Consider the following 94,519-nt stretch of genomic DNA (forward strand, 5'->3'; position numbering starts at 1 on the left):
GCAGCGCGCCGGATGCGCCGGGTCGCCCGGGGCGACCGGGCTGGTCAGCACCGCGTCGTCCTTGATCAGGCAGGCGCGGGAGTCGGCGTACGCCTGGGACAGCAGACCGGCGGTCGGGACCTTCTCGAAGGCCGGGTCGCCGACCCAGCGGCCGCGGTCGGCGAAGGAGATCCGGCTGGCCTCGAGGAAGCGGTGCAGATACTGCGCCTCGGAGAGCCGGGACAGCTTCCCGGTCCGTTCCAGGATGTTCAGCGCCTCGCCGACCGTGGTGCCGCCGGAGGAGGAGGGGGCCATGCTGTAGACGTCCAGCCCGCGGTACGACACGTGGGTCGGGCTCTGCGGCTTGGCCTTGTAGGCCTTGAGATCCGCCGTGGTGAGGTCGCCGGAGCGGACGACCCGCGTCGCGGCCGGGTCCACCGGGGGCTTGCGCACGGTGTTCACGATGTCGGCGCCGATGCCGCCGGTGTAGACGGCGGAGACGCCCTTGCGGCCCAGCTCGGCGTACGTGCGGGCGAGATCGGGGTTCTTGAGGGTGGAGCCGACGGCCGGGAGCTGCCCGCCGGGCAGGAAGAGCGCGGCGGTCGCCGGGAAGTCCTTGAAGCGCGCCTGATTGGCCTCCGTCTGGCTGCGGAACGTGGCGTCGACGGTGAAGCCGTCCCGCGCGATGCGCTCGGCGGGCCGCAGCACGTCGTCCAGGCTGCGCCTGCCCCAGGTGCGCAGGGCGGTGTCCCAGGTCGCGGGGGTGCCGGGGACACCGACGCTCAGTCCGCTGGTCACGGCGTCGTTGAAGGCGAGTGGCCGGCCGTTCTCGACGAAGAGCCGGTCGGTGGCGCTCTTCGGGGCCGTCTCCCGGCCGTCGATCGTGTACACCTTGCGCTGGTGGGCGTTGTAGTAGACGAAGTAACCGCCGCCGCCTATGCCCGAGGAGTACGGCTCCGTGACGCCCAGGGCGGCCGCGGTGGCGACCGCGGCGTCCACGGCGTTCCCGCCGCGCCGCAACACCTCGATGCCGGCGGCGGAGGCCTCGGCGTCGACGCTGGAGACCGCGCCCCCGTAGCCGACGGCGAGCGGGACCTTGGCCGGTGGCGCGTCCCGGGCCGGGGCCGCCGGTCCGGGCGGGGCCGCGGCCACCGACAGGGCGGCCGTGGCGGTTACGGCGAGCAGCGACAGACTCCGTACAGCGTGACGACGCATACGTGGACCTCCACTGGGGCGACCGTCCCGGCAGCCTAACTCCACCCCGCCTTCCTCGTCAGGAACGCCTCAACTACGATCCCGGCCCATGAGCGACGACGTGCGCAACATCGTCCTGGGACTGGCCGCCAGTGGTATCAGCGCCGCGCTGGGCTGGTTCGTCCGCGCGTATCTGTGGCGGCGCGGGCTCCGCCGCAAACAGCGCTTCTTCGGACTGCCGACGGGCTCCGAGTGCCTGCTGGTGGTGAACCGGGACGCGGGCTCGACACGGGGGTGGAGCGTGGCGCGCCATGACGTGTTCGCGCTGATCGAGCTGTCGGCGCTGATCAAGGAGTGCGGGGCGCACGCCGAGATCCTGCCGCACGACTCGGCGTGGCAGGGCTTCGGCGCACGGACGGAGTTCTGCATCGGCGGCCCCATATCGAACCAGCGCATGGCGGCCCACCTGCGCTCCATGCTCCCCGGATTCGAGGTCAACGACTTCACCGGACCCGCCGCCGACCAGGGCGCACTCACGGTGGGCGGTGAGACCTATCGCATGGAGAAGGGGCGAGTGGAGTACGTCCTGCTGGCGCGGCTGGCCGCCGACGAGAACACCGGGAACAGCCGCCCGGTCTTCCTCGCCTCCGGCCAGCGCGGGGTGAACAATCAGGCCGCCGTCCGCTACCTGAGCCGCCACCATCAGCGGCTGTCCCGCAAGTACGGGGTGGACGGCACCTTCTGCCTGCTGCTGAAGGTCATCAACTCCGAAGCCTACGGACCCGACGTGGTGGAGGTCGTCGCCGACGTCACGCGCGAGGCCAGGACCCCCGTCGGCCGCCCGGTGGCCGTGACCGCGGAATGACGGCCGCGGGCCGCACGGGTGCCGCGGGGGCGGGAACCCCCGCGGCACTGCCGGTCATATACGGCCACGCACGCAGAGCCGGTCCAGGACGGCGTCGGCCATCGCCTGCTCGCCCAGCGCGTTGGGATGGGCGGGCGCGGCCGGTACGGCCGGCGTGAGCGGCTCGATCCAGCGGACGCCCGGCGCGGTGCACATGTCATGGCCGACGGTCGGGGTGTATGTGTCGACGTAGGTCGCGTGCGCGGCCTTCGCGCGCCGGGCCAGCATGGCGTTGAGCCGCTTCTCGGTGTCCCGGAGGTAGGCGAAGTCCCCGTCGGCGAACGGCACGGCCGGGCGGCAGCCGACACCGCTGTCGGGGAGCAGGGCCGGGTAGCCGACGACCACGACGCGGGCCCGGGGCGCACGGTGCCTGACGGCGTCCAGCACGGCGTCGATCTTCGGGGCCGTCGCCTCCACCGCGGCCCGCAACTGGTCGGTGCCGCCCGCCGTGTAGTACTTCTCGCAAGGGTTGCCGGCCGGATCGGCGGCCGCGGCACCGGCACAGGTGCGGATGATGCCGCCGAAGCCGATGTCGTTGCCGCCGATCTGCAGGGTGACCAGGGTGGTGCGCCGGTTCAGGGCGTCGAGCTGCGGCGGGTTGCTGCCCTGCGCCTTCCACATCTCGGCGGTGGTGGCCCCGCCGCAGCTCACATCGGTGAGGGTGGCGCCTCTCAGCCGCTGGGCCACCAGCGAGGGGTAGTTGTGGTTCGAGCGGGCGCAGTTGGCGTCCACCTGGTCGGGGATGAGCGGTCCCGACGTGTACGAATCCCCGAGCGCGACATACGCGTCCCGGTGGCCATTGCCGTGATCCTGGCCGTGCTGCGTGTGCGCGGTGGCCGGAACCGCGCTCACGCCGGTGAGCACAAGTGCGGCCGAGGCCGCTGCCGTTCCCAGAATCGATGCACGTCCGACACCCATCGGGCCCTCCCCCTGTCGACGCTGACGGGTTCAGATTCGGCGCCGTGCGTGGCCGACGTCAATGGATGTGCCGGAAGTTCGCTCGACGGACTGACGTTCCCTCAGCCCGGGAGAATTGTTACCAGTGCGTAACACGCAGCCCTATTACCAGCGGTAAGCGGCTCTGGTTACTCTCCAGTCACTTTGTCACGGGGACATCTGGAGCCGCCATGAGAACGCCTCGCACCGCGGCGGGAACGTTTTCCGCCGTCCTGCTCGCCACCACGGCACTGGGCATCGCGGCTCCCGCCGCGCACGCGACGCCCGTCGCCGGCCCGAGTGCCTCGGCCCCCGCGGCCGGCACCTCCTCCTCCACCGCTTCCTCCTCATCCTTTCGCTTCGTCGACATCCCGGGAGCCGGCGGGATCACCCTCAAGGGGAACGTCTTCACCCCTTCGAGCCATGACGCTGCCGAGCGCCACCCCGTCGTCGTCCTGCCCAGCAGTTGGGGCCTGAACGACCTGGAGTACCTGGCCCAGGCCCAGAAGCTCGCCGACTCCGGCTACGTCGTGGTGAGTTACACCGCGCGCGGCTTCTACCTGTCCGGCGGGAAGATCGACGTCGCCGGGCCGCTCGATGTCGCGGACATCTCGAAGGTCATCGACTGGACGCTCGCCAACACGCCCGCCGACCCCGACCGGATCGGGATGGCGGGCGTCTCCTACGGCGCCGGGCTGACCCTCATGGGCGCGGCGCACGATCCGCGCGTGAAGGTGGTCGCGGCGCTGAGCGGCTGGGCGGACCTCACCGAGTCGATCTACGGCGGGCGCACCCAGCACCTGCAGTCCACGCTGCTGCTCGGGGCCGCCGGCTACCTCACCGGCCGGCCGAGCGCCGAGTTCCAGCAGGTCCTCACCGACTTCCTGGCCTCCGACTACGACCAGGAGGACGAGCTGATCGCGTGGGGCAGGATGCGCTCCCCCGGTACCTACCTCGACCGGATCAACGCCAACGGCACCGCCGTCATGCTGGCCAACGCCTGGGGCGACACCATCTTCTCGCCCAACCAGCTCGCGTCGTTCTACGACCGGCTGACCGTCCCCAAGCGCCTGGAGTTCCGCCCCGGCGACCACGCGACCGCAGAGATACCCGGCCTGCTCGGCCTGCCCAACGACGTGTGGTCCGACACCCGCCGCTGGCTCGACCACTACCTCAAGGGCGAGGACAACGGCATCGACAAGGAGCAGCCGGTCCGCCTCGCCTCCCGCAGCGGTGGCGGCTACGAGGGCTACGGCAGCTGGTCGGGCGTACCCTCGACCACCCGGAGACTGGCCCTGGACAGCACCCGCCACATCACCGCGAACATCGACTCGGGCGCGGACGGCGGCATCATCTTCCTGTCCTCGCTCGCCGACCAGATCGCCCAGGCACCGCCGGCCGTCTCCGTCCCGCTGCTGCCGCGCGCCTTCGCCGCGGTCTGGAAGAGCCCGCGGTACGACGCCGCGCAGCAGGTCCGCGGCACCCCCGTACTGCACACCACGGTGACCCCCTCGGCCTCCCGGGGCACCTTCATCGCCTACCTCTACGACGTGAACTCCCTCGGCGTCGGCAAGCTGGTCAGCCACGCCCCGTACACCTTCACCGACCGCACTCCGGGCTCCCCGTTCGGCGTGGACCTGGAGCTGTACTCCACCGCCTACGACGTCCCCGCCGGGCACCGGCTCGCCGTGGTCGTCGACACCGTCGACCCCCTCTACATCGAGCACAATCCGGCCTTCTCCGGGCTCACCTTCTCATCCCCCGCGGATGATCCGTCGTGGCTCTCCGTGCCGCTTCGCTGAGCGTCACTCCCGTGGCGTGCGTACCTCGGTACGCAGCCATGGCGGGACGCTCGACCGCAGCACGGGTGCCGTGGACTCTCCCTTCGCCACACGGGTCACCGGTGCCGGGACGGCGGTGGACTGGGAGGCCTCGACCGTGACGACGACCGCCCCGCCGGCCATCGCCGGGCGGCTGGGCATCACCACCGGCGACCCGGTGGTGATGACCCGGTACGAGTACCTGGCCAACCGTCAGCCCGTGCAGCCGGCGACCAGTTGGGAGCCGCAGGCGATCACCGACGGCACACCGCGGCCGCGCGGCCCGGCCGAAGCACGGTTCTGCTCCGCCCGGCCGTCACTCGCGGACGCCGGGTCCGATCCGCAGCCGGTCCGCAGCAGCGCGGGAACGGCCAGGAGTGCGACGGCAGCGGGCACCGTGGCGGGGCTTGTGATCACGCGTCATGGGTCCGTGGCTCCTCGACAGTCCGGCGCGCACGCGCCCGGAGATCTCTTGACCCGCGCGAGTCCATCCCACCAGTGTGTGACGGCACTGTGGTGGGGCTGTGTAGTCGCTAATGACCTCGGGCGGCGGCGCCCGCATGGCCCTCGCCCAGCACTTGGCCGACCAGCGCGTCACGATCGGCCTTGGGGATGGCGGTCCAGCGCGTGCCGCGGATCGCGCCCTCGAGGGCGAGCAGGGTGTGGGTGCAGGCGTCCTCGGGAAGCCCCTCGCGGATCATCGCGAAGGCCCCTCCGGCTCCGAGGCGGCGCAGCTCTTCGGCGTCCGGCACACCGGCACGGCGGAGGCGCTCGGCCAGGACCGCTCCGATGTTGGGCATCTGCTGCAGGGAGTCCATGCCCCCATCATGCACCTCCCGACGCTCCGTCAGACGGCGATCTCGGCCCAGACACGCTTGCCGACCGGGAGGAGTTCTGTCCCCCAGCGGTAGGTCAGGGCGGAAACCACCTGGAGACCGCGCGTGTTCCCGGTGGTGTCGGGGAGCCGTCCGGTCAGCACCAGGCAGGGCGGTGTGCGGGAACCGTCACGCACCGACATGTGCACCAGGGTCAGCCGCCGCCACAGCGTGACGCCCACGCGGCGGCCCCCGGCATGCCGTACGGCGTTGGTGACGAGTTCGGCGAGCACGATGCCCGCGGTGTCCAGCAGGTGGCCGAGTCCCCACACGTCCAGCGTCGCCGCGAGGATTCGGCGGGCCTGGGCGGCCGCCAGATCGTCGGCGGGCAGGAAGACCTCGCCCAGCAGGACGGTGGCGGGCGGGGCGACGACGGGTTCGACTCCCGGATCCCGGGTATGGAGGGTATCCGGGGGCGACTCGTCGCCCGCACCGCTGTCGTCACCGGGGGCGACGCGCCGGAGCGGGGGCTGCGCGGCCAGATTGTCCCACATGTGACCACCTCACAGGTGTCGTAGGTGGCGCCGAGCATTCCCGTGAACCACACCTGCACGCGATACCCCCGCGCTATTGTCACCACGACATACCCGCTGGTAACGCCGGTTGACCGCCGCTGTGGACGGGAGTCGTGGATGTCTGAACCGGGTTCTGGTGATGCCGTCGAGATCCCCGCGTGGGCCTGGGAGCGCGAGGAGATACGGGAGGCCCTGCGCGCCCGGGACGCCGGGGCGATCCTGCGTTTCGCCCAGCAGTACGGGGGCGCGAGCCAGTCCCGCATCGCGGCGGCGACCGGTCTGCTGCAGGGCCGGGTCAACGAGATCGTGCGCAACCGCCGTTCGGTGGTGCGGATCGACGTCTTCGAACGGATCGCGCAGGGTCTGCGCATGCCGGACCACGCGCGGATGCTCATGGGGCTCGCGCCGCGGCGTCTGCGCTCGTACGGCTCACGCGATCTGATGGACCATCCGCAGGTCGCGGCGGTCGCACTGACCAAGCCCGAGGCGGCGGCGGAGATCCGCGAGGTGGCGGCGAGCGCGGAGTCGGTGGACGTGGTGGGCGTACGGGCGCTGGGCATGGTCGCGCTCGGCGACTCCCTGCTGCGCGGGCCGCTGACCCGCGGGGGCCGGACGGGTGTCGCCCGCATGCGGCTGCTGTTGCTCCACCCGGAGAGCCCTGCGGTCGCGCGGATCGCGGAGGAGGTCGGCGAGACGCCGCGCTTCTTCGCCTCGAGCCTGCGCTTCGCGGAGGACATGCTCGCCGCCCTCGCCGAAGAAGGAACGATTCAGCTGGAGGTCTACCGCTATCGCACCACGCCGGTGTGGCGGCTGGTGCGGCTGGACGGAGCGACCTTTGTCTCCGTCATCGGGCCGCCCGCGGACCCGCGCGGCTCACTGGTCTACCGGCTCTCCGCCACGCCGCCGGGCTCGGTGCTCTACGGCTTCGACCGCTGGTTCGAGGCCATGCTCGGCGAGGCCGAGCGCGTCATCTAGAGCCGGCTCAGGGCTCGGACGCCTCGGCGTAGACCTGGGACAGCTCGGGCGTTCCGCTCTCGGCCCACTCGTGGCCGGCCTCGACGACGTCGAGTTCACGGCCGGAGGCCAGGAGGACGACGGGCCGGCCGTTGGGCCAGATCTGCCAGGTGGCGCCGGGCACGGTCCGCACGATCACGGTGCCGAGGTAGAGCCCGGCGTCGTTGCCGAGCCAGGACAGTTCGTCGGGGTCGTCGCGCCAGCGCGGCACCAATTGGTCGAGGCGCTCCAAGGAGCGGGCCGTGTCGTCCAGTTCGACCCCCTCGACCTCGGCCCTGGCGCGCAGCAGCTCGCACTCCGACAGTAGTTCGGCGACCCCTTCCGGATCCTCGGCGAGGGACTCCGGTACGGCCGCGCCGCGGACTTCGCCGTACCGTTTGCGCCACCTGTCCAGGAAGGAAATGTCCATGGGCATCAGCCTATGGCGTAGGCCTTGCGCAGCGTCTCGTGGACGGTCCATGTCGTACGGTCTCCTTCGCGGAGGACGCAGACGTCGCCCGGGCCCAGTTCCAGGGTCGGTCCGTCCTCCACCTCGACGGTGGCCCGCCCGCTGACGACCACGAACATCTCGTCCGCCTCGGTGTCGGTCACCACGCCCGGGGTGATCTGCCAGATCCCCCTCGTACGGGTGCCGTCGGGTGACTGCCACAGCACCTTTCCGGTGACCTCCGGGGAGCCGGAGACGATCTGCCCCGGGTCCAGGGGTTCGGGTTCGAGCACGGTGGCGGCGATGTCGACGGAGAAGCTGTTCATGGCCGGAGCGTACGCGCGGGCGTATGCCAGCGGTAACGACACGTTGTATACGTTCCGTTGCCGCACAATACGTAACGTAAGGCTGCCCGGTGCGAGAAGGGCCATGCAATGCGGGATGAACGGGAAGCCGGGGCACGGGCGGCGGACCGCGCCTGGCGGTTGCTCGAGGAACTGGCGGAGCGTGCGCCGGACACGGTGCGGCTGACGCCCGGCGCGGACGACGCCGAGATCGCCGGGTGGGGCGTGCCACTTCCCGGGGAGGTGCGGCGGCTGGTCGGCAGGGTGCGGGCGATCCGGATCGGCGGCCTGGAGGAGTACCGGCTGGCTCCGGAGGGCGGCCTGGCCTCCGGCGGCTGGGCCGTGGGGCCGCCCGGCTCGGCGCATCTGCTCCGCGAGTCCGGCGGGGACACGCTCTTCGTCGACGTGGACGCCGACACCGGCGCCTGGGGGCGGGTGTTCGCCGCGACCGGGGTCTTCCACGACACCTGGGCGTATGTGGCGCCGTCACTGGTCGACTGGGTGACCCTGCTGGCGCGGGCGGGGCTGGCCGCCCTGGAGCGCACGGCGGCGGAGCCGGAGCGGGCGGACGCCGCCGTCCCGGACGACACCGCCGTGCTGGAGCGGCTCGCCGAGACCTCGCACGTCTTCTCCTACCGCCCCGACCTGCGCGGCACCCCGGTGGGGCAGGCCCGGCCGGGCGCCGACCCGGAGCTGGCCGGCGTGCTGGCCGGGCTGCCGGACGAGGCCCTGGTGGTGGACCTGCGCGAGGTGACGCACCCGGCCACCTTGCATCTGCCGTGCCCCCCGGGGCTGCGCGGCTACGTCGAGTTCCAGCGCAGGGTCGGCGGGCGCTTCGCCGTGGGCCTCCCCCGGACCGGTCAGACGTCCAGGTCGACCACGACGGGGGCGTGGTCGGAGGCGCCCTTGCCCTTGCGCTCCTCGCGGTCGACGTAGGCGTCGCCGACCGCCTTGGTGAAGGGCTGGTTCGCGTAGACCAGGTCGATCCGCATCCCCCGGTTCTTGGGGAAGGCGAGCTGCCGGTAGTCCCAGTAGGTGTAGGGGCGGTCGTACTTCAGCGGGCGCGGCACGACATCGCTGAGGCCCGCCTCGCGCAGGTGCGCCAGCGCCTCCCGCTCGGCGGGGGTGACATGGGTCATCCCCTCGAAGACCGCCGGGTCCCACACGTCCTCGTCGGCGGGCGCCACGTTGTAGTCGCCGAGGACGGCGAAGGGGCGCTTGCCCGCCGCGTCGTCGGCGATCGCCGTGCGCAGCGCCTCGAACCAGCGCAGCTTGTACGCGTAGTGGTCGTGGCCGACCTCGCGGCCGTTGGGGACGTACACCGACCAGACGCGGACCGGGCCGCAGGTGGCCGAGACCGCGCGGGGCTCGTCCACCTCCTCGTACAGGGGGCCGCCGGGCAGGCCGACGACGACGTCCTCGAGCCCGACCTTGGAGAGCAGGGCGACACCGTTCCACCGGCCGGTGGCGTTGACGGCCGTCTCGTAGCCGAGGGCGCGCAGCTCGTCGAACGGGAACTGCGCCTCGGCGCACTTGGTCTCCTGGATGCACAGCACGTCCGGGCTGTTCTTCTCCAGCCAGGCGAGCAGCCGCGGAAGGCGGGCGGTGATCGAGTTGACGTTCCAGGTGGCGATGCGCATGGACTCGAATGTACCGCCCGCCTCCGACAACCGGCCCCGAGCCGGTCTCGGGGGCGGTTCCCCGCGGGCAGTCAGCCCAGGTCGGTGCTGTCCCCGGGCGCCATCCGGCCGTGCTCCGCGCCCGCCACGCCGGGTCCGTCGGGGCCGAGCAGCCGGTCGTAGACGGTGCGGGCGATGTCGGTCAGCAGCCCGTCGTGGACGTCGATGGCGCGGGCCGGCTTCAGCTCGCGGAGGTAGTCGATGACCTCGGAGACCTTGCTCCAGGGGGCGTGCACGGGCAGCAGCAGCGTCTCGACGGAGCGGCCGGGCACGGTGAGGGCGTCACCCGGGTGGAAGACGGAGCCGTCGACGAGGTAGCCCACATTCGTGATGCGGGGGATGTCGGGGTGGATCACGGCGTGCATCTGGCCGTGCACCTCGATCTCGAAGCCGGCCGCGTTGAAGGTGTCGCCCTCGCCGACGGTGTGGACCCGGCCCGGGAAGGCGGCCGACACCTGGTCGGCGACGCTCTTCAGGGTCCAGATCTCGGCGGCGGGGTTGGCCTCCAGGGCGGCGCGCAGCTGCTGCTCGCTGAAGTGGTCGGCGTGTTCGTGCGTGACGAGGACCGCCTCCGCCCCCGCCGCGGCGTCCGGCTCGGTGAAGGCTCCGGGATCGATGACGAGCGCGCGCCCGTCCTTCTCGAGGCGGACGCAGGCGTGGCCCTTCTTCGTCAGCTTCATGACTCTCCTCCGGAGCGATGATCCTTTGCATGGCCATCATGGCCGAGCCGGGCGCCCCATACACGCCCCATTCAGGTGGAGATACCAACGGGCTGACGGGGGCGGGGGCCGCCGTGGGGGCGGGCTCACTCCCGGGGCCGGGTCTCCTCCCGGATCACGCTCCGCGCCACCGCGAAGGCGGAGGTGGCGGCGGGCACCCCGCAGTAGACGGCGGTGTGCAGCAGCACCTCCTCGATCTCGGCCGGGGTGAGGCCACCGCGCAGCGCGGCCCGGGTGTGCGCGGCCAGCTCGGCGTGGTGGCCGCCGGCGACGAGCGCGGTCAGGGTGATGACACTGCGGGTCCGCCGGTCGAGCCCGGGCCGGTTCCAGACCTCGCCCCAGGCGTAGCGCGTGACGAACTCCTCGAAGTCCCCGGAGAACCCCTCGGCCTGCTCGGCCGCCCGGTCGACGTGCGCGTCGCCCAGGAGCTCGCGGCGGATGCGGTCGCCCGCCGGGTACGGGTCGGGGCGGACGGCCGCGGCGTCGGCGGCGTGCGGGCGAGGCGCCGGCACGGCCGCGGCCGCCGGTACGGGGTCGGGGGTCACGGCGGCGGGCGGCGCGGCGACGGCGACCGGCTGCCCGGTCCAGGTGGCCCCGAAGTGGCGTACGAGGAGCTCGCCCACGGCGGCGGGCTGCTCGACCGGCACCAGGTGCGCGGCTCCGGGAACGACCGCGAGCCGCGCGTCGGGTATCCCGGCGACCAGGGCCCTGGCGTCGGCGGGCGGCGTCACCTGGTCCTCGGCTCCGCCCAGGACCAGCGTCGGCACGGCGATCGCGCCCAGTTCGGCGCGCGCGTCATGGGCGGCCAGCGCCTCGCAGACCGCGATGTAGCACTCGGGGTCGACGGCGCGCGCCATCTGCACGGCCCAGTCCACGATGGCCGCCTGGGCGGCCCGGAAGGCGGGCGCGAACCAGCGCTCGGGCGCGCTCCGGGCGATCTGCTCCAGGCCGTTCGCGCGGACGATCACCCCGAGCTGCCGCCACGCGTCGGGCGTTCCGAAGCGGGCGGAGGAGGAGACCAGCGCGAGCGAGGCCAGGCGCTGCGGTGCGCGCAGCGCGAGCTGGGTGCCGATGGCGCCGCCGAAGGCGCATCCCGCGTAGCCGAAGCGTTCGACGCCGGCCTCGTCCAGGGTGCGCACCAGGCGGTCGGCGAGTTCGGCGGTGGAGGCCGAGGGGTCGGCCGGGGCTCCGCCGTGCCCGGGGAGGTCGTAGCGCAGGACTCTCCATTGCCGGGTCAGCTCGGGTACCTGCCGGTCCCACATGTGCCAGGTCGTGCCCAGTGAGGGGCCGAGGACCAGGACCGGGGCGTCCTGCGGGCCGTCAAGGCGGTGCTGGAGGGTCTTGGGGGGCTGCTCGTCGCTCACTCGCTCCACGCTATCGAGGCGTTCGGGGGCGCGGGCGACCGGGCCCGGCGGCGACGGCGCGGGCGCCGGCGGCGGCCTCCCGCCGGTCAGCGGAAGTTTATCGTGGACACGACATAGACCACGGGGTGGTCCGCGTCGGAGAAGTCGACCGTGATGTTGTGGTCCGGCTTGTCGCCGTGCCGCTTCAGCCTGACCCCGGCCCACTGGCGGTCCTCGCCGAAGGTCCAGCGCACGGTGCGTGCCTGCTTGGGGCTCACGGTCACCTCACCCTCCTTGAGCGCGGCGCGGCTCGTGCCGACCTGGGCGAGGAAGGTGTCCAGGCCGCCCTGGTTGGTGCGGAACTGCACGTAGAAAGAGCTGGCCGCCCAGTTGTTGGTCTCCAGGTACGCCACCGGCGTCGAACCGAACGGGATCGGCACCTCGTAGATGCGCCGCTGCACCTTGGTGGGCCACACGTAGGTGAGCGTCGTCGCGGCGGCCTGCTCCTGCTTCTCCTCGCCGCTGTCCCGGCTCTGCTCGGCCGAGATGATGACGTAGCCGATCGGCACCAGGATCAGCAGCGGGACGACCGTCCACTGCACCCAGCGCGGTGGCTTCCTCAGGGGCGGACCACTCACTTGCCGACAACCTTCGCGTAGCGCTCGTACCGCTCGACCCGCCGCCGGTTGGCACGCCGGAAGCGGCGGGCGACCAGCCGCGCCAGATCCGCGGCGCCGACCATCCCGGCCTCGGGGCCGAGTTGCGCCTTGACGATACGCGCCTCCGGCCGGTACCCGCGCCCGGTCAGATGGCGCCGGAAGGCGTCGCGGGCAGGGGCGATCAGCAGGTCGTCGGCCGCGCTGACGCCGCCGCCGATGACGAAGCAGGAAGGATCCAGGGCGGCGGCGAGATTGGCGATGCCCACGCCCAGCCACTGGCCGATGTCCTGGAAGAGCTCGACGCACATCGCATCACCCTCACGGGCGAGCTCCGTGATGAGCGGTCCGGTGATCTCCCGCACCTGGCCGTCGACCCGGTCGATGATCCCGTACGCGACCGGGGACTCCGCCGCCGCCAGCTCGCGGGCCTCGCGCACCAGGGCGTTGCCCGAGCTGTACTGCTCCCAGCAGCCGCGGTTGCCGCAGGCGCAACGGTGCCCGCCGGGCACGACCTGCATGTGGCCGAACTCCCCGGCGACGCCGTAGCGGCCGCGCTTGACGTGGCCGTCCTCCAGGATGGCGCCGCCGATGCCGGTACCCAGCGTGATCATCACGAGGTCGCTCTCGCCGCGGCCGGCACCGAAGCGCCACTCCGCCCAGGCGGCGGTGTTCGCGTCGTTGTCCACCATGACGGGGACCCGGAGGCGCTCGGTGAGGCGGGCCTTCAGGGGCTCGTCCCGCCAGGACAGATGCGGGGCGAAGAGCACCCGGGAGCGGTCCGCGTCGACCCAGCCCGCCGCGCCGATGCCGACGGCGTGCACATCGTGGCGCTCGGACAGGTCGAGGACCAGCTCGGTGATCGTGTCCTCGACCACCTTGGGGCTCTTGCTCTTGTCCGGGGTCTCGGTGCGCAGCTTCTCCAGGATGTTGCCGTCCGCGTCCACGACTCCGGCCATCACCTTGGTGCCGCCGATGTCGATTCCGACGGTGGGCACCCGGGGCGCGGTGAGGTGCGAGCGGCGCTCGCGGCGGCCCACCGTGCTGAGGAGCGTGGAGCTGCTGGAGGAGCGGGCGGCACCGCGGTACATGCTCATCGGCTCACCCCCGTGGTTCCGATCCCGGACTCGGTCCCGAACTTCTGCTCGGTCGTCGCTCGCAAGGCTCGTCTCTCCGGGGTCGGGGGCGTCTCTGCGAGTGATTCTAAGTGCCGGTGGTCGCGGGGCGCGGCCGGCGGTCCCGCGCGGCCGGGTGGCAGGGCGCCTCTCGCCGTCCGGTGCACCCGCGTCGGTAGGTGCGGCACGCTCCTGCGGGGCCGCGGCGCCCGCCAGGGCGCGCCCACCGTCGGGCGGCCGACCGCCCCGTCACGGCAGGCCACCCCAAGCACCCGCCCGGCACCGCGAGACGCGAAGCGCCGGCGGGGTGCGCCCGTCGCGCCGGGGCCACTCCACGCCGTCGCAGCGGAGGCGCGCGGCGCGACGCGGGGCGACGCCGGGCCGCCGGAGGCGGTCAGGGCATGATCCGGAGTGGGTGCGCGGCAGACCCGACACCGCGAGGCACGCCCACCAGCAGGGGCGGGTGCAGGCGCGCGGCGCCGCGGGCGCGGCGTTGCTGCGCCCGCGACGGGCGACCCTGGGTACGGCCTGGGCGCGGTTCGGGGCGAGGGGGGCGGGCGGGCGGAATCGCCCGCCCGCCGTCACCGCGCCGGACGGCGCAGTTCGTGGGCGAGGGCTTCGAGGTCCGTGCCGCCGGCCATTTCGCGGGTGAGCTCGTCCACCGTGATGCCGTCCTTGGTGTAGGAGCCGGTCATCGTGCCGCGGCGGAGAAGGACGAAGCGGTCGCCGACGAGGTGGGCGTGGTGCGGGTTGTGCGTGATGAGGACCACGCCCAGCCCCGCGTCCCGAGCGGCGGCGACGTACTTGAGGACGACGCCCGACTGCCGGACGCCGAGCGCCGCCGTGGGCTCGTCGAGGATGAGCACCTTGGCCCCGAAGTGCACGGCCCGGGCGATGGCGACGCACTGGCGCTGCCCGCCCGACAGGGTGCCGATGGGCTGGTCGACGTCGTGCAGGTCGATGCCCATGTCGCGCAGTGCCGTGCGCGTGGTCTCCCGCATCATGGCGACGTCAAGCCGCTTGAAGGGCCCGCGGCCCCTCCTCGGCTCGGAGCCCAGGAAGAAGTTGCGCCACACCGGCATCAGGGGAACGACCGCGAGGTCCTGGTAGACGGTGGCGATGCCGTGGTCGAGGGCCTCGCGGGGGGACGTGTGCCGGACGGGCGCGCCCTCGATCTCGTAGCTGCCGGTGTCGTGCTGGTGCAGCCCCGCGATGATCTTGATCAGGGTGGACTTGCCCGCGCCGTTGTCCCCGAGGACGCAGGTGATCTCCCCGGCGTGCACCTCCAGGGAGACGCCCTCCAGGGCGCGCACGTGCCCGTACGCCTTGCTGACGTCGGTCAGCTTCACCAGGGCCGTCACTTCGCCGCCTCCGCCCGCTTGCGCACCCAGGCGTTGAGCAGCGTGGCCAGCAGCAGCATGGCACCCAGGAAGAACTTGAACCAGTCCGGGTTCCACTCGGCGTAGACGATGCCCTTGCTGGTCATGCCGAAGATGAACGCGCCGACCGCCGAGCCGATGGCCGAGCCGTAGCCGCCGGTCATCAGGCATCCGCCGATGACCGCGGCGATGATGTACAGGAACTCGTTGCCGACACCCTCTCCCGACTGCACGACGTCGAAGGAGAACAGCAGGTGCTGGCCGGAGATCCAGGCGCAGAAGGCGACCGCCATGTACAGGCCGGTCTTGGTGCGGGCGACGGGGACGCCGACCGCGCGGGCCGCGTCGGGGCCGCCGCCCGCCGCGAAGATCCAGTTGCCGGCGCGGGTGCGCAGCAGGACCCAGGTGGCGACGGCGACCAGGGCGGCCCACCACAGGATGGTGACCTGGAGGTCGACGTCCCCGATGGTCAGGTGCGAGGCGAACAGCGCCCGCGCCGCGGGGAAGCCCTCCATGTCGGCGATGGACTTGGTGCTGACCGTGCCGTCGATGAGCTTGGTGAAGCCCAGGTTGAGGCCGGTGAGCATCAGGAAGGTGCCCAGCGTGATGATGAAGCTCGGCAGCCTGGTGCGGGCGAGCATGATGCCGTTGAAGAAGCCGATGGCGAGGGTGACGAGCAGCGAGACGCCGACGCCGACCCAGACGTTCGCCGTCATCTGGTAGCTGAACATCGACGACACCAGGGCGGAGGTCGTGACGAGCACGCCCGCCGACAGGTCGAACTCGCCGCCGATCATCAGCAGCGCCACGGGCACGGCCATGATCCCGATGGTGGACGCCGCGTACAGGACGGTGCCGATGCTGGCCGGCCGCAGGAAGGAGTCGGCGGTCACCGAGAAGAAGACGAAGACCGCCACGGCGCCCACGACCGCGCCCAGCTCCGGACGGCCGAAGAGGCGGTGGCTGAGCCGCCGCGGGGCGAGGGCGGCGTCCAAGGTCATCGGGTGCCCCGCTTCGCGTAGTCCTTCAGCGCGGCGGCGTCGTCCTTGGTGACGATCTGCGGGCCGGTGAGCACCGGCTTGCCGCCGCCGAGGACGTCGGCGTTGTAGCGGTGGAGCCACAGCAGGTCGACGGCCTCGTAGCCCTGGAGGTACGGCTGCTGGTCCACGGCGAAGCCGATGGTGCCGGATTCCAGGGCGCTCGCGACCTGGCCGTTGAGGTCGAAGGTGTCGACCTCGGCCTTGCTGCCGGACTGCTCCTTCGCCTTGGCGGCGGTGGCGGCGAAGGGCGCGCCCAGGGTGACGACGGCGTCGATGGACGGGTCGGACTCGAGCTTGGCCTGCAGGGCGGACTGGACGTCGGGCATGTTGGTGCCGTTGACGTAGAGGTTCTCCGTCGTGCCCTCGAAGGTGTTCTTCACCCCCGCGCAGCGCTGCTCGTGACCGACGTTGCCCTGCTCGTGGAGCACGCACAGGGTGTGCTTCTTCCCACGCGCGGTGAGCTCGTCGCCGACGGCCTCGCCCGCGATGGTCTCGTCCTGCCCGATGTGCGCCAGGGCGCCGTACTCCTTGGACTGGGCGGATCCGGAGTTGATGGTGATGACCGGAATGCCCGCCTTCTCCGCCTTCAGGACGACGTCCTTCATCGCCTCGGGCTTGGCGAGCGTGACGATCAGCCCGTCGACCTTCTGGTCGATGGCCGTCTGCACCAGCTGCGCCTGGTCCTTGCCCTGGTCGCTGTTGGAGTACAGGAACTTGATGTTGTCCTTGGCGGCGGCCTGCCGCGCCCCCTTCTGGACGATGTCCCAGAAGCTGTCGCCGGCGCCCGAGTGGGTGACCATGGCGACCGTCCACCGGGGCGTGTCGACGGCCGAGCCGTTGGCCTGCGCCTCCTTGGCCCGCTGCTCGGCGCGCAGGCCTCCGGTGCTGCTGCACCCCGCCAGCGATACGCCGATGATGACCGTCAGTAGCGCACCGAGCGCGCGCCTTCCGTTGATCGCCCTCTCCACGTCGTGCCTTTCCCTGCAGATCTGGAAAGGACCAAGTATCCGTCACAGGATGCGATGCAAACGGAAGGGGGTGTTCCTGATGCCCTCAGGTGCGGACGAGGAGCTGGAATTCGAAGGCATAGCGGGAGGCGCGGTAGATGTGCGTGCCGTACTCGACGGCCCGGCCTGTGTCGTCGTAGGTCGTCCGGCTCATGGTGAGCAGTGCCGCGCCGGGGTCCTCGGCGAGCAGCTCGCCCTCCGCCTCGCTGGCGCAGCGCGCGCCGACCGACTGCCGGGCGCTGTGCAGGGTGATGCCGGCCGCGCGCATCATGCGGTACAGGCCGGTGGACTCCAGCTTGGCGTTGTCGAGGGGGAGCAGACCGGGCGGCAGGTAGTTGCACATGTGGGCCATCGGCTCGCCGTGGGTGTAGCGCAGCCGGTGGAGGACGACGACGTCGCTGCCCTCGGCGACGCCGAGCGCGGCGGCGACCTCCGCGGAGGCGGGCTCGGTCTCGTTGCGCAGCACCCGGGTGGCGGGGCTCTGCCCGGCGGCCTGGAGGTCGTCGAAGAGGCTGCTCAGTTCCAGGGGGCGCTTGACCTGGCTGTGCACGACCTGGGTGCCCACGCCGCGGCGGCGCACCAGCAGTCCCTTGTCGACCAGGGACTGGATGGCCTGGCGGACGGTCGGACGGGAGAGGCCGAGCCGTCCGGCGAGTTCGATCTCGTTGCCGAGCAGGCTGCCGGGGGCGAGCCTGCCGTGCTCGATGGCACCTTCCAGCTGCTGGGCGAGCTGGTAGTACAGCGGCACCGGGCTGGAGCGGTCCACCTCGAATTCGAGCGGCGCGGACTCTGCTTTGGACACAGGGGGAGCGTATCCGCCGGTCACGATCTCAGGAAACTCTGACATCACATTGTCCGAACATTTGAGTCCACGCCTTCTCGGAGGGCCCGCGGACGGGCCGGTGCGGTCGGTGGTGCCGGGCGGAAGGGCCTCTCACAGGTGGCGGCGGCGGTCGCCCAGATGCCGCTCGTAGGACTTGCGGGCCTCGACGGCCGCCTCGCGGGAGGCGGTCTCGGCGACCGGCACGTCCCACCAGGCCTGGGCAACAGGGGCGGTCTGCGCGGGGTCGGTCTCGATGTACACGCAGGTCGGCCGGTCGGAGGCGCGGGCGGCGGCCAGCGCCTCGCGCAACTCGCGCACGGTCCCGGCGCGCAGGACGTCCATCCCCAGGCTCGCGGCGTTGGCGGCGAGGTCCACGGGGAGCGGGTCGCCGGTGAAAGTGCGGTCGGCCGCGCGGTAGCGGTAGGCGGTGCCGAAGCGCTCGCCGCCGACCTCGGAGGAAAGGCCGCCGATGGAGGCGTAGCCGTGGTTCTGGATGAGGACCAGGTTGATGTTGACCCCCTCCTGGACGGCGGTGACGATCTCGGTCGGCATCATCAGGTAGGTGCCGTCGCCGACGAGCGCCCAGACGGGCCGGTCGGGCGCGGCCATCCGGACGCCGATCGCGGCGGGGATCTCGTAGCCCATGCAGGAGTAGCCGTACTCCAGGTGATATTGGCGCGGGGAGCGGGCGCGCCACAGCTTGTGGAGGTCGCCGGGGAGCGAACCCGCGGCGTTGATGACGACGTCGTCGTCGCCGACCACCGTGTCGAGCGCGCCGAGCACCTGGGTCTGGGTGGGCCTGGCGGCGTCGTCCGCCGGGGTGTAGGCGGCGTCGACGACGCGCTCCCAGCGTTCCTTGCCCGTGCGGTACTCGGCCTCGTACTCCGCGTCGACGCGGTGTCCCGCGACCGCCTCGGCGAGGGCTTCGAGACCGGCGCGGGCGTCGCCGACCAGGGTGCGGGCGCCCAGCTTGTGGGCGTCGGAACCGGTGATGTTGAGGTTGAGGAAGCGCACGCCGGGAGCGGCGAAGAGGGTGGAGGAGGCGGTGGTGAAGTCGGTGTAGCGGGTGCCCACGCCGATGATCAGATCGGCGGTACGGGCCAGGTCGTCGGCTACGGCGGTGCCGGTGTGGCCGATGCCGCCGAGGTCGGCGGGGTGGTCGTGGCGCAGCGAGCCCTTGCCCGCCTGGGTGGAGGCCACGGGGATGCCGGTCGCCGCCACCAGCGCCTCCAGGGCGGGCTCGGCCTCGCTGTGGTGGACGCCGCCGCCCGCGATGATCAGCGGGCGGCGCGCGGCGCGCACCGCCTCGGCGGCGGCGGCGAGTTCGGCGGCCTCGGGGGCCGGGCGGCGTACGTGCCAGACGCGCTCGGCGAAGAACTCCTCGGGCCAGTCGTACGCCTCGGCCTGCACGTCCTGCGGCAGGGCGAGGGTGACCGCGCCGGTCTCGGCGGGGTCGGCGAGCACGCGCATGGCCTGGAGCGCGGACGGGATCAGCGCCTCCGGGCGGGTGACCCGGTCGAACCAGCGGGAGACCGGCCGCAGCGCGTCGTTGACGGAGATGTCGCCGGACTGGGTGTGCTCGAGCTGCTGGAGCACCGGGTCGGGGACGCGGTTGGCGAAGGAGTCGCCGGGGAGCAGCAGCACCGGGAGCCGGTTGATGGTGGCGAGGGCGGCACCGGTGACGAGGTTGGTGGCTCCGGGGCCGATGGAGGTGGTGACGGCCTGCGCGGACAGCCGGTTGAGCTGCCGGGCGTACCCGACGGCGGCGTGCACCATGGCCTGCTCGTTGCGGCCCTGGTGGTAGGGCATCTCGCGCTGGTACTCCAGCAGCGCCTGGCCGATGCCGGCGACGTTGCCGTGGCCGAAGATGCCCCACGTGCCGGCGACGAGGCGGTGGCGGACCCCGTCGCGCTCGGTGTACTGGGCGGTCAGGAACCGCACCAGCGCCTGGGCGACCGTGAGGCGGTGGACGGACTGGCTGCTCATCAGGACCTCTCGGGTGCTTCGTCGGTGGCCGCGGGGGCGGTGTACAGGGGCAGGCGCGGATCGACCGGCTGCCCGGGCCAGGTGGTGCGGATCCAGGCGTGGTCGGGATGGTCGCAGATCAGCCAGGCGCGCTCCTGACCCGGGCCCGCCATGACGTTCAGGTAGTACATGTCGTGGCCGGGGACGGCCATGGAGGGGCCGTGCCAGCCGTCGGGGATCAGGACGACGTCCCCGTGCCGGACCTCGGCGAGGACGTCGGTGCCGCGGCCGTTGCCGGAGGGGGAGACGCGCTGGTAGCCGATGCCCTCCTTGCCGTGCGCCGGGGCGATCTCGAAGTAGTAGATCTCCTCCAGACGGGACTCGCCCTCCCGGTCCTCGTCGTGCTTGTGCGGCGGGAACGACGACCAGTTGCCGCCCGGGGTGAGCACCTCGACCGCGATCAGGCGGTCGCACTCGAAGGCCCCCGCGGCGCCGAAGTTGTTCACCTGGCGGCTGCAGTTGCCGCTGCCCCGCAGCTCGACGGGAACGCCGGAGGCGGGCCCGTACCGGGCGGGCAGCCGCCGTTCGCAGCGGGCACCGGTCAGGGCGAAGCGGCCGCCGGAGGCGCTGGCCACGCGGACCCGCTCGTCGCGCGGCACGTACGCGAAGTCGCTGACTCCGGCGAAGACGCTCTCGCGCCCGGTGAGCCGGAACGCCTCACCGCCGGCGGAGACCTCGCAGCCGCCGGACAGGGGAAGCACGATCCATTCGCTGTCGCCGGTAACGAACTCGTGCCGCCCGCCGGGCGGGAGTTCCAGGATCCGCAGGGACGAGTAGCCCCAGCCGGCCCGCTCCGGGTCGATGTCGACGGCGTACGCGCCGGCGGCGGCCTTCCCGGCGGCCAGGTGGTTCTCGGTGCTGGTCATGGCGGGAGCCTCGCCCTTCTGGTGGTTCGACCGGGACTTCACAGCAGACCGACGGCGGTGTCGACGGCGGTCTCCACGCCGCCTTCCGCCGGATAGAGCAGCGAGCGGCCGACGACCAGGCCCTGGACGGTGGGCAGGCGCAGCGCCTTGCGCCACTTCTCGTAGACCGCGTCCTGTTCCTTGCTCACCTCTCCCCCGAGCAGGACGGCGGGGAGGGTGGAGGTCTCCATGACGGCGGCCATGTCGTCGACGTCCTCGGTGACCGGCACCTTGAGCCAGGTGTAGGCAGAGGTCCCGGCGAGGCCGGAGGCGATGGCGATGGACTTGGTGACGGCCTCGGCGCCGAGGTCGTTGTGTACCCTGCCGTCGACACGGCGGGATATGAAGGGCTCGACGAAGACCGGGAGTCCGCGTTCGGCCATCTCGTCGATGGCGCGGGCGGCGGAGACCATGGTGCTCAGCGAGCCGCTGTCCTCGTAGGCGATGCGCAGCAGCAGCTTGCCGGCGTCGAAGCGGAGCCGGGCGATGTCCTGGGCGCGGTGGCCGGTGAAGCGGTCGTCGAGCTCGAAGGAGGCGCCGGCGAGGCCGCCGCGGTTCATCGACCCCATGACGACCTTGCCGTCGAGCGCGCCGAGCAGCAGCAGGTCCTCGAGGATGTCCGCGGTGCCGAGGACGCCGTCCACGCCGGGGCGGGAAAGCGCGGTGCACAGCCGCTCCAGCAGGTCCACGCGGTTGGCCATGGCGAACTCGCGGTCGCCCACGGCGAGGGCGCCCCGTGCGGGGTGGTCCGCGGCGACGATCATCAGCCGGCCGGTGTCGCCGATGAGCGGACGGCGGACGCGGCGGGCGGCGGCCTCGGCGATCGCCTCCGGGTGCTGCGTCCGCACCTTCACGAGTTCGGAGATGCTGATGCTCAAGAGGAGCTCACTTTCGGGCAGAGGACGGGCCGTCAGCCGCGGCCGAGGAGGTCCTGGACCTCCGACGCGGTGGGCATCGCGGAGGAGCAGGCGAGGCGGGAGGCGACGATCGCGCCGGCGGCGTTGGCGTGGCGCATGATCCGTTCCAGGTCCCAGCCGGCGAGCAGCCCGTGGCACAGCGAGCCGCCGAAGGCGTCGCCCGCGCCGAGCCCGTTGACCACCTCGACGGGGACCGGCGGCACCTCGGCGGTGGTGCCGTCGCGGTGGACGGCGAGGACGCCCTTGGGGCCCTGCTTGACGACGGCCAGTTCGACGCCCGCGGCGAGCAGCGCCTCGGCGGCGGCCTGCGGTTCGCGCACCCCGGTGGCGACCTGGCACTCGTCGAGGTTGCCGACGGCGACGGTGGCCCGGGCCAGCGCCCGCGCGTAGTAGGGGCGGGCCTCGGCCGGGTCCTTCCAGAACATGGGGCGCCAGTCGAGGTCGAAGACGGTGGTGCCGCGCCGGGCCCTGGCATCGAGGGCGGCGAGGGTGGCGGTGCGGCTGGGCTCCGCGCACAGGCCGGTTCCGGTCATCCAGAAGATGCGGGCGTCCCGGACGGCGTCGAGGTCCAGTTCCTCGGGGTGGATCTCCAGGTCGGGGGCCTTGGGGAGCCGGTAGAAGTAGAGCGGGAAGTCGTCCGGCGGGAAGATCTCGCAGAAGGTGACCGGCGTGGGATAGGCGGCGACCGGGGTGACGTAGCGGTCGTCGACGCCGAACTCCTTGAGCGCCTGGTGGCAGTACGCGCCGAAGGGGTCGTCGCCGGTGCGGGTGATGACGGCGGTGCTGCGGCCGAGGCGGGCGGCGGCGACCGCGACGTTCGTCGCGGAACCGCCGAGGAACTTGCCGAACGTCTCGACCTGGGGCAGCGGTACGCCGGTCTGCAGCGGGTAGAGGTCCACCCCGATCCGGCCCATCGTGATCAGGTCGTACGGCTCGGTCATGGGCGTGGCTCCTCGTCGTGCGTCGCCGGGGGACCGCTGCGCGGCCCTTTCAGGTCTAGCCCGGCCGGGCGAGCGATGTCAACACTATGTCCTTACATAAGAACGTACGGACTTCCCGGAGTCGGCTCGTTACTGTGTCGTTACGTCGAGATGAATTGATGTCCTAACAAAGTCTTGACAGGGGCTCCGGGGAGGGGTTTGCTCCCGTCCAGCAACGGCCATGTGAACACGTCCGTCCTCTTCTCCCTCCCACCGCAGTGAGGTGCAGGAACATGGAACGCTCCCGCAGAACCCGTCGGATCTCCGCCCTCGCGGCCCTCTCCGCCGCTGCGGTCCTCCTCGCAGCCGGCTGTTCCAGCAGCTCGGGCGGCAAAAAAGCCGAGGAGTCCGCGGACGACGCCGGCGCGGGCAAGGCGAACACCCCGCGGATGAAGATCGCGATGGTGACCCACGCCGCCCCCGGCGACACCTTCTGGGACCTGATCCGCAAGGGCGCCCAGGCCGCCGCCGCCAAGGACAACGTGGAACTGGTCTACTCCAACGACCCCAATGCGGCGACCCAGGCCAACCTGATCCAGAACGCGATCGACCAGAAGGTCGACGGGATAGCCGTCACCCTGGCCAAGCCTGACGCCATGAAGGACGCGGTCGCCAAGGCCGAGGCGGCGGGCATCCCGGTCGTCGGCTTCAACGCGGGCCTGGACAACTGGAAGGACCAGGGCCTGCTGGAGTACTTCGGGCAGGACGAGAGCGTGGCCGGCGAGGCACTCGGCAACAAGCTCAACGACCTCGGCGCCAAGCACAACATCTGCGTCATCCAGGAGCAGGGCCACGTCGCCCTGGAGGCACGCTGCGCCGGCGTGAAGAAGACCTTCAAGGGCAAGACCGAGAACCTGTACGTCAACGGCACGGACATGCCGTCGGTGAAGTCCACGATCACCGCCAAGCTCAAGCAGGACTCCGGCATCGACTACGTCGTCACCCTGGGCGCGCCCTACGCGCTCACGTCCGTCCAGTCGGTCTCGGACGCCGGCAGCAAGGCCAAGGTCGCGACCTTCGACCTCAACAAGGACCTGGTCAAGGCCGTCCAGGACGGGACCGTGCAGTTCGCCGTCGACCAGCAGCCGTACCTGCAGGGCTACCTCTCCGTCGACTCCCTGTGGCTGTACAAGACCAACGGCAACTTCAGCGGCGGCGGCGTGTCCCCGGTCCTGACCGGCCCGGCCTTCGTCGACAAGGACAACGTCGGGTCCGTGGCGGCATTCGCCGCGAAGGGCACCCGGTGATGCCGGTGTCCCAGGCAGCCGCCCATGCGGCGTCCCCCTCACCACCCGCCGCCCCCGCCTCGAAGACGGACGGCCGCACGGCCGAACGCTCGCTGCTGCGCAGGGTGCTGGCACGTCCGGAGATCGGCGCGCTGATCGCCGCCGTCGCGGTCTACTTCTTCTTCTTCGCGGTGGCACCGTCGTTCCGCGAGGCGAGTTCGCTCGCGACGGTGCTCTACCAGGCGTCGGTCATGGGCATCATGGCGCTGCCGGTGGCCCTGCTGATGATCGGCGGGGAGTTCGACCTGTCGGCCGGCGTCGCGGTCACCACGTCGGCCCTGACCGCCAGCATGTTCAGCTTCCAGCTGAGCATGAACGTGTGGACCGGCGTGATCGTCGCCCTCGTGGTGTCCCTGGGCATCGGGGCGCTCAACGGCTACATGCTGGTGAAGACCGGGCTTCCCAGCTTCCTCATCACCCTGGCCACCTTCCTGATGCTGCAGGGCCTCAATCTGGCGGTCACCAAGATCTTCACCGGCAACGTCGCCACCGACTCCATCAGCGACATGGACGGCTTCGACCAGGCCAGGAAGGTCTTCGCCTCGGAGATCGGCATCGGCGGGGTCGAGCTGAAGGTCACCGTGCTGTGGTGGCTGGGCTTCGCGCTCCTGGCCACCTGGGTGCTGCTGCGCACCAAGTTCGGCAACTGGACCTTCGCGGTCGGCGGCAACAAGGAGAGCGCGCGGGCGGTCGGCGTGCCGGTGGACTTCACCAAGATCGCGCTGTTCATGGCCGTGGGCTTCGGTGCCTGGTTCACCGGCATGCACCTGCTGTTCTCCTTCAACGCGGTGCAGTCCGGCGAGGGCGTCGGCAACGAGTTCCTGTACATCATCGCGGCGGTCATCGGCGGCTGCCTGCTCACCGGCGGCTACGGCTCGGCCATCGGCTCGGTGATCGGCGCCTTCATCTTCGGGATGGTCTCGCAGGGCATCGTGTACGCCAACTGGAACCCCGACTGGTTCAAGTTCTTCCTCGGCGTGATGCTCCTCATCGCGACCCTCGTCAATCTGTGGGTCCGCCACACGGCGACCCGGAGGTGAGACCCATGACCACCGCTGCCACCACGCCCGACGGCACCGCCGCCGTCCCCGAACCCGTCGTCGAACTGACCCAGGTGGGCAAGAGCTACGGCAACATCCGCGCCCTGCACGGGGTCGACCTGGCCGTACGGCCGGGACAGGTGACCTGCGTGCTCGGCGACAACGGCGCCGGCAAGTCCACCCTGATCAAGATCATCTCCGGGCTGCACCAGCACACCGAGGGCGAGTTCCGCATCGACGGCGCACCCGTACGGCTGAACACCCCGCGGGAGGCCCTGGACCGCGGCATCGCCACCGTCTACCAGGACCTGGCGACCGTGCCGCTGATGCCGGTCTGGCGGAACTTCTTCCTGGGCTCCGAGGTGACCCGCGGCCCCTGGCCCGTCCGCCGCCTCGACATCGCCGGGATGAAGCGGACCGCGGACGAGGAACTGCGGGCCATGGGCATCGTCCTGGACGACCTGGACCAGCCCATCGGCACCCTCTCCGGAGGCCAGCGCCAGTCCGTGGCCATCGCCCGCGCCGTCTACTTCGGCGCGCGGGTGCTGATCCTGGACGAGCCGACCGCGGCCCTGGGCGTCAAGCAGTCCGGCGTCGTCCTGAAGTACATCGCGGCCGCACGCGACCGGGGCCTCGGCGTCATCTTCATCACCCACAATCCGCACCACGCCTTCATGGTGGGCGACCACTTCACGGTGCTCCGGCTGGGCACCCTGGAGCTGAGCGCGAGCCGGAGGGAGGTCTCCCTGGAGGAGCTGACCAACCACATGGCCGGCGGCGCCGAGCTGGCCGCGCTCAAGCACGAGCTGGCGCAGGTGCGCGGCGTCGACGTGGACGAACTGCCGGAGCTGGAGGACCTGACCGAGCGCAGCCCCTCCTCCTGAGGACCCACCCGCCCCCTACCCTGACATGACGTCCGTATGTCAGGACCAACTCTTGACGGTTGCCCGGCCGGACGGCGAAGCTTCCAGCGGGACGCACGGAGCTTCGCGGGCATCCGTACCGCCGCCCTTCCGGGCAGCCCTTCCGAACCACGACCGGTCCGCGGTGACCGGTGAGAGGAGCCCTCCTCATGACTGCCCCCTCCCCCGTTCTGGACCGGATCCGGATCGGCTCCGCGCCCGACTCGTGGGGCGTCTGGTTCCCCGACGACCCGCAGCAGGTGAACTGGCAGCGCTTCCTGGACGAGGTCTCCCAGTCGGGCTACGAGTGGATCGAGCTCGGCCCGTACGGCTATCTGCCGACGGACCCGGCCCGTCTCACCGAGGAGACCTCGCGCCGCGGCCTGAAGGTCTCCGCGGGCACCGTCTTCACCTCCCTGCACCGCGGCCCGTCGGTGTGGGACGCCACCTGGGAGCACGTCGGCCAGGTCGCGGCGCTCGCCCAGGCCATGGACGCCCGGCACCTGGTGGTCATCCCGTCCTTCTGGCGCGACGACAAGACCGCCGAGATCATCGAGCCGCGCGAGCTCACCGCCGAGCAGTGGGGACACCTCGCCTCGGGCATGGAGCGCCTGGGACGCCGGGTGCGGGACACCTACGGCCTGGACATCGTCGTCCACCCGCACGCCGACACCCACATCGACACCGAGGAGCACGTCGCGCGCTTCCTCGACGCGACCGACTCCGACCTGGTGAACCTCTGCCTGGACACCGGCCACTACGCCTACTGCGGCGGCGACAGCGTCAAACTCATCGAGACCTACGGCGAGCGGATCGGCTACCTGCACCTGAAGCAGGTCGACCCGGAGATCCTCGCCGACGTCGTCAAGAACGAGGTCCCCTTCGGGCCCGCGGTGCAGCGCGGCGTCATGTGCGAGCCGCCGGGCGGCGTGCCCGCCCTGGAGCCGGTGCTGGACGCGGCCCAGGGCCTGGGCGTCGACCTCTTCGCCATCGTCGAGCAGGACATGTACCCCTGCGAGCCGGACCGGCCGCTGCCCATCGCGCAGCGCACCCGGAAGTTCCTCCGCTCCTGCGGCGCCTGACGCCCCGCCACGCAAAGGAAGACACGCATCATGACGCAGCACGGACCGCTCCGGGTCGCCGTCATCGGGACCGGCAAGATGGGTGCCGACCACGTACGCCGCATCAACGACGTCGTCAGCGGCGCCCGGGTCACCGCCGTCGTGGACGTCGACGCCGAACGCGTCAAGGCGGTCGCGGACGGCATCGAGGGCTGCACGGCCTACACCGACCCCGCCGCCGCCATGGCCGCGGCCGACGTCGACGCCGTCCTCGTCGCCTCACCCGGCCCCGCCCACGAAGCGGCGCTGCTCACCGCCTTCGAGCACGGCCTGCCCGTGCTGTGCGAGAAGCCGCTCACCCCCGACGCCGCCTCCGCGCTGCGCGTGATGGAGGCCGAGCAGCGGCTCGGGCACCGGCGGGTGCAGGTCGGCTTCATGCGGCGGTACGACGCCGAGTACATGAAGCTCAAGGCCCTGCTGGACGGCGGCGAGCTGGGCCGGCCGCTGATGCTGCACAACCGGCACCGCAACGCGAGCATCCCCTCCGGCTTCACCAACGCCAACCTCATCAACGACTCGCTCGTGCACGAGATGGACGTGACCCGCTGGCTGTTCGGTCAGGAGATCACGGCCGTCACCGTGCTGCGCCCGCGCCGGTCCTCGAACGCGCCCGAGGGCCTGGACGACCCGCAGTTCGTGGTCTTCGAGACCGACGGCGGCGCGGTCGTCGACGTCGAGGTCTACCTCAACTGCGGCTTCGGCTACCAGGTGCAGGCCGAGGCGGTCTGCGAGCGCGGCAGCGCCCGCATCGGCGACGCGCACGACCTGCTCGTCAACACCGCGGGCCGCTGGGGCGGCACGATCGCCGGGGACTTCGTGGAGCGTTTCGCCGACGCCTACGACCGCGAGGTCCAGGCGTGGGTGGACGCCACCCGGCGGGGCGAGGTCACCGGCCCCAGCGCCTGGGACGGATACGCCGCGGCGGCGGTCTGCGAGGCCGGCGTCCGCTCGCAGACCCAGGGCGGGCGCGTCGAGGTCGAGCTGATCGAGCGTCCCGCGTTCTACCGCTGAGGGCCGCCGCTGCCCGGATCCCGGATCCGGCGGGGACGGGGCGGTTACTCCCTGGCCGCCCCGTCCCCGCCACCACCGCCTCCCGTGAGAAAGGCTCCACCGTTCATGCGTGTCGTCCTCTTCGGCGCCGGGCGCCTCGGGTCCTTCCACGCGGCCACGCTCCACGACCACCCCGAGGTCTCCGAGCTGGTCGTCGCGGACGCGGACGCCGGGCGCGCCGCTGAGACCGCCGCCCGGCTCGGCGCCGGTGCGCGGGCCGCGGCCTCGGTCGACGAGGCGTTCGCGGGCGGCGGCGACGCCGTCGTCATCGCCTCCGCGACCTCGGCCCACGCCGAACTGATCTCCCGGGCCGTGCGCGCCGGGCTCCCGGCGTACTGCGAGAAGCCCGTAGCCCTCGACCTGGACTCGACGGTCGCCGCCCTGCGCGAGGTCGAGGACGCCGGGACCGTCCTCCAGATGGGCTTCCAGCGCCGCTTCGACCCCGGATACCACGCCGCCCGGGAGGCCGTGCGGTCCGGCCGGCTCGGACGGCTGCACACCGTACGCGCCCTGACCTCCGACATGGCGCCCCCGCCGCCGGAGTTCGTGCCGCTGTCCGGCGGGCTCTACCGGGACTGCCTGATCCACGACTTCGACGCGGTGCGGTGGGTGACCGGCCGCGAGGTCGTCGAGGTGTACGCGATGGGCGCCAACGGCGGCGCCGACTTCTTCCGCGCGGCGGGCGACGTCGACACCGCGGCCGCGCTCCTCGGCCTCGACGACGGCACCCTGGCGACCGCCACCTCCACCCGCTACAACGGCGCCGGTTACGACATCCGCATGGAGCTGGCCGGCTCTCTGGACCAGATCGCGGTCGGCGTCGGCGCCCGTACGCCGCTCACGTCCATGGAACCGGGCGCGGCGCCGGGTGTGCCGGACCCCTGGACCGGCTTCGTGGACCGCTTCGGCGACGCCTACCGGGCGGAGATCGACGCCTTCGTGCAGGTGGTGGCCGGCAGGACGGAGAACCCGTGCGACGGGCGCGAGGCGCTCGAGGCGCTGCTCGTGGCCGAGGCGTGCGAGGTCTCGCGCAGGGAGCGGCGGCCGGTCGCGATCGCCGAGATGCGCGACGTCGCCGCACGCGCGGAGAAGCGGGCGGGGTGACGGCACGGGGGTGGCGCGCACGCGTCACCCCCGCGGTCCGCCCCGGGTGGCGTGATCACCTGAGCCGGTGCTTCCTGGGATGAGTCGGTCCCGGCTGTCCGCGAGGGAAGAACCTTTCATGGCGATGAAGGTCCAGGCATTGCGCACGCCGCGAGTGGCGGGACTGGTGGGGATCGCCTTCGCGGTGCTGCTCGGAGCGGCCATCATCCTGGTCCGGGCGGCCATCCCCGAGGGTGAGGGCGCCCTGACCGGCACTCCCCTCAGCGCCTCCTCGCGCAACGGGGTGCAGACGGCGCTCGGCCTGATCCCCTTCGCCGGCATCTTCTTCCTGTGGTTCATCGGCGCGGTGCGCGCGCACGTCGGCCCGGACGAGGACAAGTTCCTCTCGACGGCCTTCCTCGGCAGCGGCCTGGTCTTCGTCGCGACGCTCTACGCTGCCGCGGCGGCGGCCGACAGCCTGCTGGCGACGGCGGACGTCACGTCCGCCGGGGACTCCCGGGCCGGGCTGTCGTACTTCGGGCAGCACTTCACGTACAGCCTGCTGACCACCTACGCGATGCGGATGGCCGCGGTGTTCGCGCTGTCGGCCTCGACCATCGCGCTGCGGCTGGGCGCGTTCCCGCGCTGGCTGGTGCTGCTGGGCTACCTCGTGGGCGTGACGCTGCTGTTCGTGGTGCCGAGCGTGTCCCTGGCCGAACTGGTCTTCCCGCTGTGGGCGCTGGTCGTCAGCCTCCACATCCTGGTGGCCAGCTTCCGGTCCCGGCCGGCGGGGCTGCGGGCGGTCTGACGGGGCACGGTCGCGGTCAGGAGGTCGTGCGGCGCAGCAGGAGCGTGACGAAGCCGAGGGTGCCGCGGTAGCCGTGCAGCCACTCGGCCCGGTGCACGGCGGCGGCTTCGAGGGCCTCGCCGCTGCCGGGGTCGCCGGGGTGGTCCAGGGCCCACGCGGCGAGCGATCCGGTCCAGGACCACTCGTAGTCGTCCCACTCGCAGGCTGTGCTGACGTGACCGAAGACCGGCGTCCAGCCGTCGGCGACGATCCGGTCCACGGTGCTCGGCAGGTCCTCGTACTCCCCCAGCATCTCGACCAGGGACGGGGCGGGTTCGCGTTCCCAGAAGGCGTCGCCGATGAGCACGGTCCCGCCGGGGGCGAGGTGGGCGCGGGCCGCGGCCAGGGTGGGGAGGAGCCCGCCGAAGGCGTGCGCCGCGCCCACGCTGAGCACCAGGTCGAAGGAGTGCGGCGCGGTGAATTCGCGCGCGTCCTGTTCGTGGAGCGAAAGCCGGTCGCCGACGCCCAGCGCGGCCGCCTCGCGGGCCGCCTTCTCCAGCGCCCCGGCGTCCATGTCGACGCCCTGCGCGGTGACGCCCGGGCGGCCGTCGAGGGCTCGCAGCAGCCAGGAGCCCTCCCCGCAGCCGAGGTCCAGGACGCGCTCGTCGCCGCGGCCAAGCGCCTTGTCGAGCAGGCGGGCCACGGTCGTGTCGTCGAGGGGCGCGGCGATGGGGTGGTCGGTGTGGGCGATGCGTGAGATACGGCGACGGTCCATCGGCGCAGCTTCGCAGGGCCGGCCCTTCACCGCATCCGGTTAATTCGCGGCGGCCGTGCAACGTGATCCGCAGCGGTGCGGGTTTCTCAGTGCGAAGGGCCGTCACGGGGGAAGGGACGGCCGGTATGGACAGCAGGATCAGCGGGGGGACGGACGCGGCGGCCCGCGGCGACGTTCGACGCGGGCCCGGGTCGTCACCCGCCCGGCGGGAACGCGATGTGCCGGCGGGGCGGTGGGGACGGCGGCTACAGCCCCCACTCCTCGCGCAGTGCGCCGAACACCTCGTGGAACTCGGGGAAGGTCTTCTTCACGCAGCCCGGCTCGTCGAAGGTCACCCCGTCGGTGCGGAGCGCGGCGACGGCGAAGCTCATCGCGATGCGGTGGTCGCCGTGGCAGGCGATCTCGACCGGGGCGGGGGTGCCGGGACGGATCTCGATCCAGTCGCGGCCCGTCTCGACCCGGATGCCCTGGCGGCGCAGATTGGAGGCGCAGGCCTCCAGACGGTCGCACTCCTTCACCCGGGTGTTGTAGACGTCCTCGATGCGCACCGGGCCGTCGGCGAAGGGCGCGATGGCGGCGAGGGTCGGCATGGTGTCGGAGATGTCCCGCATGGTGGTGGTGATGCCGTGCAGGCCGCCGGTGCCGGTGACGGTGGTGGCGTCGGCGCCGACGTCGACCCGGGCGCCCATGCGGCGCAGGACGTCGACGAAGCCGAGGTCGCCCTGGAGCGCCCGGGTGCCCAGGCCGGGGACGGTGACCTGACGGCCGGTCAGGGCGGCCGCGGCGAAGAAGTAACTGGCGGTGGAGGCGTCGGGCTCGACGGCGTAGTCCGTGGCACGGTATCCGCCGGGCGGGACGACGAGGACGCTGCCCTCGCGGCCGACCTCCACGCCGAAGGAGCGCATCATGGCGATGGTGATCTCGACGTAGGGGGCCGAGACCACTCCGGTGACGTTGATCCGGAGCCCCTCGCTCATGAGGGGGCCCGCGAGGAGCAGCGCGGTGAGGAACTGGGAGGACAGGCTCGCGTCGAGGTCGAGCGCGCCGCCCTGGATGCCGTCGGCGGCGACGGTCAGCGGCAGATGTCCCTCCGCCTCCTCGTGCCGCAAGTCGGCCCCGAGCGTCCGCAGGGCGGCGGTGAGGGGGGCGACGGGACGGCGGCGCATCTGGGCGGAGGCGTCGAATCGGTAGGTGCCGTGCCCGGCGGCGGCGAGCGCGGGCAGGAAGCGCGCCGCGGTGGCGGCGTCGCGGCAGTACACGTCGGCCTCGGTGACCGCGGGCCCGGCGGGGCGTCCTTCGACGCGCCAGAGTTCGGGACCGCGGTCCACGCGGTAGCCGAGCCGGACGAGACCCTCGGCGAAGCCGTCCGTGTCGTCGGAGAGGAGCGGCCGCCGCAGCGTGGTCGTCCCCTCGGCTGCCGCCGCCAGGAACAGCGCCCTGGCGGTGACGGACTTCGAACCGGGGACGGCGACGACGGTCACGGTGTTCTCCTGTACTGCCTGGCGTGCGGGGACGGCCCGGCGTGGGGCACCCCCATCCTAGGTGCGGGCCGTGCCCGGCCCCGCGGGAGTGAAGCGCACGGGGAGCCGGCGGACGCCGCGCATGAGCATGCCCGGGAGCCAGTCCAGGGCGGAGGGATCGGCGTCGAGGGCCAGGTCGGGGCAGCGCTCCAGAAGGGCCCGCACGGCGATGCGGCCTTCGAGCCGGGCCAGCGGGGCGCCGAGGCAGTAGTGCAGGCCGTGGCCGAAGGCGACGTGGCCGCGGGTGTCGCGGCGGATGTCGAAGCGGTCGGGCTCGGTGAAACGGTGCGGGTCGCGGTCGGCGGAGGCGAGAGCGACGAGGACGGGTTCACGGGCCGGGATGACGGTGCCGGCGATGTCGACCGGTTCCGTGGTGAAGCGGAAGGTCGCGGTCTCGACGGGGCCGTCGTAGCGGAGCATCTCCTCCACGGCACCGTCGAGGAGGCTCATGTCGGCGCGGAGCAGAGCCAGTTGGTCAGGATGGCCGAGCAGCGCGCGGACGCCGTTGGAGATCAGGTTGACCGTCGTCTCGTGGCCGGCGATCAGCAGCAGGAAGGCCATGCCGCTCAGCTCGGAGCGGGAGAGCCGGTCACCGTCCTCGGTGGTGGTGCGGATGAGCGCGCTCATCAGGTCGTCGCCGGGCGAGCAGCGCTTGTCCTCGATCAGCTCGTCGAGGTAGGCGGCGAGTTCCTCGAAGGCCTTCCGCTCCGCCTCCGCCCCGGTCGGCGCGACGACCTCGTTCGACCAGGCGCGGAAGGCGGCCCGGTCCAGGTCGGGAACGCCGAGCAGTTCGCAGATCACGGTGATGGGCAGCGGGTAGGCGAGCGCCTCGACGAGATCGGCCGTGCCCTCCGGGCGGGCCAGCATCGCGTCGAGCAGGCCGGCCGTGATCTCTTCGACGCGCGGTGCCAGTTCCTCGACCCGGCGGCTGGTGAACTCCCTGGCCACCAGCTTCCGCAGCCGGGTGTGCTCCGGCGGGTCGGCGACGAGCATGTGGCGGCCGAGGAGTTCCTCGTCGTACGAGGTCCAGCCCAGCGCGCGGGAGTCCTTGGCGAACCGGGGGTCGGCGAGCGCGGCCCTGGCCTGGTCGTGGCCGACGATCAGCCACAGCTCCCCGGCGTCCGGGGTGCGCACGCGGTGCACGGGGCCCCGCTCGCGGAGCCTGGCGTAGACGGGGTAGGGGTCGGCGGTGAACTCCTCGCCGTAGACCGTGAGATCGACCGTGTCCATGTGCCGCACGGTAACCCGGCGCCGTGCCGCGACACGTCACCCTGCGGGACGAGACACCCCGGACGGTCTCATCCGAAGGGATCAGCCGATCCTGGCGGCACGCCAGGTCTCCTCGTCGGCGTCGAGAAGCGAGGCGAGGACGGCGGGGTCCGGCAGCGGTCCGTGGTCGGCGGCGACGCGCAGCGCGGAGGCCGCGGTCAGATGGCCGAGCCGCAGGGCGCGCTCCACGGACAGCTCCCGCAGCAGTCCGCTGAGGAACCCGGCGGCGAAGGCGTCGCCGGCGCCGACCGGTTCCGCCACGCGGACGGCGAGGGCGGGCACGCTGTGCGACTGCGCCCCGGCGAAGGCCGTGGCGGAACGGGCCCCGTCCTTGACGACGAGGACACCGGGCCCGGGCAGGAGCTCGCGGACCGCGCGGGCGTCGGTGATGCCGTCCCCCCACAGGGCCTGGGCCTCGTCGAGGCCGACGAGGACGATGTCGGCCCGGTCGGCGAGCGGCCGCAGGACGTCGGCGGCGGAGCGGCCGTTCCACAGGGCGGGGCGGTGGTTGACGTCGAAGCTGACGGGCCACGGGCGGTCCGGGCGCAGGGCCCGTTCCACGAGGGCGTGGCAGCCGGGCGACAGCGCGGGGGTGATGCCGCTGAGGTGGACGAGCGCGGCTCCGGCCACGGCCGGGTCGTCGAGCACGTCGGGGGTGAGGGCGGAGGCGGCGGATCCGGCGCGGTGGTAGTGGACGCGGGTGCCGTGCGCGCCGGGGTCCTTGAGCAGGAGTCCGGTGGGCCGTCCGGGGTCGGTGCGGACGCCGCCGACGTCGACGCCGCCCGCGGCGATCCGCTCGCGGACGCGCCGCCCGAAGGGGTCGTCGCCGACCGCGGAGACCCATCGGGCGGGGATGCCGTGGTCGGCGAGATAGAGGGCGACGTTGGACTCGGCGCCCGCGATGTCGACGCGCAGCAGGTCGGCGTCGTCCAGCGGCCCGAGGGGGTCGGGGGCGAGGGCGGCCATGGTCTCGCCGACGCAGACCACGGGGCCGGGGCGCAGTGGCCGGTGGGTGCTCAAGGTGGCTTCCTAGGGGGTGTCGGCGCGGCCCGGGAGGCGCGTCGGGCGGTACGGGACGGCCGGTGTGCCGGGCACGTCCACCCGTACCGCGAAGACGGCGCCGTCGAGCGGCCCGGGCTCGGACAGGCCGATGTGGGCGCTGGTGACGAGAAGGGTTCGGCCGTCCGGGCCGCCGAGGCAGAGCCCGGCGGGCTGGCCGGCGGGCAGCTCCACGATCCGGTCGAGGCCGCCGTCGGGGTGGTAGCGGTGGGCCTGTCCGGCGCCCCAGACGGCGGTCCACAGGCCGCCCTCGGTGTCGGTGGTCATGCCGTCGGGGCTGCCCGAGCCGAGGGTGACGAAGGGTTCGGGTGTGCCGAGGTCACCGGTCACGTGGTCGACGGCACAGCGCAGGATGACCCCCCGGGCGCTGTCGGCGAGGTACATGACGGTGCCGTCGGCGGTGAAGGCGGGGCCGTTCGGGATCGTGATCTCCCGCAGGACGCGGGTGACGCGGCCGTCGCGGTCCAGTCGGTAGAGGGAGCCCGCGTTCTCGGTCGCCTCGTAGGCCATGCTGCCCGCCCAGAAACGGCCGTGCGGGTCGGCGACGCCGTCGTTCATCCGCATCGCCACCGGTGCGTCGTCCTCGGGTCGGGCGATCCAGTCGACGCCTCCCGAGGGGTCGATGCGGCAGATGCCGGTGCCGGCCGCCGCGATCCAGTGGCCGGGGCTTCCTTCCACCGGTGCCACGGCGCCCAGCGGGCAGGGCAGTCGGGCGATCAGGCCGAGCGGTGACGCGGGGTCGGCGGGTGCGGCGAGGAGCCGGCCGGTGAGGATGTCGGTCAGCACGGCGCGGCCGTCCGTCCAGCGGATGCCCTCGCCGAGTTCGAGGCGGTCGGCGGCGAGGACCGTGGGGGCGGTCACGGGCGGGGCTCCGCACGGACCACGTCCAGGAAGGCGCGGGCCCGCTCGCGCAGGGCGCTGATGCTGCCCCCGGCGGCGGCGTCGCCGATCAGGGGCGATCCGACGCCGACGGCCGTGGCGCCGTCCCGCAGGTATTCGGCGGCGGCCTGTGCGTCCACTCCCCCGACGGGCACGAAGGGCAGATCGGGGAAGGGGCCGCGCAGGTCCCGAAGATAGCCGGGACCCCCGGCGCTGCCGGCCGGGAAGAGCTTGAGGGCGTCGGCACCGAGCCGCCGAGCCTGGAGGATGTCGGTGGGGGTCATCACGCCCGCGAGCACCGGGAGTCCGAGTTCCTTCCCGGTGGCGACGCCGTCGCTGACCGCCGGGGTGACGAGGAAGGCCGCTCCGGCCTTCTGGGCCTCCCGCGCGTCGTCGGAGGTGAGGACGGTTCCGGCGCCGAGGGGCGCGTCCGGGCCGAGCGCGGCGCGGGCCCCGGCGATGACGTCGAGCGCGTCACGCCCGCTGAGGGAGACCTCGACGAGGGTGATGCCCTCCTCGGCGAGGGCGAGCACGGTGGTCAGCGCGGCGTCCGGGTCGCTGCCGCGGACGATGGCGAGCAGCCGGTGGGCGCGCAGCGCGGCGAGCAGGTCCATCCGACATCCCTTCTGGTGATGGGGGTTCAGTGGCGGCGGGTCGCGGTGACCGTGAGCCGCCAGGCGACCTCGCCGGAGGCAGGCACGACGGCCGTGTCGCCGTCGTCCGCCCCGGCGCGGTCGAAGACACGGCCGAGCATCGGCTCGACGCCGATCGAGCGGTACGGCGCGTCCTGGGGGAAGCCGCCGAGGTTGCGCCACAGGGCGATCGCGACCGGCTGACCGGCGGCCTCGACGGACAGTTGCAGTGTGTCGGCGCCGTCGTGCACGGACACCGCCGAGGTGAGGACGACCGCGCCGACGGCGGTCCCGTCGTCCGGTCCGACCCGGTCCAGCGGGATGCCCTCGACGCACGGCCAGGTGCCGGTGGTCCAGCCCGCGCCCTCGTCCGGGTAGAGCCGGGTCACCGCGGGTTCGCCGATGCCGATCCGGGCGTCCGGGGAGAGCTCCAGCAGGGCGTGGGCGGCCCACACGAAGCGGTAGCCGGGCTCGGCGGTGAGCGTGTAGTCGGCGACGGCGGCTCCCGGCTCCGTACGGATGCGCCGGGTCAGCCGGAAGTCGGGGCAGTCCGCGACCTCCGCGCCGGCCTCCCGGCGCCAGGGCCGTGACCAGGCGTCCCCGTGGTCGGGCAGCCCCCGCACCGTGGGCACGCACTCCTCCAGCCCTCCGGCGTCGGCGAAGGCGTCACCGGGCCGGACCAGCCGGCGGCGGGGCTCGTCGCGGTGCCACAGCCATTCGCGGCCGCCCGCGGTCAGTGAGGTCCAGCGTCCGCCGTGGTCCGGGTCGGTGACGACGGAGACCGGGAGCCGCGTGCCGCTCACCATTCGGCGAAGGAGCCGTCGGCGTGCCGCCAGACGGGGTTGCGCCAGGCGTGGCCGGAGCGGTCGGCGGCGCGGACCGCGTCCTCGTCGACGGCGATCCCGAGTCCGGGCAGTTCGGTGCGGCGCGCCTGTCCGTCGACGAAGCGGAAGGGCTCGGTGTCGACCAGGTAGGACAGCAGGTCGGCGTCCTTGTTGTAGTGGATGCCCCGGCTCTGCTCCTGGATCAGGAAGTTGGGCGTGGCGAAGGCGACCTGGAGGCTGGCGGCCAGCGCGATGGGACCGAGCGGGCAGTGCGGTGCCAGGTGGGCCCCGAAGGTGTCGGCGAGCGACGCGATCCGGGTGACCTCCGATATCCCGCCCGCGTGCGACAGGTCCGGCTGGGCCACGGCGATGCCCGCCGTCAGCGCCGGGAGGAAGTCGGCCCGGCCGTAGAGCCGTTCACCGGTGGCGAGCGGCACGGACGAGGCGGCGACCAGCCCCGGCAGCAGGTGTCCCTGCTCGGGCAGGACTGGTTCCTCGACGAACAACGGGTGCAGCGGGGCTATCTCGTGGAGCACGCGTCGCGCGTTGGCGGCGCTGAACCGTCCGTGGAAGTCGACGGCGACGTCGCGGTGCGGGCCCAGCGCCTCGCGGGCGGCCGCGATCCGCTCGACGACGGTGGCCGTCTCGGCGGGGCTGCCGATCGGCGGCGTGCGCCCGGCGGCGTTCATCTTGACGGCTGTGAAGCCCGCCTCGACCTGGGCGGTGATCTCCTCCTTCAGCCGGTCGGGTTCGTCGCCGCCGACCCAGGCGTACACCCGGACCGTGTCGCGGACGGGGCCGCCGAGCAGGGTGTGCACCGGCACCCCCAGGGCCCGGCCGGCGATGTCCCACAGGGCCTGGTCGATGCCCGCGACGGCGCTGGAGAGCACGGGGCCGCCCCGGTAGAAGCCGCCCTTGGTCAGCACCTGCCAGTGGTCCTGGATGCGCAGTGGGTCCTGGCCCACCAGGTGCTCGGCCAGCACCTCGACGGCGGCCCGCACCACCTCGGCCCGGCCCTCGACCACCGGCTCGCCCCAGCCGACGACGCCGTCGTCGGTCTCGATGCGGCAGAACAGCCAGCGGGGCGGGACGAGGAAGGTCTCGACGCGCGCGATCTTCACTGTGCCTGGCCGTCCTTCTGCTCGGCGGAGCCGTCCGCGCCCTCGGGCAGGTGCGGGCCGCTGACCTTGTCGAGGTCGCGCGTCGCCTGGTCGAGCAGGGCGCGCATGGCGCGTTCCGCGGCGTCCGGGTCCCGGTCGCGCACGGCGTCGAGGACGGCTCGGTGGCTGGGCACCGGGTCCTCGCTGTGCGGGGCGCTGTGCACGAGCTGGTCGCGCTGGGCCAGGCCCGACTCGATGACCATCTCCATGCGTTCAAGCAGTTCGTTGTGGGTTGCCGCGAGCAGCGCCCGGTGGAAGGCGAGGTCGGCCTCGACGGCGTCGCTCGCGCCGCCCTCCTGGCCCATGGCCGTCAGTGCCGCCTCCAGTGCCTCGAGGTCGGCGTCGGTGCGGCGGGCCGCGGCCAGCCGCACGGCGGCGGGTTCGATGATGCCGCGGACCTCGCCCAGGTTGCGGAGCAGCGCGGGGTCGGCGCCGGTGCCGTTGCTCTCGGAGAACTGCCAGCGCAGCACGTCGGCGTCGAGCAGGTTCCAGTCGGATCGGGGCCGGACGAAGGTGCCGCGCTTCTGCCGCGCGTCGACCATGCCCTTGGCCGCGAGCACCTTCAGCGATTCGCGCAGGGCCGTCAGGCTGACGTCCAGCTCGCTCTGCAGGGCCGCCATGTCGAGCGTCGCTCCCTCGGGGATCTCGCCGCTGAGCACCCGGCGGGCGAGGGTCTCCACGGTCTGGCCGTGCACTCCGCGGCGCGCGTATGGCGTCATGTGTTTGCCTTTCTTGCTGTTCGGTCGGTGGCTGGAGCGGTCGGTTCCGTCAGGCGGAGGCCTTGGTGACGCTCCAGCCGCCGTCCACGAGTAGGCTCGATCCGGTGATGTAGGAGGCTTCGTCGGCGGCGAGGAAGGCGACGGCGGCGGCGGCCTCCTCGGGGGTGCCGAAGCGGCGGGCCGCGGTCTCGGCGACGCTGAGCTCGCGGTCGGCCTGGGGGACCCGGTCCCAGGCGGCGGTCAGGATCGGTCCCGGCAGTACGGCGTTGACACGGACCTCGGGGCCGTACTCGACGGCGAGCTGGCCGCACAGCGACAGCAGCGCGCCCTTGCTCGCCGCGTACGCCGGGTGCCCGGGGATGCCCCGGTGGGCGTGGACGGAGGAGACGAGCACCACGGCCCCCTGGTGCCCGCGCAGGTCGGGCAGGGTCGCTTTGACGCCCAGGAAGGCGCCCGTGAGGTTGACCGAGAGCTGCCGTTCCCACGAGGCGAGGCTGGTCTCGTGGGCCGGCGCGACCGCCACCGTGTACGCGTTGCTGACCAGGACGCCGACGGGCCCGAAGCCGTGGGCGGCGGTGATCACCCGCTGCCAGTCGTCCTCACTCGCGACGTCGGCGGCGACGAAGAGGGCCCGGGCCCCGTCCTTGCGCAGCCGCTCGGCGGTCTCCTCGCCGCGTTCGGCGGCGATGTCGACGAGGACGACGGCCGCGCCCTCAGCGGCCAGGCGTGCCGCGGAGGCCGCGCCGATGCCCGACGCGGCGCCGGTGACGACGGCGACGCGGTTGGTGAAACGGGCGGCTGGGTTCATGGGGTGGGTCGTCTCCTCTTCGAGAGGTGGGTGGGGTGCAGATTCTTCCGCTGTCGTCACTGCCGGGCCAGGACGGTCAACTCCGCGTCGTGTCCGGCGGTCCAGGCGAACGGCAGCCCGGAGTGGAGCAGGTACGCGCCGCTGTAGCGGGTGCCGGTGGCGGTGTCGGCGTAGACGGCGTCCGGTGCGAGGCCGCGCAGCCGCAGCCGCGCAGCCCGGCCGGGCACCAGGGGCGCGCCGTCGAGCACACCGGTGTTCCAGGCCGTCACCACCAGCCGGGCGCCGCCGTGTTCGCCGCCCTCGCCGCGCGTCCGGCTCTCCTCGTACTGGATGCCGCACGTCGGGTCGTCGGGGCTGCCCAGCAGGTGGACCTCGCCGTGGTGGACGACGTCGCGGATCTCCTTGTAGCGGGCGATCCAGCGCGCGGCCTCGGCGCGCTGCTCCGGCGTCCAGTCCCGGATGTCGGCGCCGATGCCGAGCACGCCCGCGGCCGAGTTGACGAACCGGAAGGCGAGCGAGCGCGGCCTGGGGTCGAAGACGCCGGGGGCGTCGGTGACCCAGGAGCTCATGGTGTGCGGGGCGTGCGCGTGGAGGTAGCCGTACTGGATGCGCAGCCGGTCCATGGGCGCGGTGTTGTCGCTGGGCCACACCACGTCGGTACGGGCGAGGGTGGCGTGCTCGACGCGGCCGCCGCCGCCGGCGCAGCCCTCGACGGTGACGTGCGGGTGCGCGGCGCGCAGGTGGTCCAGGACGCGGAGGTAGCCTGCCACATGGGCGGCGTCGAGGTCCTGGCGCTCGGGGTCGGCGCCCGCGGGGTGGCCGGGGCGGCCGCGCTCGGTGGGCGGCCGGTTCATGTCCCACTTGAGGTAGCTGATGGCGTGGGAGCCGAGCAGCCGGTCGAGGGTGCCGATGACGAAGTCCTGGACGTCCTCGCGGCCGAGGTCGAGCAGGAGCTGGTTGCGCACGAGCGTGGCGGGCCGGCCGTCGACCCGGTACACCCACTCGGGGTGTTGGGCGTAGAGCTTCGAGCGGGGGCTGATGCCCTCGGGCTCGACCCACAGGCCGAAGTCCATGCCGAGGGCGCGGACGTCCTCGACGAACCGGTCGAACCCGCCGGGGAATTCGGCCGGGTCCGGCTCCCAGTCGCCGAGGCCGCCGGTGTCGTCGGGCCGTCCGATGAACCAGCCGTCGTCGACGACGAAGAGTTCGGCGCCCAGCTCCGCGGCGGTCTTGGCCAGCTCCAGCTGCCCGGTGGCGTCGACGTCGAAGCCGGTGGCCTCCCAGGAGTTGTAGAGGACCTTCCGCGGCCGGTCGATGCGCTCGCCGGTGAGGTGCCGCTCGTAGCGGTGCCAGACGCGGGCCAGCCCGTCGAGACCGTCCGGGCTGAAGGCACAGGCCAGCCGGGGCGTGACGAGGGTCGCGCCGGGGGCGAGGCGGACGGCGCCCTCGTGGGGGACACGGCCGGCGCGGACCCGTACGGCGCCCCCGGGCTCGGCGTCGGCGGTGATCCGCCAGTTGCCGGACCACTCCAGGGCGATGCCGTAGGTGGGGGTGGCGCCCTCGGCGGGGGCGGCGGCGTCCTGGACGGCGAGCCACGGGTGGTACGCGTGCCCGGCGGAGCCCTGGGTGCTCTCCATCTCGAAGCGGCCGCGCTCGAGTTCCACGTGCTTGAGCTGGAACTCCTGGGACCACTGCCCGGCCAGGTACGTCAGCCGCGCACCGCCCTGGACGGGCACGTTGACCGCGGCGGAGTCGAGGCGCTCCAGGCGCACCTCGGTCTCGCCCGTGCAGGTCAGCTCCGTCCAGCGCAGGACGACGTCGGTACCGGGCACCGTCTCGTAGCGGAGCGTCGTGCGCAGCCCGAGGACGTCGTCGGCGAACTCCAGGCCCAGTGCCCGGTCGCCGTCCTGCGTGGCGCCGGTGAACCGCCACCAGCTGCCGCGGTCCCCGCCGGGGCGGGAGGCGACCAGGTCGGCGCCGGTGAACGGCCGCAGCCCGTACGGGATGTACTCGGCCGGGGCGGCGTCGGCGGGGGTGATGAAGTGGGTGCGGCGCGACCAGTCCATGGGCGACGGCCCGTCCTCGGCGCCGTGCGGCCCCCAGGCGGCGAGCTCGGCCCAGCGGCCGTCGCCGCCGAGGGTGACGGCGTAGGTGGTGGTGTCGGTGCGCAGCAGCCACCGGTCGTGCGCGGTCACTTGACGGCTCCGAGGTTCAGTCCGGCCACGAAGTGGCGCTGGAAGCGGAGGAAGACGGCCACCGTCGGGGCGGCGGCGATCACCGAGCCGGCCGCGATGACGTTCCACATGGACACGTACTGGCCCTGCAGCCCGATGAGCGAGGCGGTGATGGGCATCTGCGTGTCGGTGCGCAGCACCGTGATGGCCCACAGCAGGTCGTTGAAGATCCAGGTGAACGACAGGGCGCTCAGCGCGGCCAGCGCCGGGCGGGCCAGCGGCAGGATGACCCGCCGGTAGATCTGCCAGGGGTTCGCGCCGTCGATGACGGCGGCCTGCTGGATCTCCGCGGGGATCGCCCGCATGAAGCCGTGCAGGACGAAGACGTAGAAGCCGACGCCGAAGCCGACCTGTACGCCGATCAGTGCGTACAGCTGGTCGTAGATGCCGAGCACTTCACTGAGCTTGGAGACCGGGATCAGCAGGATCTGCGGGGGCAGCAGGTTGCCGCCGAGCATGAGCAGCAGCAGGACGCGCCGGAAGGGCAGGTCGTAGCGGCTGAGCGCGAAGGCCGCCATGGAGGCGAGGCCGAGCGAGAGCAGCACGGTGGGGATGGTGACCAGCATGCTGTTGATGAGGGCGCGCTGCTGGCCGCCGTCCACCCACGCCTGGCGGAAGCTGTCGAAGGTGAACGAGTGCGGCCAGCTGCCGACGCCGTGCGCGGCGATGTCGTCGAACGTCCTGGTGCTGGTGACCAGCACCAGGACGATCGGCAGCAGCCACAGCGCGGACAGCAGGCCCGCGGTGAGGTGGAAGCCGGTGGTGCGCAGGGCGCGGCCGCTCAGGACGGGGCGGCGGGGCGCCGCGGCCTCGGCGGCGCCGGGCCGGCCCGCCGGGCCCTCGGCGTCCTTGGCGCGCGCGGTGGCGTCGGTGGCGGTCATCAGTCGGCCTCCCGGAAGGCGCGCACGAGGTAGCTCGCGATGACGCCGAAGGCCAGCACGAAGATGACGACGGCGAGCGCGGAGCCGTATCCCAGGCGCAGGGACTGGAACGCGGTGGAGTACATGTAGGTGCTCAGCAGTTCGGAGGAGTGGTACGGGCCGCCGCGGGTGAGCGCCCACACCACGTCGAACGAGCGCAGCGAGTCGATGACGATCACCGACAGGACGACCGCGTTGACGCTGCGCAGCTGCGGCAGCGTGATGTGCCGGAACTGCTGCCAACGGGTCGCGCCGTCGACCTTGGCCGCCTCGTACAGCGTGGGGTCGACGCCCTTGAGGCCGGCGAGGTACAGCACCATCACGTAGCCGACCTGGCGCCACAGCGCGGGCACGATGACCGCGTAGAAGGCGGTGTCCTGGTCGGCGAGCCAGGCGTGCTTCCAGCCGCCGAGGCCGATGGCCTCCAGCACGTTGTTGATCAGGCCGTCCGGCTGGTACATGGCCTGCCACACCAGGGCGGTCGCGACCAGTGAGAAGACCACCGGCAGGAAGAGCGCCGCCCGGTAGAACCCGATGCCGCGCCGCTCCTGCTGGAGCAGCAGCGCGGCACCGAGCCCGAGGCCGGCGGAGAGCCCGCCGAAGAGCAGCAGCCACAGCACCGTGTTGATCGCGGCGGTGCGGAAGACCGCGTCGTGCAGCATCTCGCTGAAGTTGCCGAGGCCGACGAACTTCGGGGCCGCCAGGCCGTCCCAGGAGGTCAGGGAGAGGTAGAAGCCCTGGAGGGCCGGCCAGAAGACCCAGAACGCCTCGGCGAGCAGCGGGACGAGGACGAAGGCCAGGACCACCGGGGGCACCCGAGTGGCCCTGGACCGTCGCGTGGAGCCGATCAGCGCCATTGTCACTGGCTCCAGATCTTCTGTGCGCTGCGCTGCCACGTGGTGAGGATGGAGCCGATCTCCTTGGGCTTGGCCAGGTAGTGCACCAGCGCGGTGTCGGCGGTCGGCTGGAGGGCGTCGCTGGAGTCGCGGTTGAAGAACTGCGTCAGGTCGGCGGCGCTCTCGATGAGCTTGCGGCCCTTGAGGACCAGCGGGGTGCCGGCGTCCTTGGCGTCCGGGTGCGTGGGCAGCGTGGTGCCGGACGAGCTCTTGAGGTAGAGCTCCTGCGCCTCGGCGGTGGCCAGGTAGCGCAGCAGCTCCTTGACGCCGTCGGCGCGCTTGGTGCGGGCGCTGGCGAAGTAGCCGTCGGTGGGCGCCTCCTCGGCGACCGGCACCTTCGGGTCGATGATGGGGAACTGGAAGAAGTCCAGGTCGCCCAGGGCGTCCTTCGGGGCCGCGTCGGCGAAGAAGGTGCCGATGAGCATCATGCCCGTGCGGCCCTGGAGGAGGGCGGTGGTGGCGTCCTGGAAGGGGATCGCCGTGCCGTTGGGGTCGAAGTACGGGCGGGCCTCGTCCCACTTGTCGAAGACCTTGCGGACCTCGGGGTCGTCGAAGCGGTGCTTGCCCGCGAGGAGTTCGCGGTGGTACGTGGCGCCGTTGACGCGGATGTTGAGGTAGTCGAACCAGGCGGACGCGACCCACGGGGTGTCGCCGCCGGCGCCGAGGCCGATCGGGGCGACGCCCTTGCTCTTGAGCTTGTCGCACAGGTCGAGGAACTCGTCCCAGTTCTTCGGCTCCTGGACGCCCCACTTGGCGAAGTTGGACTTGCGGTAGAACATGCCCCACCAGTAGTAGCTGGTGGGCACGAAGACCTTCTTGCCGCTGGAGGCCGAGGTGCACAGCTTCTTCAGCGCGTCGGAGTAGCCGGCGAGCTCGGGCTTCTCCCAGATGTCGCTGATGTCGAGGAGCAGGTCCTTCTTGGCGTACGACTCGGCGACGGAGCCGGGGTACCAGGTGTAGGCGTCCGGCGGGTTGGCCGAGGTGAGGTAGGTCGGCAGCTGCGTGCGGAAGGTCTCCGCCGCGACGGTGTTGAGCTGCGCCTTGGTGTCGCCGCGCTTGTCGAAGGCGGCGACGATCGCCTGCATCGCGGTCTTCGCCTGCGGGGAGGAGAGGTTGGACTGCAGGGTCACCGGGCCGCCGGACTTTCCTCCGGAGGCGGACGGGCTCTGGGTGACGCAGCTGCTGAGCAGCGCGCTGGCGCCGACTGCGCCTGCTCCTACGAGGAATCTGCGGCGGGTGGCGTTGAAGGCGGTCATCTGTGCACTCCCTAAGTGCCCACGGAACGGAGCTGAGGCCCCCTGACGGCCCGGCTCTGGGTGCGGCAGGCACAGCCTGTCGCAGGGGTCCGGGCGCCGTCAAGATTAATTACTAATTTATTTTTCGGAGGGTGTGCCCTTGGGTCGAACAAGGCCCGCAGGCACTCCTGTTGGTGCCGGGTGATGCGTGGTGGAACGAATTGACGCAGGTGAAACCAGGTGGAGCAGGGTGGAACGGGGTGAGGCGGCCGGGCGCGCGGAGCTCAGAGCCCGGTCTGGTGGACGCGGCCGTCCACCCCCCGGAAGGCCGCCAGCACGCCGCCGTCCGGCCCGGAGACGGCACCGAGAGCACCGTCGAAGGCACCGCTGACGAAGTCGTTGTCCTTGCTCCAGCCGGCCCAGTCGCCGGAAGCGGTCCAGCTGCGCGTCCAGAGCGTGTAGTCACCGGCGCGGGCGTACAGGTGCACCGTGCCGCCGGAGGCCACCAGCGTCGGACTGCCGCTGATCGTGCCGCCCAGGGCCGTCCAGTCCGACCAGGTGCCGGACGTGTCGCGGGTCCGCGACCACACCGAGTCGTCGGGGGTGCGCACGGCCACGTGCAGCCGGCCGGCCTCGTCCACGACGCCCGACGGACGTCCGTAGAACGCCCGGTCCTGCGGGGCGCCCAGCGAGGTCCAGCCGGCGGCCGGGCCTCGGGACCACAGTCTGCCGTCCGCGCCGCGGCCGAAGAGCGTCCAGTCGTCCGGGCCCGCGAAGGCCACGGTCGGGGCGTCCGTCAGCGTGCCGCCCAGGCTCTGCCATTGGCCCCAGCGCCCGTTCTCGTACACGCGGCGGTAGGCGGAGCCGTCGGTGCCGCGCACGAAGACGTCGATCCGGCCGCCGGCCGAGGCGTACGCGGCGGGCTGGCCGAGGAAGCGGCCCTGCGTCGGGCCGCCCAGCTCGGTGGTCCTGGCCTTGGACCAGTCACCGCCGCGCGCGGTCTGCGCCCGCAGGGCACCGTCCGTACCGCGGGTGAAGACGGCCAGCGTGTCACCGTCGCGTACCAGCGCCGGGCTCGCCGAGGAACGGCCCGGCAGCTGCCCGCCCGGGGCGTCGTCGGTGCCGGTCAGCTTGACGAAGGCGGTGCCGTGCGCGGGGACGCGCACCGTGTACGAGCCGCTGAAGGTGCCGCGCGAGGTACGGGCCCGCAGGTCGCGGACGGCGACCTTGCCGGTCAGGCCGGCGTCTGCGAAGGTCACCGTGCGGTCCTGCGCCCGGTCGGAGCGGTTGAGCAGGACGACCGCCCGCTTGCCCGCGCCCTGGAGCACCTTGCTGTAGACGTCGCCCACGGAGTCGGTGGCCACGCGGGCGCCCTGGATGCCCAGCGGGTCCTGGTCGACGGCGAGGATCTCGGGGTTGCGCAGGGTGTCGAGCATCGACTGCGGCAGGGTGCGGGGGTCGCTGCCGATGACCAGCGGCGAGGCCATCTCGGCCCACATCACGAACTGCGTGGTGGACTCCTCCTCCGTCAGCTCGTACCCGCCCTCGGCGAGCTTGCGCATCGGGATGAGGTAGTCCGGGTCGTTCCAGTGCCCGGGTCCCTGGGCCTCGGGGTGCCAGGCGTTGGCGTCCATGCTGCGCAGGATGTTCGGCCACTCGCCCGCGGTCGGCGTTCCCCAGGCGAGGTCGGTGCCGGTGCGCCAGGAGTCGGCGGTCGTGGGGCCGTAGACGAAGGCGTTGTGCGCGTCCTGCTCGGGGGTGTGCGGCATGCCCCAGTCGTCGGTGAGCGGGTTGCACAGGTTGAGCAGCATCTTCCGGCCGGACTTGGCGACGGCGTCGCTGAACTCCTTGAAGGCCGGGCCCGGGTCGATACCGGCGCCGATGCCGCAGAGGAAGTCGACCTTGATCGCGTCGACCTTCCACCCGGCGAACTGGCGGGCGTCGTCCTCGTAGTGGCCGCGGCTGCCCAGGCCGCACCACTTGCCGCCGTCGTACTCGCCCGCGTCGGTGTAGATACCGGCCTTGAGGCCGCGCTTGTGAAGGTACGTCACCAGCGCGGGAATTCCGGAGGGGAAACGCGCGGGGTTGGCCACCAGCCGGCCGGTCTCCGGGTCGCGCGGCTGGTCGGCCTGCCAACCGCCGTCCAGCCAGACGATGTTGTACCCGCTGTCGCGCAGCCCGCTGCTGACGAGGTGGTCGGCGACCTTCTTGACCTGGTCCTCCGTCGGGGCACCGAGCCCGTAGTAGGTGTTCCATCCCATGTACGGAGTGGGGGCGAGGCCGCTGTCGTAGTACTGCGGCGCGCCCTGGTCGTCCGCGTCCGCGGCGTGTGCCGCGGGAACCGCCGACCCGACCAGCACGACGGCGCCGAACGCCGCCGCGGTCCGCCGCACTCGCGCCGTCCCTGCACGATGCGAAGCCACTGAAGTCTCCCGAGAGTTGGGGTGTACGGGGCACCCCGCTCCGCATCTGCCGGGCGTCGGTGCCACGGCGGAAACTGTGGCCGGGCCCCCGAAGCCTGTCAATATTAATTGCTAATTAACTTAAAAACGCGATCTCCCAGTGATGTGGACGGCGTCGCGGGACCGGGTTCCGTAGGATGCGGCGATGCCCCGCCCGCGCCTGGTCGCCACCGATCTCGACGGCACGCTCCTGCGCGACGACGGCACGCTCTCCGCCCGAACGCTGGGAGCTCTGCGCACCGCCGCGCTCGCGGGAGCGGAGGTCGTCCTCGTCACCGCCCGGCCGCCGCGCTACCTCGACGCGCTCGCCGCCGCGACCGGGCTCACCGGCACCGCGGTGTGCGGCAACGGCGCGATCGTGTACGACATCGGCCGCCAGGCCGTCACAGGGTCCAGCCCGCTGCCCCTTCCCGTCGCGCGGCGGGTGGCCGCGGCCCTGCTGGACGCGGCGCCCGGAGTCGGCTTCGCCGTCGAGACGGGCCGCCTGCTGCGCTGGGCCCCGGGGTACGGTCACCATCTGCCGGAGGACGCGGACGCGGAGGTGGCACTGGGCTCGCCGGCGGAACTGTGGGCGACCCCGGACCCCATCGTGAAACTGCTCGCCTGGTCGCCCGTGCTCGACGCGGACACCCTGCTCACCGTCGCCGGGCGATCCGCGGGCGACGAGGCGCAGTTCACCCATTCCGGCGGGCGCGGCCTGCTGGAGGTCAGCGCCCGGGGCGTCACGAAGGCGGCCGCCTTGGCGGCCCTGTGCGCGGCCCGCGGCATCCTTGCCGCCGAGGTCATCGCCTTCGGCGACATGCCCAACGACCTGCCCGTCCTGACGTGGGCGGGCACGGCCGTCGCCGTCGCCAACGCGCACCCGGCGGTGCTCGCCGCGGTCCGCCGCCACACGGCGTCCAACCAGGACGACGGCGTGGCCCGCGTCCTGGAGCGGCTCTACGGGCCGTACGCCCGCGGGCGTTGACGCCGAAGGGCGGCGCCCGGGGTGGGACACCCGGGCACCGCCCTCGGGCCACTGACGGCCCGCTGACCACCCGCGGTCAGTCCAGCCCGCCCGCCCCCTCCGCCGCCTCGCGCAGCGCGTCGAGGACCGGACGCAGCAGGGGGTGCTCCTCGGCGCCGCGGCGGACGGCGGCGAAGACGCGACGGGTGGCGACGACGTCGTCGACGGGGCGGACGGCGACACCGGACAGGTCCATGTCGCGCAGCGCGCTGCGGGGCACGAGCGCCACACCCGCGCCCGCGGCCGCGAGGGCGACGACGGCACGGAAGTCGTCCGAGGAGTGCTCCAGGCGGGGCTGGAAGCCGGCGTACTCGCAGGCGAGGACGACCACGTCGTGGCAGGGGTTGCCGGGGTAGGGGCCGATCCAGCTCTCGTCGGCGAGGTCGGCGACGCGGACCGTCTCCGCGCCGGCCAGGCGGTGGCCGGCCGGGAGGACGGCGTCGAAGGGCTCGGCGTACAGGGGCACGCGGGAGAGCCGCTGGTCGTCGGCGCGGGGACCGCCGCGGTACTCGACGGCGACGGCGATCTCCGCGCGGCCGTCGAGCACCATGGGCAGCGACTCGTCGCCCTCGGCGTCCCGGACCCGGACCCGGATGCCCGGGGCGGTGCCGCCGAGCGCGGCGATGGCCGGGGCGAGCACGAGCGCTATGCCGGTGGCGAAGGAGGCCACCGTCACCTCGCCCGCGGCACCGGAGGTGTAGGCGGCGAGCTCGGCCTCGGCGCGTTCCAGCTGGGCGAGCACCGCGTTGGCGTGGGTGAGCAGGATCTCACCGACAGGGGTGAGCTGGACCCCCCGGCCGCCGCGTTCCAGCAGCCGGTGGCCGGTCTCGTTCTCCAGCGCCGCGAGCTGCTGCGAGACCGCGGACGGGGTCAGGTACAGCGCGGCGGCCGCGGCGGTCACCGTGCGGTGGTCCGCCACGGCCCGCAGGGTCCGCAGCCGTCGTGCGTCAATCACCCATTCATCCTGCCAGGGCCTCGCGCGCGGCGATGAACGCGTCCACCGCCTTCTCGACGTCCGCGGTGGAGTGGGCGGCCGACAGCTGGACCCGGATGCGGGCCGCGCCGTGCGGCACGACGGGGTACGAGAAGCCGATGACGTAGACGCCGCGCTCCAGCAGCAGCTCCGCCATGCGGCCCGCCTTCGCGGCGTCGCCGATCATGACCGGGGCGATCGGGTGCTCGCCCGGCAGGATCTCGAAGCCGGCCTCGGTCATGCGGGAGCGGAAGAGCGCGGTGTTCTCCGCGAGGCGGGTGCGCAGCTCCTCGGAGTCCTCGATCAGGTCGAGGACCTTGAGCGAGGCCGCGGCGATCACCGGGGCGAGGGAGTTGGAGAAGAGGTACGGGCGCGAGCGCTGGCGCAGCAGGGCCACGATCTCCGCGCGGGCCGAGACGTAGCCGCCGGAGGCACCGCCGAGGGCCTTGCCGAGGGTGCCGGTGATGATGTCGACCCGGTCCATCACGCCGTGCAGGGCATGGGTGCCGCGGCCGCCGGGGCCGGTGAAGCCCACAGCGTGGGAGTCGTCGACCATGACCATGGCGTCGTAGCGGTCGGCGAGGTCGCAGATCTCGTCCAGCGGCGCGATGTAGCCGTCCATCGAGAAGACGCCGTCGGTGACGATGAGGCGGCGGCGGGCGTCGGAGGCCTCCTTGAGGCGGGCCTCCAGCTCGGCCATGTCGCGGTTGGCGTAGCGCAGGCGGCGGGCCTTGGACAGCCGGATGCCGTCGATGATGCTGGCGTGGTTGAGCGCGTCGGAGATGACGGCGTCGCGCTCGTCGAGGAGGGTCTCGAAGACGCCGCCGTTGGCGTCGAAGCAGGAGCTGTAGAGGATCGTGTCCTCCATGCCGAGGAAGGCGGACAGCCGGGCCTCGAGCTCCTTGTGGACCTCCTGCGTGCCGCAGATGAAGCGGACGGACGCCATGCCGTAGCCCCAGCGGTCCAGGGCCTCCTTGGCGGCGGCGGTGACCTCGGGGTGGTCGGCGAGGCCGAGGTAGTTGTTGGCGCAGAAGTTGAGCACGTCGCCGGGGACGCCGCCGGAGGTGACGGCGACGGAGGCGCTCTGCGGGCTGCCGATCACGCGCTCGGGCTTGAACAGGCCCGCCTCGCGGATCTCGTCGAGGGTGGTGCGCACGTCGTCGCGGACGGAGTCGAACACGGAGGGGGCTCCTTGGTGTGTGGTCTGGCGAGTGAGCCGACGGGGGCGCGGCGGCTGCCGGAGGACGGGGGCGCCTCCCGGCGCCGGCTGGGGAAGCGCGGAGGCTCCGGATTGAGGAGGGGCCGGGGACGGGGAGGGGCCGAGCCCGGCCGGCCACTCCCGTCCCGGCTGCCGGGCGGTGTCCCCGCGGGTGCCCGGAACGCGCGGAGGCGAACCGAGCCTCGGATCAGGCGGTCCAGTCGAGGACGATTTTGCCGCAGCGGCCGCTCGCGGCGTCGTCGAAGGCGGCGTCGAAGTCGCGGTAGGAGTAGCGGCCGGTGACCACGGGGGCGATGTCGAGGCCGCCCTCCAGCAGCACGGACATGGCGTACCAGGTCTCGAACATCTCGCGGCCGTAGATCCCCTTGATGGTGATCATCGACGTGACGATCTTCGCGAAGTCGACGGAGAAGTCCTCCGCGGGCAGGCCGAGCATCGCGATGCGGCCGCCGTTCGTCATGTTGGCGATCATGTCGCGCATGGCCTCGGGGCGGCCGGACATCTCCAGGCCGATGTCGAAGCCCTCGCGCAGGCCGAGCTCGCGCTGGCCGTCGGCGATGGTGGTCTCGGCGACGTTCAGGGCGAGGCTGACGCCGACCTTGCGGGCGAGCTCCAGCCGGTACTCGCTGACGTCCGTGATGACGACGTTGCGCGCGCCGGCGTGCTTGGCGACGGCGGCGGCCATGATGCCGATCGGGCCGGCGCCGGTGATCAGCACGTCCTCGCCGACCAGCGGGAAGGACAGCGCGGTGTGGACGGCGTTGCCGAAGGGGTCGAAGATCGCGGCGATGTCGAGGTCGACGGGGACGCGGTGCACCCACACGTTGGACGCGGGCAGGGCGACGTACTCGGCGAACGCGCCGTCGCGGCCGACACCGAGGCCGACCGTGTTGCGGCACAGGTGGCGGCGGCCGGCCAGGCAGTTGCGGCACTTGCCGCAGACGAGGTGGCCCTCGCCGCTGACGAGGTCGCCGGTCTTGATCTCGTCGACGTCCGAGCCGACGGCCGCGACCTCGCCGACGAACTCGTGGCCGAGCACCAGCGGGGTGCCCACGGCCTGCTGGGCCCAGCCGTCCCAGGCACGGATGTGCAGGTCGGTGCCGCAGATGCCGGTCCGCAGCACCTTGATGAGGACGTCCCCGGGACCGATCTCCGGCTCCGGGACGTCCCGCAGCCACAGGCCGGGCTCGGCCTTCTCCTTCACCAGTGCCTTCACTCTTGCGACTCCTGCCGGCAGACGATGTGGCCCGGCCCGCGCGGGGGAACGCGGGCCGGGCACGGGGGAGCCCGGGGCGGAGCGGCGGCGCCCGTCGGCGCCGGCTCGCGCGATGCGCCGGGCACACAGCAATCTGCCCGGCTTCGAGCGTTCAGTCCATCGATCTTTTCTTAAGCTCGGCAACAGCGCAGCTTCACGCTCGGCCGGAAGGGTGGCGCGCAGCGGCACGTACGGAGTCGGCGCGAAGCCGGCGCGGGGCGGCTCAGCGTGAGGCGAGTGCCGCCAGCTGCGCGGTGATGGTGTCGGTATCCTGGAAGGTCAGCCCGATCCGGGCCACGTGCTTCCAGCGCACGATGCCCTCGGCGTCCACGATGAACACCGACCGCTTGAGACCGAGGCCGGGCATGGTGATGCCGTACGCCTTCGCGACGGAACGGTCGGTGTCGGCGAGCAGCGGGAACCGCAGGTCGCGCTTGCGGGCGAAGCGCTCGTGGCTTTCGACGTCGCTGAAGTTGACGCCCCACACGCTCGCGCCGAGCTCGCCGAAGCGGTCCAGGTCGGAGGTGTAGGAGCACAGCTGCTTGGTGCACACCGCCGACTCGTCGCCTGGGTAGAAGGCGAGCACCAGCGGGCGGCCCCGGTGCGCGGACAGCGCGTACTCGCCGCGCTCGGCGCCGCGGTCGGTGAGCAGCACTCCCGAGAGGGTGAAGTCGGGGGCGGGGGAGCCGATCTCGGGCACGGGCATGGCTGAGGGTCCTCTCGTACGGCAGGAGGTGGGGCCCGGCGGCTGTGCGCCGCGCACCGGTGTCGGGAAGCGACGATACAGAACGTTCGTTCTTGCCACGACGCTACGCCCCGCCGTCCGCTACCGTCAAGGACATGAGCGCCCCGCCCGCCGTTCCCCTCGTCGCGTCCGCCGGCCCGGACGCGCCGCCGCGCGAGCGGATCCTCGCCACCGCGGCGCGGCTGTTCTACGCCGAGGGCATCCACGCCGTGGGCATGGACCGGATCGTCACCGAGGCGTCGACCACCAGGGCCACGCTCTACCGGCACTTCGCGGGCAAGGAGCAGCTGGTCCTGAGCTACATCCAGTCCACCGACGCGCAGATCCGCGCCGTCACCACGGCCGCTCTCGCCGGACTCGGTGCCCGGCAGGCGCTTCGGATGGTGGCGGCCGCGCTCGGCGACCAGCTGTGCGCGCCCGGGTTCCGCGGCTGCCCGTTCCTCAACGCCGCCGCCGAGTACCCGGACCCGGCGGACCCCGTCTCGCGTGCGATCGTCGCCCACCGGCAGTGGCTGCGGGAGCTCGTCGCCGGGCTGCTCGCGGAGGCGGGCGCCCCGGAGCCCGCCGAGGACGCGGCCACGCTCATGATGCTGCGCGACGGCGCCGTGATGACCGCCGCCCTGGGCGACGCGGTTGCGGTGCGGGCGTCGCTGGAGCGGGCGGTGGGACGCGTCCTGGAGGCGGCCGCGGTGGCGTGAGGGCTCGCGGACGGGACAGCCTCCGCGGCATGCGGGACGGGACCCCGCGACACCCCGGCCCGGCGCGCGAGCCCGTATGGCCTCACGGCTCACGTGGCACGCGGGCCTGCGCGGCCTCACGGCCCGCACGGTCCGGGCCGCCCCTCGCGTGACGGCCGCCGGGCCGGCCCCCGGCCCGGCGCGAAGCGGGAGCCGGCGCGGTTGACGGGCCGCACGGCGTGCGGGCCGAGTTCGGGGCGGGACCGTACGGGTCGGGATGGGGTGGGTCGGGATCGGGTGGGCGTCAGCCCGTGTGGGTGGAGAAGAGGCCGCCGGTGGGGCCCTGCTTGTCGCCGCCCTGGGCCTTCCTCAGCGCGTTGGCCAGGCCCTCGATGGTCATGGACTGGAGGATGACGCGGCCGTCGCCTTCCAGGGTCGCCAGCGACAGCCCCTCGCCGCCGAAGACGGCGTTCATGATCCCCTGCCGGTTGAGCCCGCCGATGCGCTGCACGCCGTAGCGGACGCCGTCCTCGAAGGCGACGATGCAGCCGGTGTCGACCTCGATGCGGCCGCCGAAGTCGGCGGGGTTGAGGTCGATGAAGTTGCCCGCGCCCGCGATGATCACCGTCCCGTACCCGGTGAACTTCTCCAGGACGAAGCCCTCGCCGCCGCTGGTGCCGGTGCGTCCGCCCTGGAAGGCGATGCCGAAGTCGACGGTCGACTCGGCCGCCACGAAGGCGTCCTTCTCCGCGTACCAGGCGCGCGAGCCGTCCAGTTCCAGGGCGCGCATCTCGCCGGGCAGCACGCCCGCGAAGCCGACCGTGCCCTCGCCGCCGCTCGCGGTGAAGTGCTGGAAGGCGATGCTCTCACCGGCGAGCATCCGCTGGCCCACCTGCATCGCGGTGCCCATGGCCTGGCGCAGCATGCCGCCCATGCCCCCGCCCGCGCCGCCGCCCTGGCGCTGGGCGCCGGGGCCGGCCAGCCGGGTGTCCATGCTCACGTTCGCGGTCTTGAACAGGAACTTCCCCGCCTCGCAGTAGACGGTCTGGCCGGGTTGGAGGGTGCACACCGCCATCTGCATGGCGTTGCCGACGATCTGCTGCTTCAGGGTCACTGCGGTGCTCCGGGTGGTCTCGGGGTGCTCTCGTTCAGACGGATGTACCCGACAACGAACGACCCGGACGATTCGGTTCCGCTTGCTCCTCCGGACGGACCCCGGGGGCGGGCGGGCGGCCCCCGGCGTCCAGGAACCGGGCAAGCGGCAGGGTGGCGGCGCCGACCGTGACCGCGTCCGTCCCGAGCCGGCCCAGTTCGATGGAGGTCTGGGCGCAGGGGTGGCGCAGCGCGTACGCGGCGGTGGCCTCGCGGACGGCGTCGAGCAGCCGGGGGCCGATCATCAGGCCGGTCCAGCCGGAGAGCACGATGCGCTCGGGGTTGAAGAGGTTGACGAGGTCGGCGATGCCGGCGCCGAGGTACTCCGCGGTCTCGTCGAGCAGGGCGACGGCGGCGGCGTCACCGGCCTCGGCGGCGTCGAGGAGGGCGGCGATCGCGGACTCCTCGCTCACACCGGAGGGCGCGTCCCAGCGTTCGATCAGCGCCTCGGCGCCCACGTAGGCCTCCAGGCAGCCGCGGGCGCCGCAGCGGCAGAGGCGTCCGCCGACCTGGAGGGTGGTGTGGCCCCACTCCCCCGCGCTGCTGCTGGCCCCGCGGTACGGCTTGCCGTCGGCGACCACGCAGGCGCCGACCCCGGAGCCGAGCAGCGCGATCACGGCGTTCCGGGCGCCGCGGCCGGCCCCGAACCACATCTCGGCCTGGCCGAGGGTCTTGGCGCCGTTGTCGATGTGCAGGGGCAGGGCGGTGCCCTCGGCGAGGAGCGCGCCGAGGGGGACGGCGTCCCAGCCGATGGTCTGGCCGTGGACGACGGCCCCGGCGCCGGAGGTGCCCTGGTCGACGATGCCGGGGACACCGATGCCGACGCCGAGCACGAGGGCGGGATCGACGCGGGTGTCCTCCAGGACGACGGACAGGCCGTCGAGGATGAGCTGGACGACCAGGGCGACGTCGTGGCCGCTGTCGGCCAGCGGGCGGTCGGTGGAGGACAGCTCGGTGAGGGCGAGGTCGAAGAGGGTCACCCGGACGCGGGTCTCACCGACGTCGACGCCGATGAGGAAGCCGTGCCGGGGGGCGACCTTGAGCATGACGCGGGGGCGGCCGCCGTCGGACTCGACGGAGCCGGCCTCCTCGACCACGCCGTCGGCGATGAGTTCGGCCACGACGTTGCTGATGGAACCTGTGCTCAGTCCGGTGTCCCTCGCCAACTCCTGACGGCTGAGGGGTCCTTCGAAGTACAGGTGGCGCAAGAGCGCCGAGCGGTTGCCGCGCCGCAGGTCGCGTACGGTCCGCTTGCCTCGATCTGCCATGGTGCTCCCTCCCCGGCTGAATCTATCGCTGCGCCAAGTCTTGACGCCAGGTTTTCTCAGACGTTAAATCACGCCTTGAATTAAGGCGTGACGTACTTCACTTCCCGAAGGCACCCACCCTGGAGAGGGATCCCCGGTCATGCACATCACCCGTACCACGGCCGCCGCGACGCTGGCGGCCGCGCTCATCGCCTCCGCCACCGCGTGCGGCGGCGGCTCCTCGACCGACGGCAGCGGCAACGGCAGCCCCAAGGAGCTCACCTACTGGGCCAGCAACCAGGGCGCCAGCCTCGAGGCGGACAAGGCGACCCTGACGCCCGAGCTCAAGAAGTTCGAGAAGCAGACCGGGATCAAGGTCAAGCTCGAGGTCATCCCGTGGTCCGACCTGCTGAACCGGATCCTCGCGGCGGCCACCTCCGGCCAGGGCCCCGACGTTCTCAACATCGGCAACACCTGGTCCGCCTCGCTGCAGGCCACCGGCGCGCTGCGCCCCTTCGACGCCAAGGCCTTCGACGCCATCGGCGGCAAGGACCGCTTCGTCTCCTCGGCCCTGGGCGCGACGGGCGCCGAGGGCAAGGACCCGGCCGCGGTGCCGCTCTACTCCCTGGCGTACGGGCTCTACTACAACAAGAAGATGTTCGCGGACGCGGGCATAGCCAACCCGCCCACCACCTGGGACGAGCTCGTCGCCGACGGCAAGAAGCTCACCAAGGGCGGCAAGTACGGCCTCGCCGTCGAGGGTGGCAACCTCTCCGAGAACGTCCACCACGCCTTCGTCTTCGGCAAGCAGCACGGCGCCGACTTCTTCGACGCCTCGGGCAAGCCGACCTTCACCACCCCCGAGGCGGTCGCGGCCGTCAAGCAGTACATCGACTTCATCGCCAAGGACAAGATCGCCGCGCCGGGCAACGCCGAGTACGCGGCGAACCAGTCCGTCGCCGACTTCGCCACCGGCAAGGCCGGCATGCTGCTCTGGCAGGCCGCCGGCTCCTCCCTGAAGTCCCACGGCATGAAGCCCGAGGACTACGGCGTCGCCCAGGTGCCCTTCCAGACCGCGGGCGCCACCGGCGACACCGCCGTGAACTCGATGGTCGCGGGGATCAACCTCGCCGTCTTCAGGAAGACCGACAACCTCGACGGCGCCCTGAAGTTCGTGAAGTTCATGACCAGCGACGACGAGCAGAAGACCCTCAACGGCACCTACGGCTCGCTCCCGCCGGTCAAGGCCGCCCAGTCCGACCCGGCCTTCTCCACCCCCGACCTGAAGGTGCTCGCCGACGCGCTCGCGGGCAGCGCGGCGCCGCTGCCGCAGGTCGCCAACGAAAGCCAGTTCGAGACCGCCGTCGGCACGGCGATGAAGGACCTCTTCGCCGACGCCGCCGCCGGGAAGCCGGTCACCACCGAGAGCGTCAAGGCCGCCCTCGAAAAGGCCCAGCAGCAGATGCCGGCCTCGTGAGCGTGAAGGAACCGATGACCGCCACCGTGCCGCCCGTCCGGCACAGCTCCAAGGCCCCTTCCCCCGACGGCCGGAGGGCCGCCGGGGGAAGGACCCCGATGTCGCGGCTGCGCCTGCCGGCGCGGCTTCGGCGGGCGTCACTGCCGTACGTCCTGCTGCTGCCGGCCCTCGCGCTGGAACTGCTGATCCACCTGGTGCCGATGGTCGTCGGCGTCGTGATGAGCTTCAAGGAGCTCACGCAGTTCTTCATCAGCGACTGGTCGGCGGCCCCCTGGAAGGGCCTGGGCAACTACCGAGTGGCGGTGGACTTCAACGCGCCCGTCGGCGAGGACCTGCTCAAGTCCTTCGTCGTCACCTGCGAGTTCACCGTGCTGGCGGTCGGCCTTTCCTGGCTGTTCGGCACCGCCGCCGCGATCCTCATGCAGGACGCCTTCCGGGGCCGCGGGCTGCTGCGCGCGGTGTTCCTCGTGCCGTACGCGCTGCCGGTCTACGCGGCCGTGATCACCTGGTCGTTCATGTTCCAGCGGGACACCGGCATGATCAACCACGTCCTGCACGACCAGCTGCACCTCACCGACGGCCGGCCCTTCTGGCTGATCGGCGACAACAGCTTCTTCGCGCTGGTGACCGTCTCGGTGTGGCGCCAGTGGCCGTTCGCCTTCCTCTGCCTGATGGCCGGACTGCAGAACATCCCCCGCGAGCTGTACGAGGCGGCGTCGATGGACGGCGCCGGGATCTGGCAGCAGATCCGCAAGATCACTCTGCCGTCGCTCCGCCCGGTCAACCAGGTGCTGGTGCTGGTGCTGTTCCTGTGGACGTTCAACGACTTCAACACGCCCTATGTGCTCTTCGGGCGGGCGGCGCCGGACGCGGCGGACCTGATCTCCATCCACATCTACCAGTCGTCCTTCGTGACCTGGAACTTCGGCTCCGGCTCGGCGATGTCCGTGCTCCTGCTGCTCTTCCTGCTCGTCGTGACGGTGCTGTACCTGCTCGCCACCTCCCTGAGGAGGAAGGATGCCTGACGTCCGCAGCCCCATGGCCGCACCGCGCTCCTTCATCTGGACCCGGCGGGTCGTGCTGACCGTGCTGACGGCCTTCGCGCTGGCGCCGGTGTTCGTCATGGTCGTCTCGTCGCTGAAGCCGCTGCAGGACGTGCAGGGCCCGTTCCGCTGGTTCCCCAGCGGCTTCACGCTGCGCCCGTACGCCGACATCTGGCACACCGTGCCGCTGGCCCGCTACTTCGTGAACTCGCTGATCGTGGCGGGCGGGGCGACCGTCTGCTCGGTCGCGGTGGCGATCTTCGCCGCGTACGCGGTCAGCCGCTACGACTTCAAGGGCCGCCGCTTCTTCTCGGTGACGATCCTGTCCACCCAGATGTTCCCCGGCATCCTCTTCCTGCTGCCGCTCTTCCTGATCTTCGTCAATCTCGGGAACGCGACAGGCATCGCCCTGTACGGCAGCCGCGGCGGCCTGATCCTGACCTACCTCACCTTCTCCCTCCCCTTCTCCATCTGGATGCTGGCGGGCTACTTCGACTCGATCCCCCGGGACCTGGACGAGGCCGCCATGGTCGACGGCTGCGGGCCGCTCGGTGCGCTGTTCCGGGTCGTCGTCCCGGCCGCGGTTCCGGGCATCGTCGCGGTCTGCGTGTACGCCTTCATGACGGCTTGGGGCGAGGTCCTGTTCGCCTCCGTCATGACCAACGACACCACCCGCACGCTCGCCGTCGGACTGCAGGGCTACGCCACGCAGACCGACGTGTACTGGAACCAGGTCATGGCCGCCTCGCTCGTGGTGAGCGTGCCCGTGGTCGCCGGGTTCCTGCTCCTGCAGCGCTATCTCGTCGCCGGGCTGACCGCCGGCGCCGTCAAGTGAGCCCGACCGCTCGTCAGCGGCCCCCGAAAGAAAGGCAGTCCGTGACCCTCGACCTCAGCGCCCTCCCCGACGGATTCGTGTGGGGCGCCGCGACGGCCGCTTACCAGATCGAAGGAGCCGTGGCCGAGGACGGCCGTGCGCCCTCCATCTGGGACACCTTCTCCCGCACGCCGGGGAAGGTCGCGAACGGCGACACCGGTGACGTCGCCTGCGACCACTACCACCGCGTGCCGGAGGACATCGGCCTGATGGGCCGGCTCGGCCTCGACGCGTACCGCTTCTCCCTCGCCTGGCCGCGCGTGATGCCGCAGGGCGGCGGGCCGGTCAACCCGGCGGGCCTGGCCTTCTACGACCGCCTGGTCGACGCCCTGCTGGAGGCGGGCATCACGCCCTTCCCCACCCTCTACCACTGGGACCTGCCGCAGGCCCAGCAGGACCGCGGCGGCTGGCCGGAGCGGGAGACCGCGCTGCGCTTCGCCGAGTACGCCTCCGTGGTGGCCGAGCGGCTCGGCGACCGGGTCACCCACTGGGCGACCCTCAACGAGCCGCTGTGCTCGGCCTGGATCGGCCATCTGCAGGGCGTGATGGCCCCCGGCCTCACCGACCTGACGGCCGCCGTCCGCGCCTCGTACCACCTGCACCTGGGGCACGGCCTCGCGGTGCAGGCGCTGCGCGCGGCGATCCCGCACGCCCAGATCGGCATCGTCAACAACCTCAGCCCGTGCGAGCCCGCCTCGGACCGTCCGGAGGACGTCGCCGCCGCACTGCGCGCCGACGGGCACACCAACCGCTGGTGGCTGGACCCGATCCACGGCCGCGGCTACCCGGAGGACATGCTGGAGCTGTACGGGGTCGAACTACCCGTGCAGGCGGGCGACATGGAGACCATCGCCGCTCCGCTGGACTGGCTCGGCCTCAACTACTACTTCCGTGACATCGTTGCCGACGACCCGTCGGGGCCGGTCCCCCACACCCGCGCCGTACGCGTCCCGGACGTCCGCCGCACCGCGATGGACTGGGAGGTGCACGCCGAGGGCCTGGAGCGGCTGCTGCTGCGGCTGACCGAGGAGTACGGCGCCCGCAAGATCTACGTCACCGAGAACGGCTCGGCGTACGAGGACCGCGTCGGCCCCGACGGCCAGGTCCACGACCCCGAGCGCACCGCCTACCTGGAGGAGCACCTGGCGGCCTGCGCCCGCGCCGTGCGCGGCGGTGCCCCGCTCGCCGGCTACTTCGCCTGGTCGCTGCTGGACAACTTCGAGTGGGCGTACGGCTACGAGAAGCGCTTCGGCCTCGTCCACGTCGACTACGGGACCCAGCGCCGGACCGTGAAGGGCAGCGGCCGCCGCTACGCCGACATCATCGCCGCCCACCGGCGCCGCGCCCGCAGCGCGGCCTGACCCCGCACGGCATGCGTGGACGCCGAGGACCGCGGCACCGCCTACGGCACGGCGGTGCAGCAGTGGAGCTGCGTCGCCGGGCAGACCAGCCGGCAGTGGCAGTTCCGGCCGACCGACAGCGGCTGCTACCGCGTGGTGAACCGCGACGCGGCCGCCTCCGAGCAGGCCTGGGACGTCGCCGGCGGCTCGTCGGCGACGGGTGACTCCGTGTCCGCGCAGACCTGGCAGTGGTCCTCGGGCGCCAACCAGCAGGGGCTGCCGGTGCTCCAGGCGGAAGGGGCGTACGTGTTCACGGCCCGGCACAGCGGCAAGGGCCTGGACGTCGCGGCCGCCTCGACGGCCGACGGCGCCCTGTTGCAGCAGTACGGCTGCAACGGCACCGGGGCCCAGTCCTTCCGCCAGACGGCGGTGGGCTGACCGACCCCGCGCGGCGCCGGCGCACGAGGGAGACGCCGGCGCCGCGCGGCACCGTCCCCCGGCCCTACGGGGGGAGCCGCGTCGGCGGCCGACGCCGGACCGGCGCCATGAACGCCTTCCCCTTCGACGCCGCCGCGGCGACCCGGGCGGCCCGGATGATCGCGGGCGCCGGGCGGGACGTCAGGCCAGGTCCTCCCAGCGCCGGTTCAGTCGGCCGGCGCCCGCCTCGGTCAGCGAGCCCCACAGGCGCAGGCGGGCGACGCCGCCGTCGGGGTAGGTCTCGATGCGGACGTGGGTGGCGGCGGGCGCGGTCACGACGAAGCGGTGCACGGTGTCGGGCTGGAGACGGGTGCGGGGCAGGATCTCGAACCAGTCGCCGTCCTCGCCGTCGCGGCCCAGCAGCGCGGCCCACCCGGCGGCGTTGCCCTTGTAGTAGCCGGTGTCGATCTCGACGGCGCGGATGACGCCCTGCTCGGCGAGGCGGTAGCGGACCCAGTCGTGGCCCTTGTCGCGGCGGCGGCGGGTCTCCCAGCCGTCCCCCATGCGGCGGGACTTCCCGGGGAGGATCGGGTTGACCGGCGAGGAGTAGAAGCGGTCGGAGACGTCCTCGGCGGCGCCGCCGTTCTCCAGCGCGACCAGGTCGAACGTGCCGAGTGCCGTCAGCCATGCCGGGTCGGGCACGAACGCGCCGTGGACGCGCAGCCGCGCGATGCCCCCGTCGGGGAACTGCTTGAGCCGCAGGTGGGTGAAGCGGCGCCCGGCGGTCACATCGAAGCCGTTGGCGGCATGGCCGCCGATCGCGGTCCGGGGCACGAGCTCGGTCCACTCCACGCCGTCGGCGAGCAGTTCCTCCGGCGCGGCGGACAACCGCGCGCAGGTGGCCTCGACGGCGACCTGCTGGGGATGGTTGCCGCGGAAGTGGGCGGTGTCCACGACCAGGCCGCGGACGACTCCTGGGCCCGCCAGCCGGATCAGCGCCCAGTCGTGGTCGGCGTCGGCGGGATGCGGGCTGCCGGCGTCGGCGCCGCGACGGCGGCGGGTCTCCCAGCCGTCCATGACCTGGCCCTTGTGGCCGAAGTGCTCATGCCGGAACTCGGGGCGCTCGGGGACGAGCAGGTTCTCCCGATCGGCGAAGAACTCGTCGTTGGCGGCGATCACCCCGGCGCCCAGGCGCCGGTCGGCGAGGTCGACGAGACCGGTGAACGGCAGGTCCGCGCCGCGGTAGTCGGCATAGGGGTCCCCTCCGGAGTACGGCTGGGCGTCGCCGGTGTACCGGGGTATGGCAGTCACGCGTTCTCCCTTTCGATGAGGCGGCCGGAGGGGTGGGCAGGTGCGCCGTGGTCGGCGATCCGCTCGCCGCGCAGCCAGGTGCTCCGTACGACCCCCCGGAGGGTGCGGCCCGCGTAGGCGGTGACCTGGTTGCGGTGGTGGAGCGCCGCCGGGTCCACGGTGAAGCTCTCGTCGGGTGCCAGGACGGCGAAGTCGGCGTCGTGGCCTGGCGCGATGGCGCCCTTGGCGGTCAGTCCGGCGAGGCGCGCCGGGCCCCGCGCCATCCAGCGGACCACGTCGACGAGCGTGGCGCCACGCCGGCGGGCCTCGGTCCAGATCACGGGCAGGCCGAGCTGGAGGGAGGAGATGCCGCCCCAGGCGGCGCCGAAGTCGCCGGTGTCGAAGTGCTTGAGGTCGGCGGTGGAGGGCGAGTGGTCGGAGACCACGCAGTCGATGGTGCCGTCGAGCAGGCCCTGCCACAGGGCCTCCCGGTTGCCCGCCTCGCGGATCGGCGGGCAGCATTTGAACTGGGTGGCGCCGTCCGGGACCTCCTCGGCGGTGAGCGTCAGATAGTGCGGGCAGGTCTCCGCCGTCAGGCGTACGCCGTCCCGGCGGGCGTCGGCGATCAGGGGCAGTGCCTCGGCGGACGACAGGTGCAGGATGTGCACCCGGCAGTCGAGCCGGCGGGCGAGGCCGATCAGCCCCTCGACGGCGGCGTTCTCGGCGGCGCGGGGGCGGGAGGCGAGGAAGTCGGCGTACTTCGGGCCCGACGGCTGCGGGGCGCCGTCGATGAGGCCCGGGTCCTCCGCGTGGACGATGAGCAGCCCGTCGAAGCGGGCGATCTCGGCCATGGCCTCCGCCAGCTGCGCGGGATCGAGCCGGGGGAACTCGTCGACGCCGGAGTGGAGCAGGAAGCACTTGAAGCCGAAGACCCCGGCCTCGTGGAGCGGGCGCAGGTCCTTCACGTTGCCGGGCACCGCGCCGCCCCAGAAGCCGACGTCGGTGTGGACCCTGCCGCGGGCGGTCGCGCGCTTGACGTCGAGGTGGGCGGTGGTGGTGGTCGGCGGGACGCTGTTGAGCGGCATGTCGACGAGCGTGGTCACACCGCCGGCCGCGGCGGCGCGGGTGGCCGTCCCGAAGCCCTCCCACTCGGTGCGGCCGGGGTCGTTGATGTGGACGTGCGTGTCGACGAGGCCGGGGAGCAGGGCGTCCCCGCCGAGGTCGACGAGGCGGACGCCGGCCGGGGGCTCGCTCCCGTACGGCAGGACGGCGGCGATCCGCCCGCCGGCGACCGCCACGTCGGCGGGGCGCTCGCCCTCCGGTGTGACGACCCGTGGTGAACGCAGCACCAGCTCGATCCCGTCAGCGGCCTCGGACACGCGTTCCCCTTCCACCGGCGTCGGACAGAAATTCAACGTTCTGTTGAAAGGAATCCTCCGCTCGCGCGCGCGGCGCCGTCAACCCCCGCCCGGGGCCGCCCGAGCGCTCCGGTGCGTCCCGGCAGTACAGTTGGGGGATTCCACTAAATGGAATGCGGTTTCCGCGCCCGCCGGTCGCGGCTCCGCACGCGACCGCCCCGAACGGCGGACACGTGCCTGGTCAGGGCCGGTAGGCTGCACCACTACCACCGTCCGCCTGGGGAGGAAACGTGGCGTCAGACCGCGCCGGGGGCGTGCAGTCCCTCGAACGCGCCTTCGATCTGCTGGAGCGGATGGCCGACGCGGGCGGTGAGGTGGGGCTCAGTGAGCTCTCCGCGAGCAGCGGGCTGCCGCTGCCCACCATCCACCGCCTGATGCGCACCCTGGTCGACTGCGGCTACGTACGCCAGCAGCCCAACCGCCGCTACGCGCTGGGCCCGCGGCTGATCCGCCTCGGCGAGAGCTCCGCCCGGCTGCTCGGCACCTGGGCCCGCCCCTACCTCGCGGAACTGGTCGAGGCGACCGGCGAGACCGCGAACATGGCGCTCCTCGACGGCGACGAGGTCGTCTACGTGGCCCAGGTCCCCTCACGGCACTCCATGCGGATGTTCACCGAGGTCGGGCGGCGCGTGCTGCCGCACTCCACGGGCGTCGGCAAGGCCCTGCTGGCGCACGTGCCGCCGGAGGAGGTGCGGGCCCTGCTGTCCCGTACCGGGATGCCCGCCGCCACGGAGCGGACCATCGTCGACCCCGACGCCTTCCTGGCGGAGCTGGAGCGCATCCGCGGCCAGGGCTACGCCGTGGACGACAACGAGCAGGAGATGGGCGTCCGCTGTCTCGCGGTCACCGTCCCCGACTCCCCCACGGCCGCAGCCATCTCCATCTCCGGACCCGCCGGGCGGGTCACCGAGGCGGCCACGGGGAAGATCGTGCCGGTGCTGCAGGGCGTGGCGCGGCAGTTGTCGGTCGCGCTGACGAGGAACGGGGCGGCGTAGGGCCCGTCCGGCAGCCACCGGCGGTCCGGTCGGCGGGAGGCCGTCAGCCGGAGGGCTCGTCGTCACGGACGGCCGCGTCGCGCCAGACCGTCAGGTCCAGTGTCAGCTCCGCCGCGGGGCGGCCGCGGACCGTCGCGAGAGCCACGTCACCGCTGCCGCTGTCACGCAGACCCGGGTACCGGCCGTGAGCCCGGCGGCCGGAACCGGGGTCGCGGCCCCGGTGCGCGTGGCCGCGTCCAGACAGGCCGCGAGCCCGCCCTTCGCACCCGTGTCCAGCACGGCCAGCGTGCCGCCGCCGTCGCCGAGGACGAGTCCGGTGCCGCGGCGGTAGACCAGGGCGGCGCTGTCGTCGTCGGCACGGGAGCGCGGTGGCCGGTCCGCGAGGGACAGCGCCGTGCCGTCGGGCAGGGTGACCCGGTGGTACGCGACGGCCGAAGAGGCCCGGCCCGGGCCCGGTGCCGGCGTGTTCCAGGTCCCGCCCGCGGCGCCGCCCATCGAACTCCGCTCCCCCGTACCGGCCCTGAGTGCCCGAAGCCCCGACAATACCGCCGCCCGCAGGGCGTTCGCGCGCCCCGGCGGGTGGGGCTTCCGCCACGCCGTCGCGGAGGCTTGACCTGGAGCGCACTCCAACGCCTACGGTCGTCACCGTAGCGACCACGACCCCGGACGGGGGACCACCATGCGACTGGGCCTGCACCTCACCAAGTTCGATCACCCCGCAGGACCGGCGGGGCTCGCGCCCGCGCTGGCCGCGGCCGGCGAGGCCGCGGAGGCGGCCGGCGCGGGCTGGCTGTCGGTGATGGACCACTACTTCCAGATGGAGAACAACGGCGGCGCCGAGGCCGCGATGCTCGAGGGCTACACGACGCTGGGCTATCTCGCCGCCCGCACCTCCTCCGTACGGCTCGGCGTACTCGTCACGGGGATCACCTACCGCCATCCCGGCCTGCTGGCGAAGATCGCGACCACGCTCGACGTCCTCTCCGGCGGCCGGGCGACCCTGGGCGTCGGCGCCGCCTGGTACGAACGCGAGCACGTGGGCCTGGGCGTGCCCTTCCCGCCGCTCGCCGAGCGCTTCGAGCGCCTGGAGGAGACGCTGCGGATCTGCCTGCAGATGTGGGACCAGGACGACGACGGCCCCTTCGAGGGCACGCACTACCGGCTCGCCGAGACCCGGTGCACGCCGGCGCCGGTGAGCGCGCCGCATCCCGAGATCATGATCGGTGGCAGCGGCGAGAAGAAGACGCTCCGGCTGGTCGCCCGGTACGCGGACGCCTGCAACCTCTTCGCCACCTCGCCCGCCGAGGTCGCGCACAAGCTGGACGTGCTGCGCGCGCACTGCGACGAGGCCGGACGCGACTACTCCCGGATCCGCAAGACCATGCTGTACGTCGGCGACACCATCCGGGACGGCGACACCGACGGGTTCGTCGCCGACATGGCCGGTTACGCCAAGCTCGGCATCGAGACCGTCATCGTGGTCCCGCCGGACGCCGAGCCGGCCGGCTGGATCGAGAGCCACTGCGCACCGGCCGTCCCCCGGCTGGCCGAACTGGGCTGAACCGCCCCGCGGGCACCCCGCGTCAATCGGGGCGCGGGGTGCCGAACAGTTCGATCGCGCAGCGGACTTCGGTGAGGGCCCCGGACAGGGCGCTCACCGAGCCGAGCGCGCCGGCGATCACGAGGAGGCCGCGGCGCAGCCGCGGGACGTCGGGGACGCCCGCTGCCGCGGCGGCGGCCAGGGCGGCGAGTTCGTCCTCGGCGATGTGCCGGTCCGGTAAGTTCGCTCGGTACCCGGCGAGTTCGCGGCGGCAGCGGGCGACCGCGGCCCGCAGGGCGGTCACCCTCGGATCGAGGGTGCCGTCGTCGTCGACCGCCGCGCGGGCGGCCATGTCCTTCACCACTGATACGTCCCCCACAGGTAGGCCCCCGGTGATCGCCCATGGACGGCCGGCCCCATCCGGTCCGCCGTATCGGGGAGGACAGTAAACGCGACAGAGCGCTTCCCCCGCTATACGGAGAGCGAAATCCGCCACAACTTCCTCCCTTCCATGGCGACTTGCCGACACTCAACGTCCGGGGGCCCCGGTCCGGTTCCAGTCGGCGAGCAGCCAGCCCCCCGCGCCGTCGTGGCGCCAGCGGGCCATCGCGCCGTTGACCACGTACGCGTCGTCGGGCGACGGCGGCCCGAGCAGCCGCCGCAGCGCCAGCACGACCGCGTCGTGCGTCACGAGCAGTCGGGGCGGGCCGGGGCCGGCGGGCACGGCGTCCAGGAAGTCCCGCACGCGTGCCTCGACGTCGCGCGGCGACTCCCCGCCCGGCGGGCGGTACGCGGACTCCCCCAGGCGCTCGCGCCGCCGCGCCTCCTCGGGGAAGCGCTCCCGGATCCCGTCCGGCGCGATCAGTTCCAGCAGGCCCATGCCGCGGTCCCGGAGCCGCTCGTCGTAGGTGACGGACGGCAGTTCACGGCCGGCGGCGGCGTAGACGTCCGCGACGGCGCGCAGGGTCTGCCGGGTCCGCTCGAAGGGCGAGCAGTGGACCAGGCCCGGCGCCTCGGCGGCGCCGAGGCCGAGCAGGTCACGGCCGAGCCGCGCGGACTGCTCGCGGCCGCGCGCGGTCAGCCCCACGTCGGCGTCCCTGATCCCGTCCAGGGACACGCCGCGGGCGAAGGCCGCGTTGGCCTCGCTCTCGCCGTGCCGTACGGCGATGATCCAGCTTGCCATGGCGGGTCCTTTCCCCCGGTCCCCGTCCACGGTATCCAGGGGACATGGAACGGGACGGAAGGACGGGCGCCGTCGCCGGGCTCCTGCTGGCGGCCGGCGGGGGCAGGCGGCTGGGCGGCCGTCCGAAGGCGCTGCTGGAGTACGGCGGACGCCCGCTGGTCGAGCACGCTGCACGGGCGCTGCGCGCGGGCGGCTGCGCTCCGGTGCACATCGTGCTGGGCGCGGCCGCCGCGCAGGTGCGGGAGCGTGCCGCCCTGGACTGCTACGCCGTCACCGTGAACCCGGACTGGGAGCGGGGCATGGGCTCCTCGCTGCGCGCGGGCCTGGAGGCGCTGGCGGGCACCGGCGCGCGGGCCGTCGTCGTGGCGCTGGTGGACCAGCCCGGGATCGGGGCCGCGGCGGTGGCCCGGGTGGCCGCCGCCTACGCCTCGCCGGGGACGCTCGCCGCCGCGGCCTACGACGGCAGGCGAGGTCACCCGATCCTGCTGGGCGCGGACCACTGGGCGGCGATCGCCGCGAGTGCGGTGGGTGACCAGGGGGCACGCTCCTACCTGAGGCGGCACGAGGAGGCGATCACGCTCGTCGAGTGCGGGAACGTCGCGGTCCCCGCCGACATCGACACTCCGGACGACCTGCGGCTGCTGGCGGGGCCGCCGGACCCCCCTGCACCGGGTGCCACAAAACGTTGAACTTCCGCAATGCAAAAACTATGCTCCACGCAGCAGAAGCACCCGTCCGGTCGGGGCGCCTCGCTGCCGTAACCCGCCCGACCCGGCACCGCGTGCCGGGAACGGGACGCGGTGGCCGCCCGGCTCCTCAGGCCGCACGGCATCCTTCATCGGCAAGAGGAGAGTCAGCTTCATGTCCGCATCAGGGCCCGCACCGCACGCCGTCGTCGCCGACACCGCACCCCCCGTCGAGCGCGCGGAGGAGGTGCTGACCGACGCGGCGCTCGCCTTCGTCGCCGAGCTCCACCGCCGGTTCGCGCCCCGCCGTGCCGAACTCCTCGCCCGGCGCCGGGAGCGCCGCGCCGAGATCGCCCGCACCGGCACCCTGGACTTCCTCCCGGAGACCGCCGGCATCCGCGAGGGCGACTGGCGGGTCGCCGACGCCCCCGCCGCACTCGACGACCGCCGGGTGGAGATCACCGGCCCCACCGACCGCAAGATGACGATCAACGCCCTCAACTCCGGCGCGAAGATCTGGCTCGCCGACTTCGAGGACGCCTCCGCACCCACCTGGGAGAACGTCGTCGGCGGCCAGATCAACCTGATCGACGCCTACGAGCGCCGCATCGACTTCACCTCCCCCGAGGGCAAGTCGTACGCGCTCAAGGACGAGGCCGAACTCGCCACCGTCGTCATGCGCCCCCGCGGCTGGCACCTGGACGAGCGGCACCTCACCGTCGACGGCGAGCCCGTCTCCGGCGGCCTCGTCGACTTCGGCCTGTACTTCTTCCACAACGCGCGGCGGCTGCTCGCCAAGGGGAAGGGCCCGTACTTCTACCTCCCCAAGACCGAGTCGCACCTCGAAGCCCGCCTGTGGAACGACGTGTTCGTCTTCGCCCAGGACCACCTCGGCGTGGAGCAGGGCACGATCCGCGCCACCGTCCTCATCGAGACGATCACCGCGGCCTTCGAGATGGAGGAGATCCTCTACGAACTCCGCGACCACGCGAGCGGGTTGAACGCGGGCCGCTGGGACTACCTCTTCTCCATCGTCAAGAACTTCCGCGACGCGGGCGAGCGCTTCGTCCTGCCCGACCGCAACGCCGTGACGATGACCGCGCCCTTCATGCGCGCCTACACCGAACTGCTGGTGCGCACCTGCCACAAGCGCGGCGCCCACGCCATCGGCGGCATGGCCGCCTTCATCCCCTCCCGTCGCGACGCCGAGGTCAACGCGGTCGCCTTCGAGAAGGTCAAGGCCGACAAGGACCGCGAGGCCGGCGACGGCTTCGACGGCTCCTGGGTCGCCCACCCCGACCTGGTGCCGATCGCCCGCGCCTCCTTCGACGCGGTGCTCGGCGACCGGCCGAACCAGAAGGACCGGCTGCGCGAGGACGTCCACGTCACCGCCGCCGACCTGCTGGCCGTCGACTCGCTGGAGGCCAGGCCCACGTACGAGGGGCTGCGCAACGCCGTCCAGGTCGGCACCCGTTACATCGAGGCGTGGCTGCGCGGCCTCGGCGCCGTCGCCATCTTCAACCTCATGGAGGACGCCGCGACGGCGGAGATCTCCCGCTCCCAGATCTGGCAGTGGGTGAACGCGGGCGTCGTCTTCGCCGACAACGGCGAGAAGGCCACCGCCGAGCTGGTGCGCGCCCTGGCCGACCGGGAACTGGCCGCCATCCGCGCCGCGGCGGGCGAGGAGGCCTACGCCGCGGGCCGCTGGCAGCAGGCCCACGACCTGCTGCTGAGGACCGCGCTCGACGAGACCTACGTCGACTTCCTGACCCTGCCGGCGTACGAGCTGCTCGACTGAGCCGCCGCGGGCCCCCGGCCGCGCCCGGCCGGGGGCCCGTGCGCCGATCCGCCCGTCCGAAAAAGGCGCGCTGCGCGGACGGCATCGCTGGCATGATCATCGCCATGCCAGCACCGCGCCCCCGTGCCGTGAAGTCCGGCCTGTACATCCCGCTGGACGTCGAGGCGGACGGGCCGATCCCCGGCCCGTACCCGATGCTCGGCTTCGGGGCCGCCGTCGCGGGGCGCCAGGACGCGACCGGCTTCACCCCGGCGGCCCCGGAGCGCGACACCTTCTACCGCGAACTGCGGCCGGTCGGCTCGGACTTCGACCCGCAGGCGCTCGCCGTCAGCGGCCTGGACCGCGAGCGGCCGGCCGCCGAGGGCGCCGAGCCGGCGGGCGCGATGGCCGAGTTCACCACCTGGGTGCGCGAGGTGAGCGCGGACGCGCAGCCGGTCTCGACGGGCTGTCCGGCGCGCCACGACTGGATGTTCCTGTACTGGTACCTGATCCGTTTCACCGGCTCCGGCCCCTTCGGGCACTCGGGCTGCCTCGACATGAAGACGCGGTACGCGGCCACGTCCGGCGTGCCGCTGCGCTCCGTCGCCGAGGGCACGATGCCGCGCGAGCTGCTGTCCCGCCGCCGGCACACGCACCACGCCCTCGACGACGCGATCGAGCAGGCCGGACTGTTCGCCAACCTGATGGCCCGGGAGGGCGCGGCACATGTCCTTTGACCACAACGACCACTACCACCGGTTGCTGCTGCACCGGGTCCCGCCCGGCGCGCTGACCGCGCTGGACGTCGGGTGCGGCACCGGCCGCTTCGCCCGCCGGCTGGCCGCCCGGGGGCTGCGGGTCGACGCGATCGACGCCTCCGAGGAGGCCGTGGCGGCGGCGGGGACCGCGCCGGGGGTCACCTTCCGGCTCGCGGACGTGACGCGCGTCGACCTGCCCCGGGGCCACTACGACGTGATCACCTGCCTGGCCAGCCTGCACCACGTCCCGTTCTCCACGGTCTCCGCTCTGCGTGCCGCGCTCGCCCCCGGCGGCGTCCTGCTCGTCCTGGGCTGCTACCCCGAACGGACGTGTGCCGACTGGGCGGTGAGCCTGACCGCCGTCCCCGTCAACGCCGCGGCCCGGCTCGCGGTCGCCGTCCTGGAGCGGCTGCGCGGCCGCGCCCCGGAGGCGGTCCGGGCACCCGTGCGCCCCCCGCAGACGCCGCTGCCGCAGATCCGCGCCGAGGCGGCACGCCTGCTGCCGGGCAGCAGGGTCAGGCGGCTGCTGTTCTGGCGCTATCTGCTGGTCTTCCAGAAGGACACGGCGGGCTGAGGCGTCCCGCCGCGCGACGCACCGACGGGCGGGGCGGCCGCCTCTCAGGCCTGACCGGTGTCGAAGCGGCTGATCTTGCCGTCGTCCACGGTGAAGCGCCACTTGGTGCGCATCTCGCCCCAGGTGTCGTTGCGGTAGTCGGCGATGAGGGTGAGTCCCGCGGAGTCCTGTGACTGGACGTCCATGTGACCGTGGGTCTCGAAGATCTCCTGGTCCGCCCATTCGTCCAGGTTCCGGACGGAGCCGTCGTCGGACATGGTCGCGTTCTCGGTGAGCGCGGCGTGGAAGGCCTCCCGGTCGCCGGCGTTCACGGCCGAGACGAAGGCGCGGACGGCCGGCTCGTTGAGGGCGTCGGTGCGGATCATCGCTGCTGCTCCCTGTGCTCACGGGTGGTGCCACCAGCCTCGCCCGACCGGCCGTGCCGCGCTACCCGGGGCCCGGGGGCGGCCCCGCGGTTCACCCGGGGGGACTGCCACGGCTGGCCGGGGGCCGGGGCTGCGGGGACCCTGGGACTTCAGCCCGGCAGCCCGAGACCGACGGCAGGAGCACACGCGTGGGGAGTGGGGGCGAGGGCCTCACCGACCAAGGACGCGACGTACTGCGGTACGTCCGCCTGCTCCCCGTCGTGCTGCTGGTCGGGGGCTTCCTCCTGGACTACCTCACCCCCGCCCAGTTCAGTGCGACCGCCTTCTACTCGGTCGCCCCGATGCTCGCGGCCCCGCTGATGTCCCTGACCGGCACGGTGCTGGTCGGGCTGGGCGCGATCGCGGCGGACGCGGGCATCCTCAGTCACTTCGGCTTCCTCAGCGGCCCCGGCGGCGTCAGCGAACTGCTGTCGATCGGCGCGGTCGCGGTCGTGGCCGTGTTCATCAACCGCCTGCTGCACATCCGCGACGTGCGGCTGCGTTCCGCGCGGAGCGTCGCCGCGGCCGTGCAGCGGGCCGTGCTGCCGGCACCGCCGCGAAGCCTCGGGCCGTTCCGGATCGCCGCCCGGTACGAGACCGCCGAGGCGGAGGCGGAGATCGGCGGGGACCTCTACGCCGTACAGGAGACGCCGTACGGGCTGCGCTGCATCATGGGCGACGTGCGGGGCAAGGGCATGGGGGCCGTGGAGGCGGCGACCGTGGTGCTGGGCGCGTTCCGGATGGCGGCCGACGAGGAGCCGACACTGGCCGGGGTGGCGACGCGCATGGACCGGGCGCTGTGGCGGGAGGCGGAGCGCCGGGAGGGCATGGACCGGCTGGAGTGGTTCGCCACCGCGGTGCTCGCGGAGTTCCCGTCCGGCGGCGCCGAGTTGCGGCTGGTCAACCGTGGCCATCCGGCACCGCTGGTGCTGCGGGGCGGCACGGTGCGCTGCGCCGAACCGGCGGGCCACGCGCTGCCGCTGGGGATGGGGTTCGGCAACGGGCCCGACAAGGTGGACGCGTTGCCGTTCCCGTCGGGCTCGACGCTGCTGATGCACACCGACGGAGTCACCGAGGCACGTGACGCGGACGGTACCTTCTACGACCCGGTGACCCGGCTGAGCGGCGTGCGGTTCGCCGGTCCCGCCGAACTGCTCGACGCCCTGCTGGACGACGTCCACGCGCACACCGGAGGCCCGCGCAGCGACGACATGGCGCTGCTGGCGGTCTGCCACGTCTGAGCCCCTGCGCCCGCGCCTCCCTCCGCCGGCGCGGGCGGCTCCACCGCACCCCGGCCCGTGCGTCCCTCGCGTACCGGGCGGGGAGAACACCGGGTCCCGCCCCGGGCAGGGCGGGGCCCGGCACCGGTCGGGGGGCCGTCCCTCCCCCGCCCGGGGTCAGTGGGTGATCGCGGTGATCCGGTCAGCCGGTCAGGCCCGCGATCCGCGCGAGCCGCCGGGCCTCGTCGCGGGTGCTGCGCGCGATGGCGTCCTCGTCGGCGGTGACCAGGCGGCCGTCCTCCACCACCGGCCGGCCGTTCACCAGGGAGAGGGTGACGGGGGCGGCCGCGCCGAGGACCAGCGCGGTGACCGGATCGGCGATGGAGGCGTGAGCGAGGGTGTCCATCCGCCACAGGACGAGGTCGGCGAGCTTGCCCGCCTCCAGGGAGCCGATCTGGTCCGCCCGGCCGAGCACCTGGGCCCCGCCGTACGTGCCGAGCCGCAGCGCCTGACGGGCGTTGAGCGCGGCCTCGCGGTGGTCGCCGAGGCGGTTGATGAGCAGCGCGTTGCGCAACTCGGTGTGCAGTTCACCCGATTCGTTGGACGCGGTGCCGTCCACACCCAGGCCTACCGGTACGCCGGCCGCGAGCATGTCGGGGACGCGGGCGATGCCGGCGGCGAGGCGGGCGTTGGAGGAGGGGCAGTGGGCGACGCCGGTCCGCGTGCGGGCGAAGGCGGCGATGTCGGAGTCGTTCATGTGGACGCAGTGCGCCATCCACACGTCGGCGCCGAGCCAGCCCGTGGACTCGAAGTAGTCCGTGGGCCCCATGCCGAACAGTTCCTTGCAGAACTGCTCCTCCTCCACGGTCTCGCTGCCGTGGGTGTGCAGGCGTACGCCCTTGCGCCGGGCCAGTTCCGCTCCCTCCCGCAGCAGCTCGGTGGAGACCGAGAACGGGGAGCACGGCGCGACGGCGACCTGCGTCATGGCACCGAAGGAGGCGTCGTGGTGCTTGTCGATCGTCTCCTCGGTGGCGGCCAGGGCGCCGTCGAGGGTCTCGACGGCGAAGTCCGGGGGCAGCCCGCCGTCGGACTCGCCGCGGTCCATGGAACCGCGGGCGAGGGTGAAGCGCACGCCCATGTCGGCGGCGGCCCGGATGATGGAGCCGGACAGGTCGCCCGTGCCGCGCGGGAAGACGTAGTGGTGGTCCATGGCGGTGGTCACGCCGCCGCGGACCATCATCGCGAGGGAGCCCTGGGCGGCCGCGTGGGTCATCCGCTCGTCGATCCGCGCCCAGGTGGGGTAGAGGGCGACGAGCCAGTCGAAGAGGTTGTGGTCGGTGGCCAGGCCCCGGGTGATCCACTGGTAGAAGTGATGGTGGGTGTTGACCAGGCCCGGGGTGAGCAGGTGCCCGGTGCCGTCCACCCTCCGTACGACGCCCTCCAGTCCGGCGGGGGCGGGGCCCGAGCCGACGGACTCGATGCGGTCGCCGGCGACGACGACATGGCCGGTGTCGTGTTCGGTGTCGTGCGCGTCGACGGTGGCGACGGCGCAGTTCTCGATGACGATGCGCTGCACTGCGGCGGTCGTGGGGGTCATGGCGGGCCTCTCAGTCCGTGACCGGGATGCGGGGCTCGGCACCGTCGCGCAGGACCGTGCCCTCGATGAGGCCGTAGGGGCGGTCGGCCGCGAGGTACACCGCGCTGTCGGGGGTGTCGTTCTTGAGGCCGAAGGGTTCGAGGTCGACCAGGAAGTGGTGCTTGTTGGGGAGCGAGAGCCGCACCTCGTCGATCTCGGGACGGTGCTCGACGACCCGGTCGCCCATCGCGTACAGCGTCTGCTGCAGCGACAGGGAGTAGGTGCCGGCGAAGGCCTCCAGGAGGTGGCGGCGGACCTCGGCGTACGACTCCTCCCACGCCGGGGCGGGGTCCTCGTCGCGGGTCCAGTTGAACCGCCATCGGGCGTGCACCTCGGTGGCGAGGACGCGGTCCCGGGTCTCCTGCAGCGTCGTGTACCGGTCCTTGACGAAGCCCCAGAACTCGGAGTCGGTGGAGTTCATCACGACGAGGTCCTTCAGGCCGGAGACGACCTGCCAGCCCGCGCCGTCGAAGGTGACCTCGGTGGTGCGGGTCTCCCGGCCCTCGCGGACGAAGGAGTGCTCCTGCGTGATCCGTTCCCAGCCGTACTCCTCGATGCGGATCCTGGCCCGCTCGATGGAGTCCTGGCTGGTGACGAAGTGCCGGGCGAGGTGGATGCCGAACTGCTCCGCGGACTCGATCCCGTGCTGCTTGGCGAAGGCGAAGACGGTGTTCTTGGTGGTGTCGGTGGGCAGGACGGCCGCGTTGCTGCCGGAGTAGTGGACCTCGTCCATCGCGCCGGAGAGGGCGACCGAGACATTGAGGTCCTTGACGTGGTGCGTCCTGCCCTCGCGGGTCACGCGGACGACGCGGGTCTCCGCTTTGCCGTACTGGTTCTGGCCGAGACGGGTGGGCGACATGTCGGTGCTAGCTCCCTCGGTATACGGAGTAGCCGAACGGGTTGAGCAGCAGCGGTACGTGGTAGTGCTCGTCCGGCTCGACGGCGAAGACGATCGCCACCTCCGGGAAGAAGGCTCCGCTGTCCCTTGTGCGGGGGGCGTCCTGCTGGTCCTCGGCTCGACTGCGGTGGGCGGTGTTGCTGCGGGCGAAGTACGGCTCCGTGGCGAACTCCAGCCGTACGTGGCTTGTGCCTTCCGGCGGGTCGGGCAGGTCCTTGCAGCGGCCGTCGGCGTCGGTCACCGAGGCGCCGTGCGGCGCCCACGGGGCCTCGCCGCCGGTGCGCACCGACAGGGCGACGGCGACGCCCGCCGCGGGCCTACCGGCGCTGGTGTCCAGGATGTGCGTGGAGACGGAGGTCATGCGGGGTCCTCCTCGGCGGTCCCGACGAGCCGGGTGAGCCGGATGCGGTTGATCTTCCCCAGTTCGGTGCGGACGATCTCGCGTTCGGTGCCGGGGTCGTTGCCGAGCCGCTCCTTGAGCGCGGCCAGCATCTGGTCGCCGGTCCGGCCGGTGGCGCAGATGAGGAAGACGTGTCCGTGCCGCTCCTGGTACGCGAGGTTGAGGTCGAGCAGTTCCTCGCGCAGGGAGTCCTGCACCCCGCTCTGCTCGCGGGCGGAGACCGGGTCGCCGGGCGCGGGCCGGCCGATCGGCGGGTGGCCCGCCATCGCCTCGGCCAGATCGCCGGCGGTGAGGCCGGCCGTCGCGGCGTCCGCGGCGGCGAGCAGGGCGTCGAGCGTGTCGTACGGGCGGGCCGCGGCCAGGGCGGCACCCCAGGAGCGGCTCGCGCACACCTCGTGCAGCAGCGCGGCCGCCTCCGGTCCGCCGGCGGCGTTGAACCGGGCCAGGCCCGGGGATGGGCTGGAAGTCACAACGGCACGCTAAGAGCGCCCGCCTCACGGCGTCAACACTTTGTTGAAAACTTCGGGTCACCCGCCGCCCGGACGGACGCCCCGCGGGCCCGGGCGGGCTACTCCTGCCCCTTCGCCGCGTTCTCCCTGTTCAGGTAGTTGTAGACGGTGAAACGACTGACGCCGAGCGCCGACGCGACCGTTTCCACCCCGTGCCGCACCGAGAACGCGCCGCGCTCCTCCAGGATGCGGACGACCGTCTGCTTCTCCTTGCGCCCCAGCTCGGACAGCGCCTTGCCGTGCCGGCGCTCGAGGTCGGCGAGGATGTGGTCGAGCGAGTCGGCGAGATGCGGCAGCCGTACGGCGACGACCTCCGCACCCTCCCAGCTCAGCACCACGTCGTCACCGCGGGCCTCGCCGGGGGGCACCAGCTCCGCGCCCATGGCGTCGGCGAGCGGCTTGATCGCCGCGCTGAACGGATGCTCGCCCGGCCCGGTCACCGGTCCGCCTCCCCGAGGACGTTGACCTGCAGCGACACCCGGGTCGCCCCGGCCTCCAGCGTGCGCCGCAGCAGATCGCCGACGGTGGCGACCACCTGCTCGGTGCCGCCCTCGGCCGAGTTGCCGAAGGGGCCGACGTCCACGGCGTCCAGTTGCGCCGCCTCCAGGACCTCGCGGCCCACCACGGCATGCCGCGGGGGCTCGTCCAGGTCGAACGGCTCGGTGGTGAATTCGAGTCTCAAGCGCACGCCCTCAACCTAGCTGGTCAGCGGCTTTCCGGAACATGCCTCTTGACAGCCGCCGTTCGGCTCATCCAATCTTCCGTTAAGTAGAAACTAGTTTCCGTAATACGGAAGGGCGCTCGTGATGGGCTTCGACTCCACGCGCTTCGATGTGAACCTCTCGATCCTCTTCACCGAGCTCCCGCTGCTGGAGCGCCCCGCGGCGGCCGCCGCGGCCGGATTCTCCGCGGTCGAGCTGTGGTGGCCGTGGACCGCGGCACCCACCCCTCCGCAGGCCGAACTCGACGCCCTGCGCGGCGCGCTGGAGGAGGCCGGCACGCAGTTGGTGGGCCTGAACTTCTACGCGGGCGAGCTCCCCGGCCCGGACCGCGGCGCCCTGTCCGTGCCGGGCGACGAGTCCGCGCGGTTCCGCGCCAACATCGACCTGGCGGCCGACTTCGCGCGCTCGGTCGGCTGCACCGCGCTCAACGCGCTGTACGGCAACCGGGTGGACGGCGTGAGCCCCGAGGCGCAGGACGAGCTCGCCCTGGAGAACCTGGTCCGGGCGGCGCACGCGGCCAACCGGGTCGGCGCGGTGCTGCTGGTCGAGGCCCTCAACAAGCCCGAGTCGCCGCGCTATCCGCTGGTGAGCGCGGCCGCCGCGGTGGAGGTGGTCGACAAGGTCAACGCGGAGACCGGGCTCGGCAACGCCAGGTTCCTGCTCGACCTGTACCACCTGTCGATGAACGGCGAGGACCTGCCCGCCGTGATCGACGCCTACGCGGACCGCACCGGCCACGTCCAGATCGCCGACAACCCGGGCCGCGGCGCGCCCGGCACGGGCTCCCTGCCGCTCGCCGGCCTTCTCGGCCGGCTGCGCGAGGCCGGCTACGACGGCTGGACCGGCCTGGAGTACAAGCCGGGCCCGCGGGGCAGCGCCGCCTCCTTCGACTGGCTCGCCGGCGCCGGCAAGTAATCCGGAGAGGACATCATGACCACCACACTTCCCGCGATCGCGTGGATCGGCCTCGGCATCATGGGCTCCCCGATGTCGGAGAACCTCATCAAGGCCGGTTACCCCGTCACCGGCTACACCCTGGAGCAGGACAAGCTCGACCGCCTGGCCGCGGCCGGCGGCACGGCCGCCGCCTCGGTCGCGGAGGCCGTCAAGGACGCCGACGTCGTCATCACGATGGTCCCGGCCTCTCCCCAGGTGGAGGCGATCGCCTACGGCGAGGACGGCATCCTGGAGAACGCGCGGCCGGGCGCGCTCCTGATCGACATGTCGTCGATCACCCCGCAGACCTCCGTCGACCTGGCCGCCGCCGCGACGGCGAAGGGCCTCCGGGTGCTGGACGCCCCCGTTTCGGGCGGCGAGGCGGGGGCCGTCGAGGCCGTTCTGTCGATCATGGCCGGCGGTACGCAGGCAGACTTCGACGAGGCGCGGCCGATCTTCGAAGCCCTCGGCAGGACCGTCGTCCTGTGCGGCCCGCACGGCTCCGGACAGACGGTCAAGGCGGCCAACCAGCTGATCGTCGCGGTCAACATCCAGGCCTGCGCCGAGGCCGTGGTCTTCCTGGAGAAGTCCGGAGTCGACCTCGCGGCGGCCCTGGAGGTACTGAACGGCGGTCTCGCCGGATCCACGGTGCTGACCCGCAAGAAGCGCAACTTCCTCGACCGCGAGTTCGCCCCCGGCTTCCGCATCGACCTCCACCACAAGGACATGGGCATCGTCACCGACGCGGCCCGCACGGTGGGCGCCGCCCTGCCGGTCGGGGCCGTCGTGGCGAACCTCGTCGCCTCGCTGCGGGCCCAGGGCGACGGCGGGCTGGACCACTCAGCCCTCCTGCGCGGCGTGGAGCGGCTGTCCGGCCGGCCCGTCAGCGGCTGACCCCCGACTTCCGGGCGGCGGTGCCCCGACCTGTCCTGTCGCGCCCGAAGGGGCGCCGCCGCCCGGAACCACCGGCTGTCCGCGCCGCCGAGAACTTCTGAGGGGTAGGTCGAGGCGGCGCGGACGAGTGCCCCGCCCGGGGACCCGTGACGCCTTCGGCCTGATCCCGTCACGGGTCGCCGGGCGGTGGCGTGCCCCCGTCCGGCCGGGGACGGCAACACGGGTGCGCGACCCGCTTCCGGTGCGGGACCATGGACGGCAGGACCCGTCCCGGCGAGCACCGCCGCACCGCCCAGGAGTCGCGAACCATGGCAGAGAGCGTGCCCGTGCGCTGTCCGGCCTGCCGCCGGGAGCACGCGTACACCGCCCCCGTCTTCCCCTGCGCCTGCGGCACGCCGCTGGCCCTGCCGGTGCTGCGCGGTGGCGTCCCCGTACAGATCCGCCACCGGTCCTGGGACGACTCCTGGGTGGGCATGCGCTGCCCCGACTGCGGCCGCGACGACCAGTGGCCGCAGCCAGAACTGGGCTGCGACTGCGGGGCGGTGATCCGGTTGCCGGTGGACACCCGGGCCCTGCGGCTGCCCGACCGGCGCCCCGTCCCCCCGGTGCGGCCGGCCGGTCCGGCGCCCTTCGCGCCCGCGCCGCGACCGCCCTTCCGGCCGGTGACCATCCGCACCGCGCGGGACGCCGTCACCGCCGCCGCCCAGTACCTGAAGTGGCTCGGCTTCGTCGGCGTACGCATCGCCGGGGACCGCGCGGCCAACGGCATCGACCTGCGCGGCAGCGGCGTCGTCGCCCAGGTCGACCCGACGACGAGGCCGACGGCTCTGCGGGACATCGAGACCCTCTGGCTCAACTGCCTCAACGAGGACGCCACCGGCGCCTTCTTCTCCCTGGCGGGCTACGCCCACGACGCGCGCCTGCGCGCCGACCGGCTCGGTGTCCCGCTGTTCGTCATGGACCTCACCGGCACCCCGCAGCCGGTCAACGACGCCGCCGACGCGCTGATCAGGACCGGCCCGCGCGCCACGCCGTGAGCGGGGTGCGGGGCCGGGCACGGAGCCGGGCCGGGCTCTCCCCAACCCTTCGCCATCCGTAGCCACTCGGGTCGCGCGACCGCCGCTCCCGGGGGAGTATCGAGAGGTTCCCCCTCCGTACGGCAACCCCAGGACAACGTCAAGGACGCAGCGATGTCTACGGCCCTACTGAAGCGCAAGCTCGACAAATCCTTCCGCCGTCTGGACACGGACGGCAACGGATATGCCGAGCGCGCCGACTTCCAGGACGTCGGCGCGCGGCTGATCCACGGCTTCGGCATGTCCCCCACCTCGCCCAAGGGCAAGGCGGTCGCGGTGCGGCTGGACGCCGTCTGGGCGGAGCTGGCGGCCTACGCCGACAGCGACCGCGACGGGCGGCTGTCCTCCGCGGAGTACCACCACGGGATGACCAAGGCCTTCATCGAGGGGCCCGCCTTCGACCCGGTCTTCCATCCGGCGGCCGAGGCGGTCGCCCAGCTGTGCGACACCGACGGCGACGGTCACGTCGTCCGCGAGGAGTTCGAGGTCCTGCAACGGGCCTTCAACACACCGGTCGCCGACATCGCCGCCGCCTTCGACCGCATCGACACCGACGGCGACGGACAGGTCGGCACGGCGGAACTGGTGGCGGCGATCCGCGCCTACTACATCGGCACCGACCCCGAGGCGCCCGGCAACTGGCTGTTCGGGCCGCTCTAGGCCGTCGGCCGGCGCGCTCCCGGGGGCGGTCGTGGAACCGGCCGCCGCGCCCGGAGGTCGGGACGGGGCGGCCGGTGGCGACGGGCGGGCCCGGCTCAGGAGCTCGTCAGCGGGATGATCTCGGTGGGAGCGTGGCCGGGTTCGGTGGCCGGCTCCTCGAACTCCACGACGTTGCCGATGTCGTTGGTGACGCTCATGGCGATGTTGGTGACCCGTTCCAGGATCGCCTCGACGACGACCGGCACCCGGTACTCGGCCGCGAGCTTCTTCGCCTGCTCGAAGGCCGCGCCCAGCCCCGCCGGGTCGGTCACCCGGATCGCCTTGCAGCCGAGCCCCTCGGCGACCTTGACGTGGTCGACGCCGTAGACGCCCAGCTCCGGCGAGTTGACGTTCTCGAACTCCAGGTTGACCTGGAAGTCGATGTCGAAGGCCCGCTGCGCCTGGCGGATCAGGCCCAGGTAGGAGTTGTTCACCAGGACGTGGACGTACGGGATCCGGTGCTGCGCGCCGACCGCCAGCTCCTCGATCATGAACTGGAAGTCGTAGTCCCCGGAGAGGGCCACGACGGGCGTACCCGGGTCGGCCTTCGCGACCCCGAGGGCGGCCGGCACGGTCCAGCCGAGCGGACCCGCCTGGCCGCAGTTGATCCAGTGGCACGGCCGGTAGACGTGGAGCATCTGCGCGCCCGCGATCTGCGAGAGGCCGATCGTGGTGACGTAACGGGTCTCCGGGCCGAAGGCGCGGTTCATCTCCTCGTACACGCGCTGCGGCTTGATCGGGATGTCGTCGAAGTGCGTACGGCGGTGGAGGGTGGCCTTGCGCTCCCGGGCGGAAGCGGCCCAGGCGGAGCGGTCCGGCAGTTCGCCGGCGGCCTTCAGCCCGGCGGCCACCTCGACGAAGAGCCGCAGCGCGGCACCGGCGTCGGAGGTGATCCCGTAGTCGGGGGCGAAGATCCTGCCGATCTGGGTGGGCTCGATGTCGACGTGCACGAAGGTGCGGCCCGCGGTGTAGACGTCGATCCGGCCGGTGTGGCGGTTGGCCCAGCGGTTGCCGATGCCGAGGACGAAGTCCGACTCCAGGAAGGTCGCGTTGCCGTAGCGGTGCGAGGTCTGCAGGCCGACCATGCCGGCGTTGAGGTCGTGGTCGTCCGGGATGGCGCCCCAGCCCATCAGGGTCGGCACCACCGGGATGCCGGTCAGCTCGGCGAACTCCACCAGGAGATCGGCCGCGTCGGCGTTGATCACCCCGCCGCCGGCCACGATCAGCGGCCGCTCGGCGGCGCCCAGCATCGCCAGCGCCTTCTCGATCTGGCGGCGGGTGGCGGCGGGCTTCCAGACCGGCAACGGCTCGTACGTCTCGGGGTCGAACTCGATCTCGGTGAGCTGGACGTCGACCGGCAGGTCGATCAGGACCGGGCCGGGGCGGCCGGATCGCATCAGGTGGAACGCCTTCTGGAAGACCCCCGGGACCTGCGCCGCCTCCAGGACGGTGGTGGCCGCCTTGGTGACGGGCGCCGCGATGGAGGCGATGTCCACGGCCTGGAAGTCCTCCTTGTGGATCACCGCGGTGGGCGCCTGGCCGGTGATGCAGAGGATGGGGATCGAGTCGCCGATCGCCGAGTAGAGGCCGGTGATCATGTCGGTGCCGGCGGGGCCCGACGTGCCGATGCAGACGCCGATGTTGCCGGGCGCGGTGCGCGTGTAGCCCTCGGCCATGTGGGAGGCGCCCTCCACGTGCCGGGCCAGCGTGTGCTGGATGCCGCCCGAGGCCTTGAGGGCGGCGTAGAAGGGGTTGATCGCGGCACCGGGCACGCCGAACGCGGTGTCCACACCCTCGCGCTTGAGGATCTCCACTGCCGCTCGGGCGGCGGTCATTCGAGGCATTCGGTCACTCCTGCGTCGTCCTGCGGTCCAGGTTGTCGCGCCCGGTAATTCCACATAGTGGAAAGTTTCTTTTGTTATGTGGAACTACATCGAACATAGGGCGCTCCCGGCGCACGGGTCAAGAAGGGGAGGCGAAAGCGGGGCCGGTAATCCGGTCGAACGATGTCGGTACCAACCAGTAGGGTTCGGCTCGCCCTTCACGCAGGCTTCACACGGACCACAGGTGATCTCCTTGACCACGCCCACGCCCGCGCCCGCGCCGTCGCCCGAGCAGGCGCAGGCCCAGCCGCAGCAACTACCGCAGCAGCAGCACGCCGTCGCACGGCCGCGACCGCTGCCGCCCTTCGGCCAGGACGTGCCGGGCTACGGCCCCTCCTGCGTCTTCTGCGGTTCGGTGCCCGCGGTCAAAGCGACCGTCCGCGGCCACCAGGGCATGGTCGTCCTGATGCGCTTCCTCAAGCTGAAGTCCACGTTCTGCCGGCGCTGCGGCATCGCCAAGCACCGCGAGATGGTCTCCAACAGCCTGGTGCAGGGCTGGTGGAGTCCCGCCTCCCTGCTGGTCAACCCGCTCACCCTGCTGGTCAACCTGTTCCAGCGCTGGAAGATCAGCCGCCTGCCCGAGCCCGTCCCGGGTGCCCCGGGCACCCCGGCTGACCCCGGCAGACCGATCTTCCTCCGCCCCACCGCCCTGGGCCTGCTGATACCCGTCATCCTCGTCGGCGGGAGCTGGCTGCTGCTCCACAACGACCCCGAGTACGCCGAGGTCGGCGACTGCGTCCACAACAGCGGGGACGCCTTCATCCCGGACGTCTCCGTCGTCGACTGCGGCTCCGCCAAGGCCGAGTACGAGGTCGTCGGCCGCTTCGAGGGCACCACCGACACCGGCCTCTGCCACGCCTACCCCCGCACGGTGGCCGCGTTCCACGAGGAGCAGGGCTCGACCAAGTACGTCCTGTGCCTGGCGAGGAACGACAACACCTGATCCCCGCCCGCACGAATCACCGGGCGGCGGGTCAGCCGCCGCTCCACTTCTGGTTGTCCGCGCCCGTGCAGCTCCACAACCGCAGCCTGGTGCCGTTGACCCCTGGCGTGTCCTCGGCCTCCACGCACTTGTCGGCCTGGAGATTGACCAGGTCGTGCGCGGCGTTGAGCCGGAACTTCTGGGCGCCGGTGCCGTTGCAGTCGGCCAGCTGGACCGCCGCGCCGTCATCCCGCGAACCGCCTTCGACGTCCATGCACTTGCCCATGGACCGAATGCTCCCGTCCGGCTCGATCTGCCAGGACTGCTGGGCGCTGCCCGTGCAGTCCCAGACCTGCAGCGGCGTGCCCCAGGGGGTGCTGCCGTCGATGCAGCGGCCGGACGCGTGGCTTCGGATCGCCACGCCCGGGGCGCCGCCGGAGTGCGAAGGTCCGGTGGAGGGCCGCTCCGCCGCGCCCCCGCCCTTGGTCCCCGGGGTCGCCGTGCTCCCGGACGCACCCGGGGACGGAGTGCCGCCGTCCTTGGAACCACCCGCCGGCGACTGCCGCGGAGTACGTGCCGCGGAGGGCGACGTCACGTCGGACGGGCTCGCCGTGGCCGCTCCGGCTCCCGGGATTCCGCCGCTCGGCGTGATGCCGGAAAGGGTGACGGGCGCCGCGTCCCGGTCGTCCTGTCCACCGCCCCGCACGAGGAACGGTAGGGATACGAGCAGGCCGGCCGCCAGAACCGCGCCGGCCGGCAGCGCCCAGCGGGACCGCCGGGGGCGGGTGCCCCGGTCCGCGCCCTCGGCCTTGGCGTCCGGGTCCGAATCCGGGTCCGGTATGTCGCCCTCACCGGGCGCGGCCGCGGAGCGCGCCGCGAAGGCGAGCCCGGCCGCGAAGCCGTCCGCGTAGGCGGAGTCGGTCCCGGCGGAGGTGTCCCCGGGCGGCTCCGGCAGGGCGGCGGCCAGCCTGGCGCGCTTCGTCAGGGGCCTGCCGTCGTTCCAGTCCGTCGGCGTCGCGCTCGTAGTGGCCGAGGCATCGGCGATCGCGGACGTTCTCCGAGTCCGGCGGGGCAAGGGCGTGCCACCGGGGGACCGTGCCTCCCGCGTGACGCCGTCCGCTGCCGTCGGGTCGCCAGGAGAAGCCGTCATCGAATCCTTCCAACATCGGGAGCGGGGACAGGAACCCCGCCGGGCGGACCGCCGCCACGCGGGCGCTGCGTCCCCTCCCGGTGCCCTCCCCGGACGTTCGGCCGACGCCGGCCGGGCGCCGCCGCGCCGCCGGGAGACACCGGTCCGGCCAGGCGCTTGCGGCAGAGCACTAGGCACCCTAGCAAGCACCGTCGGCCTGATCGTCGTACGGGATGACGGCACAGTGACCATCTCCCGAACGGAAGGGGTCACTTCGGTGTCCGGGCGCCGACGGAGCGGCGCGGACGCGCCTCACTGGCCGCGGCGGAGGGGTTCCCAGGTGCGCCGGATGTCGTTCCACACGTAGCGGGTGCCCGTGCCGGCGGCGCCGCCCGTCGTGGCCCACACGCCCTGGGGGTGGTCGCCCAGGGTGTCGGTCCAGGCGATCTCCAGGCCGACGACCTCCGGGTGGCGCAGGTCGAGCCGCTGGAACTGGGCCACCGCCCCGACCGGCAGCAGCGGATGCACCTGCACCCGGGTGCGCGAGCCCTCGTCGTGCAGGCGCAGCACTCCGCCGCTGTCCCGCCGGGCCGAACCCAGCTTCTCGACCGCCGCGATGAAGGCGGCCGCCGTCCGCTCCTCCTCGGTGACCCGCCGACGCCGCCAGAAGCCCCGGCCGCTCACCCGCGCCGCCGTGATCTCGCCGAGCTTCGTCCCCACCGCCTGCATGAACGCGCTGAGCATGACCACCCCGCCCGCCCCGACCACGGCGGACACCAACTCGGGGATCGCGTTCTGCTGATCGCCGCCGCCAGGCCGCGTGCCGTCCCAGTGGGCCATCGCCGGTGTCCCCCATCTCCCGTACGCGTCAGCTGTGTTGCCCAGCGTAACCGGGGCTAGAGTGACGCGGGTGATCATCTGGCTGAACGGGACCTTCGGGGCGGGCAAGACCACGACGTCGGCTCGGCTGTCCGGCCTGCTGCCGGACGCCCACGTCTTCGACAGCGAGCACGTCGGCTTCATGCTCCGGCACGTGCTGAGCGAGGCCGTGCCCGTACGGAACTTCCAGGAATGGCCCCCATGGCGCGCGCTCACGGTGGCGTCGCTGACGCAACTGCACGGCTACCTCGGCGGAACGCTGATCGTGCCGCAGACCGTGCTGGTGGAGGGCTACTGGCGGGAGATCGACGAGGGGCTGGACCGGGCGGGCCTGCCCGTACGGCACTTCGTACTGCACACCGACCCGGCCGAGCTGACCCGGAGGATCGAGCAGGACACCGTGGAGACCGGCGCCCGGCAGTGGCGGCTGGACCACCTGGAGGAGTACGGGAAGGCGCTGCCCTGGCTGCGGACGGCCGGGACGGTCGTGGACACGACGGCCGCGCCACCGGAGGCGGTGGCGCGGCGCATCGCGGAACTCACCCGGTCCTGAAGGACTCCCGCAGCTCGATCTTGCGGACCTTGCCGCTGACGGTCATCGGGAAGGCGTCCATCAGCCGCAGATGGCGCGGCACCTTGTAGTGGGCGAGCCGGCCGCGGCAGAACTCCCCCAGCTCCTCCACCGTCAGCCCGGCCGCCGGGTCCTTGAGGATGACGCAGGCGAGGATCTCCTCGCCGTAGCGCTCGTCGGGGACGCCGACCACCTGCACGTCCGCGATCTTGGGGTGGGCGTAGAGGAACTCCTCGATCTCGCGCGGGTAGACGTTCTCACCGCCGCGGATGATCATGTCCTTGATGCGGCCGACGATCTGCAGATAGCCGTCCTCCCGCATCACGGCCAGGTCGCCGGTGTGCATCCAGCGGCCGGCGTCGATCGCCTCGGCGGTCTTCTCCGGCTCGTCCCAGTACCCCAGCATCACCGAGTAGCCGCGGGTGCACAGTTCGCCCGCCGTGCCGCGCGGCACGGTCACGCCGCCCGGGTCGACGACCTTGACCTCGACGTGCGGCAGCACCCGGCCCACGGTGCCGGTGCGGCGTTCCAGGTCGTCGTCCCGGCGGGTCTGGGTCGAGACCGGCGAGGTCTCGGTCATGCCGTAGCAGATGGACACCTCGGCCATGTGCATCTCGGCGACGACCCGCTTCATCACCTCCACCGGGCAGGGCGAGCCCGCCATGATCCCGGTGCGCAGCGAGGAGAGGTCGTACGTCGCGAAGTCCGGCAGGTTGAGCTCGGCGATGAACATCGTCGGCACCCCGTACAGCGAGGTGCAGCGCTCCTGCTCCACCGCCCGCAGGGTGGCCGCCGGGTCGAAGCCGGGCGCCGGGATGACGATGCAGGCCCCGTGCGAGGTGGCGCCGAGATTGCCCATGACCATGCCGAAGCAGTGATAGAACGGCACGGGCAGGCAGACCCGGTCCTGTTCGGTGTAGCCGACCAGCTCGCCCACGAAGTAGCCGTTGTTGAGGATGTTGTGGTGCGACAGGGTCGCGCCCTTGGGGAAGCCGGTCGTCCCGGAGGTGTACTGGATGTTGACCGGGTCGTCGCAGGACAGCTCCGCCCCGCGCTCGGCGAGCTGCTCGTAGGGGACGTTGGCCCCGGCCTCGACGAGGGCGTCCCACGTCGGATCGCCGATGTACACGACCTCGGTCAGCGACCGGCACTCGCCGCGCACCTGCTCGACCATGGCGCGGTAGTCGCTGGCCTTGAAGGCGGTCGAGGCGACCAGCACCTCGATGCCCGCCTGGTTGAGGACGAACGCCAGCTCGTGGACGCGGTAGGCCGGATTGATGTTGACCATGATCGCGCCGATGCGGGCGGTGGCGTACTGGACGAGCACCCACTCGGGACAGTTGACCGCCCAGATGCCCACCCGGTCGCCCTTGCCGACGCCCTTGGCGAGCAGCCCGCGCGCCACGTCGTCGACGGCGGCACCGAACTCGGCGTACGTCCAGCGTCGGCCTTCGGTCACGTCGACCAGGGCGTCCCGGTCCGGCCAGGCGGCGACCGCCCGGTCCAGGTTGCGGCCGATGGTGTCGCCGAGCAACGGGGTGGTGCCGGTGCCGCTCGCGTAGGAGGGCTCGACGGGATGCGCGGGGATGCTCACTTGTGGTCCTCCTCGCGGTACTCGGTGCCGACGGCACCCTCGGCGGTGCGCTGCCGCAGCTCGATGCGGCGGATCTTGCCGGACACGGTCTTGGGGAGCTCGGCGAACTCGATGCGCCGCACCCGCTTGTACGGGGCGAGCACGGCCCGCGAGTGCGCGAAGAGCGCCGCCGCGGTCTCCGGACCCGGCTCCCAGCCCTCGGCGAGGACGACGTAGGCCTTGGGCACGGCGAGCCTGAGCGGATCGGGAGCGGGGACGACGGCGGCCTCGGCCACGCACTCGTGCTCCAGCAGGGCGCTCTCCAGCTCGAATGGGGAGATCTTGTAGTCGGAGGCCTTGAAGACGTCGTCGGCGCGCCCGACGTAGGTGATGTAGCCGTCGGTGTCCCGCGAGCCGATGTCGCCGGTGCGGTAGTAGCCGCCCGCCATCGCCTCGGCGGTGCGCTCCGGGTCGCCCTCGTACCCGGTCATCAGGCCGACCGGGCGGGCGGACAGGTCGAGGCAGATCTCGCCCTCGTCGCCGGGCTTGCCGGTGACCGGGTCGACCAGCTCGACCGCGTAGCCCGGGCTGGGACGGCCCATGGAGCCCGGCTTGAGCCGCTGGCCGGGTGAGTTGGAGACCTGGACGGCCGTCTCGGTCTGGCCGAATCCGTCCCGTACGGTGAGCCCCCAGGCGCGCCGCACGTGCTCGATCACCTCCGGGTTGAGCGGCTCGCCGGCTGCCACCACCTCGCGCGGCGGGGTGCGCAGCACTCCGAGGTCGGCCTGGATCAGCATCCGCCAGACGGTGGGCGGGGCGCAGAAACTGGTGACGCCGGCCCGGTCCATCTCGGCCATCAGACGGCCCGCGTCGAAGCGCGTGTAGTTGTGGATGAAGACGGTCGCCTCGGCGTTCCACGGCGCGAAGAGGTTGGACCAGGCGTGCTTGGCCCAGCCGGGCGAGGAGATGTTGAGGTGGACGTCGCCGGGGCGCAGGCCGATCCAGTACATCGTGGCGAGGTGGCCCACGGGGTAGGACAGGTGGGTGTGCTCGACGAGCTTGGGCTTGGCGGTCGTCCCCGAGGTGAAGTACAGCATCAGCGGTTCGTCGGACCTGGTGTCGCCGTCGGGCGCGAAGCCCGCCGGGGCGCCGTACGCCTCCTCGTAGGCGTGCCAGCCCTCGGGCGCGCCCCCGACCGCGATCCTGGTGTACTCCCCGGGCACCGCGTCGAACTTGGCCGTGTCCGCCGACCGGACGATCACATGGCGGGCCCGGCCGCGCTCCACGCGGTCGGTGAGGTCGGCCGGCCCGAGCAGCGGGGTGGCGGGGATGACCACGGCGCGCAGCTTCATGGCGGCCAGGGCCGTCTCCCACAGCTCCGTCTGGTTGCCGAGCATGACCACGACCCGGTCGCCGGCGCGCACGCCCCGCTCACGGAGCCAGTTGGCGACCCGGTCGGATCGCTCGGCCATCGCGGCGAAGGAGACGGCGGCCTCGGTGCCGTCCTCCTCGACGATGTGCAGGGCGGTGCGGTCGTTGTCACGGGCGATGACGTCGAACCAGTCCAGCGCCCAGTTGAAGTGCTCGGGCCGCGGCCAGCGGAAGCCCTCGTAGGCCGCCTTGTAGTCCTCGCGGTGGCGCAGCAGGAAGTCCCGGGCCGCCCTGAACTGTTCTGTCGGGCTGGTTGCCGTCATGTGTCCTCCTTATTGCCGGCCCCTCAGTAGCATCCTGTTGTCAGTGACAGAGCTCTCACTACCCCCGTACGGGGGTGAAGGAGCGGCGAGGGCGTGACGGGATCACGGACCGGATCGGGCGAGGCGGCGGAGCTGCGGGCGGCGCTGCTGCGGATGAGGCGCACCAGCGGGTTGCCGGTGGCTTTCGGAGGGCTGCTCCCGGAACCGCGCCGGCTGCGGATCACCGAGCTGTCCGGCACGGCGACGGCCTCCCTTCAGGGGCTCACGGTCACCACGGGCAACGGGCTCGGCGGCAAGACGATCGCGCTCTCGCGGCCGCTGGCCGTCACGGACTACAGCACGTCGCGGGTGATCAGCCACGAGTACGACGCCGCGGTGGCCGCCGAGGGGCTCCGCTCGGTCCTCGCGGTGCCGGTGGTCGTCCGGCGGCGGGTGCGCGGAGTGCTGTACGGCGCGCTGCGCCATCCGCTGGCGCTCGGCGACCGTCCGGTGAGCGCCGCGGTGGAGGCGGCGCGCGAGCTGGAGCAGTCGCTGGTGGTCCGGGACGAGGCCGACCGCCTGCTGTCGACGTGCCGGCAGCCGACCGCCGGCGACCCGGCGGCCTGGGAGGAGGTCCGCGAGGCCCACGGCGAGCTGCGGGCGCTGGCCGGCCGTGTCGCCGATCCGCTGCTCCGCCAGGAGCTGCTCGCCGCGTGCGGCCGTCTGGCGGCGGCCACCGGCGCCGCCGGCGGGCGCCGGTCCCCCACCGGGCAGCCGGTCGCCCTCTCCTCGCGTGAGCTCGACGTGCTGGCCTGCGTCGCCTCCGGCGCCACGAACGCCGCGGCCGCCGACCGGCTGGGACTGCGCCCTGAGACGGTCAAGAGCTATCTGCGCTCGGCCATGCGCAAGCTCGGCGCCCACACCCGCCTCGAAGCGGTCGTCGCCGCCCGCCGCGCCGGGCTGTTGCCGTAACGGCCCCCGCGGCCCCGCCGACGGCCCTGGTGGAGCCCCCTGCGGGCCGCCACGCCACGGGAACGCCCCGCCCCGGCCGAAGACCGGGGGAACGGCGCCGGCGGGGTGACTTTGACGACAGGGGCCGGGCCGCCGGCCGTCCACCGGTGCCGCGATCGCCCGCAAAGCACCGTGAGCGGAGCAGGACCGGAAGAACGGACAAGCCGTCGCTTTCGGTTCACCTGCGGCGATTTTGGGGTTTGACCGCCGGCGGGATCGGACCGATCATTCGGGGTGTGTCCACCGGCACATGTGGGACGGGGGCGGGCCTGACGAATGGTCCGGTGTTCAACGGGCTACCGCTCCCGAGCATTTCCCGACTTGCCGCCCTTTGCACGACAACAATTCGGCGACGGCGGTGAATTTCCCAGCACCGGACAGAGATTAAAGGGCCGTGGCCGTATCGGGCGGGTTTCGGCGGCTCTTTGCATAAGATTGTCCCGGACACGACACGAGGGGAGCGGCGACCGTGGAGCAGGTCTTCGACGTGCCGGCCAGACCCCGACCCGACCAGGTGATTGGGCGAGGTGACGTGCTCGCGCGAGCCCGCGGGCACCTGGCCCAGGGAGGCAGCCTGCTGCTGTACGGGCCGGCCGGAATCGGGAAGTCCACCGTATTGCGGACACTCGCCGAGGAATACGGCGGCGAGCCGACGGTGCTGCGCTGTTCCGCGACGGAGTCCGAATCGCATCTTCCCTTCCTCGCCCTGGTCGACCTGCTCGGCCTCGTCGCCGACCAGGTGTCCGACAGCCTGCCCGCGCCGCAGCGGGCCGCGCTGGAGTCGGCGCTCACCGGCCGGGGCGAGTCCTCGCTGCAACGCGACGGGCTCGCACTGCGTCTGGCCGTGCTGTCGGTGCTGCGGGCGCTGGCCGCCGACGGCCCGGTGCTGATCGTCGTCGACGACCTGCAGTGGATGGACCCCGCGAGCGCGGAGCTGCTCGCCTTCGCCGCGCGCCGGGTCGCGGAGCTTCCGGTGCGGGTGCTGGGTGCCGTACGCACCGACTCCGATCCGCAGGACCAGCACGACCGCTATCTGCGGGCGTTCCCGCAGGACGTGCTGACGCTCCGGGTGACCCCGCTGTCTCGGCCGCAGGTCTCCGAACTGCTCGACGGGCGCGGGCACACGGGCCTGCCGCGCGCGGTCGTCCGGGACATCCACCGCACCAGCGGCGGCAATCCGCTCTTCGCCCTGGAGCTGGGGCGCGCCCTCGCGGAGAGCCGCACACCGCCGCGGCCCGGGGAGCCGCTGCCGGTGCCGACCTCACTGCGCACCCTCGTGCTCAACCGCCTGGAGATGCTCTCCGCGGAGACCCGCCGCACGCTGCTCATCGCGAGCGCGGGCGCCCGCCCGACGCTCGCGACGCTGCGCGGCGCCGGCCGTGCGAACGCCGAGAGCGAGACGGGTGTGGCCGCCTCCCTCGGCCTGGTGGAGATGGACCATCACGACGGCACCGGGCTGATCCGTTTCGCGCATCCGCTGATATCCGCGGCGCTCTACGCGGAGGCGACCCAGGAGGAGCGGCGCAGCGCCCACGCCGCGCTGGCCGCGGCGGCCGGAGACCCGATCGAGCGGGCCCGTCACCTCGCGCTGGCGACGAGCGGCAGGGACGAACGGGTCGCGGCGAGCCTCGCCGAGGCGGCGGACGAGGCCCGGGTCCGCGGCGCCCCGTCGATGGCCGCGCAACTGGGCCTGCTGGCCGCCCGGCACACCCCGCAGGGCGCGGTGCCCACCGCGGACGAGCGGCGGCTGCGGGCCGCCGAGGACGCGCTGACCGCCGCCGAGCCGGAGCTGGCCCGGGCCACGGCGCGCGAGGTGCTGGAGGTCGCGACCGATCCGGCGGACCGGGTACGGGCGTGGATCGTGGTGATCGACTCGGTCGGGCAGGCCCTGTCCGAGGTGGACGACGTCTTCCCGCAGGCCCTGGCGGACGCGGGCGACGACCCGCGGCTGCAGGGCCTGGTGCGCTACCAGATCGCCTGGCGGGCATTGGTGGACGGCCAGATGAACGAGGCGCGCGCCGAGGCCGCCAGGTCGGCGGCGCTCGCCGCCGAGGCCGGTGACCGGCGGACCGAGTTGCTGGCACTGTCGTTCAAGGCTCTCAACGAGACGACGATGGGGCACCCGGACGCCGCCGCCACCCTCGCGCTGGCCTCCGCGGAACCGCAGGACCCGGACGTCGCCATGAACCACAACGGCCCGGTCTACATCCGCTCCCGCTATCTGCTGATGAGCGATCAGCTCGACGAGGCGCGCACCGCGTTGACGTGGCTGGCCGGTGAGGCGCGGCAGCGCGGCGCGGTGGAGAGCGAGGTCTACTCCGTGCGCAGCCTCGCCGAGATCGAACTGCGCTCCGGCCGCTGCGGAACCGCCCTGGACCTGGCCCGGGAGAGCCTGCGGCTGGCCGAGGACATCGGCATCGGCGAGGGCTTCGCGCTGCAGATCGCGGCCCTGGCCGAGGCGGCGGGCGGCACGGTGGAGCGCGCCCTGTCGCTGGCCGGGGACGCGGTGCGGCGGGCCGAGGCCGACAGCGACATGCCGTATCTGACCCGGGCGTTGTACGCGCTGGGGCACGCGCGGCTGGTCGGCGCCGACCCGCAGGGCGCGGTGGAGGCGCTGCGCAGGGTGAGGGCGCTGGAACGCGAGATGGGCGTGACCGAGCCGGCGCGCGGCCGCTGGCAGGGCGACCTGGCCGAGGCCCTGGTGCTGACCGGGGCGCTCGGTGAGGCGCGCGAGGTCATCGACGAGACCCGCAGGCACGCGCTGCGGCTCAGCCGGCAGAGCATGCTGGCCGTCCTGGAGCGCGCCGAGGGGATGCTGCTGGCGGCCCACGGTGACACCGACGGGGCGGTGGCCGTGCTGACGGCGGCCCGGCAACGGCTGGCCGCGCTCGGTTACGGGCTGGAGGAGGCGCGGGCCGTCTTCGCCCTGGCCCAGGTCGAGGCGGACCGGCGCAACCCCGGGGCGGCCCGTGCCGCGCTGGACGAGGCCGAAGGGCTGTTCCGGCGGGCGAAGGCGCTGCCGTGGCTGGAGCAGGTGGGCCCGGCGCCTGCGGCCTCGTCGGCGGCGCCGCCGGAACTGGACGGGCTGGCCTCGATGGAGCGCCAGGTGGCCGCGCTCGTGCTGGAGGGCGCCACCAACCGGGAGATCGCCGCGACGCTGTTCATCAGCGTGAAGACGGTCGAGGCCACGCTGACCCGGGTCTACCGCAAACTCGGCATCCGCTCGCGGGTGGACATCGTGCGCCTGGCGGCGGGCCGCCGGGCGGGCTGAGCGGCCCTCGCCGGAGCGGTCGGCCCCGCGTCGGCACGGCCGTCGGTACGGCGGTCGGCACGTCCGTCAGCGGGTACGCGACGTGACCGAGGGGTTTCCCTACGCAACCGGGTTAGGGCCTTCCCTCATTGGGCCACCCCGGGGCGGCTCCTAACCTGAGTCCCGCACACAGCAAGCCAGTTGCCCCGTCCCACGAGAGCACGTGCGCCAACTCGCCCCTCGCTCCACGGTCGTCGACGATGACGTCGACTCAGGCCGCGCCGTCCGTGCGGGATTTCCTCGCCGCCCCACCGGCGACCCGCGCGTCCCCCCACCGGCAACCTGAGGAGCTTCACGCTACGGCTCACCCGCGCGAAGAAGGCCGCCCTCCTGGCCGGCGTCCCGGCCGGCATCACCTCCTGGGGCGAGGGCTGCGTCCGGGCCGGCCACCCGGGCGTCCACACCCGGCTGACGACCTTCTCGTCGCCGGTGACGGCCCAAGTGAACTCCTGACCGAGAGTCAGGTAGCGCCAGGGGGCGCTGCGGGCTGCTACGAGCCGCCCGCAGCGCCCCCTCTCCACGTCGGTGGCCCGACGACGGCCCGTCGGCGGCCCGCCTCAGCGGCCCCGCTCGGCGGCGTCGACGGCCTCGTGGATGCGGTCGAAGGCGGGCTGGAGGGTCTCGAGCTCGCCGGGCTCCAGCGCGTCGAGGACCATCCGGCGCACGTTCTCGACGTGCGCGGGCGCGGACGCGGCGAGCTTCTCGTAGCCCTCGGGTGTGAGAACGGCCAGGGTGTACCGGCCGTCGGCGGGATCCGGCTCGCGGCGGACGAAGCCCTGCTGCTCCAGGCGCCTGGCCACGTGGGAGAGCCGGGACAGGGACGAGTTGGCGTTGTCGGCCAGCGTGCTCATCCGCATGGTGTGGCAATCCTGCTCGGAGAGCATGGCCAGTACGTGGTACTCCATCCAGTTCAGGTCGGCGTCCCGCTCCAGCTGCCGCTCCAGCGCCGGGAGGAGCCGGGTCAGAACCCGGGCCATCGACATCCACGCCGACAGCTCGCCGCCCCGCAGCCAGCGCGGCTCCGCGACGTCCGGCACCGGCGGCTCCCCTGTGTTCTTCGTCATAGGAACCAGGCTAGTGGACGTCTTGAAGCTTCAAGCGGATCTGTTACTGTTCGATTGAAGCTTCAAGTTGAAGCTTCAAGTCATTTCCGCATGCACAGCAGGGATCACGACGTATGACCAGGATCGGCATCATCCTCGGCAGCACCCGCCCGGGCCGCAACGGCGAGAAGGTGGCCCGCTGGGTCGTCGAGCAGGCCGGCACCCACG

Annotated in this window: 93 protein-coding genes and 1 pseudogene (1 of these 94 only partly in view); 34 read left to right on the top strand and 60 right to left on the bottom strand. The window is 72.8% G+C overall.

Going from position 1 to position 94,519, the window contains the following annotated elements; genetic code table 11:
- A protein-coding gene (ggt, locus tag ACWDAS_RS18865; protein WP_450391904.1) for a gamma-glutamyltransferase crosses the window boundary here: on the bottom strand, positions 1-1,194 show its 5' portion. The gene continues 621 nt to the left of window position 1, outside the view; the window shows 1,194 of its 1,815 coding nt (coding positions 1-1,194); it begins with the start codon at positions 1,192-1,194; the stop codon falls past the left edge of the window.
- Between the two features lie 88 nt (positions 1,195-1,282).
- Between ggt and ACWDAS_RS18870 the strand changes: the two genes are divergently transcribed.
- Entirely contained in the window at positions 1,283-2,038 is a 756-nt protein-coding gene (locus ACWDAS_RS18870; RefSeq protein ID WP_450391906.1) for a hypothetical protein, read from the top strand.
- A 54-nt stretch (positions 2,039-2,092) separates the two neighbouring features.
- Here ACWDAS_RS18870 and ACWDAS_RS18875 read toward each other — a convergent pair whose 3' ends face one another.
- The gene (locus ACWDAS_RS18875) at positions 2,093-2,995 is read right to left on the bottom strand and encodes an SGNH/GDSL hydrolase family protein (RefSeq protein ID WP_450391909.1); all 903 of its coding nucleotides are present in this window, start codon (positions 2,993-2,995) and stop codon (positions 2,093-2,095) included.
- 209 nt (positions 2,996-3,204) lie between these two features.
- Between ACWDAS_RS18875 and ACWDAS_RS18880 the strand changes: the two genes are divergently transcribed.
- A complete protein-coding gene (locus tag ACWDAS_RS18880) occupies positions 3,205-4,815 on the top strand; it encodes a CocE/NonD family hydrolase (RefSeq protein WP_450391912.1) in 1,611 nt (536 codons plus the stop codon).
- A gap of 3 nt (positions 4,816-4,818) precedes the next feature.
- Here the strand turns inward: ACWDAS_RS18880 and ACWDAS_RS18885 are convergent, their stop codons facing one another.
- The 4 genes from ACWDAS_RS18885 to ACWDAS_RS18900 all read right to left on the bottom strand — a co-directional run bounded on the left by ACWDAS_RS18885 (position 4,819) and on the right by ACWDAS_RS18900 (position 6,202).
- Positions 4,819-5,043 (bottom strand): hypothetical protein, encoded by a 225-nt coding sequence (locus ACWDAS_RS18885; RefSeq protein WP_450391915.1) that lies wholly within the window; start codon positions 5,041-5,043, stop codon positions 4,819-4,821.
- Positions 5,044-5,046: 3 nt separating this feature from the next.
- Positions 5,047-5,250, bottom strand: coding sequence for a hypothetical protein (locus tag ACWDAS_RS18890; RefSeq protein WP_450391918.1), 204 nt, complete (start codon positions 5,248-5,250; stop codon positions 5,047-5,049).
- Between the two features lie 116 nt (positions 5,251-5,366).
- Positions 5,367-5,651 carry a TfoX/Sxy family DNA transformation protein gene (locus ACWDAS_RS18895; protein WP_450391921.1) on the bottom strand — a complete coding sequence of 95 codons (285 nt, stop codon included), beginning with the start codon at positions 5,649-5,651 and terminating at the stop codon, positions 5,367-5,369.
- A 29-nt stretch (positions 5,652-5,680) separates the two neighbouring features.
- Positions 5,681-6,202: an ATP-binding protein gene (locus ACWDAS_RS18900; RefSeq protein ID WP_450391923.1), complete on the bottom strand. Its 522-nt coding sequence runs from the start codon at positions 6,200-6,202 to the stop codon at positions 5,681-5,683.
- Positions 6,203-6,340: 138 nt separating this feature from the next.
- Between ACWDAS_RS18900 and ACWDAS_RS18905 the strand changes: the two genes are divergently transcribed.
- Positions 6,341-7,198 (top strand): helix-turn-helix domain-containing protein, encoded by an 858-nt coding sequence (locus ACWDAS_RS18905; RefSeq protein ID WP_450391925.1) that lies wholly within the window; start codon positions 6,341-6,343, stop codon positions 7,196-7,198.
- A gap of 7 nt (positions 7,199-7,205) precedes the next feature.
- Here ACWDAS_RS18905 and ACWDAS_RS18910 read toward each other — a convergent pair whose 3' ends face one another.
- Both ACWDAS_RS18910 and ACWDAS_RS18915 read right to left on the bottom strand, forming a co-directional pair.
- Positions 7,206-7,646 carry a DUF6278 family protein gene (locus ACWDAS_RS18910; protein WP_450391927.1) on the bottom strand — a complete coding sequence of 147 codons (441 nt, stop codon included), beginning with the start codon at positions 7,644-7,646 and terminating at the stop codon, positions 7,206-7,208.
- A gap of 5 nt (positions 7,647-7,651) precedes the next feature.
- Entirely contained in the window at positions 7,652-7,990 is a 339-nt protein-coding gene (locus ACWDAS_RS18915) for a cupin domain-containing protein (RefSeq protein WP_450391930.1), read from the bottom strand.
- 108 nt (positions 7,991-8,098) lie between these two features.
- On the opposite strand from ACWDAS_RS18915, the gene ACWDAS_RS18920 reads away from it, so the two are divergent.
- On the top strand, positions 8,099-8,944 hold the full coding sequence (locus ACWDAS_RS18920) for a hypothetical protein (RefSeq protein WP_450391933.1): 846 nt from the start codon (positions 8,099-8,101) through the stop codon (positions 8,942-8,944).
- On the opposite strand, the gene ACWDAS_RS18925 is transcribed toward ACWDAS_RS18920, so the two are convergent.
- The 13 genes from ACWDAS_RS18925 to iolC all read right to left on the bottom strand — a co-directional run bounded on the left by ACWDAS_RS18925 (position 8,869) and on the right by iolC (position 22,557).
- Complete coding sequence (locus ACWDAS_RS18925; protein WP_450391936.1) at positions 8,869-9,648, bottom strand: exodeoxyribonuclease III; 780 nt, start codon at positions 9,646-9,648, stop codon at positions 8,869-8,871. The two genes, ACWDAS_RS18920 and ACWDAS_RS18925, sit on opposite strands and share 76 nt — an antisense overlap.
- Before the next feature lie 71 nt (positions 9,649-9,719).
- Positions 9,720-10,367 carry an MBL fold metallo-hydrolase gene (locus ACWDAS_RS18930; protein WP_450391938.1) on the bottom strand — a complete coding sequence of 216 codons (648 nt, stop codon included), beginning with the start codon at positions 10,365-10,367 and terminating at the stop codon, positions 9,720-9,722.
- A gap of 125 nt (positions 10,368-10,492) precedes the next feature.
- The gene (gene pcaDC / locus ACWDAS_RS18935) at positions 10,493-11,770 is read right to left on the bottom strand and encodes a bifunctional 3-oxoadipate enol-lactonase/4-carboxymuconolactone decarboxylase PcaDC (protein ID WP_450391941.1); all 1,278 of its coding nucleotides are present in this window, start codon (positions 11,768-11,770) and stop codon (positions 10,493-10,495) included.
- Between the two features lie 86 nt (positions 11,771-11,856).
- Positions 11,857-12,387: a hypothetical protein gene (locus tag ACWDAS_RS18940; protein WP_450391943.1), complete on the bottom strand. Its 531-nt coding sequence runs from the start codon at positions 12,385-12,387 to the stop codon at positions 11,857-11,859.
- A complete protein-coding gene (locus ACWDAS_RS18945) occupies positions 12,384-13,502 on the bottom strand; it encodes an ROK family glucokinase (RefSeq protein ID WP_450391946.1) in 1,119 nt (372 codons plus the stop codon). Before ACWDAS_RS18945 ends, ACWDAS_RS18940 begins: the two co-directional genes overlap by 4 nt.
- Before the next feature lie 599 nt (positions 13,503-14,101).
- A complete protein-coding gene (locus ACWDAS_RS18950) occupies positions 14,102-14,881 on the bottom strand; it encodes an ATP-binding cassette domain-containing protein (protein ID WP_450391948.1) in 780 nt (259 codons plus the stop codon).
- Positions 14,878-15,900 carry an ABC transporter permease gene (locus tag ACWDAS_RS18955; protein ID WP_450391951.1) on the bottom strand — a complete coding sequence of 341 codons (1,023 nt, stop codon included), beginning with the start codon at positions 15,898-15,900 and terminating at the stop codon, positions 14,878-14,880. The genes ACWDAS_RS18950 and ACWDAS_RS18955 overlap by 4 nt, the downstream gene beginning before the upstream one ends.
- Positions 15,897-16,907 (bottom strand): sugar ABC transporter substrate-binding protein, encoded by a 1,011-nt coding sequence (locus tag ACWDAS_RS18960; RefSeq protein WP_450391953.1) that lies wholly within the window; start codon positions 16,905-16,907, stop codon positions 15,897-15,899. Before ACWDAS_RS18960 ends, ACWDAS_RS18955 begins: the two co-directional genes overlap by 4 nt.
- An 85-nt stretch (positions 16,908-16,992) precedes the next feature.
- Complete coding sequence (locus tag ACWDAS_RS18965) at positions 16,993-17,712, bottom strand: GntR family transcriptional regulator (protein ID WP_450392138.1); 720 nt, start codon at positions 17,710-17,712, stop codon at positions 16,993-16,995.
- A gap of 168 nt (positions 17,713-17,880) precedes the next feature.
- A complete protein-coding gene (gene iolD, locus ACWDAS_RS18970; RefSeq protein ID WP_450391956.1) occupies positions 17,881-19,755 on the bottom strand; it encodes a 3D-(3,5/4)-trihydroxycyclohexane-1,2-dione acylhydrolase (decyclizing) in 1,875 nt (624 codons plus the stop codon).
- Entirely contained in the window at positions 19,755-20,660 is a 906-nt protein-coding gene (iolB, locus tag ACWDAS_RS18975; protein ID WP_450391959.1) for a 5-deoxy-glucuronate isomerase, read from the bottom strand. Before iolB ends, iolD begins: the two co-directional genes overlap by 1 nt.
- Before the next feature lie 38 nt (positions 20,661-20,698).
- Positions 20,699-21,577: a Cgl0159 family (beta/alpha)8-fold protein gene (locus ACWDAS_RS18980; RefSeq protein ID WP_450391961.1), complete on the bottom strand. Its 879-nt coding sequence runs from the start codon at positions 21,575-21,577 to the stop codon at positions 20,699-20,701.
- 32 nt (positions 21,578-21,609) lie between these two features.
- On the bottom strand, positions 21,610-22,557 hold the full coding sequence (gene iolC, locus ACWDAS_RS18985) for a 5-dehydro-2-deoxygluconokinase (protein ID WP_450391964.1): 948 nt from the start codon (positions 22,555-22,557) through the stop codon (positions 21,610-21,612).
- Between the two features lie 272 nt (positions 22,558-22,829).
- Here iolC and ACWDAS_RS18990 point away from each other — a divergent pair, with 272 nt between their 5' ends.
- The 7 genes from ACWDAS_RS18990 to ACWDAS_RS19020 all read left to right on the top strand — a co-directional run bounded on the left by ACWDAS_RS18990 (position 22,830) and on the right by ACWDAS_RS19020 (position 29,886).
- Positions 22,830-23,843, top strand: coding sequence for a sugar ABC transporter substrate-binding protein (locus tag ACWDAS_RS18990; protein ID WP_450391967.1), 1,014 nt, complete (start codon positions 22,830-22,832; stop codon positions 23,841-23,843).
- Positions 23,844-23,848: 5 nt separating this feature from the next.
- The gene (locus tag ACWDAS_RS18995; RefSeq protein ID WP_450391968.1) at positions 23,849-24,922 is read left to right on the top strand and encodes an ABC transporter permease; all 1,074 of its coding nucleotides are present in this window, start codon (positions 23,849-23,851) and stop codon (positions 24,920-24,922) included.
- A gap of 5 nt (positions 24,923-24,927) precedes the next feature.
- Positions 24,928-25,806, top strand: a complete 879-nt coding sequence (locus ACWDAS_RS19000; RefSeq protein ID WP_450391970.1) for an ATP-binding cassette domain-containing protein — start codon at positions 24,928-24,930, stop codon at positions 25,804-25,806.
- Between the two features lie 188 nt (positions 25,807-25,994).
- The gene (locus tag ACWDAS_RS19005; protein ID WP_450391973.1) at positions 25,995-26,906 is read left to right on the top strand and encodes a sugar phosphate isomerase/epimerase family protein; all 912 of its coding nucleotides are present in this window, start codon (positions 25,995-25,997) and stop codon (positions 26,904-26,906) included.
- Between the two features lie 30 nt (positions 26,907-26,936).
- Positions 26,937-27,956, top strand: coding sequence for a Gfo/Idh/MocA family protein (locus tag ACWDAS_RS19010; protein WP_450391976.1), 1,020 nt, complete (start codon positions 26,937-26,939; stop codon positions 27,954-27,956).
- 105 nt (positions 27,957-28,061) lie between these two features.
- Positions 28,062-29,099 (top strand): Gfo/Idh/MocA family protein, encoded by a 1,038-nt coding sequence (locus ACWDAS_RS19015; protein ID WP_450391979.1) that lies wholly within the window; start codon positions 28,062-28,064, stop codon positions 29,097-29,099.
- A 118-nt stretch (positions 29,100-29,217) separates the two neighbouring features.
- Positions 29,218-29,886: a hypothetical protein gene (locus ACWDAS_RS19020; protein WP_450391982.1), complete on the top strand. Its 669-nt coding sequence runs from the start codon at positions 29,218-29,220 to the stop codon at positions 29,884-29,886.
- 16 nt (positions 29,887-29,902) lie between these two features.
- On the opposite strand, the gene ACWDAS_RS19025 is transcribed toward ACWDAS_RS19020, so the two are convergent.
- The 15 genes from ACWDAS_RS19025 to ACWDAS_RS19095 all read right to left on the bottom strand — a co-directional run bounded on the left by ACWDAS_RS19025 (position 29,903) and on the right by ACWDAS_RS19095 (position 47,188).
- Complete coding sequence (locus ACWDAS_RS19025; protein ID WP_450391984.1) at positions 29,903-30,640, bottom strand: SAM-dependent methyltransferase; 738 nt, start codon at positions 30,638-30,640, stop codon at positions 29,903-29,905.
- 245 nt (positions 30,641-30,885) lie between these two features.
- Entirely contained in the window at positions 30,886-32,121 is a 1,236-nt protein-coding gene (aroA, locus tag ACWDAS_RS19030) for a 3-phosphoshikimate 1-carboxyvinyltransferase (RefSeq protein WP_450391986.1), read from the bottom strand.
- 57 nt (positions 32,122-32,178) lie between these two features.
- Complete coding sequence (locus ACWDAS_RS19035; protein ID WP_450391988.1) at positions 32,179-33,390, bottom strand: cytochrome P450 family protein; 1,212 nt, start codon at positions 33,388-33,390, stop codon at positions 32,179-32,181.
- A gap of 81 nt (positions 33,391-33,471) precedes the next feature.
- Positions 33,472-34,449, bottom strand: a complete 978-nt coding sequence (locus ACWDAS_RS19040) for a sugar kinase (protein WP_450391990.1) — start codon at positions 34,447-34,449, stop codon at positions 33,472-33,474.
- 9 nt (positions 34,450-34,458) lie between these two features.
- Positions 34,459-35,349, bottom strand: a complete 891-nt coding sequence (locus ACWDAS_RS19045; protein WP_450391993.1) for an SMP-30/gluconolactonase/LRE family protein — start codon at positions 35,347-35,349, stop codon at positions 34,459-34,461.
- Positions 35,346-35,981, bottom strand: coding sequence for a bifunctional 4-hydroxy-2-oxoglutarate aldolase/2-dehydro-3-deoxy-phosphogluconate aldolase (locus ACWDAS_RS19050; RefSeq protein ID WP_450391996.1), 636 nt, complete (start codon positions 35,979-35,981; stop codon positions 35,346-35,348). Before ACWDAS_RS19050 ends, ACWDAS_RS19045 begins: the two co-directional genes overlap by 4 nt.
- 26 nt (positions 35,982-36,007) lie before the next feature.
- Complete coding sequence (locus tag ACWDAS_RS19055; RefSeq protein WP_450391999.1) at positions 36,008-36,805, bottom strand: hypothetical protein; 798 nt, start codon at positions 36,803-36,805, stop codon at positions 36,008-36,010.
- Positions 36,799-37,944 (bottom strand): galactonate dehydratase, encoded by a 1,146-nt coding sequence (gene dgoD, locus ACWDAS_RS19060; protein WP_450392001.1) that lies wholly within the window; start codon positions 37,942-37,944, stop codon positions 36,799-36,801. Before dgoD ends, ACWDAS_RS19055 begins: the two co-directional genes overlap by 7 nt.
- A complete protein-coding gene (locus tag ACWDAS_RS19065) occupies positions 37,941-38,702 on the bottom strand; it encodes a FadR/GntR family transcriptional regulator (protein WP_450392004.1) in 762 nt (253 codons plus the stop codon). The genes dgoD and ACWDAS_RS19065 overlap by 4 nt, the downstream gene beginning before the upstream one ends.
- 49 nt (positions 38,703-38,751) lie before the next feature.
- Positions 38,752-39,510 (bottom strand): SDR family NAD(P)-dependent oxidoreductase, encoded by a 759-nt coding sequence (locus tag ACWDAS_RS19070; RefSeq protein WP_450392006.1) that lies wholly within the window; start codon positions 39,508-39,510, stop codon positions 38,752-38,754.
- Positions 39,511-39,566: 56 nt separating this feature from the next.
- Entirely contained in the window at positions 39,567-41,705 is a 2,139-nt protein-coding gene (locus ACWDAS_RS19075; protein ID WP_450392010.1) for an alpha-galactosidase, read from the bottom strand.
- Complete coding sequence (locus tag ACWDAS_RS19080; protein ID WP_450392012.1) at positions 41,702-42,625, bottom strand: carbohydrate ABC transporter permease; 924 nt, start codon at positions 42,623-42,625, stop codon at positions 41,702-41,704. The genes ACWDAS_RS19075 and ACWDAS_RS19080 overlap by 4 nt, the downstream gene beginning before the upstream one ends.
- Positions 42,625-43,479, bottom strand: coding sequence for a carbohydrate ABC transporter permease (locus tag ACWDAS_RS19085; RefSeq protein ID WP_450392015.1), 855 nt, complete (start codon positions 43,477-43,479; stop codon positions 42,625-42,627). The genes ACWDAS_RS19080 and ACWDAS_RS19085 overlap by 1 nt, the downstream gene beginning before the upstream one ends.
- Positions 43,480-43,523: 44 nt before the next feature.
- Positions 43,524-44,816, bottom strand: coding sequence for an ABC transporter substrate-binding protein (locus tag ACWDAS_RS19090; RefSeq protein WP_450392017.1), 1,293 nt, complete (start codon positions 44,814-44,816; stop codon positions 43,524-43,526).
- A 263-nt stretch (positions 44,817-45,079) separates the two neighbouring features.
- Positions 45,080-47,188: a glycoside hydrolase family 27 protein gene (locus ACWDAS_RS19095; protein WP_450392019.1), complete on the bottom strand. Its 2,109-nt coding sequence runs from the start codon at positions 47,186-47,188 to the stop codon at positions 45,080-45,082.
- A 214-nt stretch (positions 47,189-47,402) separates the two neighbouring features.
- Between ACWDAS_RS19095 and ACWDAS_RS19100 the strand changes: the two genes are divergently transcribed.
- On the top strand, positions 47,403-48,224 hold the full coding sequence (locus ACWDAS_RS19100) for an HAD family hydrolase (RefSeq protein WP_450392021.1): 822 nt from the start codon (positions 47,403-47,405) through the stop codon (positions 48,222-48,224).
- A gap of 76 nt (positions 48,225-48,300) precedes the next feature.
- Here the strand turns inward: ACWDAS_RS19100 and ACWDAS_RS19105 are convergent, their stop codons facing one another.
- The 4 genes from ACWDAS_RS19105 to ACWDAS_RS19120 all read right to left on the bottom strand — a co-directional run bounded on the left by ACWDAS_RS19105 (position 48,301) and on the right by ACWDAS_RS19120 (position 52,416).
- Positions 48,301-49,218, bottom strand: a complete 918-nt coding sequence (locus ACWDAS_RS19105; protein WP_450392023.1) for a LysR family transcriptional regulator — start codon at positions 49,216-49,218, stop codon at positions 48,301-48,303.
- A gap of 4 nt (positions 49,219-49,222) precedes the next feature.
- Positions 49,223-50,416 carry a glycine C-acetyltransferase gene (locus ACWDAS_RS19110; protein WP_450392026.1) on the bottom strand — a complete coding sequence of 398 codons (1,194 nt, stop codon included), beginning with the start codon at positions 50,414-50,416 and terminating at the stop codon, positions 49,223-49,225.
- 226 nt (positions 50,417-50,642) lie between these two features.
- Positions 50,643-51,671, bottom strand: coding sequence for an L-threonine 3-dehydrogenase (tdh, locus tag ACWDAS_RS19115; protein ID WP_450392029.1), 1,029 nt, complete (start codon positions 51,669-51,671; stop codon positions 50,643-50,645).
- 262 nt (positions 51,672-51,933) lie between these two features.
- Positions 51,934-52,416 (bottom strand): peroxiredoxin, encoded by a 483-nt coding sequence (locus ACWDAS_RS19120; protein WP_450392032.1) that lies wholly within the window; start codon positions 52,414-52,416, stop codon positions 51,934-51,936.
- 134 nt (positions 52,417-52,550) lie between these two features.
- Between ACWDAS_RS19120 and ACWDAS_RS19125 the strand changes: the two genes are divergently transcribed.
- Positions 52,551-53,153, top strand: coding sequence for a TetR/AcrR family transcriptional regulator (locus ACWDAS_RS19125; RefSeq protein ID WP_450392034.1), 603 nt, complete (start codon positions 52,551-52,553; stop codon positions 53,151-53,153).
- Between the two features lie 283 nt (positions 53,154-53,436).
- Here ACWDAS_RS19125 and ACWDAS_RS19130 read toward each other — a convergent pair whose 3' ends face one another.
- Both ACWDAS_RS19130 and ACWDAS_RS19135 read right to left on the bottom strand, forming a co-directional pair.
- Positions 53,437-54,246: an AIM24 family protein gene (locus ACWDAS_RS19130; protein WP_450392036.1), complete on the bottom strand. Its 810-nt coding sequence runs from the start codon at positions 54,244-54,246 to the stop codon at positions 53,437-53,439.
- 34 nt (positions 54,247-54,280) lie between these two features.
- Positions 54,281-55,552 carry an ROK family protein gene (locus ACWDAS_RS19135; protein ID WP_450392039.1) on the bottom strand — a complete coding sequence of 424 codons (1,272 nt, stop codon included), beginning with the start codon at positions 55,550-55,552 and terminating at the stop codon, positions 54,281-54,283.
- Positions 55,553-55,691: 139 nt separating this feature from the next.
- On the opposite strand from ACWDAS_RS19135, the gene ACWDAS_RS19140 reads away from it, so the two are divergent.
- From ACWDAS_RS19140 to ACWDAS_RS19160, 5 genes are read left to right on the top strand one after another with little or no spacing between them, the layout of a single operon-like run.
- Entirely contained in the window at positions 55,692-57,008 is a 1,317-nt protein-coding gene (locus ACWDAS_RS19140) for an ABC transporter substrate-binding protein (RefSeq protein WP_450392041.1), read from the top strand.
- 14 nt (positions 57,009-57,022) lie between these two features.
- Positions 57,023-58,033, top strand: coding sequence for a carbohydrate ABC transporter permease (locus ACWDAS_RS19145; RefSeq protein ID WP_450392044.1), 1,011 nt, complete (start codon positions 57,023-57,025; stop codon positions 58,031-58,033).
- A complete protein-coding gene (locus tag ACWDAS_RS19150; RefSeq protein WP_450392046.1) occupies positions 58,026-58,886 on the top strand; it encodes a carbohydrate ABC transporter permease in 861 nt (286 codons plus the stop codon). The genes ACWDAS_RS19145 and ACWDAS_RS19150 overlap by 8 nt, the downstream gene beginning before the upstream one ends.
- A 41-nt stretch (positions 58,887-58,927) precedes the next feature.
- Positions 58,928-60,286, top strand: coding sequence for a GH1 family beta-glucosidase (locus tag ACWDAS_RS19155; RefSeq protein ID WP_450392049.1), 1,359 nt, complete (start codon positions 58,928-58,930; stop codon positions 60,284-60,286).
- 15 nt (positions 60,287-60,301) lie between these two features.
- A complete protein-coding gene (locus ACWDAS_RS19160; protein WP_450392051.1) occupies positions 60,302-60,703 on the top strand; it encodes an RICIN domain-containing protein in 402 nt (133 codons plus the stop codon).
- 180 nt (positions 60,704-60,883) lie between these two features.
- Here ACWDAS_RS19160 and alc read toward each other — a convergent pair whose 3' ends face one another.
- Together alc and allB are read right to left on the bottom strand one after the other, a co-directional pair.
- On the bottom strand, positions 60,884-61,993 hold the full coding sequence (alc, locus tag ACWDAS_RS19165) for an allantoicase (RefSeq protein WP_450392054.1): 1,110 nt from the start codon (positions 61,991-61,993) through the stop codon (positions 60,884-60,886).
- Positions 61,990-63,351 (bottom strand): allantoinase AllB, encoded by a 1,362-nt coding sequence (gene allB / locus ACWDAS_RS19170; protein WP_450392056.1) that lies wholly within the window; start codon positions 63,349-63,351, stop codon positions 61,990-61,992. Before allB ends, alc begins: the two co-directional genes overlap by 4 nt.
- 269 nt (positions 63,352-63,620) lie before the next feature.
- Between allB and ACWDAS_RS19175 the strand changes: the two genes are divergently transcribed.
- Positions 63,621-64,385 (top strand): IclR family transcriptional regulator, encoded by a 765-nt coding sequence (locus ACWDAS_RS19175; protein WP_450392058.1) that lies wholly within the window; start codon positions 63,621-63,623, stop codon positions 64,383-64,385.
- A 102-nt stretch (positions 64,386-64,487) separates the two neighbouring features.
- On the opposite strand, the gene ACWDAS_RS19180 is transcribed toward ACWDAS_RS19175, so the two are convergent.
- Positions 64,488-64,880, bottom strand: a complete 393-nt coding sequence (locus ACWDAS_RS19180) for a hypothetical protein (protein WP_450392061.1) — start codon at positions 64,878-64,880, stop codon at positions 64,488-64,490.
- A 184-nt stretch (positions 64,881-65,064) separates the two neighbouring features.
- Between ACWDAS_RS19180 and ACWDAS_RS19185 the strand changes: the two genes are divergently transcribed.
- A complete protein-coding gene (locus tag ACWDAS_RS19185; RefSeq protein ID WP_450392063.1) occupies positions 65,065-65,946 on the top strand; it encodes an LLM class F420-dependent oxidoreductase in 882 nt (293 codons plus the stop codon).
- A gap of 22 nt (positions 65,947-65,968) precedes the next feature.
- Here the strand turns inward: ACWDAS_RS19185 and ACWDAS_RS19190 are convergent, their stop codons facing one another.
- The gene (locus ACWDAS_RS19190) at positions 65,969-66,277 is read right to left on the bottom strand and encodes a DUF5955 family protein (protein WP_450392065.1); all 309 of its coding nucleotides are present in this window, start codon (positions 66,275-66,277) and stop codon (positions 65,969-65,971) included.
- A 177-nt stretch (positions 66,278-66,454) separates the two neighbouring features.
- Positions 66,455-67,108, bottom strand: a complete 654-nt coding sequence (locus ACWDAS_RS19195) for a histidine phosphatase family protein (RefSeq protein WP_450392068.1) — start codon at positions 67,106-67,108, stop codon at positions 66,455-66,457.
- 44 nt (positions 67,109-67,152) lie between these two features.
- On the opposite strand from ACWDAS_RS19195, the gene ACWDAS_RS19200 reads away from it, so the two are divergent.
- From ACWDAS_RS19200 to ACWDAS_RS19215, 4 genes are all read left to right on the top strand, one after another.
- Positions 67,153-67,797 (top strand): nucleotidyltransferase family protein, encoded by a 645-nt coding sequence (locus ACWDAS_RS19200; protein ID WP_450392071.1) that lies wholly within the window; start codon positions 67,153-67,155, stop codon positions 67,795-67,797.
- 172 nt (positions 67,798-67,969) lie between these two features.
- Complete coding sequence (gene aceB, locus ACWDAS_RS19205) at positions 67,970-69,592, top strand: malate synthase A (RefSeq protein ID WP_450392073.1); 1,623 nt, start codon at positions 67,970-67,972, stop codon at positions 69,590-69,592.
- A 104-nt stretch (positions 69,593-69,696) separates the two neighbouring features.
- The gene (locus ACWDAS_RS19210) at positions 69,697-70,308 is read left to right on the top strand and encodes an exonuclease (protein WP_450392076.1); all 612 of its coding nucleotides are present in this window, start codon (positions 69,697-69,699) and stop codon (positions 70,306-70,308) included.
- The gene (locus ACWDAS_RS19215; protein ID WP_450392079.1) at positions 70,298-70,903 is read left to right on the top strand and encodes a class I SAM-dependent methyltransferase; all 606 of its coding nucleotides are present in this window, start codon (positions 70,298-70,300) and stop codon (positions 70,901-70,903) included. Before ACWDAS_RS19210 ends, ACWDAS_RS19215 begins: the two co-directional genes overlap by 11 nt.
- A 44-nt stretch (positions 70,904-70,947) precedes the next feature.
- Here the strand turns inward: ACWDAS_RS19215 and ACWDAS_RS19220 are convergent, their stop codons facing one another.
- Positions 70,948-71,268, bottom strand: a complete 321-nt coding sequence (locus tag ACWDAS_RS19220; protein ID WP_450392082.1) for a nuclear transport factor 2 family protein — start codon at positions 71,266-71,268, stop codon at positions 70,948-70,950.
- A 188-nt stretch (positions 71,269-71,456) separates the two neighbouring features.
- Between ACWDAS_RS19220 and ACWDAS_RS19225 the strand changes: the two genes are divergently transcribed.
- Complete coding sequence (locus ACWDAS_RS19225; protein WP_450392084.1) at positions 71,457-72,548, top strand: PP2C family protein-serine/threonine phosphatase; 1,092 nt, start codon at positions 71,457-71,459, stop codon at positions 72,546-72,548.
- Between the two features lie 181 nt (positions 72,549-72,729).
- Here the strand turns inward: ACWDAS_RS19225 and ACWDAS_RS19230 are convergent, their stop codons facing one another.
- The 6 genes from ACWDAS_RS19230 to ACWDAS_RS19255 all read right to left on the bottom strand — a co-directional run bounded on the left by ACWDAS_RS19230 (position 72,730) and on the right by ACWDAS_RS19255 (position 76,658).
- Complete coding sequence (locus ACWDAS_RS19230) at positions 72,730-74,124, bottom strand: 8-oxoguanine deaminase (protein WP_450392085.1); 1,395 nt, start codon at positions 74,122-74,124, stop codon at positions 72,730-72,732.
- A 10-nt stretch (positions 74,125-74,134) separates the two neighbouring features.
- Positions 74,135-75,022 (bottom strand): factor-independent urate hydroxylase, encoded by an 888-nt coding sequence (gene pucL, locus ACWDAS_RS19235; RefSeq protein ID WP_450392087.1) that lies wholly within the window; start codon positions 75,020-75,022, stop codon positions 74,135-74,137.
- 7 nt (positions 75,023-75,029) lie between these two features.
- Positions 75,030-75,422 carry a hydroxyisourate hydrolase gene (gene uraH / locus ACWDAS_RS19240; RefSeq protein ID WP_450392089.1) on the bottom strand — a complete coding sequence of 131 codons (393 nt, stop codon included), beginning with the start codon at positions 75,420-75,422 and terminating at the stop codon, positions 75,030-75,032.
- Entirely contained in the window at positions 75,419-75,931 is a 513-nt protein-coding gene (gene uraD / locus ACWDAS_RS19245) for a 2-oxo-4-hydroxy-4-carboxy-5-ureidoimidazoline decarboxylase (protein WP_450392091.1), read from the bottom strand. The genes uraH and uraD overlap by 4 nt, the downstream gene beginning before the upstream one ends.
- A gap of 98 nt (positions 75,932-76,029) precedes the next feature.
- Positions 76,030-76,410: a helix-turn-helix domain-containing protein gene (locus tag ACWDAS_RS19250; protein WP_450392094.1), complete on the bottom strand. Its 381-nt coding sequence runs from the start codon at positions 76,408-76,410 to the stop codon at positions 76,030-76,032.
- Positions 76,407-76,658: a hypothetical protein gene (locus ACWDAS_RS19255; protein WP_450392096.1), complete on the bottom strand. Its 252-nt coding sequence runs from the start codon at positions 76,656-76,658 to the stop codon at positions 76,407-76,409. Before ACWDAS_RS19255 ends, ACWDAS_RS19250 begins: the two co-directional genes overlap by 4 nt.
- 118 nt (positions 76,659-76,776) lie before the next feature.
- On the opposite strand from ACWDAS_RS19255, the gene ACWDAS_RS19260 reads away from it, so the two are divergent.
- The 4 genes from ACWDAS_RS19260 (at position 76,777) to ACWDAS_RS19275 (ending at position 80,258) form a co-directional block, all read left to right on the top strand.
- Complete coding sequence (locus tag ACWDAS_RS19260; protein WP_450392098.1) at positions 76,777-77,607, top strand: TIM barrel protein; 831 nt, start codon at positions 76,777-76,779, stop codon at positions 77,605-77,607.
- A 15-nt stretch (positions 77,608-77,622) separates the two neighbouring features.
- Positions 77,623-78,522: a 2-hydroxy-3-oxopropionate reductase gene (locus ACWDAS_RS19265; RefSeq protein ID WP_450392101.1), complete on the top strand. Its 900-nt coding sequence runs from the start codon at positions 77,623-77,625 to the stop codon at positions 78,520-78,522.
- 308 nt (positions 78,523-78,830) lie between these two features.
- Entirely contained in the window at positions 78,831-79,559 is a 729-nt protein-coding gene (locus ACWDAS_RS19270; RefSeq protein WP_450392102.1) for a hypothetical protein, read from the top strand.
- A gap of 153 nt (positions 79,560-79,712) precedes the next feature.
- On the top strand, positions 79,713-80,258 hold the full coding sequence (locus ACWDAS_RS19275) for an EF-hand domain-containing protein (RefSeq protein ID WP_450392104.1): 546 nt from the start codon (positions 79,713-79,715) through the stop codon (positions 80,256-80,258).
- Between the two features lie 95 nt (positions 80,259-80,353).
- Here the strand turns inward: ACWDAS_RS19275 and gcl are convergent, their stop codons facing one another.
- Positions 80,354-82,141 (bottom strand): glyoxylate carboligase, encoded by a 1,788-nt coding sequence (gcl, locus tag ACWDAS_RS19280; RefSeq protein ID WP_450392106.1) that lies wholly within the window; start codon positions 82,139-82,141, stop codon positions 80,354-80,356.
- A 232-nt stretch (positions 82,142-82,373) separates the two neighbouring features.
- On the opposite strand from gcl, the gene ACWDAS_RS19285 reads away from it, so the two are divergent.
- Positions 82,374-83,123 (top strand): LppU/SCO3897 family protein, encoded by a 750-nt coding sequence (locus ACWDAS_RS19285; protein ID WP_450392109.1) that lies wholly within the window; start codon positions 82,374-82,376, stop codon positions 83,121-83,123.
- Between the two features lie 31 nt (positions 83,124-83,154).
- Here ACWDAS_RS19285 and ACWDAS_RS19290 read toward each other — a convergent pair whose 3' ends face one another.
- A complete protein-coding gene (locus ACWDAS_RS19290; protein WP_450392112.1) occupies positions 83,155-84,252 on the bottom strand; it encodes a ricin-type beta-trefoil lectin domain protein in 1,098 nt (365 codons plus the stop codon).
- 291 nt (positions 84,253-84,543) lie between these two features.
- Positions 84,544-85,071 carry a hypothetical protein gene (locus ACWDAS_RS19295; protein WP_450392114.1) on the bottom strand — a complete coding sequence of 176 codons (528 nt, stop codon included), beginning with the start codon at positions 85,069-85,071 and terminating at the stop codon, positions 84,544-84,546.
- 70 nt (positions 85,072-85,141) lie between these two features.
- Between ACWDAS_RS19295 and ACWDAS_RS19300 the strand changes: the two genes are divergently transcribed.
- Positions 85,142-85,663, top strand: coding sequence for an AAA family ATPase (locus ACWDAS_RS19300; RefSeq protein ID WP_450392117.1), 522 nt, complete (start codon positions 85,142-85,144; stop codon positions 85,661-85,663).
- On the opposite strand, the gene ACWDAS_RS19305 is transcribed toward ACWDAS_RS19300, so the two are convergent.
- Together ACWDAS_RS19305 and ACWDAS_RS19310 are read right to left on the bottom strand one after the other, a co-directional pair.
- Complete coding sequence (locus ACWDAS_RS19305; RefSeq protein ID WP_450392119.1) at positions 85,650-87,275, bottom strand: AMP-binding protein; 1,626 nt, start codon at positions 87,273-87,275, stop codon at positions 85,650-85,652. The genes ACWDAS_RS19300 and ACWDAS_RS19305 overlap by 14 nt on opposite strands.
- A complete protein-coding gene (locus ACWDAS_RS19310) occupies positions 87,272-88,948 on the bottom strand; it encodes an AMP-binding protein (protein WP_450392122.1) in 1,677 nt (558 codons plus the stop codon). The genes ACWDAS_RS19305 and ACWDAS_RS19310 overlap by 4 nt, the downstream gene beginning before the upstream one ends.
- 153 nt (positions 88,949-89,101) lie before the next feature.
- Between ACWDAS_RS19310 and ACWDAS_RS19315 the strand changes: the two genes are divergently transcribed.
- The 3 genes and pseudogenes from ACWDAS_RS19315 to ACWDAS_RS19325 all read left to right on the top strand — a co-directional run.
- A complete protein-coding gene (locus ACWDAS_RS19315) occupies positions 89,102-89,899 on the top strand; it encodes a response regulator transcription factor (protein ID WP_450392140.1) in 798 nt (265 codons plus the stop codon).
- Positions 89,900-90,407: 508 nt separating this feature from the next.
- Complete coding sequence (locus ACWDAS_RS19320; RefSeq protein WP_450392125.1) at positions 90,408-93,209, top strand: helix-turn-helix transcriptional regulator; 2,802 nt, start codon at positions 90,408-90,410, stop codon at positions 93,207-93,209.
- A gap of 366 nt (positions 93,210-93,575) precedes the next feature.
- Positions 93,576-93,701, top strand: a pseudogene (locus tag ACWDAS_RS19325) (serine protease); the annotation flags it as partial.
- A 104-nt stretch (positions 93,702-93,805) separates the two neighbouring features.
- Here ACWDAS_RS19325 and ACWDAS_RS19330 read toward each other — a convergent pair.
- Complete coding sequence (locus tag ACWDAS_RS19330) at positions 93,806-94,312, bottom strand: MarR family winged helix-turn-helix transcriptional regulator (protein WP_450392128.1); 507 nt, start codon at positions 94,310-94,312, stop codon at positions 93,806-93,808.
- Between the last annotated feature and the right edge of the window lie 207 nt (positions 94,313-94,519).

It is taken from the genome of Streptomyces sp. NPDC001070, assembly GCF_053598835.1.

Coding starts and splice junctions, on each gene's coding strand:
- ACWDAS_RS19275 (WP_450392104.1), top strand. CDS start 79,713: ATGTCTACGGCCCTACTGAAGCGCAAGCTCGACAAATCCTTCCGCCGT.
- ACWDAS_RS18930 (WP_450391938.1), bottom strand. CDS start 10,367: ATGAAGCTGACGAAGAAGGGCCACGCCTGCGTCCGCCTCGAGAAGGAC.
- ACWDAS_RS19290 (WP_450392112.1), bottom strand. CDS start 84,252: ATGACGGCTTCTCCTGGCGACCCGACGGCAGCGGACGGCGTCACGCGG.
- ACWDAS_RS18895 (WP_450391921.1), bottom strand. CDS start 5,651: ATGGACTCCCTGCAGCAGATGCCCAACATCGGAGCGGTCCTGGCCGAG.
- ACWDAS_RS19265 (WP_450392101.1), top strand. CDS start 77,623: ATGACCACCACACTTCCCGCGATCGCGTGGATCGGCCTCGGCATCATG.
- ACWDAS_RS19330 (WP_450392128.1), bottom strand. CDS start 94,312: ATGACGAAGAACACAGGGGAGCCGCCGGTGCCGGACGTCGCGGAGCCG.
- ACWDAS_RS19295 (WP_450392114.1), bottom strand. CDS start 85,071: ATGGCCCACTGGGACGGCACGCGGCCTGGCGGCGGCGATCAGCAGAAC.
- ACWDAS_RS19120 (WP_450392032.1), bottom strand. CDS start 52,416: ATGCCCGTGCCCGAGATCGGCTCCCCCGCCCCCGACTTCACCCTCTCG.
- ACWDAS_RS19210 (WP_450392076.1), top strand. CDS start 69,697: ATGCCAGCACCGCGCCCCCGTGCCGTGAAGTCCGGCCTGTACATCCCG.
- ACWDAS_RS19070 (WP_450392006.1), bottom strand. CDS start 39,510: ATGAACCCAGCCGCCCGTTTCACCAACCGCGTCGCCGTCGTCACCGGC.
- gcl (WP_450392106.1), bottom strand. CDS start 82,141: ATGCCTCGAATGACCGCCGCCCGAGCGGCAGTGGAGATCCTCAAGCGC.
- ACWDAS_RS18925 (WP_450391936.1), bottom strand. CDS start 9,648: ATGCGCATCGCCACCTGGAACGTCAACTCGATCACCGCCCGCCTTCCG.
- ACWDAS_RS19270 (WP_450392102.1), top strand. CDS start 78,831: ATGGCAGAGAGCGTGCCCGTGCGCTGTCCGGCCTGCCGCCGGGAGCAC.
- uraH (WP_450392089.1), bottom strand. CDS start 75,422: ATGACCTCCGTCTCCACGCACATCCTGGACACCAGCGCCGGTAGGCCC.
- ACWDAS_RS18880 (WP_450391912.1), top strand. CDS start 3,205: ATGAGAACGCCTCGCACCGCGGCGGGAACGTTTTCCGCCGTCCTGCTC.
- ACWDAS_RS18900 (WP_450391923.1), bottom strand. CDS start 6,202: ATGTGGGACAATCTGGCCGCGCAGCCCCCGCTCCGGCGCGTCGCCCCC.
- ACWDAS_RS19135 (WP_450392039.1), bottom strand. CDS start 55,552: ATGGCAGATCGAGGCAAGCGGACCGTACGCGACCTGCGGCGCGGCAAC.
- ACWDAS_RS19195 (WP_450392068.1), bottom strand. CDS start 67,108: ATGGCAAGCTGGATCATCGCCGTACGGCACGGCGAGAGCGAGGCCAAC.
- ACWDAS_RS19100 (WP_450392021.1), top strand. CDS start 47,403: ATGCCCCGCCCGCGCCTGGTCGCCACCGATCTCGACGGCACGCTCCTG.
- iolD (WP_450391956.1), bottom strand. CDS start 19,755: ATGAGCAGCCAGTCCGTCCACCGCCTCACGGTCGCCCAGGCGCTGGTG.
- ACWDAS_RS19260 (WP_450392098.1), top strand. CDS start 76,777: ATGGGCTTCGACTCCACGCGCTTCGATGTGAACCTCTCGATCCTCTTC.
- ACWDAS_RS19140 (WP_450392041.1), top strand. CDS start 55,692: ATGCACATCACCCGTACCACGGCCGCCGCGACGCTGGCGGCCGCGCTC.
- ACWDAS_RS19190 (WP_450392065.1), bottom strand. CDS start 66,277: ATGGCCGCCCGCGCGGCGGTCGACGACGACGGCACCCTCGATCCGAGG.
- ACWDAS_RS19035 (WP_450391988.1), bottom strand. CDS start 33,390: ATGGACACGGTCGATCTCACGGTCTACGGCGAGGAGTTCACCGCCGAC.
- ACWDAS_RS18990 (WP_450391967.1), top strand. CDS start 22,830: ATGGAACGCTCCCGCAGAACCCGTCGGATCTCCGCCCTCGCGGCCCTC.
- ACWDAS_RS19150 (WP_450392046.1), top strand. CDS start 58,026: ATGCCTGACGTCCGCAGCCCCATGGCCGCACCGCGCTCCTTCATCTGG.
- ACWDAS_RS18920 (WP_450391933.1), top strand. CDS start 8,099: ATGCGGGATGAACGGGAAGCCGGGGCACGGGCGGCGGACCGCGCCTGG.
- ACWDAS_RS19015 (WP_450391979.1), top strand. CDS start 28,062: ATGCGTGTCGTCCTCTTCGGCGCCGGGCGCCTCGGGTCCTTCCACGCG.
- ACWDAS_RS18955 (WP_450391951.1), bottom strand. CDS start 15,900: ATGACCTTGGACGCCGCCCTCGCCCCGCGGCGGCTCAGCCACCGCCTC.
- ACWDAS_RS19010 (WP_450391976.1), top strand. CDS start 26,937: ATGACGCAGCACGGACCGCTCCGGGTCGCCGTCATCGGGACCGGCAAG.
- ACWDAS_RS18905 (WP_450391925.1), top strand. CDS start 6,341: ATGTCTGAACCGGGTTCTGGTGATGCCGTCGAGATCCCCGCGTGGGCC.
- ACWDAS_RS18915 (WP_450391930.1), bottom strand. CDS start 7,990: ATGAACAGCTTCTCCGTCGACATCGCCGCCACCGTGCTCGAACCCGAA.
- ACWDAS_RS19000 (WP_450391970.1), top strand. CDS start 24,928: ATGACCACCGCTGCCACCACGCCCGACGGCACCGCCGCCGTCCCCGAA.
- ACWDAS_RS19005 (WP_450391973.1), top strand. CDS start 25,995: ATGACTGCCCCCTCCCCCGTTCTGGACCGGATCCGGATCGGCTCCGCG.
- ACWDAS_RS19310 (WP_450392122.1), bottom strand. CDS start 88,948: ATGACGGCAACCAGCCCGACAGAACAGTTCAGGGCGGCCCGGGACTTC.
- ACWDAS_RS18870 (WP_450391906.1), top strand. CDS start 1,283: ATGAGCGACGACGTGCGCAACATCGTCCTGGGACTGGCCGCCAGTGGT.
- ACWDAS_RS19215 (WP_450392079.1), top strand. CDS start 70,298: ATGTCCTTTGACCACAACGACCACTACCACCGGTTGCTGCTGCACCGG.
- ACWDAS_RS19065 (WP_450392004.1), bottom strand. CDS start 38,702: ATGACGCCATACGCGCGCCGCGGAGTGCACGGCCAGACCGTGGAGACC.
- ACWDAS_RS19145 (WP_450392044.1), top strand. CDS start 57,023: ATGACCGCCACCGTGCCGCCCGTCCGGCACAGCTCCAAGGCCCCTTCC.
- ACWDAS_RS18910 (WP_450391927.1), bottom strand. CDS start 7,646: ATGGACATTTCCTTCCTGGACAGGTGGCGCAAACGGTACGGCGAAGTC.
- iolB (WP_450391959.1), bottom strand. CDS start 20,660: ATGACCAGCACCGAGAACCACCTGGCCGCCGGGAAGGCCGCCGCCGGC.
- ACWDAS_RS19090 (WP_450392017.1), bottom strand. CDS start 44,816: ATGACCGCCTTCAACGCCACCCGCCGCAGATTCCTCGTAGGAGCAGGC.
- ACWDAS_RS19125 (WP_450392034.1), top strand. CDS start 52,551: ATGAGCGCCCCGCCCGCCGTTCCCCTCGTCGCGTCCGCCGGCCCGGAC.
- ACWDAS_RS19080 (WP_450392012.1), bottom strand. CDS start 42,625: ATGACCGCCACCGACGCCACCGCGCGCGCCAAGGACGCCGAGGGCCCG.
- ACWDAS_RS19180 (WP_450392061.1), bottom strand. CDS start 64,880: ATGGGCGGCGCCGCGGGCGGGACCTGGAACACGCCGGCACCGGGCCCG.
- ACWDAS_RS19185 (WP_450392063.1), top strand. CDS start 65,065: ATGCGACTGGGCCTGCACCTCACCAAGTTCGATCACCCCGCAGGACCG.
- ACWDAS_RS19230 (WP_450392085.1), bottom strand. CDS start 74,124: ATGACCCCCACGACCGCCGCAGTGCAGCGCATCGTCATCGAGAACTGC.
- ACWDAS_RS19220 (WP_450392082.1), bottom strand. CDS start 71,268: ATGATCCGCACCGACGCCCTCAACGAGCCGGCCGTCCGCGCCTTCGTC.
- ACWDAS_RS18945 (WP_450391946.1), bottom strand. CDS start 13,502: ATGAGCATGTACCGCGGTGCCGCCCGCTCCTCCAGCAGCTCCACGCTC.
- pucL (WP_450392087.1), bottom strand. CDS start 75,022: ATGTCGCCCACCCGTCTCGGCCAGAACCAGTACGGCAAAGCGGAGACC.
- ACWDAS_RS19025 (WP_450391984.1), bottom strand. CDS start 30,640: ATGGACCGTCGCCGTATCTCACGCATCGCCCACACCGACCACCCCATC.
- aceB (WP_450392073.1), top strand. CDS start 67,970: ATGTCCGCATCAGGGCCCGCACCGCACGCCGTCGTCGCCGACACCGCA.
- ACWDAS_RS19200 (WP_450392071.1), top strand. CDS start 67,153: ATGGAACGGGACGGAAGGACGGGCGCCGTCGCCGGGCTCCTGCTGGCG.
- ACWDAS_RS19315 (WP_450392140.1), top strand. CDS start 89,102: ATGAGGCGCACCAGCGGGTTGCCGGTGGCTTTCGGAGGGCTGCTCCCG.
- ACWDAS_RS19050 (WP_450391996.1), bottom strand. CDS start 35,981: ATGGACCTGCTCGCCGCGCTGCGCGCCCACCGGCTGCTCGCCATCGTC.
- ACWDAS_RS19055 (WP_450391999.1), bottom strand. CDS start 36,805: ATGGTGAGCGGCACGCGGCTCCCGGTCTCCGTCGTCACCGACCCGGAC.
- ACWDAS_RS18875 (WP_450391909.1), bottom strand. CDS start 2,995: ATGGGTGTCGGACGTGCATCGATTCTGGGAACGGCAGCGGCCTCGGCC.
- iolC (WP_450391964.1), bottom strand. CDS start 22,557: ATGACCGAGCCGTACGACCTGATCACGATGGGCCGGATCGGGGTGGAC.
- ACWDAS_RS19020 (WP_450391982.1), top strand. CDS start 29,218: ATGGCGATGAAGGTCCAGGCATTGCGCACGCCGCGAGTGGCGGGACTG.